The sequence below is a fragment of the Pantoea sp. KPR_PJ genome, assembly GCF_041386365.1.
GTDB lineage: Bacteria > Pseudomonadota > Gammaproteobacteria > Enterobacterales > Enterobacteriaceae > Pantoea.
In genome coordinates this window covers 1-112867 of record NZ_JABMIK010000001.1, presented here as the reverse complement: position 1 = coordinate 112867, position 112867 = coordinate 1, and the positions used below count along the sequence as shown (strand labels likewise).

Here is a 112867-nt window from a genome sequence, read left to right as displayed (position 1 = left end):
ACGATGGAAAGCTTTACCGCAGAGTTAATTTCTCTTGAAGACGCACAGGCAAAAATGCTGGCGCAGCTTCAGCCGCTCCACGATCGTCTTAGCGTACCGCTGGCCGATGCCGTTGGTCGCATCACCGCGCTGCCGGTGACATCGCCCATCGACGTGCCGCCGTTTGATAATTCGGCCATGGATGGTTATGCGGTGCGACTGTCCGATATTCAGCCTGACCAGCCGCTCAGGGTGGCGGGGAAGGCCTTCGCTGGCGCACCTTTTACCGGTGAGTGGCCTGCTGGCAGCGTAGTGCGCATTATGACGGGGGCACCCGTGCCGCCGGGGTGTGAGGCGGTCGTTATGCAGGAAGAAACGCGTGAGGTTGAGGATGGCATTCTGATTAACGCGCCAGTAAAAGCGGGTCAGAACATCCGCCGGATCGGTGAAGATATCCAGCGCGATCGGCCAGTGCTGGCGGCGGGCGTGCGTCTGGGGGCAGCCGAGCTACCGCTGCTTGCTTCACTCGGTATCGCTGAGGTCAGCGTGCTGCGCAAGCTGCGCGTGGCGGTATTCTCTACCGGCGATGAGCTTCAGCCGGTCGGCCAGCCCCTGGCGGCCGGTCAGATTTACGACACCAACCGCTTTACGGTTTCGCTGATGCTGCACAAGCTCGGCTGCGAGGTGATCGACCTCGGCATTATCAAAGACGATCCCCAGGCGCTGCGCCATGCGTTTCACGAGGCCGATCGCCAGGCTGACGTGGTCATCAGCACCGGCGGCGTGTCGGTGGGGGAAGCGGACTTTACGAAAACCATGCTGGACGAGCTGGGCGTCATCACCTTCTGGAAGCTGGCGATCAAGCCTGGCAAGCCGTTTGCGTTTGGTCGTCTGGCGAGCAGCTGGTTTTGCGGTCTGCCAGGCAATCCCGTTTCTGCCACTGTGACCTTCTACCAGCTGGTACAGCCGCTGCTTGCGGCCCTGACTGGCCAGCGCACCTCGCCACTGCCGCCACGCCTGCGGGCACGCGCGGCCACGCGCCTGAAAAAGTCACCCGGTCGCCTCGACTTCCAGCGTGGCGTTATGCATCGCGCCGCCGACGGCGAGCTGGAGGTGCACAGCACCGGCCATCAGGGCTCCCATGTGTTCAGCTCTTTTACGGCAGCGAACTGCTTTATCGTGCTGGAACGCGAGCGCGGCGCGGTTGAACCCGGCGAGTGGGTAGAGATCGAACCCTTTAACGCGCTGCTGGAGGGCTAACATGCTGCCCGAACTCAGCGATGAAGAGATGATGCGCTATAACCGCCAGATTGTGCTGCGCGGTTTTGACTTTGACGGTCAGGAGAAGCTGAAGGCCAGCCGCGTGCTGATTGTTGGCCTTGGTGGGCTGGGGTGTGCAGCTTCCCCCTGGCTGGCGGCAGCGGGCGTCGGCGCGTTAACCCTGCTCGACTTTGATACGGTTGCCCTCTCCAACCTTCAGCGCCAGATCCTGCATCATGATGCCGATATTGGCCGGGCAAAAGTCACTTCGGCAGCGGAAAGTCTGGCGGCCATGAACCCCTTTGTGCAGATCGACACCGTGGCAGACATGCTGGCAGAGGAGGCACTTGAGACGCTGATAGCTGAACATCAGCTGGTGCTCGACTGCACCGACAATGTGCAGATCCGCGAGCAGCTCAACCGGCTTTGCCGCGCGCAGCGCGTGCCGCTGGTTTCTGGTGCAGCGATTCGCATGGAAGGCCAGATTAGCGTGTTTACCTGGCAGCCAGGCACGCCCTGCTATCGCTGCATCAGCCGACTGTTTGGCGAGCAGACGCTCAGCTGCGTTGAGGCTGGGGTAATGTCACCGCTGGTGGGTGTGATTGGCGCGATGCAGGCAATGGAGGCGATTAAGGTGTTAACGGCTTTTGGCACCCCCGCCACATCGCGGCTGCTGATGTATGATGCGATGAACGCAGAATTCCGTAGCGTTAAGGTTGCGCAGGATGCGCACTGTGAGGTGTGTGGTAAATAATAAAAGGGGATAGCCTGCGCTATCCCCTTTTGTGCTTCTGAAAGGCGGCTGCCATCCCGATCAGCATCTGCTCATCGGGCTGACCATAATCAGTAAATACCCTGGCTGCGCAGATAGTCTTCGTAGTTGCCGGTGAAGTCCACCACGCGATCCTCTTTAATTTCGATGACGCGCGTCGCCAGCGAGCTGACAAATTCGCGGTCGTGCGAGACGAAAATCAGCGTGCCTTCGTACATTTCCAGCGCCATATTCAACGACTCGATCGATTCCATATCCAGGTGGTTAGTGGGTTCATCCATAATCAGGATGTTAGGCTTCTGCATCATCAGCTTGCCGAACAGCATGCGCCCTTTTTCCCCACCAGACAGCACTTTCGCAGGCTTTTTAATATCATCGTGGCTAAATAACAGACGCCCCAGAATACTGCGCACCGCCTGCTCATCATCGCCTTCCTGCTTCCACTGGCTCATCCAGTCGAAGACGCTGAGATCGTTAGCAAAATCGGTGGCGTGATCCTGCGCGTAATAACCAATGCGCGCATTCTCCGACCATTTAACCGTGCCTTCATCAGGAGTCAGTTCGCCCACCAGCGTTTTCAGCAGCGTGGTTTTACCAATACCGTTGGCACCCAGCACCGCCATTTTCTCTCCCACTTCCAGCATCAGGTTGAGTTTTTTAAACAGCGGGCCATTATCAAAGCCTTTACTTAATGCTTCCACTTCCAGCGCATTGCGGAACAATTTTTTATCTTGTTCAAAACGAATAAAGGGGTTTTGGCGACTGGACGCTTTCACTTCATCCAGTTTAATTTTATCAATTTGTTTCGCACGCGAGGTCGCCTGACGAGATTTAGAGGCGTTGGCGCTAAAACGGCTAACGAAAGATTGCAGCTCCGCGATCTGCGCTTTTTTCTTCGCATTATCTGCGACTAAACGTTCACGCGCCTGGGTCGCCGCCGTCATGTACTCATCATAATTGCCTGGATAAAGACGTAATTCGCCATAATCGAGATCCGCCATATGGGTGCAGACCATATTCAAAAAGTGGCGGTCATGCGAAATGATGATCATGGTGCTTTCACGCTCGTTCAGCACCTGCTCCAGCCAGCGGATCGTGTCAATATCCAGGTTGTTCGTGGGCTCATCGAGTAACAAAATATCAGGATTGGAAAATAACGCCTGCGCCAGCAGTACACGTAATTTCCAGCCCGGCGCGATTTCACTCATTGGGCCGTAATGCTGCTCAACCGGGATGCCTACGCCGAGTAATAACTCACCAGCACGTGATTCAGCGGTGTAACCATCCATCTCGCCATACAGCACTTCAAGATCTGCGACTTTATAGCCTTCCTCTTCGCTCATTTCCGGCAAGGCATATATGCGGTCGCGCTCCTGCTTCACTTCCCACAATTCATTGTGGCCCATAATGACGGTGTCCAGCACGCTATATTGCTCAAACGCAAACTGATCCTGTCTTAACTTACCGATGCGCTCGTTGGGATCGTAAGAGACATTGCCACCGGTAGGCGTTAGATCGCCGCCGAGGATTTTCATAAAGGTGGATTTACCGCTGCCGTTTGCACCGATTAAACCGTAACGATTACCGCCGCCAAATTTTACGGAGATATTTTCGAACAGTGGCTTACTGCCAAACTGCATGGTGATATTGCTGCTTACTAACACGGCATGGACCTTTATGGCTGAGTGAAGGAAAAAACGGCGGCCATTATGCCAGACATCGCCTTGCGCATGCCAGCACCCGACGTGCGGGCTGAGGCAAGCCGCTGGTGGAAAGGGAAAAATAAAAAAGCCGACGGCTATTTAAAGCCATCGGCTCCCACTTGCAAGGATTGTGTAAATTTAGCCGATCAGGAAATCGTCGAGGCTCTTGCCTGAATCCAGTGCTTTTTTAATTGCCGCTGGGGTACGACCCTGGCCTGTCCAGGATTTTTCTTCGCCATTCTCATCAGTGTATGAATACTTGGCCGGGCGCGGCGCACGTTTGGCGCGTTTTTTGCCAGTTTCCAGGGCACCCAGTAATTCATTCGGATCGATGCCGTCAGCCAGCAGCATTTCGCGGTATTTAGACAGCTTTTCTTCTTTTTCGCGATTTTGCGCTTCTTCAGCTTCAACTTCTTCACGGCGTTCCGTGACGACTACAGTTAATTTCTCAAGAATTTCTTCCAGGTCACTCAACGGCAGTTCGCGTGCCTGCGCACGTAATGTGCGAATGTTGTTCAGAACTTTAAATGCGTCGCTCATTTTCCAATGTCCTTGACTAAGGGGTTTATTAAAACTGTAGCGACAAGATTACCCAATTCAAATAAAAAAATAAATTAATTTTCTTCTCCAGAAAATTCCGAAGCGGAAGCGTTAAATTTCCCTTCATGAACTTAACGCTATTCTCAATGCATTATTAACGGTGAATTAACAAGGTCGGGTGGCATTAACGCACCAGGCTGGAATCGTTTTCATAGACTGCTCGCAGGTTTATTAGCGAATATCTCAAGGAAAAAGCGTGATATAAACAGCATCGAAGATTAGGTTAGGCAAATAGTGCCTGCTGCCAGTGTGAGTCAGAGCTGGCCTTAAGTTAACCACAAAGCTGGTGTACAGCAGCGCTGTCGGACAACAAATGGATAAAAAAAAGCCGGTATGTCAACCGGCCTGCTTCACTATTGCTAACCCATCATCAGGATGTTTTATTTATCGGTTCTCCCAATGACGCGGTAGCAGAGACATCGTCAGCAGAAAGTTTCTCTTGCAGGTCGTGCTCTATTTGTTCCAGGCTGCGGTTGCGGGTTTCAGGTACACATTTTATGACAAATATTGCACCCGCCATCCCCACCAGCGCAAAGATAAAGAATGCGCCTGCCAGCCCAACGCTCGCCAGCAAAACCGGGAACACGAGAGAAATAAAGAAATTAGCTATCCACATGGCAAACACCGCTCCACCCATAAAAATGCCGCGCAGACGTGTTGGAAATATTTCTGACAACAGCAGCCAGGTGACCGGGGATAATGCACCCTGCTGAAAACTCAAAAACATCAGCATGCCCAGTAGCACCATATAGCTGCGCAACATGTCAGGCTGGCCGTTAATAGTTTCCGGCATGAAAAAGGTGACCGCGCCGATTAATACCAGACAGGCGGTACAGCCGAACTGACCCGCCATGGTCAGAGTACGTCGGCCAAATTTACCCAGCAGCCAGATGCCGACAAACGTCATCAGCACGGAAATGACGCCATTAGCGATTGTGGCAAACAGCGCGGCGCTGTCATCCATGCCCACCGCCTTTAACATGGTGGGTGCGTAATACATGATGGTATTGACGCCGGTCAGTTGCTGAATCATGGCGATCCCCACACCGATGAAAAACAACTTAAGCAGCCAGGGTTTACGCAGTTCGCGCAGGCGCGAACGCTGCTGATCTTCCTCCACCAGCGTCTCTTCAATTTCCGTCAGCTCCCATTCCACGTCCTGACGGGCACGGGTGCGCTCCAGCACGTTCCGCGCCTCGGCCAGTCGTCCCTTCATCGCATACCAGCGCGGCGTGTCTGGCATAAAGAGCATCCCAAAAAAGAGCAATACGGCTGGCAGCGTTGCCACGGCCAGCATCCAGCGCCAGGTTGTCTCACCACCCCATGCGGCATTAAATCCGGCATTGGAGATATAGGCGAGCATCTGCCCTGAAACAATCATCAGCTCCTGCAGCGTCACCAGTGGACCACGACGGTTTGCCGGTGCAATCTCTGCAATATAAACGGGCACGGTAGCCGCTGCGCCGCCAACGGCGACGCCCAGCACCAGGCGGAAGAAAATCATCCACTCCACGTTCGGTGCCATCGACGTGCCGAGCGCGCCAGCGGCAAAGATAATGGCTAAAACCAGAATTATTTTTTTCCGCCCGGCTGCGGCAGCAAAGTGCCCGGAGAGGAGCGCACCGCAGGCGGCACCCAATAACAGGCTGCTGGTCACCAGGCCGGTAGTAAATGGCGTCAGATTAAGTTCGGGCCCCATAAACAGCAGTGCACCTGAGATTACGCCGGTGTCGTAACCAAACAGCAGGCCGCCCAGCGTGGCGACGACGGCAATGACTTTAACAAAAGGTTCGGTACGGGCAGCGCTGTCTGGGCCTGAGGCTTTGTTCAGCGTAAGGCAGGATTCTCTGGACATCTTTTCTCCCGATAAAAGGCAGGTGTCCGGTTAAAATGGATTATTTTTATCGAATTAATAAAATATGAAACTTTAGTTTTGCGCAGTGAGTCATGTGTTCCGCGCCAGTTTGCTGGTTTGATCACAATAATCGCTATCAAAGCTTTACGCACCGCTATTTATTCCTTTACGCAGCGGCGACGTTTGCCATAAGAAAGAATATTTGTTTCACGGAAAGCAGCGAAACAGGCAGGCTGAAACGGGGCTGCGTTTTTCGTTGCAGCCCAGGAGGAAGGAGGAATTAGTTTGCCTGAGTCGCCGGCCCAAAGACGTTAAACTGCGGTAGCTTCACGTTCTGATAAGTTTCCCAGCCGCCGCCAAGCGCTTTATAGAGCGCAACCAGGTCCAGTGCGCTCTGCATCCGCGCCTGTGTTGCCTGCTCCTGTGCCTGCGCCAGCTGGCGCTGGGCATCCAGTACGTCGATAAATGTCGATATCCCTTGACGATAGCTGTCACTGGCGAGGTCAAAGGCGCGCTGCAGGGAGCCGGTCGTTTCATCCAGTGCGGTAACACGCGCCTGATCGGCACGATAACTCACCAGCGCGTTTTCTACATCCTGCATTGCAGTCAGGACCGTCTGGCGATAGTCGAGCGCTGCACTCGCCTGTTGGGCACGGGCCAGCTTCACGCTGGATACCAGTCGCCCCCCCTGAAAAATGGGGATCGACAGTGAAGGCCCGACGGAATAAAAGTGGCTGCTCCAGTTATCCAGATAGCTAACGTCAGTGTTGCGCACGCCCAGCTGACCGGTTAATGACAGACTGGGGAAAAGCTCAGCCACTGACACGCCAATGTTTGCCGTCTGTGCATGCAGCGTGGCTTCAGCCTGGCGAATATCGGGACGACGCCGCGCCAGCGTAGCAGGGATCCCCACCGGCACGATCTGAGGCAGCGCAGGCATCGCTTTTGGCGTATAGAGTTCATTATCCAGTGCGCCAGGGGTTTTACCCAGTAGTACCGCCAGGCCGTTCATCGCCTGACGCGCCTGTGACTGGTACTGTGGCAGCTGCGCCTGTAACGTGCTGAGCTGGGCACGTGCATTCTCCACGTCGGTCAGCGGTGCCAGCCCATTGCGCTGCTGGCTCTGTGTCAGCTCCCAGCTCTGCTGTGCCACGGCAATCTGCTGTTCAAGCGTCGCCACGGTCGCCTGGGCGCCGCGCAGCTGCAGATAAGCGCGGGCCACCTCTGCCTCCAGCGAAACCAGCGCATCGTTGCGCTGTTCAATGGCCGCCTGAGTTTGTGCATTAGCCAGTTCAACCTGACGCCTCACCTTGCCCCACAGATCCAGCTCCCAGCTGGCATCAAAACTGCCCTGATAGAGCGTGACCGGCTGCTCCAGACTGCTAAGCTGGCTGGCGGTCTCGCTGTCGAGCTGGTCAGTAACGCCATTTGCCTTTAGTAGCCCCTCCAGACCCAGCTGCTGGCGCGTCACCTTCGCACTGCCATTCAGACTGGGAAAGAGTCCACCCTGCGCCTGCGCCAGCTGCTGGCGTGCTCCGGCGATGCGCAACACCGCCTGTTGCAACGTCAGGTTTCCCTCTATCGCGCGATCAATCAGGCTATTGAGCTGGGGATCGTTAAACGTCTGCCACCAGCGCGAATTAATCGCGCTGGACTGGGTTTTAGAGGCCTGCTGAGTGTCGAGCAGATGATAGCTGCCTGGCAGCTGCGGCTTCGGCGCGTCGTAGTCTGGTCCCACGGCACAGCCCGCCAGCCAGAGCGCCAGAGTTAACAGGCTGAGCGGTCTTGCCAGCTGGCGTGTAAAAGTAACCTTCATGTCAGTGTGCTCCTGCACTGCCTTCGCTTTTAATCGGCGAAAGCAGCCAACAAAATGGAATCATGATTAAGGCAATGATGCTCAGGCCCGAAAAGACATCGATGTATGCCAGAATGCGTGACTGCGCGACCATCTCCTGATAGAGCTGACCCGCCGCCAGCGTTGCCGGATCGCCTACCGCCGAGGTAAAGTCGCGAATTGCCTGCGCCCAGTGCTGCAAGGTGATATTGAACTGCTCGTTGAGCGGCGTCATGTTATGCACCATATGCGCCGAGCGAACCTGTTCGCGTTCAGTAATGGCTGCGGTCGACAGCGAAATGCCAATCGATCCGGCCACGTTACGAAACATGGTAAACAGCGCTGAGGCGTCAGCATTAAGGCGTTGCGGAATGGTAATAAAGGCGATGGTAGTGAGCGGCACAAACAGGAAGCCCAGACCAATCGACTGTGCGCTGCGCATCATCACCAGAGTTTCAAAATCCACATTCGGCGCCAGGGTCGACGAATACAAAAATGCCAGCGTCAGGCAGGTAAAGCCAAACGCGATAATATAGCGTGTCTGTACGCGCGGCATCAGGGCCAGGACCAGTGGAATCGTCAGCACAATTAATATTGCCCCAGGTGACAGTACCAGGCCTGACCAGGTAGCGGTATAACCGAGATCCTGCTGCGCCAGCTGCGGCAGAACGACTGAACTGCCGTAAAGGATCATTGCCATACCCGCCATCAGCAGTCCCGACACCCAGAAATTGCGATCCTTCATCACCAGAATATCGACCACGGGCTTGCGGGCATACATCAGCCAGTACACTGCGCCGACGATGCCCACCAGCGCCAGTACGGCGAACAGAACAATGAAATGCGAGGCAAACCAGTCCTCATCTTCGCCACGATCGAGAAAGACCTGCAGACAGCCCAGCCCCAGGGTGATCAGGCCGATACCGATATAGTCGATATTTAACCGCCCTTTCGCCCACTTGCGCTCCCACGGTGGATCTTCCAGCAGCTGATAGATCGCCAGCACCGTCACAATGCCCACCGGGATGTTGATAAAAAACACCCAGCGCCAGCTGTAGTTATCGGTGATCCAGCCGCCGAGCGTAGGGCCAATAACCGGTGCCACGATAATGGCAATTGAGGAGAGACCAAACGCCTTACCGCGATCGGCTGGCTTAAAGTAATCAAGCAGAACTGACTGCTGCACCGGCTGCAAACCGCCGCCGAAGAAGCCTTGAAGCACGCGAAACAAAATAATCTGCCAGAGCTCAGTGGCAATACCGCACAGGAATGAACAGATGGTGAACATCACAATGCAGATCAGGAAAAACTGTTTACGCCCAAAAAGCCGGCTAAAAAAGGCAGAGATAGGCAATACAATGCCGTTCGCCACCAGATAGGAGGTCAGCACCCAGGTGGATTCGTCGTAGCTGGATGAGAGTGAACCGGCAATATGGGGCAGCGCCACGTTAACGATGGTAGTGTCCAGAATCTCCATGAACACCGCCAGCGTGACGGTAATCGCCACCAGCCAGGGATTGCTGGAGGGTTGCCAGCTCTGTGACTGGCTCATTCCACGGTGACCTTTGGTTCTACCGACAGGCCGAGCGGCAGCGGATGGTTAGGATCCAGCCCTTTATCAATCACAATTTTCACCGGCACGCGCTGCACGATTTTCACGTAGTTACCGGTGGCATTTTCCGCCGGGAAGGTAGAAAAGCGCGAACCAGAGCCCATCTGAATGCTGTCGACGTGCCCTTCCAGCTTCATATCAGGCCAGGCGTCGACGCTGATCGCCACTTTGTCGCCCGGATTCATACGTTCCAGCTGAGATTCTTTAAAATTAGCGGTAATCCAGATCTCGGGCGATACCAGCGAAAACAGCGAACTTCCCGCCTGCACCAGTGTGCCGAGCTGCACGTTACGCTTAGTGACAAAGCCGTCATAGGGCGCACGAACCTGAGTATAAGAGAGATTCAGCTCTGCGGTATTCAACTGCGCCTGTGCCTGAGCAACCTGCTGCTGGCGCGCTTCGACATTGGTTTCCTGCTGGCGAATTTGCAGTGCGACCTGAGAGGCAACTTCGACCTGCGCCTTAGCGCTCTGTAACTGTGCCTGCGCCGATCGCAGCTGCGCCGCGGCAGTATCAATGTTGCGCTGGCTGGTAGCACGAGGATCAACGCCACGCTGGCGGCGATAGTCCGCTTCAGCGTTTAACAGGTTCGCCTGTGCTTTCGCCTGGTCTGCCAGCGCCTGATCACGCTGTGCCGGATACTGAACTTTTGACAGCGCGAGCTGCGCCTGAGCCTGATGCAGCTGCGCCTGGGCCAGTCCCAGCTGGGCTTTCGCCTGATCGCGCTGGGCAAGGGTATCACGCGGATCGATCTCAACCAGCAGATCGCCTTTCCTTACGCGCTGGTTATCGTTTACCAGCAGCTTCACCACATAGCCAGAGGCTTTGGGGGCGATAGTGACTGCATCACCTTCGGTAAAGGCGTCGTCCGTGGTCTCTTCGTTGCGCGTGCTAAACCAGAACCAGAATCCCACAATCAGCATGATTACCACGACAATGGCGAGGATGATCAGCGGCTTTTTGCCGGGCCTTTTGCGTTCAGGCTCATCGCTATTTTGTTCGGACTGCGCCTCTGAGTCGTTATTCTGTTCAGACTGCGCTTTTGAATCATTATTTTGTTCAGACTGCGCCTTTGAAGGGTCGTGCGCGTTGTTCGCATCATCCTGATGGGATTCGCGTTTCTCTTTCTCGCTCATAGTCAGTTCCGCTTGGCTAACGCCCTAATTCCCGGGCATAAAAGGTCAATTTAACAGTAGATGTTAAATTGACATTTTCCAGCGTTTCTTGACCTTTCCCGACAAAAGTGGCACATCCTGCAACATACGCAGAAGCCCAACGGCCCTAGCGCAGTATCTGCAGCAGTAACCAGCCGCTGGCCATCGACCAGGCGAGCAGAGGCAGGGAGAACAGATGAAACTGCCACCAGACGCGACGATCTTTCGCCATGCGCAGGGCGATAAGGTTGGCGAGTGAGCCGGGTAACAGCCCAAAGCCTCCAATATTTACTGCCCAGGCGAGGACTTCGGAAGGCGGCAGCTTTTGCAGCAGCAGAATGGTGGCAGGGACATTGCTGATAACCTGTGACAGACCAATTCCCAGCAGATAGATGGCCCCTTCACCCAGACGGGACACCGCGTCGAAATGCTGCTGCACGACAGGCAAATGCGTCAGCAGATAGACATCAACAAACATCGCAATAAATACCGCCAGCAGGCTCCAGTCGATATTAATCAGCACCTTGCGCGCCATGATCAGGTAGCAGCCAACGATCAGCAGCAGCGCCCAGCCTGTGACGTGCCATTCAAGCGCAGCCACAAACAGCACGTAAAGCAGCACGCTGACCGCAAACAGCGGTTTTTGCCACTCTCGCTCCTCATCATCGCCATGTTTCTGGATCTCGCGCGGCTTAAAGCTAAACCAGGTCAGGGCCAGCAGCGTGATCATCAGCCACACGGCCAGCGGGGCCATTTGCGCAATAAAACCGGCGACGCTCAGCTTGCCGTGACTCCAGAGTAAAATGTTTTGTGGGTTGCCGACCGGGGTCAGTAAAGATCCCGCATTCACCGCCAGCGCTTCAAAAATAATTAGCCTGGATAACGGCAGGCGCGAAAATTTACGCAGTGTCAGCGTGAGCGGCACCAGAATAAACAGCGCGACGTCGTTAGTCAGAAAGGTTGAAAGCAACGCGGCAGCCAGCACCATAAACAGCGCCAGCGCGCGCTCGTGGCGGAAACGCCCGATTAACCGCGCGCCCAGCACATCAAAGTAACCGCTGGCCTCCAGCCCCTTGGTTAACAGCAGCAGGCCGGTCAGCGTGACAATGGTGTGCCAGTCAACCGCGCCCGGCAGATCCGCCCAGCGATAATTAGCCAGCAGCAGTAAAATTGCGCCAAGTACGAGCAGAAGATGCAGAATACGATCATGCAAAAAAGTGCGCAGCACGGTTAACATGGTAGGGGATCCGGTAATTAACGGCGGCTTTCGTAAAATTTCTGGAAGACAGCCAGGGTTTCATCACTGACGTGATGTTCAATGCCTTCGGAATCGCGACGCGCGGTTTCCGGACTAATTCCCAGGGCCAGCAGAAAGGTTTCAACAATATGATGACGCGCGCGGCTTTCCGCTGCCAGTTTCTCGCCTTCGCTGGTCAGAAAGACGCCACGGTATGGCACCTGCTCCACCAGCCCAGCGGTACCGAGACGCTTTAACATCTTGGCGACAGTGGGCTGCGAGACGCCAAGACGCGCTGCCATATCGACCTGACGCGCTTCGCCGAATTCCCCAATTAAATCTGAGATCAGCTCAACATAGTCATCGATTAATTCACGACGATGCGCTTCGCGTACCTGTCGAAATCCTTCGACATGCTCTTCAATATCTTTCAGGGGCCCTTGCGCAGCAGATACCCCATTTTTGGCACGACGACTCATTCAACTTCCTCTCTGTTATTCTCCGTGCCCGCGTAGCGAAACGGATAGGCTGCGCTCATTGTAAACCAGGCTCAAAGAAGCTCAAATTTTTCGTAAATAGCATTGGCTACAGGGTATAGCCAGTGCTATATTTGTCGATATTGTAGGCAATCACGCGGACAATGGAGAGACGATCGTGCAGGATCCTTACTTGCTTTTACTGCTGTTTCTCTTGTTTATCGCCGGGCTCTGCCTGCTGTTACGCCGATACTGATTGGGAGGTCAACATGAGCACGATGAAATGCTGCATTGACTGTGGCAAATGCTTCCAGACTGAAAAACCGGTTTCATCCGGCGCGCTGAAGTCCTGGCTGTGCTTGCTGAGCCGCTCCCCCTTTTCCCTGCGCCTGATGCTGGTTGAAAAACTGCTTGGCACCCGGCAAGACGCGCGTCGCTGCCCCAACCTTATCTGGCGCGGTTAATCCGCCCCGCTTCTCTACAGCCTTTCGCGTAATGCAAAGGCTGTTTTGCTATCTGGCTTCGGCTTACGCCCGTTATCCGCCAGCAGCAATCAGCTAAAAACAGACATAAAAAAACGGCCGCTGAGGGCCGTTTTTTTTGCAACTGGTCTAAGCAAAACTTAGAAGCTGTAACCTACGCCAGCAATCCAGGTGCCAACGTCAACGTTACGGATACGGCTCTGCTCGTAACCTACGTCGATAGCGAACTGCTGGTACGGGTTAAACTGCAGACCAGCACCGTAGGAGAAGCCTACGTCGCTTGAATCAGATTTAGAACGGACAACCGTTTCGTTCTGCTGGAATTTGCCGTAGCCGATACCTACTACGCCATAGATGCTTGCCCAGTCATTCAGACGGTAAGCAGGACCAGCAGTGAAGCCATAGTACTGGCCTTTGTTATAGACGCCAGACTCAGTGCGATCTTTTTCGGTGTAGGTGAAAGAACCGATCCAACCCAGCGGGTTAGAGCCGTCTTCATAACGGTATTTCAGGTTGAAACCGTTAGCTTTGTTAGCCACGCCCTGATAGTCGGACTGAGCGTAACCGCCGGTGACTGTGCTCTGCGCCATTGCGGAACCCGCAGAAACTGCCAGAACACAAGCCAGTGCTGAAAGACATGCAATTTTTTTCATAACCACCTCAAATGTGATAATACTTCTCTCCTGACAACGCTAAAAATATAACAAAACTCAGCAAGAAACTCTGCCCGGAAATTATTGTCTAACAGAATGTTTGGTGTAACAGAAAGTTAATGAAGTTTCCTATGTCATTCATTTAACTTATGAATTTCATCTTTAAAGGGCAGTGAATTTTTTTTGATATTTATTGTCCTTTAAGTTAATTCCTAAAAAATCCTGACAGTTCTTTACGGAACTGGTCCTGAAATGGGTCAAAATTCGTTCAGGCGAGCGTCTGAGTTACCCTGTAGTCTCCTCTTCTTTTTGTCCTGATTCCATTACACTGGGCAGCTCATCGGTGTTTCATTGACCTACAGGACGCGTATACAGGATGTCTCTCTCTTTCTCTGGCAAAAATGCCACACCGGCCATGTCGGTTGCCCTGCTGCTGGTGGCTATGATGTCACTTCAGGGTGGCGCATCCCTGGCAAAATCGCTTTTCCCCGTCGTAGGGGCAACCGGTATCACGGCACTGCGTCTCGGCCTTGGCACGCTTATGCTGTGCGTTATCTTCAAGCCCTGGCGATTGCGTTTCACGCGTGAGCAGCGTCTGCCGCTGCTGCTGTATGGTCTGGCGCTGGGCTGCATGAATTTTTTATTCTATCTGTCACTGCGCACCGTGCCATTAGGTGTCGCGGTTGCGCTCGAATTTACCGGCCCGCTTACCCTGGCGCTGCTGGGCACGCGCCGTCTGCTTGATTTTATCTGGGTCGCGCTGGCCGTCGCTGGACTCTGGTTTTTGTTACCCTTTGGCGAAAGTTTGCACGCCATCGATCCGCTGGGCGCTGCGCTGGCAGTAGGAGCAGGCGCATGCTGGGCTGTGTATATTCTGGCCGGACAGCGTGCAGGAGCCGGGCATGGCCCAGCAACCGTTGCGCTGGGATCGGTAATAGCATCATTAATCTTCGTGCCTGCGGGCCTGGCCTTCGCCGAACCCGGCATCTGGCACTGGAGCGTGATCCCTGTTGCTCTGCTGGTTGCTCTGCTCTGCAGTGCGATCCCCTATTCGCTGGAAATGGTTGCTTTAACGCGTTTGCCAGCGCGTATTTTTGGCACGCTCATGAGCCTTGAGCCTGCCGTTGCGGCACTCTCAGGCATTCTTTTTTTGGGTGAAACGCTGTCGCTAAAACAGAGTCTGGGCCTGATAGCGATTATACTGGCTTCCGCTGGCGCCACGCTAACGCTGAAACCGCGCAATAACCAGCTGAAAAAAATTGAATTAAATCCCTCGCCGCCGCAATAGCTAATTCCGCCTGTAATCAACGCAGGCGGAAAATATGTCTCCCCTGCGAATGCCTTTTATTTTAACCGCAGATACACACAAGAATTATCTTTTTGAAACATTTTGTTTAAAATCATTGTACTTGCGTGTAAAAAATTGTGCCTTCGTGGTGAGATGACTTTCATTATGGCAGTGGCTAAGCGGAGACATCGTTAATTTCTGTTAACGTGTTATCCGTAAATGCTATCTATTTCATCCATCGTTAAGCTTAATCCTGCAAACACCAAAAGCGCTGCTATACTTATTCCCGTGCTTGATTAGGACAACTACCAAAGAGAGGATTCACACGATGAGTACCGCAAAACTGGTTAAAACTAACTCTTCCGATCTGCTTTACACGCGTAACGATGTAGCTGACGACGAGAAAAAAGCTACCATTGAGGTGCTCAACCGTCTGGTGGTGGAATTTATTGATCTGTCGCTGATTACCAAGCAGGCGCACTGGAATATGCGCGGTGCCAATTTTATTGGCGTACATGAAATGCTGGACGGTTTCCGCACCACCATTACCGATCATCAGGACACCATTGCAGAGCGTGTGGTGCAGCTGGGCGGCGTTGCGCTGGGTACCACCCAGGTTGTTAATGACAAAACGCCTCTTCAGAGCTATCCGCTGAACATCCACAGTGTTCAGGACCATCTGAAAGCACTGGCTGATCGTTACGCTATTGTGGCAAACGACACCCGTAAAGCGATCACTGAAGTAAACGATGAAGACACTGCAGATATTTTCACCGCTGCGTCTCGTGACCTGGATAAATTCCTGTGGTTCATTGAATCTAACATCGAATAAATTTACGTAAGTGACAGGCGGGGCAACCCGCCTTTTTTGTGCCTGATTAACAACAAACACCCTGTTTTTTGACCTTCATAACACTTCTGTGCTACTCCGCTTCACACCCTTATTCCCGCGTGCAAAGGTGCGCTTGCACCAAAAATGTCTTACGCACCATTACAGTGCACTTTTTTGGTGCAATCCATTTTAACGTTGCAAAATCGTGTCAGCTTCTGTATTTAACCTGCTGATTTAAAGCAAGATGAAAAGTTGGCATAATTTTTTCATATAGTAAGCTGTATACACTGCTTATAAGCCGGGTAGTAATAAGGAAAAATGATGAAGTCACTGTTTAAAGTCTCTGTGGCCGCGCTGGCGCTGGCCCTCTCACTCTCTTCTGTTGCAGCTGAAAAAAAACTCATTGTCGCCACTGATACCGCTTTTGTTCCCTTTGAATTCAAGCAGGGTGATAAGTATGTCGGCTTTGATGTTGACCTCTGGGACGCTATCGCAAAAGAGCTGAAGCTGGACTACACCCTGAAGCCGATGGACTTCAGCGGCATTATTCCTGCACTGCAAACGCGCAATATCGATCTGGCGCTGGCAGGCATTACCATCACCGACGAGCGCAAAAAAGCCATTGAATTTTCTGACGGTTATTACAAAAGCGGCCTGCTGGTAATGGTACGCAATAACGAAAACGACATTAAAAGCATCAGCGACCTGAACGGCAAAGTGGTGGCGGTGAAGAGCGGTACCGGTTCAGTGGATTACGCGAAAGCGAACATTAAAACCAAAGACCTGCGCCAGTTCCCGAATATCGACAATGCCTACATGGAGCTGGGTACCAACCGCGCCGACGCGGTGCTGCACGATACGCCAAATATCCTTTACTTCATCAACACCGCAGGCAAAGGCCGCTTTAAAGCGGTAGGCGAATCGATCGAAGCGCAGCAGTACGGTGTCGCCTTCCCGAAAGGCAGCGACGAGCTGCGTGAAAAAGTGAACGGCGCGCTGAAGACGCTGAAAGAGAACGGCACCTATAACCAGATCTACAAAAAATGGTTCGGCACTGAGCCAAAATAATAATGTACTGACGTTACTTTGAGCAGGGACGTGCTCCCTGCTTTTTTCTATCGCAACAAAACTGGAGTCACACCATGGAGTTTGACTGGAGCGTCATCTGGCCCGCAATGCCGGTGCTGATTGAAGGCGCAAAAATGACCTTGCTGATCTCAGTTCTGGGTCTGATCGGCGGCCTGATTATCGGCCTGGTTGCGGGCTTTGCACGCGCCTATGGCGGCTGGCTGGCCAATAACGCCGCGCTGGTCTTTATTGAGATTATTCGCGGTACCCCTATCGTGGTGCAGGTGATGTTCATCTACTTTGCGCTACCGATGGCATTTCCGGATCTGCGCATCGATCCCTTCACCGCTGCGGTGGTGACGATCATGATCAACTCTGGTGCCTACATTGCGGAGATTACGCGCGGTGCCGTTTTGTCAATCAACAAAGGCTTCCGCGAAGCGGGTCTGGCACTGGGCCTGTCGCGCCGTGAGACACTGCGCTACGTTATCATGCCGCTGGCGCTGCGCCGCATGCTACCACCGCTGGGTAACCAGTGGATTGTCAGCATCAAAGATACCTCACTGTTTATCGTCATCGGCGTGGCAGAACTGACGCGTCAGGGCCAGGAGATCATTGCCGGTAACTTCCGCGCACTGGAGATCTGGAGCGCCGTCGCGATTATTTATCTTGTGATTACGCTGGTGTTGAGCTTTGTGCTGCGCCGCATTGAAAAAAGGATGAAAATCCTGTGATTGAATTTAAAAACGTTTCAAAGAGCTTCGGTACCACCCAGGTCCTGCATGACATTAACCTGAAAATCAATCAGGGCGAAGTGGTGGTCATTATCGGGCCGTCTGGCTCTGGCAAATCAACGCTGCTGCGCTGCATCAATAAGCTGGAAGAGATCTCCAGCGGCGATCTGATCGTTGATGGGCTGAAAGTCAACGATCCCAAAGTGGATGAACGTCTTATCCGTCAGGAAGCGGGCATGGTGTTCCAGCAGTTTCATCTGTTTCCACAGATGAGTGCGCTGGATAACGTCGCGTTCGGCCCTGTTCGCGTGCGTGGTGCGAAAAAAGAAGAGGCGCAAAAGCTGGCACGCGAGCTACTGGCGAAGGTCGGCCTTGCCGAGCGCGCGCACCATTTTCCGTCTGAGCTCTCCGGCGGCCAGCAACAGCGTGTTGCCATCGCGCGTGCGCTGGCGGTCAAGCCGAAGATGATGCTGTTTGATGAGCCGACTTCAGCCCTGGATCCCGAGCTGCGTCACGAAGTGCTGAAAGTCATGCAGGATCTGGCAGAAGAAGGCATGACGATGGTGATCGTCACCCACGAAGTTGGCTTTGCACAGAAGGTGGCTTCGCGCCTGATCTTTATCGATAAGGGCACCATTGCGGAAGATGGCGATCCTGACACGCTGATCACCCAGCCGCCGAGCGAGCGCCTGCGCGAATTTTTACAGCACGTCTCCTGAGTGTTCGGGCCGACCTACCGTCGGCCCGCCTTTCCCGACCGCCTCTCTTTTATTACGCAACCACCGGATCCTGAATGGCGCACGCCGCGCTGGGTAAGCAAAAAAAGGCTGTAGCGACTTTGTTCAGGCAGCGCATCAGATCAGACAGCCCGGCAACAGGCTGGTAACGGCTTCTGCGTCGCCGGGACGGGTCTATTTCGCCAGCCGCTGCGCACGCAGGGTGGCTGGCATAAAGCTCCAGGCAAGAAAACGGCTCTGCTTATTGCCCTGCGCCATATTGACTACACGTACCTCTGCAATATCCAGCGCCCGCAGCTGTTTTTCCAGCACGGCCAGGTTTTCGCGGCGCGAAACCAGCGAGGTAAACCAGAGGCACTGGCGCGCTAGCGATACGCTCTCAGCGATCATCTTGCCAACGAAGGCTTTTTCACCACCCTCGCACCACAGTTCATTATGCTGACCGCCAAAGTTAAGGGGCGCTGCGCGCTCCAGCTTAAGATTACGCACCTTGCGCTGCGAACCGGCGGCGGCCTCCGCTGCCGAGGCGTGGAACGGTGGGTTGCAGATCACGGCGTGGAAAAACTCGTTTTTATTTACCACGCCTGCCAGTACCGCCTCCGCATATTTCTGACGACGCAGGCGAATGCGGCGCGCTAAGCCGGGATTGGCTGCTACGATACGATGAGCCGCTTTCAGCGCCACCTCGTCGATATCAGTGCCGGTAAAGCGCCAGCCATACTCCGCCTGACCAATCAGCGGATAGATGCAGTTTGCGCCACAGCCAATATCCAGAATATCCGCCTGGGGGATAACGCCCCGGTTATCCAGCGCCAGCAGGTCGGCCAGATAGTGCAGATAGTCGGCGCGCCCCGGCACCGGTGGACAGAGCGATCCCGGCGCAAGCTGCCAGTCGAGGCCGTAAAAGAGCTTCAGCAGCGCCTGGTTCAGCAGCATTACCGCTTCCGCATCGGCAAAATCGATTGACTGTGCACCATAGCCGTTAGGCCGTACTTTGGCCGCCAGCGGCGGATGCGCGGCGGTTAAGGCGGCAAAATCGTACTCACCCTGATGGCGATTACGCGCGTGGAATAATGTCGTGGCTGGCTTGTTCATGGCGTCTCCCGTTTTGCAGGCGCGTACAATACGCCGCAGCGCCGGGAAAATAAAGCCGCACAATCCGCTTACACATTTATTCCCGGTACAGCGGATGCTGTAGCACTAAGATATTGTTAACACTTCGCTACGGGATAAAAGATGACGCACAAACGCTATTCCTATCAGCCGCGCGCCGGCCATGGCCTGCCGCACGATCCGCTCAACGCCATTATCGGCCCGCGCCCGATTGGCTGGATCAGTTCGCTCTCCGCTTCGGGCCAGCGCAACCTGGCACCGTACAGCTTCTTTAACTGCTTTAACTATCACCCCCCCATCATTGGCTTCGCCAGCAGCGGCTGGAAAGACAGCGTGCGCAATATCAGCGAAAGCAAAGAGTTCGTCTGGAACCTGGCGACGCGCCCGCTGGCGCAGGCGATGAATGAAAGCTCAGCTTCCGTTCCGCCTGAACAGGATGAGTTTGCGCTATCGGGCGTGACGCCGCTGCCTGCCTCACAGGTGAAGGCCAGCCTGGTGGCGGAAAGCCCGGTGAATTTTGAGTGCCGTTTAACCCAGCTTATCCAGCTTCAGGATGCACAGGGTAATCCGATTGACAGCTGGCTGGTGCTGGGCGAAGCGGTAGCGATTCATATCGACGAATCGCTGCTGGAAGAGGGCATCTACCAGACTGCACGCGCTGAACCTATTCTGCGCGCAGGTGGGCCGAGCGCCTACTACGGCATTAGTGAAAATGAGCGTTTTGATCTGGTGCGTCCGGACGCGCGTCGCCGCTAAGCGCGGCGCGCGCAGCCTTACGCTGATTTACCCTGCTCAATAAAGCGTTGCAGCAGCGGCTTCAGCACCTTTTGCAGAGCTGAGGCCCGCGCCTGTTGCCAGGCGAAAGGCGGCGTCTCATCCATGTAGTTCACCTGCGCCAGTTCCAGCTGCACCGCCTGCACCCGCGCCTCTGGCCTGCCATAGGCACGGGTGATATAACCGCCCTTGAAGCGTCCGTTTACTACCCAGCTGTAGTCGCTCTGCGCCGCGCAGACCGCTTCCAGCCCCTGCACCACCGCCGCGCTACAGCTCCTGCCGTCGTTGGTACCAATGTTAAGGTCGGGCAGGCGTCCCTCAAACAGGCGGGGTATCACGCTGGCAATAGAGTGCGCGTCAAACAGCAGCGCGTAGCCGAATGCTGCCTTCAGCCGTGCCAGCTCCTGCTGGATCTGCTGGTGATAGGGCTGCCAGATTTCGGCGAGATAGCGTTCACGCTGCGCAGCCGTTGGCGTTTTGCCCGGCGTAAAAGTCGGCGAACCATCAAACAGGGTTTCAGGATAGAGACCTGTGGTTGCCGTTGCATAAAGCGGCTGGTTGTCTGCCGGACGATTGAGGTCAACGACAAAGCGTGAATAGCGGCCGATCAATACGCTGGCACCAAGGTCGCGCACAAAGTCGAACAGCAGCGGAACATGCCAGTCGGTGTCCGGCAGGCCCCGCGCCGCATCGCTCAGGCCGGCCTCCACTTCGGGCGTAAGCTGCGTACCGGCGTGCGGTATGCTGACCAGCAGCGGCAGGCTGCCCGGCGTAAAGTGAAAGGGTGTCATTGCATGGCTCCACGATAGATAACAGTACAGGGCAGTTCACCGCCCAGCCAGTAGGTCAGTTCAGCCGGACGAGCCAGCGGCCAGTGAACAAAATTTGCCACCTTGCCCGCCTCCAGCGATCCATGCGTAGCCTGTAATCCCAGGGCCTTCGCGCCCCAGATAGTGACGCCTGCCAGCGCCTCTTCCGGCGTCATGCCAAAGAGCGTACAGCCCATATTGAGCATCAGGCGTAGCGACAGGGCGGGCGAGGTGCCAGGATTAGCATCGCTTGCCAGCGCCATCGGCACCCTGTACTGGCGAAACAGCGCCACCGGCGGCGGCTGCGTTTCACGCAGCAGATAAAATGCGCCAGGCAGCAGCACGGCCACCGTCCCCTGCTCGCCCATCGCCTTTGCATCCTCTTCTGTAGCGTATTCCAGATGGTCGGCAGAGAGCGCACCGTAGCTTGCTGCCAGCCGTGCGCCACCGAGCGAAGAGAGCTGTTCAGCATGCAGCTTTACCGGCAGCCCCAGCGCGGTAGCCTTATCAAAGACTCTCGCCACCTGTGCGGGTGAAAAGGCGAGATGCTCGCAAAAGGCATCGACCGCGTCAGCCAGCCCGTTGGCCTTCACCTGCGGCAGGATGCGCTCGCAAATCCGATCGACCCAGCCCTCAGGATGCTGTTTAAACTCCGGCGGAAAAGCATGCGCGGCCAGGCAGGTTGCCAGTACGTCAGCCGGTACGCTCTCGCCCAGACGACGTATCGCACTCAGCATGCGCAACTCGCTCGCCTCATCCAGCCCGTAGCCCGACTTGATCTCTACCGTGGTGACGCCCTCTGCCAGCAGCCGGTTGAGCCGCCAGCGCGCCGACGCCACCAGTTGATCTTCACTGGCCTCGCGCGTGGCGCGCACGGTGGCGAGAATCCCCCCACCCTGCGCGGCGATCCCGGCGTAGCTGACGCCGTTAAGGCGCTGCTCAAACTCTGCGCTGCGGTCCCCGCCAAACACCAGGTGGGTATGGCAGTCAATCAGGCCTGGCGTCACGATCCCGCCATCAAACTGATGCTGATGACGGGGGGTAAAAGCGGGCATTTCAGCGCGTGGCCCTACCCAGATCAGCTCCCCCGCCTCTACCGCCAGTGCACCATCGTCGATGATGTGATAGTTGCCTTCACGCATGGTGACCAGACTGGCCCCAAACCACAGGCTGTCAATCTGCCTGCTTTCCGCCATTGCACACCTCCTTCGCGAGGGGCGATTTACTCGGCCCATCAAAGTATGTATATGTATATACAACTACAGTCGCTGAGGATCAACCATGGCAACCTATTTTGCCCCGCGAGCGCTGCTGGCCGACGGCTGGCAACGTCATGTCAGACTTGTCGTCAATGAGGCCGGAACCATCGAAAGCGTAACGCCTGATAGCGAGGTGCAGGACGCCATCCGGCTGCAAGGGCCGGTTATCCCCTCTGTTGCTAACCTGCATTCCCATGCCTTCCAGCGCGCGATGGCCGGGCTGGCCGAGGTAGCGGGCGATCCGCAGGACAGTTTCTGGACCTGGCGCGACCTGATGTACCGCATGGTACAGCGCCTGACGCCAGAACAGGTCGGCGCTATCGCCGCCTGTCTCTATATCGACATGCTGAAAGGCGGCTATACCCAGGTGGCAGAGTTCCATTATCTGCACCATGACGCCAGCGGCGTACCCTATCCCCAGGACGATATGCTGCACCAGCTTATGCTCGCCGCCGACATCGCGGGCATTGGTCAGACGCTGTTGCCGGTGCTCTATAGCCACAGCGGTTTCGGCGCACAGCCGCCGCTGCCGGGACAGAAGCGATTTATTCAGCAAACCGACGCCTATCTGCGCCAGCAGACACGTCTGGCAGCAAGGACAGAGGGGAAACCGCTGCTCAATCACGGCCTCTGCTTCCACTCGCTGCGCGCGGTCAGCGAAACGCAAATGCGTGAGGTACTGGCTGCCAGCAGCCACACGCTGCCGGTGCATATCCACGTTGCCGAGCAGGAGAAAGAGGTTAATGATTCGCTGGCCTGGAGCGGCGAGCGGCCGGTGGAGTGGCTACTGAACCGCTTTGAAGTTGATACGCGCTGGTGTCTGATCCACGCCACACACCTCGACGCGCGCGAAATTGCCCGGCTCGCCGCCAGCCGCGCCGTTGCCGGCCTCTGCCCTACCACAGAGGCCAACCTGGGCGACGGCATCTTTCCGGCATCCGACTATATCGCTCAGGGTGGGCGCTGGGGCGTCGGTTCCGACAGTCATGTCTCGCTCAGCGCGCTGGAGGAGCTGCGCTGGCTGGAATATGGCCAGCGTCTGCGCGACCGGCGTCGCAACCGTATCGTCACTGCCGGGCAGCCCTCGGTGGGCGACCTGCTGTGGAAAGGCGCGGCTCAGGGCGGCGCGCAGGCGTGCGGCGTTTTACTCGGTGAGCTGTCGCCGGGCAAACGCGCCGACTGGCTGGTGCTGGCTGAGGATGAGTGGCTGGGCAGCGTGGAGGATAATGCGCGGCTTAACCGCTGGCTGTTTGCCGGAAGCCGCGAGCAAATCCGTGACGTATGGGTGGCTGGCCGGGCAGTCATTCAGGCGGGACATCACGCTGCAGAAGAGGCGTGCGCGACGGCCTTCCGCCAGGCGATGGCGGCGCTACAATGAGAACACGTTTCCGTTATGCTGACCTGCCGGTGAGCCGCTGGCGCAACGGCGGCGGCGAAACGCGCGAAATTATCAGCTATCCATCAGGCACAGCGGATTTCGCCTGGCGCGCCAGCATCGCAACCATTGCCAGCAGCGGCGCTTTTTCCTGCTTTCCCGGCGTGGATCGGGTGATCACGCTGCTGCGCGGCAGCAACGTGCAACTCACACATGGCGCGGTAACGCATGAGCTGACGCCGCTCTCTCCATGGTCTTTTTCCGGCGAATGGGCCATCCACGCTGCGCTGCACGGCGAAAGCGAAGATTTCAATATCATGACGCGGCGCGACAGCTGGGAAGCGCAGGTCAGGATCGCGTCGGAGGCGGTCTCCAGCCTGCACGGGATCGCCTGGGTAACGGCTGGCGAATGGCGGCTGGCAAGCGGCGAAAAGCTGAGCGCCGCGGAGGGCGTCTGGTGGCTGGATGAGGAGACGGCGCTGACGCCCGTGACGGCAAAGGCGCAGCTGCTGATGACCCGCCTCAGCCGTGTCCTTTGAAGCGCCCCAACAGCTTGTAGCGCGATCCCGGATAAAGCAGCCGCGCGTAAGTGACAATTTTGCTGTCGCTCCAGGTCTGACGCCGGATCAGCAAACAGGGTTCATGTTCATCCAGCAACAGATATTTACGCTGGCGCACATCTGGCAGTACCGCCTCAACGATATGCTCGCCTGCGGTCAGCGGGGCAACCTGCATCAGATAGGTGTAGGGCGTGAACTGGTGGTAATCCTGGGTAAGGTAATCCGGTGCCACCAGCGGGTTGACCAGACGATCCTCCAGCTGAACCGGCAGGTTGTCCTCGTAATGGACAATGAGCGAATGGAAAATCGTCTGCCCGGTGCTTAAGCCCAGGAGTGCTGCCTGTTCCGGATCCGCTTTGTTCTGGCCGATCGCCAGGATCTGACAGCGATGCTGGTGGCCGCGCTGGGCAATTTCATCAGCAATATTGTGGACTTCAAGCATCGCCGTATAGCCTTTCATCTCCGCGACAAAAGTGCCCACGCCCTGCATACGCATTAAAAACCCTTCGCTGGTGAGCTCGCGTAGTGCGCGGTTAATGGTCATGCGGCTGACGCCCAGCTCATTCACCAGTTCACTTTCGGACGGCACGCGCTGGTTCGCCTTCCAGCTGCCGGCGCGGATCTGGCTGATAATCGCCTGTTTCACGCGCTGGTAGATCGGCGCTGGCTCATCGCTCATTGCTGCCGCCAGTTGTGCTATTGCCGAATGCTCGACCATATTCATTTCCTTATCACGATAGTGCCTGAAGTTTACTGTCTCCTGGCCTGAATGTATATACATCCTGACCGCTCGCTCTGTGCCGTTATGGCACCGCCAGATGCCGAAATGTGTGATCGTGCTGGCATAGCAAATGCTTATAGCTTGCCAGTTGTATAGACAAGAACAGACACTTGTGTTTCACTCGGTTTTATTCGCTGCGCAGGGCAAGGATCACGCAGGTTTTTTGCTTCAGGCGCTTACTTGTATAGACAGGAGTAGACTATGTCAGGTTCGGTTCAGACTGTGCGCCTGGTGCCCGGTGAGGTCGATCTTGCTGCGCTGCGCAGGGTTTACCAGGGCGGCGTCACGCTAACGCTTGATGAAGGTGCGTATCAGGCAATTTTGCGCGCTCAGCAAACCGTGGATGATATCGTTGCCTCAGGCAACGTGGTGTACGGTATCAATACTGGTTTCGGCAAGCTGGCGCAAACGCAGATCCCCGCCAGCCGCCTGGCAGAATTGCAGCGCAATCTGGTGCTGTCGCATAGCGTGGGTCTGGGCGAGCTGCTGCCCGATAACGTCACCCGCCTGGTCATGGCGACCAAAATTATCAGCCTGGCACGGGGTCACTCTGGCATCCGCCTCGCCCTGATTGAGGCACTGCTGACCCTGTTTAATGCAGGCGTGATGCCCTGTATCCCGGAAAAAGGCTCCGTCGGGGCATCAGGCGATCTGGCCCCGCTGGCCCATCTCTCCCTGATGCTGCTGGGTGAAGGCGAAGTGCGCGTTAATGGCGTGCAGATGCCCGCTCGTGAAGGACTGACATTCGCCGGGCTGACGCCTTTTGTGCTCGGCCCGAAAGAGGGTCTGGCGCTGCTAAACGGTACACAGGTCTCAACTGCGCTGGCGCTGCGCGGCCTGTTTGAAGCGGAAAACGTGCTGGTCGCCGGGCTGGTCGCGGGCGCACTGTCGCTGGAGGCGATCAAAGGCTCACTGAAACCTTTTGATGCACGTATTCATCAGGCACGCGGCCAGCGGGGGCAAATTGCCGTCGCCGCCGCTGTTCAGACGCTGGTAGAAGGAAGTGAAATTCTCGGCTCACACGCTCACTGCGGTCGGGTTCAGGATCCCTATTCTGTTCGCTGTGTGCCTCAGGTAATGGGAGCCTGCCTCGATAACCTTACCCATGCCGCACGCGTGTTGCAGATTGAAGCCAATGCTGCCTCAGATAACCCTCTGGTATTCAGCGACAGCGGCGACGTGATCTCTGGCGGTAATTTTCACGCCGAACCGGTCGCCTTCGCCGCCGATATTATCGCCCTGGCTGTCGCGGAGGTAGGCGCCATCTCTGAGCGCCGCATGGCGCTGCTGCTGGATACTGGCCTGTCAGGTCTGCCGCCATTTCTGGTACGCGACGGCGGAGTTAACTCCGGCTTTATGATCGCTCAGGTGACCGCTGCGGCACTCGCCTCTGAAAATAAATCACTGGCTCACCCCGGCAGCGTCGACAGCCTGCCTACCTCAGCCAACCAGGAAGATCACGTCTCCATGGCTACCTATGCGGCGCGCCGTCTCGGCGGCATGTGCTTCAACACTGCTGCGGTGGTGGGTATTGAAGCGATGGCAGCGGCACAGGGCATTGAGTTCCATCGTCCCCTGCAAAGCTCTGCACTGCTTGAGCAGGAGATTGCCCGTATACGCCAGCAGGTCGACTTCCTTGAGGAAGATCGTCTGCTGGCTCCTGATATTGACGCCATGCGCCTGTGGGCCAGCCGCAGCGACTGGCCCGATTTTCTCACGGCGCTGCTGCCCAGCCAGCAACCCCACTCTACTGGTGAATAAGGAATTAGCGATGAGCGAAACCCTCTCCCACGCCGTGGCGCGCGAAGTGCGTGCGCCACATGGCACCACCCTGCACTGCGCTAACTGGCTGATCGAAGCCGCCTGGCGCATGATTCAGAACAACCTCGACCCGGACGTGGCCGAGCGTCCGGAAGATCTGGTGGTGTATGGCGGCATCGGCAAAGCGGCGCGTAACTGGGCATGTTTCGAGCAGATCCTGCGCTCGCTGGAGCTGCTGCAACCCGACGAAACGCTGCTGATCCAGTCGGGCAAGCCGGTCGGCGTCTTCCGCACCCACGCCGACGCGCCGCGCGTGCTGCTGGCTAACTCCAACCTGGTGCCGCACTGGGCAAACTGGGACCATTTTCACGAGCTGGATAAGGCCGGGCTAATGATGTACGGCCAGATGACCGCCGGTTCCTGGATTTATATTGGTGCGCAGGGCATCGTGCAGGGTACTTACGAAACCTTCGTCGAGGCGGGCCGTCAGCACTACGACGGCGATCTGGCAGGACGCTGGATACTGACCGCCGGTCTGGGCGGCATGGGTGGCGCACAGCCGCTGGCGGGCGTGCTGGCCGGTGCCTGCGTGCTGGCGATTGAATGCCAGGAGTCGCGGATTGATTTCCGCCTGCGTACTCGCTACGTCGATCATAAAGCCTATACGCTGGACGAGGCGCTGAAGCTGATTGATGCGGCTACGCAGGCGAAGCAGGCAATCTCGGTGGGGCTGCTGGGCAACGCCGCCGAGATCCTGCCAGAGCTGGTAAAGCGCGCCCGTGCTGGCGGACCAAAACCAGATATTGTGACCGATCAGACCTCGGCGCACGATCCGGTGAATGGCTATCTGCCGGTCGGCTGGGATCTGACGCGCTGGCGGGCTGAACGAGCCAGTAATCCCAAAGCGGTGGAAAAAGCGGCGCGCGCCTCTATGGCACTGCATGTGCAGGCGATGCTCGACTTTTATCACATGGGCATCCCGACGGTGGATTACGGCAATAATATTCGCCAGGTGGCGCTGGATGAGGGCGTGAAAAATGCCTTTGATTTTCCTGGCTTTGTACCCGCCTATATCCGTCCGCTGTTCTGCGAAGGTAAAGGCCCGTTCCGCTGGGTCGCGCTATCGGGCGATCCGGATGATATTTATAAAACCGACGCGAAGCTCAAAGCGCTGTTTCCACAGCATCAGAGCCTGCACCGCTGGCTCGATATGGCGCAGGAGCGCATTGCCTTCCAGGGGCTGCCTGCGCGTATCTGCTGGCTGGGATTGGGTGAGCGCCATCTGGCCGGGCTGGCGTTTAACGAAATGGTACGCAACGGCGAACTGAAAGCGCCCGTTGTAATTGGTCGTGACCATCTCGACTGCGGCTCCGTCGCCTCGCCGAACCGCGAGACCGAAGCCATGAAGGATGGCTCCGACGCGGTGTCCGACTGGCCGCTACTCAATGCGCTGCTGAATACCGCAGGCGGAGCTACCTGGGTCAGCCTCCATCACGGCGGTGGGGTTGGTATGGGCTTTTCACAGCATGCAGGGGTGGTTATTGTCTGTGATGGCAGCGAGCAGGCAGACCAGCGTCTGGCTCGGGTCTTGTGGAACGATCCCGCCACTGGCGTCATGCGCCATGCCGATGCCGGCTATGAACGCGCGCAGGCCTGCGCCGCCACACACGGGCTTAATTTACCGATGATAAAGTAAAAGCGCGGGCATCGCGGGCAGGACAACCTGCCCGCGATAGCACCTGTTTATTCTGCCGGAGCCATTACAGCAGCCTGGTTCAACAGCACTGCTGGCCACGCGCCCGGAGACGGTAATGCTGCTCTCCCGGATCTTTGAGCGAGATCGCTTGCCTTATATCCTTTGGTTCTGACCTATAGCTAAATTCCCGGCTGGCAAGATAGACGCGCCTGCAGCTTGCCACTACAGTGGAGACTCATCACTACCAGGAGCGCGATTCCGCATGACTTTATCCCCTGCCCTGCTCGACAAAGCCCAACAGTGGCGTCATCAGTTTCACCGCGAACCGGAACTCGGCTATCAGGAGCACAAAACCAGCGATCTGGTCGCTCAGGAGCTGGAACTGGCCGGGCTACAGGTGTACCGCGGGCTGGCAGGCACCGGCGTGGTCGGAACGCTGCGCAACGGTGACGGACCCGCAATCGGGCTGCGTGCTGACATGGACGCCTTACCGATCACTGAGAAAGGCAACCCGCAGTGGCGCTCAACGCGGCAGGGCGTTATGCACGCCTGCGGTCATGACGGACACACCGCGATGCTGCTTGCGGCAGCACATCAGCTGGCCACCACGCGCCAGTTTAGCGGTACGGTTCATTTTATCTTTCAGCCCGCTGAAGAGAATCTTGGCGGTGCACGCAAAATGGTTGAAGAGGGGCTGTTTCAGCGCTTTCCGGTGGATGCGGTTTACGCCCTGCACAACTGGCCAGGCCTGCCGGTGGGAACATTAGCGGTCAATGCTGGCGCAATGATGGCGTCACTCGACTCCTTTGAAATTACCCTCAGCGGCAGAAGCTGCCACGCGGCGATGCCGGAGAGCGGTGCCGATCCGATGGTGGTCGCTGCGGAGCTGATTCTGGCGCTACAGACTATTCCGTCGCGTCGCCTGTCACCGCTGGCCTCCGCGGTTGTCAGCGTCACGCAGATACAGGGTGGCGAGGCGATTAACGTTATCCCGGAAACGCTGGTTCTGCGTGGCACGGTGCGGTGTTTGCAGCCCGAGGTGCGCAACAAGGTGCGTGGTCTGATTGAAGAGTTTGTCACGACCCTGCCGCACCCGTTCGGCGTTAGCGGTGCCATTCAATGGTTCCCTGGCTATCCGGTTACTGCGAATCATGCAGGCCCGGCGGAACGGGTACGCACAGTGGCGCAACAGATGCTGGGAGACAATCAGGTTCAGTGGCAGGTTAACCCTTCCATGGCATCGGAAGATTTCGCCTGTATGCTTGACGTCTGTCCCGGCGCCTACTTCTGGCTTGGCGCAGATGGCGAAACGCCCTCCGCGCCACTGCATAACGCCGGATATGACTTCAACGACGCACTGATCCCGCTGGGCGTGGCATTCTGGCAGCGACTGGTGGAGCAGGCGCTGCCGCAAAATTAGCTTACCATCCCGCATCGCTCAGGCGCGCCAGGGCCGCCTCCAGCGACGCGCTCTCTCCGCTGGCGCGCAGGCAGCAGGCAATTTGCAGACGCAGCGCCTGCGGCACCGGACGCTGTCCGCTCAGCACCGCCTCGGTCCAGCGCGCCGTCTCCTGCGCAGATTTGTCAGCGGGCAGTTCACACGTTACCTCTGGCTGCCGCGCTACCCAGACCTCCGCTTCGCGCCCAGCACCGGGGATAAAACTGATTGCCGGACAGCGCAGCGGATTGGCATACACCTCCCCCTCCGTACCGTTAAGCAAAATGGCGGGGGCATCGATGCCACTAAAGAATTTGCCGACGCGCGGCACATATTCCGGATGCGAAACGCTGGAAAGACGCAGCGCCTCGCGTTCGTTAAAAGGCGTTGCCAGCTTTACCAGCGTATGCGCACTGCTGCGCACGCCCATGCGCCAGCGCAGTGAAAGCTGCTTTGCCATCGGCGGACAGAGATGATCCAAAGTGATAAACGCAAGACTGCCCTTATCGAGCGCAGCCTGCGCCTGCTGCCGGGTGGTGACGGCTGCGATACCCAGCGCGGCAAACACCGCTTCGCTGGTGATGCGCGTCGGGTCATCGCTCACGCCATGCATCAGCACCGGAAAGCCCAGACGGTTGAGCAACAAGGCCAGCAGCGGCGTCAGGTTACCCTGGCGGCGTGCGCCGTTGTAGCTGGGGATCACAATGGGCTGCGGATGATTTACAGGTGCCTGCAACGACATCATACGCGCCTGCATCGCCTGATAGAAACCGCGCATCTCCTCTTCGCCTTCGCCTTTAATACGTAGCGCAATCAGAATGCCGCCCAGTTCAAGATCGGGCACCTCGCCTGCCAGAATGGCAGTGTAGAGCGCTTGTGCGGTGGCAAGGTCAAGATCGCGCGCATGGTTTTTACCGCGTCCAATCTCCTTAATGACTTTGTTCAGTTCCATTTTTCGCTTCCGCTCAGAGGCCGCACCATTGCGGCGGCCAGAATAGACAGTGTTATCGTTTCGCTGCCGGTCGTCTGGCGGGACGACGCTTATGACCGGTCAGGTTTGACGGGCTTTTTACCTTCAGGGCGGCGGGTGCCTCCGGCTGTTCGATAGGGAAAACCGGCAGCGCCGCCAGCAGTCGGCTGCCGTAGCTTTTACTGAGCAGGCGGCGATCGTAGATAACGATTTCACCATAGCACTGATGGCTGCGGATCAGACGCCCGACCTGCTGTATCAGGGTAAAAGAGGCGCTGGGCAAACTCTGCACCTCAAAAGGATAACGGTTCAGGCTTTTCAGCCATTCGCCTTCAGTCAAAATTACCGGACTGTCCACCGGGGGAAAAGCGATTTTGTGAATGTGCACCTGACTCAGCAGGTCCCCTTTTAAATCGAGTCCTTCTGCAAACGACTGCAGGCCGATAAGAATGCTGGTTTCCCCCCTGGCCACCCGTTTACGGTGGAGATCGACCAGGCGCGAACGCGGCTGATCGCCCTGCACCAGCATCGAGAGCCGCAGCGCTGGCAGCTGAGCAACAAACTGCTGCATCGCCCGACCGCTGGCAAACAGCACCAGCACGCCTTTGTGCTTCTCAGCTTTCATCTGCTGGTGGAAAAAAGCTGCCATCTCGGCAATGTGCTCCGCCTCGTTCGCCAGCACCGGTTCATACCGCATTTGCGGAATGACCAGCTTGCCCTGCTCAATATGGTTAAACGGTGAGTCGAGCGCCACAAAGCGGTCGCCCGCCTTTTCATTCAGGCCGGACATCTCCTGCAAACGACTGAAACTGTTGAGCGAGCGTAGCGTGGCAGAGGTCACCACCACGTGCGGAATTTTGCGCCACAGCAGCTTTTCCAGCTGATCGCTGACGCGGATACCCGCACAGTGAAACAGCAGGTGCGCCTGGCCGTCACGCAGTTCACGCGTAATCCACTTTGAAACCGGTGCGCCAGAGGCTTTGGGCATAGCGGCCAGCCGCCACAGCTTGCTGACCGATTCAAACCAGCCGAACTGCCGGTTAAGCTGAAGTAAGTTACGATGCAGCCGCACAAGATCAACGCTGCCGGTCTGCTCGCTCAGCGCGTTAATTAACCCCTCTGCCAGCCCACGTAGCGCATCGCTAAGCCTGAACAGGCGTCCACACATCTCCAGCAGCGTGTCCGGCAGCTCGCCCAGTACAAAGCGAAACTCACCGGGCTGATTATCGGCAGGCAGCAGCGGATTGAGCGCCTGGCTCAGAATAGTCAGCTCTTCACGCAGCGTTTCGCAGTGTGCTTTCAGGCGTTCCGGGTTGCTGAGCGGCGGCGGTGATTTTGGCCGCATCTGGGTCATGATGCCCTCGACGAGACGCACAAAGAGATCAAGCTGCAAACTGCTCCAGCCCGGCGTGATATCGGCGCTCATCTCCAGCGCATCGCGCGCCACCTCCGGCAGATGATGTCCTTCATCCAGCACCAGCATCAGATTTTTCGGCGGTGGCAGCACCGATTCGTTCTCCATCGCCGCCATCACCAGCGCATGGTTGGCCACTACCACATCCACCTGCTCGATTTCCCGGCGCGCAATAAAGAAGGGACACTCCCGATACCAGCGGCAGTGCGCGCCCAGGCAGCTTGCCTTATCGGTAGAGAGACGCTGCCACAGGCTGTCGCTGATGTTCTCTTCGCTGTGATCGCGCAAGCCGTCCCAGGCGTAGCTGCCCAGTGATTTTTCCAGCCGCACGCACTGCGCCTGCTCCTCCTGCGTTCCGCTAACGGCCTCATCGTCAAGATAGAGCAGCAGATCGCCCTGCTGGTCATCGCTGGCAGCCAGCGCCGCCAGATTGCGTGGGCAGACATAGCGCCCACGACCAAAAGCCGCGGTGAAGGTGAGATCGGGAATAATTTTTTTTAGCAGCGGCAGATCTTTCGTGAAGATCTGATCCTGTAACGCGACGTTAGCCGTGCTGATCACCAGCCTTTTCTCTTCGGCGCGGCTCGCTGCAATACCGGGGATCAGATAAGAGAGCGTTTTACCAACGCCGGTCGGGGCTTCGATAGCCAGATGGCGCGCATCATCGCCCGCCAGACATTTCGCCACCTCGGCGATCATCTGGCGCTGTGGCGCGCGAGGAATAAAATCCGGCACCTGCTGCTGTAGCGCCTTATACCACTGCGCTATCTGGCTTTTTAATGCGGCTGTCAGGGCCATAATTGTGTACCGCCGGGTGAAAATGGCCTGTATTTTTACACAGTAATCTGCCAGCGTCAGCCTCAGGAGACACTTTTTCGTGCTGCCTCGCGAAATTTTCAGCCCGCGCCATCTTGCTGTGGCTCTCGCGTCACCTTCAGCGCTATGGTGTAGCGTCGCTGCGCTTCTCAGAAGGAAAGGAAGATGAATACCCTCACTCACCGGTTTATGCCACGCCTGCTTATTGCCTGTGCGCTGTGGCTCTGGACAGGGGGAGCCTTTGCCCAGCCAGATTATCAGCTGGAAAAGGTAGTAGAGTTGAGTCGTCACGGCGTGCGTCCGCCTTCGCCGGGTAACCGCAAAGAGATTGAAGCCGCGACGCAGCGACGCTGGCCGATCTGGACCACGCATGACGGTGAGCTGACCGGTCATGGCTATGCGGCCGTGGTCAATAAAGGACGCTGGGAGGGTGAACACTATCGCCGTCTCGGGCTGCTGACGCCAGGCTGCCCACAACCAGAGGATTTCTATGTGCGTGCCAGCCCGCTGCAGCGCACCCGAGCAACCGCTCAGGCCCTGGTTGACGCGGCGTTTCCCGGCTGTGGCATGCCTGTACACTATGTTGCGGGTAAAAACGATCCGCTGTTCCAGACCGAGGCGTTCACCGCTACAGCGACCGATCCGGCACAGCAGCTGAAGGCGGTCACGGCTCAGGCGGGCGATCTGGCGGCCCGGCAGCAGGCATTACAGCCAGCGATTCAGGCGTTAAAACAGGCGGTGTGTCAGTCAGACGCACAGTGCACCTTCTTCGACCTCCCCTGGCAGATCCGCCAGAGCAAAGGGGGACACACCTACGTTGCCGGGCTTAGTGCACTCGCCAGTATGGTGGAAACGCTGCGTCTGGGGTGGAGCGAAAACCTGCCGCCTGAGCAGATCGCCTGGGGCAACATCACCCATGCCGCGCAGATCACCGCCGTGATGCCGCTACTGACGGCGAATTACGATCTCAGCAACGATGTGCTCTACACCGCGCAGAAACGCGCCTCTGTCCTGCTCGACGCCATGCTCAAGGGTATTGCGGGTGCCGACAGCGTGCCGGATGTGCGCTGGCTGCTGCTGGTTGCTCACGATACCAATATTGCGATGGTACGAACGCTGATGAATTTTAGCTGGACGCTGCCCGGTTATACGCGCGGCAATATTCCGCCCGGCAGCAGTCTGGTATTTGAGCGCTGGCGCGATACCACCAGCGGCCAGCGTTTTTTGCGCGTCTATTTTCAGGCACAAGGTCTGGACGATCTGCGCCGCCTGCAGCCGATCGACGTAGCACATCCGCTGCTGCGTGAAGAGTGGCGGCATGCGGGCTGCCGCGTCACTGCGGTCGGCACGCTCTGCCCGCTGCGCCCGGCGCTTAATGCCTTAAGTCAGCAGCTTGACCGGCATGCCATCACGCCCGTCAGTTACGCCGTGCCTTAGTTTGCCGTTAGCAATTTGAACATTACCGTGGTGGCCTCCAGCTCACCCTTGATTGATTCAGCGTAGTCGGGAATCGATCCGGCGATCTGCCAGCCTAATGAGAGATAGAGCTGGCTGGCGACATCGCCGCTGCGGGTATCCAGCACCAGAAGCGTTTTACCCAGCGCCCGCGCTCGCCTTTCAGCCCGCAGCATGAGCTCCCGCGCGATACCCTGACGCCGGGCGTGTGGATGCACCAGCAGCTTGCCGATCTCGGCACGGTGCCGACCATTGGGCATGGTGGCTACCGTCATCATTACCGTGCCTACCACCCTCTCCTGCTGGCAGGCAAGCATCAGCTCGCTTTCGCCGTCGATCAAACTGGCTGCACGGGTGTGCCAGAAATCTTCAATGGCCTGCCGATTCTGCGGATCGGTAAAGCCGATACTGGCCCCTTCCGCCACGCACGCCTGCAACAGGTCGCTGAGCTGCGCCAGAGCGTGAAGCGCCTGCACTGCATCTGCTTTTTTATAGTCCGTCATGGTTTACATACCACCAGCAGATAGCGCGCGCCCTCGGTAAGATGCGCGGCAAAGGCGGATCGCCCGGTCAGGTGAAAACGCAGGCAGTCGCCCGGTTGCAGGGCCCAGCTCTGTTCATCCATAGTGACGGTCAGCCCCCCTTCCTGTAGCCAGATATGCTGCTCCAGCCCGTGAACAGGCGGCGCGTCATAGTCGATGCGTAGGCCAGGCCGTAATTGAGCTTCCACCAGTTCAGCGCGAAAATGGGTGGCGGGCGGCGACACACTGCGGCGCACAAAGCCACTGGCTTTATCGCACCATACGGGCTGCTGCGACGGCGTCAGCAGCTGATCGATGCCCTCTTCCACTTCACTTAACAGCCGTGACATGGTAAGACCATATGCGGCGCATAAACGATTTAATAACGTAGCCGTAGGACTGGTTTCGCCGCGTTCAATACGCGACAATGAAGCCCGACTGATTTGCGTTGTCGTGGCAAGATCGTCAAGTGACCAGCCGCGCTGAGTACGTAGCTCAGCAAGGCGAGCGGCCAGGCGTTGTTCAGTTTCGTTAAGCTGCACTGTTTATCTCTCATTTGAGAAATACATCCCATAAATGGGATTTAATGTTAAATTAGGCGCATCGTCAACTTGTACACTTAAAAAACGTTTGTACAAGTTGATCGCGTTGGTTAAGGTTATCTGATCGCGGTCAGGAAGTTTGGGGAAGTTATGGCCTTTTACAGTATCGGTGACGTTGCCGAACGCTGTGGAATAAATCCAGTCACGCTGCGTGCGTGGCAACGACGTTATGGCTTGCTTAAGCCACAACGATCTGAGGGTGGACATCGTCAGTTTGATGACGAGGATGTTCAACGCATTGAAGAAATTAAACGCTGGATTGAAAGCGGTGTGCCGGTGGGCAAAGTAAAGGCACTGCTTGAAGGCGAAAACGTTAATGTCCATGATGGCTGGATGAATCTGCAGGAAGAGCTGATGGGTGTTCTACGCCACGTCAGGCCATCGAAGCTGCGCGCCAAAATCGCCTCGCTGGGGCGAGAAAATCCGGTGGATGCGCTTATTGACCATGTCATTATGCCGGTTCGGCAAAAGCTGGGGCTGGATCAGAATACCGCACGCGTCATGAGCAGCTTGCTCGACGGTGCGCTTATTGATTACGTCGCGTTCTGTCTCGCTGCCAGCCGTAAAAAAGCGGGCAAAGACGCGCTGATTCTCGGTTGGGCGGTGGAAGATCGCACCCGTATCTGGCTGGAGGCCTGGCGACTGTCGCAGGAGGGCTGGCGGCTGGACGTGCTGGCCGAGCCGCTCGATCTGCCGCGGCCTGAACTTTTTCCGGGTCAGACCATCTTTGTCTGGACCGGCAAGAAACTGACGCGCCGCCAGCAGGAGCAGTTAACGCACTGGCAGGAGCAGGGCTTTACCATTCGCGCGCACGAAACGCGCTATCAGTAAAACGCACGCAGGGCCCTTTTCGCCTTGCCGTGCCCGCGTTATCATTTCCGGCTTTCGGGCTTCAATCAGGTTTCCCATGAACTGGCAAAAAATCTTCTTCGCAACGCTGTTTTTCATCATGGCCGTCGGCGGCACAGGCGGCCTGATGCTGGTCGGCTACACCCTTATTCTGCACTCACGCTAAGCCAGCGCTGCAGGCGTTCAATCAGGCGGTCGCAGACAATCGCCAGCAGCGCCACCAGCAGCGCCCCCTGAATCACGTAAGCGGTATTAAACCCGCTAAGGCCAATAATGATCGGTGAGCCGAGGCTATTGGCGCCGACGGTCGAAGCGATAGCCGCCGTGCCAATATTCACAATAACCGACGTGCGCGCACCCGCCAGAATCACCGGTGCAGCCAGCGCCAGCTCGACTTTCCACAATCGCTGCCAGGCGTTCATACCGACGCCATCAGCAATCTCCCTGCTGCTGGCCGGCACGCTATCCAGCCCCGCCAGCGTGCCCTGCAGAATCGGCAGCAGCCCATAAAGCAGCAGCGCGACAACAGCGGGCCAGACGCCGAAACCCATGACCGGCACGGCAATCGCCAGCACCGCAACGGGGGGGACGGTCTGCCCCGCCGCGACGAGGGTTTCCACCAGCGGCCGAAAGCGGCGTCCGGCTTGCCGCGTAACCAGCACGCCGCAGCCTACGCCGATAATTAACGCCAGCGCGCTGGCCGTGGTCACCAGAAACAGGTGCGCCAGCGCCAGCTGAAAAAAGCTCTCCTGCTGATAAAGCGGTCGAGCCTGATCGGGAAACCACCATGCGAAAAGCGGCCCGCTATAGGGCAGGCCGATAAGCAACGCAACCAGTAACGTCATCAGCCAGAGCAGTGGATCTTTTAGCCAGCGCATCATTGCCCCTCGCGCAGCGTCAACAGATCGCTGAAGTAGAGCACGCCAAGCGGCTGCTGGCGCTCATCCACCACCGGCAACTTATCTGTACGTTGAGCAATAAACTGCGACAGCGCCTCACGCAGCGACTGGGCTGACGTCAGCGGCTCTCCCTCCAGCCATTCACCGCGCCGCGCCGCGTTGCCAACCTGACCCAGCGACAGCAGGCGCACGCCCAGCTCGCTTCGACCAAAGAAGTCCCGCACGAAGCTGTTCTTCGGCTGCGTCAGCAGCGTCGCAGGTTTGCCCTGCTGGACGATTTCTCCTTGATCCATCAGCACTATGTTATCTGCCAGCGTCAGGGCCTCATCAATGTCGTGCGTTACCAGCACGATTGTGCGGCCTGACAGCCGATGTATGCGCAGCATCTCCTGTTGCAGCGCGCCGCGCGTGACCGGATCGAGTGCACCAAAAGGTTCATCCATTAGCAAGACCTCGGGATCGGCGGCCAGCGCCCGGGCCACGCCAACGCGCTGCTGCTGGCCGCCCGAAAGCTGATGCGGCAGACGTCGCGCCAGCTGACCATCCAGACCAAGGAGCGCGAGCAGCTCGTCCACCCGCGCACGAATGCGGGCTTTTGGCCAGCCAAGCAGCACAGGCACGGTGGCGATATTTTTTTCTACCGTCCAGTGGGGAAAAAGGCCAATAGACTGAATGGCGTAACCCATCCGTCGGCGCAGCGCGCGCGCATCAAGCTGACGTATCGACTCACCGGCGAACAGGATTTCACCCTCATCAAAATCAACCAGCCGGTTGATCATCTTCAGCGTAGTTGATTTGCCGGAGCCAGAGGTCCCGAGCAGTACGCTGAACTCCCCTTTCGCGATCTCTAACGTCAGATCTTTGACGGCGGCTTTTCCGCCAAAGTATTTACTGACGCCGTTAAAGTGAATCATGGGTTCTCTCCAGCAGGGAAATCAGCAGGCGAAACAGGGCATCAATCGTCACCGCCAGCGCTATCACCGGGATAACACCGAGCAGCACCAGGTCGAGTGCGCTGCTGAGCAATCCCTGAAAAATAATGGCCCCAAAGCCGCCTGCGCCGATCAGCGCGGCAATGACTGCCATACCCAGTGTCTGCACCACCACCACCCGCAGCCCGGCCAGCCACACCGGCAAGGCGAGCGGGATATCGACGGCGAAGAAGCGTTGCCGCTGCCCCATGCCCATGCCGCGCGCGCTTTCACGCACGTCACGCGGCACCTGTTGCAGCCCGGCCACAACGCTGCGCACCAGCGGCAGCAGCGCATAGAGCGTCAGCGCAATAAGCGCCGGAGCCATGCCAATCCCGCTAATGCCCCATGTGCCGAGCCACGGGAAAAGTTTTGCCATACCCGCCAGGGGTGCAATCAGCAGGCCAAACAGCGCCACTGAGGGCACGGTTTGAATAACGTTCAGCACGCTGAAGACACTGCTTTGCCACGCCGGACGCCGATGGAGCGCGATGCCAAGCGGCATGCCGATAAGCAGCGTGGGCAGCAGCGTGCCGCTGAGTAGCGTCAAATGACGCGTCAGCGCGGCATCAAAAACCGCCTGTCGGCTGGCATACTCTTTCAGCAATGACAGGGCACTGAGATCGCCAGCCGAGAGCATCACCAGCGGCGGCAGCCAGATTTGCAGATTGAGCAGCAGTCGCCACAGCATGTTACGCGTCAGATGACGCGTAAGCTCCGCCCCCAGCAGCAGCGTTATGCCCCCGGCCAGCCACAGACCGCTGCCGAAGCTGGTACGCGCCAGCGCGCTGCCCTGGGCCGCCAGCCGTGCAGCCTCATTTCCGCTCAGCCATACCATGCCCGCCAGCATCGCGTCGCAGGCGAGCAGCATCAGGGCAAGCGGAGCGGCGGTCGGACGCGCCCACAGCAGCAGCCAGAGTGCCGCCAGCGGTAGCGCCAGCCACCCGGCGTCGCTTACCTGACCCAGCATCAGCGGCTGACCGGACACCAGCCGGTTCGGCGCATAACTCAGAAAAGGCAGCCAGTAGAGCGCCAGGCTCAGCAGTAACAGCAACAGCAGCGCGACCGGCTGGCGGCGCGCAGGTAACATCGCTTCCCGCGATAGCGCCATGATTTACAGCAGCTTCTGTTGTTGCAGCCATTCGCTCGCCACGCTGCTGGCGTCCTGGCCTTCTACGGCAATTTTTGCATTGAGCTGCTGCAACGTTTTTTCATCCAGCTTGCTAAAAACCGGTTGTAGCCAGCTGTCGATGTCAGGATAGGCTTTCAGCACCGCAGCGCGGATAACTGGCGTGGGCGCATAGATGGGCTGGACGCCTTTTGGATCGCTCAGGGTCTGCAGCCCCAGCGCGGCCACCGGGCCGTCTGTGCCATAGGCCATTGCCGCGTTAACGCCGGAGGTTTGCTGCGCAGCCGCCTTAATGGTGACGGCGGTATCCCCACCTGCCAGTGAGAGAAGCTGGCCCTGCGTCAGCCTGAAGTCATACGCTTTTTCAAAGGCCGGTAGCGCATCGCCGCGCTCGATAAACTCAGCCGAGGCCGCCAGCTTGAAGGTGCCGCCCTTTTTCAGATAACCGCTCAGATCCTCAAGCGAGCTCAGCTTATTCTGCTGCGCCACATCCTGACGCACCGCAATGGTCCAGGTATTATTCGCTGGCGCAGGCGTCAGCCACACCAGCTGATTTTTTTCAGCGTCGAGCTTTTTCACCTTCTCGTAGCCCTGGCGAGCATTTTTCCAGGCCGCGTCTTTTTCATCATTAAAAAAGAAAGCCCCGTTGCCGGTGTATTCGGGATAGATATCCAGTTCACCTGCGGTGATGGCCCCACGTACCACCTGGGTGTTACCGAGCTGAATTTTGTTGACCGTCTTCACGCCGTGCTTTTCCAGCACCTGCAGGATGAGATTGCCCAGCAGTGAACCCTCAGTATCGATTTTTGACCCCACGCGCACCGGATCGGCAGCCTGCGCTGCGCCTGTCGCCAGCATCATTGCGGCGGCTGTCAATGCCAGAAAACCAGACCTTGCCATAGTGGATTCCTTTATTTTGATAGGTGATGAGATGTTTCTATACAGATTAGTCGCTTTGTCATCAGCCGGTTAACACATTACACGAAGCGTGACCTCTCGCGCCCTCAGGCAACAAAAGCAGGCAGCACTCCTGAGACGAATCACTATTTACGTCCAGACGTCTGGACGGTAAGCTGTCCATTCAGTTTACTTAACCTTACAGATGACATCATGACCGATTTCACCTCATCTTCTGCCCATGTGGCCTTAACAGGGAAGCAGCCCGGCGGTGAAACCCTGTGGATCCGCAGCGCAGAAGACGTTTCACGGCTCATCAACAGCGGCGAGGGTGCGCGTAATAATGCGCGCATTGTGGTGGCCATTGCGCTGGGCGGCGTATTTCTTGATGCCTACGATCTCGGCGCGCTGGCATTTGGCATCAAAGATGTGGCGCGCGAATTTAACCTGACGCCAACCGGTACCGGTATGGTCGCGTCAGCAATTACCTTTGGTGCCATCGTAGGGGCGCTAATCGGCGGCTATCTCACCGATAAAATTGGTCGCTACCGCGTGTTTATGGCCGATATGTTTTTCTTTGTGGTGGCCGCGCTCGCCTGCGCTTTCGCGCCTGATGCGTATGTGCTCGGCGGCGCACGCTTTGTAATGGGTCTGGGTGTCGGCATCGATCTGCCGGTAGCGATGGCCTTTCTCGCCGAGTTTTCCCGCCTGCGCGGTCAGGGAAACAAGGCTGCCAGCGTGGCAATGTGGTGCCCCACCTGGTATGCGGCAATCAGTATCTCCTGTCTGCTGGTGCTGCTGCTCTATGCGGTCCTGCCAGAGAGCCATACCGGCTGGCTGTGGCGTCTGATTCTGGGTTTTGGTGCCGTGCCTGCGCTGGTGATTATCGCCATTCGCAGTCGCTATATGAGTGAGTCACCGGTCTGGGCAGCCAACCAGGGCGATCTCAAGGGGGCGGCAGCGATTCTGCGCAGCGCGTGGAATATCAACGCGCAGGTAGCTGAAGAGGCGCCGCCGGTGCCGCCCGCGCGCCGTGCCAGCTGGCGCAACTATGGCACGCTGCTTCAGGGCGTTTACCTGCGCCGCACGCTACTGGCGACCCTGACCTCCGTCGCCTCTTCTTTCGCCTATAACGCCGTGGCGTTTGGCCTGCCGGTGATCATTTCCGGCTTTTTTGCCCAGTCGATGCTCACCACTATTCTGGTGTCGCTGGCGCTTAATCTGCTGTTTGCCTTTGTGGGCGGCGTGCTGGCGGTGCGGCTGGTGCCGCGGCTTGGCGCGTGGAAAATGTCGGTAGCGGGTTACGCCTGCCAGTGCGTGGCGCTGCTGGGCCTGGCGCTTACTGGACGCCCTGAAGGCGGTCAGGAAGCGGCGGTTGCTATCGCCATGCTGGCGCTGTTTCTGTTTGGCCAGGGTTTTGGCCCCGGCTCGCACACCATGACCTTTGCCTCGCTCAGCTACCCGACCTCGCTGCGCGGCGTTGGTGTCGGCTTCAATCAGACGCTGATGCGCGGCAGCTCTACCGTCTCGCTGTTTCTCTTCCCGGTACTGGTTGCGGCGCTGGGAACCGGCGTGTTCTGGGTGATCTTCCTGGCACCGCTGGCTGGCCTGCTGGCATTACTGGCGATCCGCTGGGAGCCGTCGGGATATGACGTGGATGCAGAGGATTTTGCGGCGCGTTAAACAGGCGCACGCGGTTTTTCTCCTGCGCGGGGCCGCGCTTGCCTGGCGGGCAATAAGCGAGCGAAAGGCGGTTCAGACCATCGCCTCGACTATGCGGGCATACTCAGCGCATTGAGGTAAGCGGGAATGCGGGGAAAAGTATAGAGAAACCAGGGGGTGAACTGCTGCGGCTCTTCCAGCATCGCCCGCTGGATATCCGCCACTGAGCGGTAGCACCAGTCGTCAGCCTCAAGGGGGTCTGGCTGCGGTTTCGCATCGCTCACGGCAAAGTAGACATGCCCATATTCATGTTCAGTCAGGCCGTTGCTGAGCGGCAGGTTATAGCTCAGCTCAAACACCGGCGTCAGCGAAAGCGTCAGCCCCATCTCCTCAAACAAACGGCGCTCTGCCGCCTGTTGAGTCGGCTCATCGGGACAGGGATGACCACAGGTGGTATTACTCCAGAGGCCGCCACAGTGGTATTTATCGCTGGCGCGGCGCTGCAACAACAGCTCGCCGCGTGAATTGAAGACGTAAACCGTCACCGCACGGTGCAGCAATCCCTTCTCATGAACTTCCAGCTTTTCCATTTTACCGGTAGGACGATCGAGATGGTCAACGAGGATAACTTCAATGGCAGACATGGGCGTTCCTTAAGATAACTCTCATCTATTCTGGCACATCCCTGCCGTTTCATGCCGCGTGAATTTGTGCTTTTTTCACAAAAGAGAACGGGCCCGCCAGTGCGGACCCGTTTAACAGCCCTACAGGCGGAAGCTTTGTACCACCAGCTCCAGCTGAACGCTCTGCTCCTCCATCGCCTGAGCCGCCGCGGAGACCTGCTCCACCAGCGCGGCATTCTGCTGCGTGGTGCCGTCAAGCTGGGTAATCGCCACGTTAACCTGCTCGATACCCATGCTCTGCTCGCGGCTGGCCGACATGATTTCGCTCATCAGCGTCGTGACGCTGCTGACGCCCTGCATCAGCTCATCCATGGTTTCACCCGCCTGTTCAACCAGCTGGCTGCCCGCGTCAATATTCGCCACCGACTCCTCTATCAGCTTCTTAATTTCACGCGCTGAATTAGCCGAGCGTTGCGCCAGGTTGCGCACTTCCGAGGCTACAACCGCAAAGCCGCGACCCTGTTCACCGGCGCGCGCGGCTTCCACCGCCGCGTTCAGCGCCAGGATATTGGTCTGAAAAGCGATGCTGTCGATGACGCTGATAATATCAACCACCTTGCGCGAGGAGTGATGGATCTCGCCCATGGTCGTCACCACCTGACGCACCACTTCCGTGCCGCGTGCGGCGACCTGTGAGGCATTTCCCGCCAGCAGGTTGGCGTGGGTGGCGTTGTCGGCGTTCTGACGCACGGTGCCGGTTAACTCTTCCATCGACGCTGCCGTTTCAACGATGGAGCTGGCCTGGTCTTCGGTACGTGAGGAGAGGTTGGCGTTGCCGCTGGCAATCTCGCGCGAGGCTGCGGTGATCGCCAGCGCGCTGTCGCCCACCTGACGCATTAAGCCCTGAAGATAACCAATAAAATTGTTGAAGCTTTGCGCCACGGCGTTAAATTCCGGGCTGTTGCTGGCTGGCAGACGTTGCGTCAGATCCGCGCCGCCCTGCCCCAGCGCATCAATATTGCGGTGGAGCACGTTCAGACGCTGCATCATTGACCGGATAAAGCCCAGCAGCACCAGCAGCAGCACGATGGCCAGCGGGATTTGCACCAGGCCGAGACGCGTCAGCATGCTGTGCGTCTGTGCGGTCAGCAGACTGCTCGGCACATCGCTGGCGAGATACCACGGGCTACCGGCGATCGCCTGCAGGAACAGCGTATGTTCGCCATCCTCGCCGTCAAATGTCGTCTCTGTCGGCTGGGTGCCTGAACGGGCGAGCAGCGCTTTTAGCGGAGCCGCCATCGGCAGCTGCAAATCGGTGAGGTTCTCCAGCTTCGGCGTGCCCTCCACCAGCGCAGCGTTGCCGACAACTTTACCGTCGGCCTCAACGATCAGCACGCGTCCCTGGATCGCCTCACCCATCTCTTTTGCCAGGTGGTTGAAGAAACCAAGCGTCACGTCGATGGTCGAGACGCCCCATACGGTGCCGTCACGGTAGATCGCCATCGCACAGTTTGTGCGCGGCTGCGGGCTGGCCGCATCCTGATACGCTTTTGCCCAGGCACACTGGCCTTTTGGTGCGGCCATGCCGTCTTTGTACCACGGCTGCTCCCAGTATTTATCCGCCACGTCAGAGTTCCAGTAGGTATTGACCTGTAGCTGATTGCTGGCATTGCGCGCAAAAAAGCTGCTGTCTTTCTCTTTTGCCGGATCGCGACGATTGGGCAGAGGCCAGATGCCGCCGCCGAAAACGTTGCTGTCCTGATACTGGTTCACCAGCGCCGGCAGCAGCTGGTCGATCGCGGCGCTCTCCATCACGCCCGCGCTTTCGGTAATGGCACGCTGCTGTGCCTGCACGCGGTTCATCTGCTCTACGATGCCGGTCGCCAGCGCGTCAACCTGGTAGCGTACCAGCTGGCTCTGGCTGGTGGTTAACTGCGGTGCGATAAACTGCTTAATCACCAGAACGGTGATCAGCATTAGAACAACAAAAAAAACGACAAGAACCGCAGTGAAGCGGGATTGAGTTGTTTTTAACATCTGCTTTCCCCTGGCAGAAATGGCGCGATTGCCCAATCAGGGTTAACGGCGTAGCCAGGGGTAACTTGAGGCGACCAGGATCACAAATTTAACAAGTCGTTGAGAAAGGTGATTATTTAGTTTGTGACAGGTTTACGCCGCGCGCTGCTCCGTCGCGCGCGGTGGTCACGCCTCGCTGTCTACCACCTGCTGGCGCGGACGAAAGATATGATTATTGCCCGCTGCCATGAGTCGTTCGGCCAGCTGCTGGCCGCCCAGCTCACTCGCCTGGGCAAACTGGCGCTCCGCTTCAGTGACAGGCGTCGCCCACAGCAGGCTGGGTCGATCGCCGTCGCGCTTAGGCAGGGTAAACTGGGCAGCGTCATCGGCCAGCGCATTGGCCAGCAAAAAGCTTTCAAAGCCTACCGGAGCAACTTCTGATGCGAGCGTATGGCCTTCACCCAGCCAGGTCAGGCGCGCCCAGGGCAGATGGGCAAACTCCGCCAGCGCGCTTGCCATCTGTACCGCGTTACTCTCGGTCATCACTTCGCCATCGACCGCCATCGCCAGCTCAATGCGACGATACTGCGGTGCCAGTTCGTCAAACAGGTAGTCAACCTGCGGCATCGGACGAATGCTCATGCCGAGCGTCAGAAAATACCATGCTCCCTGATGCCAGTGCTGAGAGATGGCCATCGGGGGCCAGCTGCCCTGATCGATAGCGTAGTATTTCACCGATTCGCCAAACTGCGCCTGGTAGCACGTCATCAGCTTTAGCTGTACTCGTTCCCACTCGTGCCCGTCATGCCAGTCACGCCAGAACTGGCGCTGATGCTCTGCACGCGCGTAGTAGTCATTGGTGGAGGCAGAACCAAGCGGCGCGGTCAGCCGGTTTTTCTTGATGCAGCCAGAGGAGAAGCTGACCTGCTTATCCTGGTAGAGACTCCAGCCGGGGATCACCGCCAGCAGCTGGCCGTAGTACCACAGCGCCGCGCCGTCGTCGCTGGGCTCCCATAACACCTGCAAGCCAGCCGGATCGAGCGGCGGCTCAGCTTCCAGAGTACGGCAAAATTCAGCGCTCAGCAGCGGCGCAATGCCCTGCTCCATCGCCGCGCGATCTTCCTGCGCCGGAGCTGGCAGCAGATTGCGCAGCCAGCAGCCGCGCACCGCATACTGACTGCGGAACAGATCCGTCGGCCAGATGTAGAAATACGCGGTACGCTCATCCTGCTCAACAATTGCCGTCAGAGTGTGTTGCTGATTGTGGACCTCAGCAATCAGAGGTTGGTAGGTCATAGCGCCTCGACAAAGCCAGGGGATCCATTTCCCCGAGATTAGAGCAGGATCCGGACTGCCGCCATGTGAGACAAGGGTAAAAATCTCAAAGTCAGATCGAGGCGACAAAGCAAACGTAAGCAAAGGTAAAGCAAGCGGGTGCGGCCATGGCCACATTGCCCGGCGGCGCTAAAGCATTGGCGGCGTTGAGCGTGTAATGCTATTCGCGTTTAACTGGCCCGGCCGCATGCTATGGTGCGCTAACGCTTTTTATCGGAGGTGCATGATGCTGCCTGTTCCCGATTTTGCCTGGCGCGAATTAATCGTTACCGCGCTTTTCCTCTGGCTTCTCTGTCGCTATACCCTGATGACGCTGGCCGCGACGCTGGTTACGCTGGGCCTGATGATGCTGGCTATGCTGCCTGCCGGCCTCCCGTTTTGCCTGCTGCCGCTGGGCCTGATCGGGGCGGGCATCGGTCTGTTGCTGTACCACTATCAAGTGCACAGTGAGAGGTTTTACCGCCGGGCACGGACGCCGCAGACCTACCGGCGGCCGCAAGATGAGTTCCATAGTTAATTATCCGTTAACGTTCCCACGGCGGCGCTGTTCAGCTGCGGCAGATACATTGCCGCTTGCCGTCAGGAAACCGTTAAGGGTGCGTTAAGGTTGTCGCCCCATGCGCAGCATGGCGCGATGGTATGCCCCGCGCGTGATGGACCAGCGCAGCGTGTTTGCCAGCAGCCGCATCTGCCCGTCGAGCAGCACGCGCGACAGCGGGCTGAAGCGGTATCCCGACATCTGCTGCGCCCAGTCGGGCAGCAGCGCCATGCCCGATTTTAGCATCACCTGCATCGCCGGTTTTGCCTGCCAGCCGGGTGCAGGAGCCTGACGCAACAGTCTGGTCACCTCTGCGGTGCGTTCATCATAGCGCAGTTCTCCGCGCATGCGCTGCAGGTAGCGCGCCACCGCCTTAACGCTTACGGGCACGTCGGTGGCCCCCAACGCTTCAGCAATCTGTGCCGCCTCCTGATAATAACGATCCTGCTCCGCCAGGCTGAGCTGCGGATTTTTAAAACGCAGGTGAGAGGCAAGAAAGGCGCTGGTTTCGGCCACGTGCACCCAGGTAAGCAGATGGGGATCGCTGGCAGCATAGGGCTGGCCATAATTATCCACGCCGCTGACGCGCAGATGAATATTTTTGACCCGCTCAATCAACAGGTTTGCGTCATGACGATTGCCAAAGGTGGTAACGGCGATGAACTGACTGGTGCGGCGCAGGCGTCCCAGCATATCCTGGCGAAAGCTGGAGTGATCCCAGACGCCTGCCAGCGCCGAAGGATGCAGCATTTGCAGCAGCAAAGCGCTGATACCGCCGCACAGCATGGAGGGAAAATCGCCGTGCACGCGCCAGATGACGCTGTCGGGGCCAAACAAGCCGGGATCGCCGGGGGGCTGCGAAATATCAAATTCATTCAGTGCCAGCCCGTTAAGACGAAAAACCTGGTTCTGAATACGATTACGGATGGTGTTCATGGCAGTATGGCGGGTTAGGCATTTGTTTCGCTCTCCCGGCACGCTGACCGGGAGAGCGACGTAACGCATGATTACTGATAGTCGAACTGTGCGTTCTGTGTGCGGACAGAGTCAAGCCCGATCATGACATTGAACTTGCCTGGCTCCGCCACCTGCTGCATCTGCTGGTTCCAGAACGTCAGCGCCCTGACGTCGATCGTAAAGCTTACCGACTGCGACTCGCCAGCTTTCAGCATAATACGTTTAAAACCGCGCAGCTCGCGCACCGGGCGGCTGACCGAAGCCACCGGATCGTTGAGATACATCTGCACTACTGTTGCACCATCGCGATCGCCGGTATTTTTCACCGTGACGCTGGCCTCTACCGTGCCGTTGTGCGGCATCGTCTGTGCCGACATCTTCACCGGCGACACGCTGAACTGCGTATAGCTCAGACCGTAGCCAAAGGGATAGAGTGGGCCATTTACCGCGTCATAGTAGTGCGAGGTATATTTATTTGGGTTGGCGAAGTTATAGGGTCGGCCCGTTGGCAGATGGTTGTAATAGAGCGGGATCTGACCAACCGAGCGTGGGAAGGTCATCGGCAGCTTGCCCGACGGGTTATAGTCACCGAACAGAACGTCGGCGATAGCATTTCCCCCTTCGGTGCCGCTGAACCAGGTTTCCAGCAGCGCGTCTGCCATGCGATCTTCATTAACCAGCGTCAGCGGACGACCGTTCATCAGCACGATCACCAGCGGTTTGCCGGTCGCCTTCAGCGCCGCCAGCAGCTTTTGCTGACTGGCCGGGATATTCAGCTCGCTGCGGCTGGAGGCTTCATGCGCCATGCCCTGCGCTTCACCAACTGCGGCGACGATCACATCGGCCTGCTTCGCCTTCTCTACTGCTTCATCGATCATCGCCTGCGGGGTAAGGGGATCGACCGTCACCGCCTGCTCATAGAGATTGAGGAAATCCTGAATGCCTTTGTTGTCGCTGATGTTTGCACCTTTCGCATAGAGCAGCGTCGCTTTGCCCGCGGTGGCTTCACGCATCCCCTGTAACAGGCTCACCGACTGCTTCGCCACCCCTGCAGCAGACCAGCTGCCCATAATGTCACGCTGGCTATCGGCCAGCGGCCCAACCAGCGCGATAGTGCCGCCGCGCGTCAGTGGCAGAGTGTTCTGCCGGTTTTTCAGCAGAACAATACTTTTTTGCGCCACGTCGCGCGCATCGGCGCGATGTAAACGGCTTTCCGCATTCGTATCCTGCGGATCGCTCTCTTTTGCACCGAGATGGCTGTAGGGATCGTTGAACAGCCCCATATCGTATTTCACATTGAGAACGTGGCGCGTCGCATCGTCGATCTCCGCCATGCTCACCGCCCCGCTTTTCACCAGATCGGGCAGGTATTTGCTGTAATACTCATCGCTCATGCTCATATCAATGCCCGACTTGATCGCGACGCGCACCGCATCCTGCGGGTCGCTCGCCACGCCGTGCTTGAGCAGCTCTTTGATTGCGCCGTGATCGCTGATAGTGATGCCTTTGAATTTCCAGTCGTCGCGCAGCACGTTTTTCAGCAGCCAGCTGTCTGCCGTGGCCGGCACACCGTTCAGCGAGTTAAGCGCCACCATCACGCCGCCGCTGCCCGCGTCCAGCGAGGCTTTATAGGGTGGCAAATAATCCTGGAACAGACGCTGCGAACTCATATCAACCGTGTTGTAGTCACGACCGCCCTCCACGCCGCCATAGGCCGCAAAGTGTTTAACGCTGGTCATCACCGAATAGCGATCGGCCGCGCGCTTGCCCTGCATCGCCTTCACCATGGTGCTGCCCATCTGCGAAGAGAGCCAGGTATCTTCACCAAAGCCCTCAGAGATGCGTCCCCAGCGCGGTTCGCGGCTGACGTCCACCATCGGAGCCCAGGTCATATTCAAACCGTCATCGGCGGCTTCATAGGCTGAGACGCGCCCCACTTTGCTGACCGCATCCAGATCCCAGCTGGCCGCCAGCGCCAGCGGAATCGGGAAAATGGTGCGCTGGCCGTGCACCACGTCGTAGGCAAAAAAGAGCGGGATTTTCAGGCGGCTGAGCTGCATCACCTGATCCTGCATGGCGCGAATATCCTGGCGCGTCACGGTATTAAAGATCGCACCGACCTGACCATGATGGATCATGTCGCGAATCGCCTCTTTAGGGGTATCCGGCCCCACGCTAATCAGCCGGAGCTGGCCAATTTTTTCATCCAGCGTCATTTGCGTCAGCAGCTGGCTGACAAAGGTATCGCGCGCCTGCTCATTCATCGGGTGGGGACCAATCAACTCTTCAGCCAGGGCGGGTTGCAGAGCGAGGGAGACAGCGAGACTAACAGAGCAAATCCATTTCATCAGTTCGGGTTCTCTTAAGTGACTGCGCAATATCGAATAAACAGTCGGCAGTGTGCCATAAGTTGAGGATAGCAGGTAGCCGTTAGCGTCACACGGCCTCTCGCTTGTTGCTGACGTGCTACAGTAAGTGCGCCATGTAATGACAAGGGAGTTGCACATGATCCACTCAGCTTTACTCGCCGATCTCCGCCGCCTCGTCGGTGCATCTCATCTGTTAACCGATGCCGGGCAGACCGCACGCTACCGCAAGGGCTTTCGCTCGGGTGAAGGCGATGCGCTGGCGGTGATTTTTCCTGGTACGCTGCTGGAGCTGTGGCGCGTGCTGCAAACGCTGGTCAGCGCCGACGCCATTATTTTGATGCAGGCGGCCAATACCGGCCTGACAGAAGGCTCGACGCCCAACGGTAACGATTATGACCGACCAGTGGTGATTATCAGCACACGGCGTCTTGATAAGTTGCAGCTGATAGATAACGGCAAGCAGGTGCTGGCGTTTCCGGGTAGCACGCTCTATCAGCTGGAAAAAACCCTGAAGCCGCTGAATCGTGAACCCCATTCGGTAATCGGTTCATCCTGTATCGGTGCGTCAGTGCTGGGCGGTATCTGTAATAACTCCGGTGGCTCACTGATTAAGCGGGGACCCGCCTACAGCGAGATGGCGCTTTATGCTCAGGTGGATGAAACGGGCAAGCTAAAGCTGGTAAACCATCTGGGCATAGATTTAGGTGCATCGCCGGAAGAGATTCTGGGACGTCTTGATGATGAGCGCTGGCGTGCAGAAGATGTGCAGCACGACGGGCGTCACGCCTCCGATCCTGACTATGCCGAACGCGTGCGGCACGTGGATGCCGACACCCCGGCGCGTTTTAACGCCGACGCGCGCCGTCTGTTTGAAGCCGCCGGCTGCGCGGGCAAGCTGGCGGTGTTTGCCGTGCGGCTGGATACCTTCCCCTGCGAACCGCAGCAGCAGGTTTTCTATATCGGGACCAACGATCCGGCGGTGTTAAGCGATATCCGCCGCCATATGCTGGCGCATTTTACCCACCTGCCGGTTGCGGCTGAATATATGCATCGCGATATTTACGACATCGCCGACGTTTACGGCAAAGATACTTTCCTGATGATCGACAAGCTGGGCACCGACAACATGCCGCTGTTTTTCACCCTGAAGGGCCGTATCGATGCCTGGCTGGCAAAGTGCCGTTTTATCAGGCCGCACTTTACCGATCGCCTGTTGCAGCGGCTGAGCGCCCTGTTCCCTGCACACCTGCCGAAACGCATGAAGCAGTATCGTGATAAGTATGCTCACCATCTGCTGCTGAAAATGTCTGGCGCGGGCATCGAAGAGGCGCGGCAATACCTGAAGAACTCTTTTCGTGAAGGCGGCGGCGAATTTTTTGAATGCGAAGGCAAAGAGGGGGCGCACGCTTTTCTGCACCGTTTCGCCGCCGCAGGCGCGGCAGTGCGCTACCACGCGGTACACGCCGACGAGGTCGAAGATATTCTGGCGCTGGATATCGCGCTGCGCCGCAACGACCGCGACTGGTTTGAGACGCTGCCGCCGGAAATCACTCAGTCGTTAAGCCACCGCCTCTATTACGGCCATTTTTTCTGCCATGTTTTCCATCAGGACTACATTGTGAAAAAAGGGGTGGATGTGCATGCGCTGAAAGCGCAGATGCTGGCGATCCTTCAGGCGCGTGGAGCAGAGTATCCGGCAGAGCATAACGTCGGCCATCTTTATCCGGCCCAGCCGCAGCTGGCCGCCTTTTATCGTCAGCTTGATCCCACTAATACTTTTAACCCCGGCATTGGTAAAACCAGTAAACTCAAAGGCTGGGCAGTTCGGGCTCCCTGATGGCCCGCTGTTATCAAACCTCCGGCCCCGGAGGTTTGATCTTCCTTTTGGCTGCTCTCGCCATGGCGGCGCGCTGTCAGCGTCTTATGCCGGCGGAGAGTAAGGCAAAGGTCAGCGGTATCGTCTGCGGGATTTGACTGACATCGTTAACGCGGCCCGGGTACTGCTCTCCCGCCGAACCCGCTACCTCCATCCCTGCCTCAATGCGTCGGCGCGTTTCGTCAACCAGATCGTCAGCGAATTTCAGACCAGGCAGCGTGAGCACAGCAGCCCCTTTCCACCCGACATGCTGGCAGCGTTGAGACGGAAAACCGCCGTTCTGGCGCAGGTCAGGGCAATATTTATGCGTCCAGGGTGGGCTTCGGATGGCGCGGATGGCGCGGATGGCGCAGTGATGATAAACCATGGACAACATTGTCGGCCAGCGTGAGCTGGCGAAGCTAAACCAGGCCGGGATCGCCTGGCGTCTGCCCATGCGTGCCGGGCGCGAAGATGGTCCACGGCGTGCTAAAAATGCACGTAACACGGCCGGCTTTACCGCTGGAGTACAGTCCGGATCACGGTATGCGCTGGCAGCGCTACAAGGCCAGCCACAAGCCTGTGGTATCTGGAGCGGTGCTGATATGCACGTTCAGCCCGGACGGGAAGCGCGTTAGCCGCATCAAAAAGCTGTCGCCAGAAAAAAGGCTTCCTGTCGGAAGCCTGTTTATATCAGGAGAGCGGTGCTTCCTCTGCTGGCTGCGCGCGTCGTTCAATAATCATGGTCTGCGGCGTCGAGAGCACAATGCCCTCTTTACGCAGCCGTGTCAGAATATCAAACAGCAGATCGCTTTTTGCCCCGGAAATCTGGCGCTGACTGGCCACGTTGCCGGTCACGCTCAGCACGATGCCCTGCGGCGTCAGATCTTTGAAGGAGACCGAAGGCTCTGGCGTCTCAAGAATACGCTCATTTTCGTTGTAGACCTCCAGCAGCAGCTCGCGCACGCGCACCGGATCGATATTAAGCGGGAAAGTCAGCATAATGGTGACCACCCCCTGCGCATTGCCCATGGTGGCATTACGCACGTTCTGCGAGATGAACTGCGAGTTAGGCACAATCACCGTTGATTTGTCACCCAGCTGGATCTCGGTGGCGCGCACGTTGATGCGGCGAATATCCCCCTCAATACCGCTGATGGTAACCAGATCGCCCACTTTAACCGGTCGCTCGGTCAGCAGGATCAGGCCAGAGATAAAATTCTTCACAATCTCCTGCAAGCCGAAACCGATACCGACCGAGAGCGCACTGACGATCCACGCCAGCTTGTTCCACTGCAGGCCCATAATAGAGAGCGTCAGCAGGATCACCAGCACATAACCGATATTGCTGAACAGCGTGATAAGCGACACGCGCATTCCCGCGTCCATCGTAGTCTTGGGCAGAAAATCGGTATCGAGCCAGCGACGCACGTTGCGCAGCACGTAGATCCCGACGACCAGACAGATAAGCGCGTTCACCATGTGCGCAGGCACAATGTTCAGCGACTCCAGTCCTTTTCCTCCCCAGAACTCAATCGCTTTTTGCAGCAGCTCAATCGGCGTTGACGACGCAAAGGTGCCGTTCAGCAGCGCCAGCGCGACAAAGCCAATGAGCAACGTTTTGCCCAGCGCCGCCAGCAGCGTTGCCGTTTGTTGCAGATGGCGCTCGTTGATATTCAGCAGCGTTTGCAGGCGCTTGCCGGTGGCGCTGTTGACTGAAAACAGGCTTTCACAGCCGTCATTAACCAGATGGCTGAGGAAGTAAAACGAGCCAAACAGGATGCCGCACCAGACCACTTCGTAACTCAGGAAGCGTGCCAGCGTGACGTAGCCGACGATCAGCGACAGCAGAATGGCCATTGCGGTAAGGGTCAGCCCGAGCTGAATCAGCCCCACCAGCGTTGAGCGTACCTCGGGTGGATTGCCCTCCTGCACCAGGCGACGGCGCACGCGGTTGGAGCGCATGCTGATGGCCAGCGCTGTACTGCCAATCAGCAGCGCCGTCAGGCCGTTGGCGAAAATGGTGGTGTTCAGGCTGGTGCCCACGGTGTAGTTAAAGTTTTCCACCGTCTGGAAAATAAATACCAGCGCCGCGGTAATCGGCGGGAACGGTTTCAGCGCCAGCGCCACTTCATTGGAAATGGTGGGCAGACGCCAGCTCGGACGACGCGTGGAGAGCAGCGCGCGCCCCAGACCCGCAATCAGGCCGCAAAAGACGCTGAGCTTGACCAGACTCAGCACAAAATCCTGTACATCGCCGGAGACCTCATCGCGGCGGGCAAAGGCCAGTGCGCTGAAATTAAAGGTCAGCACCACGGCTGCCAGCGTGGTCAGCGCGATTGCAGCGGCCAGGAAGCTGCGGCGCAGCCGTCCTTCCGGCATTTTGTGGATGCTAATCCAGGCGAGGAACTCTTCGCTGTAGCGGCGTCCCAGCGTCATGACCAGGAGGGCCGCCAGTAACCAGCCAACGGTACCGAAGCGGTAGCCCGGCTCCCACGACAGCGCAGCGGTATCTTTTAGCTCCTGCAGGAAGTCATCAATTTTCTCGTTGTCGAGATCCTGCTTTACAAACAGCGGTGCCCAAAAGCGCGGGCCAAAAATACTGCCGGAATTGAGCGCCAGCTGGGTTTTCATCAGATCGCGGCGCAGGTTGGTGATCTGTGACGAGAGCATCAGCGCACTGTTTTTGATCCCCTCAGCCTGTTTGATCTGATCGTCCAGTTTGTTTTTCTGGCTCTCCAGCGAGCTGCGCTTGCGGGTGACTTCCGGCGTCTCTTTAACGCCACTGTCCGCTTTGGGCGCGGGGCCCAGCACGGCCAGCTGCGCATCGAGCTGCTGGCGCTGCGGCTGAAGCGCCTGAGCCAGCGTATCGGCGTTACCCGACAGCTCCAGCGCCAGTTCATTGAGCTGCGTCAGCTGGTTTTCACTGGTCTGTCCCGACACCTGACCTTTAATCTTGTCGAGAACCTTCTGCATTTTCGGCAGTTCAACCGAGGCATTCACCTGAGGGGCAGCGTCAGCGGATTGCGCGGCATCGGCCGCATTGTCGTCTGCCATGCCGCAGGTGGGAACAACAGCCGCCACCAGCAGGATAAACAGCGCAAAAAAAGAGCGTAACGTAAACATATGAGTGAGATTCCAGCACAATTCAGACGATCGACCGTCGTCGTTCGCGCGTAGTCTAGGGCCAGGCGCACCGGGAAACTATAGGAATGCTGACAGTAATCGACATCCGCCCGTGCGGATGTCGTTAACCCGTTATTCCGCAATCGCACCGCTGTGACCGTTACTGGCCACCTGACCGGCTTTTTGCTTTTTATACGCCAGCGCCGCCGCAGGTACGGGCGCAGCCTTACCGGTCTCCAGCCAGTCGCGCAGACGGTTTGCATCGGCGAAGTGGGTATATTTGCCAAATGCATCCAGCACCACCAGCGCAACCGGACGATTGTTGATGACGGTGCGCATCGCCAGACAGTGCCCCGCTTCATCGGTATAGCCAGTTTTGGTCAGCTGAATACGCCAGTTATCTTTGTATACCAGATGGTTCGTATTGCGAAACGGCAGCGCATAGCCTGGATGGGTGAACACCGCGGTCTGCTCTTTGGTGGTGCTCAGCTCGCCCAGCAGCGGGTAGTCGCGCGTGGCGCGCAGCAGCTTAACCAGATCTTCAGCACTTGAGACGTTATGAATCGACAGCCCGGTGGGTTCGACATAGTGCGTATGGCTCATGCCCAGCGCACGAGCTTTGGCGTTCATGGCGCGAATAAAGGCGTCGTAGCCGCCAGGGTAGTGATGTGCCAGGCTGGCGGCGGCACGGTTCTCCGACGACATCAGCGCCAGCAGCATCATGTTGCGCCGACTGATCTCACTGTTAAGTTTGACGCGGGAGAAGACGCCGCGCATCTCAGGCGTGTGGCTAATATCGACGGCGATGCGTTCATCCAGCGACTGCTTTGCATCCAGCGCCACCATAACCGTCATCAGCTTGGTAATGGAGGCGATGGGCCTTACGCGATCGGGATGGCTGGAAAAGAGCACTTTACCGCTATTGAGATCGACGATCATAGCGCTGCCGGAGGCAATCTGCGGCTCAGCAACAGGCGCCAGCTGTGAGAGTGACGTAGCCGCCTGAACAGGCATAACAGTGGCCTGAGCGCCAAAGAAGAGCGCCAGCGAAAGCAGTGAATAGCGAATGGTTACAGGCATCGTGTAAAAAAGTACCGATTAAGATATTACGCCGTGTTTGACACAGGCCGCCCGCCGCAGAGCCGATCGCGCGGGGGCTGGCAGCAGCATATTACGCGGATGCGTAGGAAATTTCCTGGTGAGAATGTTTCCGGGCGTTAAAAAGCCCGCGACAGCCACGTCGCGGGAGAGAAGGCCGTCAGGCAGCCAGCACGTAACGCGTCAGCTACGGATTAAAAGAGGTGTGGTCCATACCCCCAGAGCACCACCGTCATTGCCAGCAGCACCTCAAAGACCAGTATGCCAATCGCCAGCGTCGAACCAGAAAAACGCAGGCTTTCCTCACGATCGATATTCAGAAACAGCGGAATGCCGAGATAAAGTAGATAGCCGGTATAAGCCAGCGCCAGCGCCCCAACCAGCACACAGAGCCAGACCAGCGGATAGAGCGCCACGATGCCGCTGAGAAACAGCGGTGTGGCCACATAGCCCGCGAACACGGTACAGCGCTGAACGCTCGGGCGCTGCGGATAATCACGCGCCATCCAGTGAATGACGCGGCCCATCACCGCCACACCGCCTAAAATAACCAGATAAAACAGAATGCCGAGCGCAATCCCGCTAAACAGGCTGAGTTGAACGTATTGCCCCTCCCCCAGATTCCACCCAAACTGTGTCGTCCCAATAAAGGCGCAGATCACCGGGATCGCCGCCATAAGCAGAACGTGATGGGTGTAATGGTGCGAAACGCTCTCGTTTTCTTGCTTGATGTCGCGCATCTCCCGATCGGGATGCGCCATAAGACCCCAGACATGATTCATATAATCACCTCGCTAGTGCGACAGACTGCCCTGAATCCTTGCCGCTGACCTTTCAGCCAGCATCCACTGAAGTATAAACGGCGTTGCTGCTTTTGTAGGCAGCGCGGCGGCAATCGGCATAAAATTGTTACCTGGCGCTAAGCCCACCGGAAGGATTGGGCGATGCGGTATAGAATGATTACATCGCGAACCAGAAAGGGAGTTTACTTTTGCATTTCGATATCAACGGATTAATTGAGCAGTATGGCTACCTGGCGCTGCTGATTGGCTGTATTGCCGAAGGGGAAACCTTTACGCTGCTGGGCGGCGTGGCAGCCCATGAAGGGTTGCTGAATTTTGCTGGCGTGGTGCTGGCGGCCATGGCCGGGGGTGTCATTGGCGACGAGCTGCTTTACTGGATTGGCCGTCGCTACGGTACTCGCATACTGCGCAAGCTGAAAAAGCATCAGGATAAAGTGGTCAAGGCTAACCGGCTGATCCAGCGTCACCCCAGTCTGTTTGTTATCGGCGTGCGATTTATGTACGGCTTCCGCATTATCGGCCCAATCATTATCGGGGCCAGCCGTCTCAGGCCGATGAAGTTCCTGCTGCTGAACATTATCGGTGCCGCGATATGGGCGACAATTTTTGTCGCCCTGGGCTATTTTGCCGGTGGAATTATTGCGCCCTGGCTGCACAAGCTTGACCAGCACCTCAAGCATATCTTGTGGCTGGTGGCCGCCGTGCTCTTCGCCTTTGCGCTGCGCTGGGTGATCCGTCGCTGGAACACTCGCCGCGCCGGTTAAATATCTTCCCCGCCGTAAAACTGCGGATTGGCCAGCATAAAGCCCCCATCAACGATGAATGATTGTCCGGTGGTATAGCTGGCCCACTCTGAGCAGAGCCATGCCACCAGGCTGGCAATCTCTCGCACGTCGCCGGGGCGTCCAATAGGGATCTCCGGCGTCTTAATCTTCTGCGCATCACCGTCGCCCATCTTGTTCATCGGCGTGGCGATAGCGCCTGGCGCCACCGAATTCACCAGAATATTGTGGTTGATCAGGCTGAGGGCCATCGATTTGGTCAGGCCTCCCATGGCATGCTTGGCGGCGGTATAGGCCACCGCGTCGGGCAGCGGCGTATGTTCGTGCACCGAGGTGATGTTAATGATACGTCCGCCCTCACCCTGCTCCACCATTTTGCGGGCAGCAATCTGGCCGCAAACAAAGGCCCCGTCAACATCGACGCTGAATACCTTTCGCCACTCGTCAAAAGGCGTGTCGAGAAAGGCTGATTTGGCATTGGCTCCGGCGTTATTCACCAGCGCGTCAATGCGGCCAAGGCGTGAGATCAGTTCAGAAAGCGATCGGCCTCCTTCCTGCGGATCGGCCAGGTCGAGATGGATGATTTCGGCGCGCTGACCTCTGTCACGCACCAGGCGCGCCGTCTCTTTCGCGCCCTCTTCATCAGAGCGCCAGGTAATACCGAGATCGTAGCCAAGCTCCGCCAGCATTAGTGCACTTGCACGGCCTATGCCGGAATCGGATGCGGTAACCACCGCGACTTTGGTCTGGGGTGTGGTCATCATTTTCTCCTCAGGGTGTCAGGTCAGGTGAAGTATAGAAGTAATCTGGTGATGTCCAGGGCGGCTTACCGTGCCGCTTTGTCTATAGTTAGAGCTACTGCCCGTAACGGAGAGAAGGATGAGCAAGATAAAACGCCCGATTGAAGATCACGGCATCATTGGGGATTTGCGCACCTGCGCGCTGATCGCCAACGACGGCACCATTGATTATCTCTGCTGGCCAGAGCTGGACAGCCCGTCGGTCTTCGCCGCCCTGCTCGACAGCGATGATGCGGGCCTGTTTTCACTGGCACCCGACTGGCAGAATGTGCGTCGACAGCAGATCTATTTGCCGGACACCAATATTCTTCAGACGCGCTGGCTCGGCGAAGAAGGCGTCGCCGAAATCACCGACTACATGCCGATCTGCGACGACAGTAAAAAGCTGCCACGCCTGATCCGCCGAATTAAAATGGTGCGCGGCAGCGCCTGGTTTACCCTGCGCTGCGCCCCTCGCCATGACTATGCGCGCGCCAAAACCCGTGCCGAAGCCGCAGGCGACTGTGTCGACTTTCTGGCTGAAAATCAGCCGGGACTTCGCCTCGCCGCCACCGTTCCTCTGACCTGCGAAGCCGATGCTGCCACCGCCCGTTTTGAGCTGAAGGCGGGCGAGCACGCCGAGTTTGAATTAGGTAGCGTAGAAGATACCCACGTTGCCGCAGTCGCCACTGAAACCTGCTTTGAAGAGACCCTTAACTACTGGCGACGCTGGAGCAAACAGAGCAATTATCATGGCCGCTGGCAGGAGATGGTTCAGCGCTCGGCGCTGGCGCTGAAACTGCTGACCTCCAGCCAGCACGGCTCTATCGCGGCGGCGGCGACGTTTGGCCTGCCGGAAGAGCTGGGCGGCGTCCGCAACTGGGACTATCGCGCCGCCTGGATCCGCGACGCCTCGTTCAGCATGTATGCGTTAATGCGGCTCGGTTACGTTGACGAAGCCAAACATTTTACCCGGTGGGTGGGACGCTGTGTTGAGAACAGCCATCACGACGAGATGCGTTTGCAGGTGATGTACCGCCTCGACAGCGGTACAGAGCTGCACGAAATTGAACTGCTGAATCTCTCTGGCTATGCCGACTCGCGTCCGGTACGCATCGGCAATGACGCCTGGCAGCAGACCCAGCTCGATATCTACGGCGAACTGATGGATGCGGTCTATCTGGCGAACAAATATGGCGAAGCCATTTCAGAGCGCGGCTGGCGGCACGTCTCACAGATGATCGATATGGTATGCGATAACTGGAATCAGCCTGACGCCGGGATCTGGGAAATGCGCGGCGAGCCGGAACATTTTCTGCACTCACGCCTGATGTGCTGGGTGGCGCTGGATCGCGCGCTGCGCCTGGGTATGAAACGTTCATTGCCGATGCCCTATGCGCGCTGGGACAGCGCACGCAGCGACATCCGTGCTGACATCTGGAAAAACTTCTGGAACGAGGAGCGCGGCCATTTTGTTTCGACGCGTCACGGCGATTACCTGGATGCCTCTATGCTGCTGATGCCGCTGGTGCGTTTCGTGGGTGCCACCGATCCAGAATGGCTTTCGACGCTTGACGCCATCCGGCGTGAGCTGGTGAGCGACGGCATGGTACGCCGCTACAATATCAGCGAAACGCCCGCCGATGGCTTAACCGGATCGGAAGGCTCATTTGGTGCCTGTTCCTTCTGGTATGTGGAATGTCTGGCACGCGCCGGTCGCATCAATGAGGCGCATTTCGAATTTGAAAAGCTGTTGAGCTATGCCAATCCGCTCGGCCTGTATGCCGAGGAGTTCGACAGCCACGGCCGCGCGCTGGGCAACATGCCGCAGGCGCTGACCCACCTGGCACTGATCAGCGCGGCCTTTTTCCTTAACCGCAAACTGAGTGGCGAAGTGACGTTATGGCAGCCGTGAGGGCCACCGCCCGGATAGTTAATACAGCCATTTACCTAAAGTCTGCGATGGCTGCTAAAATCCTGATTCACAATGTTGAAACAATGCCCATATAATGTGCAGCCGGTCACGCTGACCGGTACGGGTTCGATACACTGACAAGCCTGCAAACAGGCCTTAACGACTTGTAAAATATGAAAATGATTCGCGCGTTCGCTTCAATGGCTCTGGCACTGGCTGCATTCAGCCAGTCTGCTTTTGCCGTGGTATACCCCTTACCGGCGGCAAACAGCCGTCTGATTGGGGAAAATATTGAGATCACTGTCCCGCAGGACAATAAACTGCCGCTGGAAGCTTTTGCGGCGCAATACCAGATGGGCCTCAGCAATATGCTGGAAGCCAACCCGGGCATGGATGTCTATCTGCCGCAGGCAGGCAAGAAAATGATTATCCCGCAGCAGCTGATCCTGCCTGACGCTCCGCGCGAAGGCATTGTGATCAACAGTGCGGAAATGCGTCTTTACTACTACCCCAAGGGTACAAAAACCGTTGTGGTACTGCCGATCGGGATCGGTGAATTAGGTAAAGATACGCCGGTTAACTGGACCACCACGGTGCAGCGCAAAAAAGATGGCCCTACCTGGACGCCAACCAAAGCGATGCATGCGGAATACGCGGCGCGCGGCGAAAGCATGCCTGCGGTGTTCCCGGCCGGTCCGGATAACCCGATGGGCCTCTATGCGCTCTATATCGGTCGCCTGTATGCGATCCACGGCACAAACGCCAACTTTGGTATCGGCCTGCGCGTCAGCCACGGCTGCGTGCGCCTGCGCGCTGACGATATTAAATGGCTGTTCGACAACGTGCCGGTCGGCACGCGCGTACAGTTCATCGACCAGCCGGTTAAGGCAACGGTTGAGCCAGACGGATCTCGCTACATTGAAGTTCACAACCCGCTCTCTACCACGGAAGAGCAGTTTAATTCGCGTGAACTGGTCCCTGTTACGCTGACTTCTGCGGTAACAAAAGTGATTACCGATGCCAGCGTCAGCCAGGATCAGGTCAATGCGGCCATTCAGAGCCGCACCGGTATGCCAACCAAAGTGAACGGCGTCGCTGATAACGTGCAGACGACACCGGTCGCCGTACCGGAGACCCAGGACGCACAGCCGAAAGAAGAGCCGATGACGCCCGTTACACCCCAGGGCGCTAATGCAGCCGATACCGGAGCTGCACAGCAGGCGCAGCCCGCCGCGGCTGACAAGGCACTCTGAGATTATTACGCAATAAAAAAGCCCGCAGATGCGGGCTTTTTTTTACTGGCCTGAGCGGGTTATCGCCCGGTCAGGCTGGCGTCAGCCGCGCGGGGATTATTTACCCAGCAGCTCATTACGCACAATTTCCGCCCCGGCGCTCAGCGCCTGTAACTTACCGTTTGCCACGTGACGCGGTAGCGGGATCATGCCGCAGTTGGTGCAGGGATAGAGCTTATCGGCATCGACAAACTGCAGCGCTTTTCGCAACGTATTCGCCACCTCTTCAGGCGTTTCAATGTTGTGGGTCGCCACGTCAATTGCTCCGACCATCACTTTCTTGCCGCGAATCAGCTCAATCAGATCCACAGGAACGCGCGAGTTCTGACACTCCAGCGAGATGATATCGATAGAGGATTTTTGCAGCTTAGGGAAAATCTCTTCGTACTGACGCCACTCCGACCCCAGCGTTTTTTTCCAGTCGGTATTGGCTTTGATGCCGTAACCGTAGCAAATATGCACGGCGGTTTCGCACTTCAGCCCTTCTGCGGCACGCTCCAGCGCAGCGATCCCCCAGTCATTGACCTCGTCAAAAAAGACGTTAAATGCCGGTTCATCAAACTGAATGATATCGACACCCGCGGCCTCAAGCTCTTTGGCTTCCTGGTTAAGAATTTTGGCAAACTCCCAGGCCAGTTTTTCGCGACTTTTATAGTGGCTGTCGTAGAGCGTATCGATCATCGTCATGGGGCCGGGCAGCGCCCATTTAATTGGCTGACTGGTCTGCTGACGCAGGAACTTCGCATCGTCAACGAAAACCGGTTTTGGACGGCTGACTTCACTGACCACTGTCGGTACGCTGGCGTCATAGCGATCGCGGATCTTCACGATCTCGCGTTTGGCAAAATCCACGCCGCTGAGGTGCTCAATAAAGGTGGTAACGAAATGCTGGCGCGTCTGTTCACCGTCGCTGACGATATCAATCCCTGCTCGCAGCTGATCGTCCAGGCACAGACGCAGGGCATCCCGTTTACCGTCGGCTAATTCTGTTTCCTGCAGTTTCCAGGGCGACCAGAGTGTCTCAGGCTGAGCCAGCCAGGAGGGTTTTGGTAAGCTGCCAGCAGTCGACGTAGGTAATAACTTTTTCATTAAAGATAACCTTGTATTTTGTTAATCAAAGAACGGAATGCGTTGCCCACTGCTCAAGAAGCGCACCGAAAGGTTTAATAAACTTCTCCTCGGTAAATTTCCCTTGCTGCACTGCCAGCTGGCTACGTTCTTCGCGGTCGTAAACAATTCGGGTTAACGAATAATCCTGATAATTCAGGCTGGGCTGATAGATTTTTCCGGCGGCTGAATTGGCATTGTAGATCTCAGGCCGGTAAATCTTCTGGAATGTCTCCATCGTGCTGAGGGTGCCGATCAACTCAAGCTCGGTGTAATCACTCAACAGATCGCCACTAAAGTAAAAAGCCAGTGGCGCTACGCTGTTTGCCGGCATAAAGAAGCGAACCTGCAAACCCATTTTGGCGAAATAGCGATCGGTCAGGGAAGGCAGGTCCTGCTGATATTCAACGCCCAGGACAGGATGGAAATTATTTGTCCGGTGATAGACATTCTTACTGGACACGCTCAGGCAGATAACCGGTTTCTTTGCGAAGTTCTCCTGATAGCTTGCCGACTCCACAAAGCGTTTGAAGATATGCCCATGTAAATTGCCAAAGTTTTCCGGGATGCTGAATGCTGCTTTGTCTTTGTTATGTTCAGATAACAGCACGCTAAAGTCGTAGTCACGCACGTAGGAAGAGAAGTTATTGCCGGTGATGCCGTCAATACGTCTGCCGGTCTGACGATCGATGATATTGGTTTTCAACACCTCAATAACGGGAAAGGCATTGTTCCCGCCTGCGTGATGAATGGTCAGCTCTGCGGACACAATGTCAATTTCGACGGAGTAGCGATCGCCCCTGGGATTGTCCCACTGCGCCAGAGAATTAAAGCGGTTATTAATCATCGTCAGGGTGTTACGCAGATTTTCCTGACGTTTATCCCCCCTGGCTAAGTTAGCAAAGTTAGTGGTGATCCGCGTATTGTCTGAGGGATTGTAATTCTCGTCGAAAGAGAGGGTCTTGATCGAAAAAGTGAAATCGCTGTTCATCGTAATCCGGCATCCTGATCTTTGATATGAAGGCTGGTCTGTGGCTTTTCACAGGTTGCCCGGCTTTTTCTCAGGTTTCCGGACTGCCAGACTTCATATTATCTAAAGTTATTACCATTCCTTACTTTATGCCTGATTAGCTGGTTACAGAAAAGTGATATGATTTCAACAAACGTGAAGGAAATTCATGATCACGGTAATGTGAATGAGCATTATTGTTGCAAAAAAGATCCCCTGATAGTCGGTCTTTTTCCGCTTACAGGCGGGGCGCGTTCTGCTCGGCTAAGCGCCAGATTTTTTCGCGCACTGCGGTCTGCTGCGCTTCATCACATCCGCCTTCAAGCTCACCGAATAACCTCCAGATTTTATCCTCAACGAGTTGTTGCATCTGCTGGCTTGCGGAGAGTTCTCCTTGCTGATGGGGTAAGGGCTGTTCACTCTGGCTGCACGGCTGGGCGGGTTGTCTGCTCATAATGACTCCTGTTGCGGGTAGATCAGCGTCTGGGGTGGGAAACGGGCAATCAGGTCCACACTTACTGCGATAATATGTTGCCAGTTTCCTTCAGGAAGGGATTTTATTCCTGAGGGTAACTAATCATGGTCGAATAAACAGGGATTTCCAGCGGATTCAGAATAAGCCCAGCGGCAACAGAGCATGGAGGAATGTGTCGCTGAGTCGGCAGCCCTGGCAGCAAACACCGCGTCAGCCCTGGGAGAGGGCCAGCGCGGCAGAGGGGGCTCAAAGCGGAAACGGCTCCGTCGCGTCGGGTGGCTGTTTGCTCGCCTGTCATCGCCCGGGCGGTTAAGTCAGAAATTATTTCTTCTTGTTGAGCATCGACTTCAGATCTGCGAAGGGATTATAGGTGGCGGCTTCAACATCATTTTGTGCGTCCTCCCCTGCCACAACCGTCGTACCGTATTGATCTGCTTCGGTATACTTTGAGTGTTCATGGTCATGGCAATAGAGGCACAACAGCTCCCAGTTGCTGCCATCTTCCGGGTTATTGGTATGATCATGATCGATATGGTGAACCGTTAACTCTCGCAGATTCGAATAAACAAACTCGCGCGCGCAGCGCCCGCAAACCCACGGATAGATTTTTAACGCTTTTTCGCGGTAGCCGCTTTCCAGCCGCGCATAGTTTTTAGGGATAAGAGCCATGGCCAATGTTACCTGTCTTCAGAGAATCGCCTTAAGGTTGATGCAGACAGACAGGGTACTGCAAGTTGCCTGGCAAGTCTGCTTATCCCGATGAACCTGCGCAATTTCATGATGACAGAACGGTAACGGCGCGCGCGACATCATTGTTCTGTCACACAAGGCGCGTATCACCTGGCAGTGAGGGGGCGTGCAGACAGGGTGCGCCCCATATCCCCTACCGAGGTGTTTATGAGCGAAAACAGCTTGTCGTCATCCCCAGCGGCTGGCGCACGTCCGGATCTCACAGGCAAACGCAACCGCTTTTCCAGACCGCTGTTTCTGATGTTCCTGGTGGCTGGCCTCTCTTTCGCCGGGTTTAATCTCTTCAGCGACGTACAGGAGACCGGCGCGCCGGTCACCAGCTATGTGCCTTTCTTTCTGCTGGGTCTGGCGCTGGCGATCGCGCTGGGATTTGAGTTCGTCAACGGCTTTCACGATACCGCCAACGCGGTAGCAACGGTCATCTATACCCACTCGCTGACGCCCGGCGTCGCGGTCATCTGGTCAGGGGTGTGCAATTTTCTCGGCGTGCTGCTTTCCAGCGGCATCGTGGCGTTCGGTATTATTTCGCTGCTGCCGGTTGAGCTGATTTTACAGACAGGCAGCGGCGGCGGCTTCGCCATGATCTATGCGCTGCTTTTTTCGGCCATTATCTGGAATCTGGGCACCTGGTATCTGGGCTTGCCCTCCTCCTCATCGCATACGCTTATCGGCTCCATCATCGGCGTTGGCGTGGCGAATGCGCTGCTGCACGGCCGCAGCGGCATGAGCGGCGTGGACTGGGATCAGGTGATTAAAACAGGCTATTCGCTGCTCCTGTCACCGCTGGTGGGCTTTTTCTGCGCAGCGCTTCTGCTGCTGGTCATGAAGGCACTGATCCGCAATCGTGAACTCTATGAGGCACCCAAAAGCAGCGAGCCGCCACCGGCCTGGATCCGCGGCCTGCTGATCCTGACCTGCACCGGCGTCTCTTTTGCACACGGCTCCAATGACGGGCAGAAAGGCATGGGGCTAATCATGCTGATCCTGGTGGGCACCATGCCGATCGCCTATGCGCTTAACCGTTCGCTACCGCCGGATCAAATCCCGCGTGTGGCGGCGCTGGCGCAGGTGACCGGCAACCAGCTGTTGCAGCTGTACCCCGACAGCGCGCGTCCATCCGCTGCCCGCGAGGTCCTGATCGACTATGTGCGTACCAGCCAGATGAACGCCAGCGTGCTGCCGGCGCTGGCGTTCACGCTGGGTGATCTCAGCGATCAGATCCGCCGCTACGGATCGATGGAAAATATCCCGGCGCAGGCGGTCTCCAATACCCGCAACCAGATGTATCTGGCCTCAGAATCGATCAAACACCTTCAGGCGAACCACGTGGCGATTCCGGAAGAGACACAGCGTAACCTGACGGCAATTAAGCAAGAGCTGGACAGCGCCACGCGCTTTATTCCGATGTGGGTCAAGGTTGTGGTGGCGATGGCGTTGGGGCTGGGCACTATGGTGGGCTGGCGACGGATTGTGGTGACAGTAGGCGAACGCATCGGCAAAACCCACCTTAACTACGCGCAGGGTGCCAGCGCCGAACTGGTAGCCATGGCCACCATCGGCGCAGCAGACAGCGTTGGCCTGCCGGTGTCAACCACGCATGTCCTGTCATCTGGCGTGGCAGGCAGCATGGCGGCTAACCGCTCCGGCCTGCAGCTCGCCACGCTGCGCAATCTGGCCATGGCCTGGGTGCTGACGCTACCGGTCTCTGTCCTGCTCTCTGCCGGGCTGTATGCGCTTTTCTCGCAGTTCTGAACCGCAGGCGCGGCACTACGCCGCGCCGCTGCTGCGCTGCGTCAGGCGCAGCGTCATGCTGAACGCGCCCAGCACCATCAGCGCGGCCGCCAGATAGACCGACTGCATGCCCCAGTAGCCAATCAGCAGTCCGGCCACCGGCCCGGTCAGGCCCAGGCCGAGATCGAGAAACGCCGAGTAGACGCCCAGCGCCGATCCCTGATCCTGTCGCTCGACCTGCTTCACCGCCTCAACGCCCAGCGCCGGAAAAATCAGCGAAAAGCCGCAGCCGGTAAGCAGCGCGCCAAGATCCACCAGCAGGCTGCTCTCTGCCTGCCAGATAATCAGCAGGCCCGCACACTCCAGCAGGAAGGAGACAAGCGCAACCTTTAGCCCGCCAAAGCGTGTAATCGCGCGGCTGAACACCAGGCGGAACAGCACAAAGCCCAGGCTGAACAGCGACAGCGCAAACGCCGCGCCGCTCCAGCCACGGCTGGCAAAATAGAGCGTGATAAAGGTCGAGATAACGCCAAAACCGATAGTGCCAAACCCCAGCGCCAGACCAAACAGCCAGACGCGGGAAAAGACGCGGTGAAACGGGATGCGCTGCCCCTGACTAACATCAACCGCCGGTTTGCGGCTCGCCAGCACGTAGCCCACCACGCCCATCAGCGCCACCAGACCGGCAAAGCCGCTGATACCCAGCCCCTGGTTAAGCATCACGCCGAGCGGCGCGCCAATCGCCATCGCCATATAGGTTGCGACGCCATTCCAGGAGATCACGCGCGCCGTCTGCACTGGCCCAACAATATTCATGCCCCATAGCGTCGAACCGGTGCTGCTGAAGCTCTCACCCACTCCGAGGAAGAGGCGCCCTGCTGACAGCAGCAGCAGGCTCAGCAGCGGCCAGTCGCGGCACAGCGCGGCAACGATGGTCAGCACTCCGCTCATGCCACAGCAGAGTGTGCCCAGCATCACCACGCGTTTTGGGCCGAGGCGATCGGCCAGACGGCCCGACTGGGGACGGCTCAGCAGCGTGGCGAAATATTGCAGACTGATGATTAGGCCAGCGACAAACGAGCTAAAGCCGAGCTGGTTATGCACAAAGCCCGGCAGCACCGCCAGAGGCAGGCCGACCGACAGATAGCAGAAGAAGGTAAAGATCAGGACAGAGAGAATGCGTTTGTTGAGTTGACCGTTAGTCAGTACCGCGACATCAGACATAGCAGGCTGGCTTGTTGTGAAAAATAGCTTTCACTATACGCTTAGCCTGCTAACGGGTCGCCTGAATTTTTGTCACAGCGTCAGCGCAACAGCCTGACGATCAATCACCTCGGCGATAGCGGAGGAGTTTTTCAGCGTGCGGATGTCAGTAAACAGGCCGTCCGCCTGCGGGTAGGCTTTACGCAGATAGCCGAGCCACTGCTTGATACGCGCCACGTGGTAAAGCCCGGTATCTCCCTGCTTTTCCAGCCGCGTGTACTTTTGCAGCAGCGCGACAACGTCAGGCCAGGCCATGGGCGCCTCGTTATATTTAACCACCCGACTGAGATTGGGCACGTTGAGCGCGCCGCGCCCGATCATCACCGCATCGCAGCCGGTGATGCGCAGGCAATCCTGGGCGCTCTGCCAGTCCCAGATTTCGCCGTTTGCCACCACCGGGATGCGCAGCCGCTGGCGAATTTCGCCAATCGCCTGCCAGTTGATCGCCTCCGCGCGGTAGCCCTCCTCTTTGGTACGGCCATGCACCACCAGCTCGCTTGCGCCAGCCTGCTGCACCGCGTCGGCAATCTCAAAGCGTCGTTCGCCGGAATCCCAGCCGAGACGTACCTTCACCGTCACCGGCAGATGCGCTGGCACTGCCTCGCGCATCGCTCTGGCACCGCGATAGATCAGCTCCGGATCTTTAAGCAGCGTCGCCCCACCGCCGCTGCCGTTGACCAGCTTAGACGGACAGCCGCAGTTCAGGTCAACGCCCCACGAGCCGAGCTCCACGGCGCGCGCCGCGTTCTCCGCCAGCCACTCGGGATACTGCCCGAGCAGCTGCAAACGCACCCGCGTGCCGGAAGGCGTGCGGCTGGCATTATGCAGCTCTGGACAGAGACGGTGGAACGACTTAACCGGCAGCAGCTGATCCACTACGCGCAAAAACTCGGTGATGCAGAGATCATAGTCGTTGACCTCGCTCAGCAGCTCGCGAACCAGCGAGTCCAGCACGCCCTCCATTGGGGCCAGCAAAACCCGCATGGCGTTACGCGGTTCCGGTTTTCTTCATGGCCGGACGGCGCGGCGGACGTGCAGGCTTATCGCCCTGCGCAGTCTGGCCCTGGCGGCGCGGCTGAGGCGCCGCGCGCTTGTCGCCCTGCGGACGCGATGACGGCGCACCACCCTGGCCACGACCGCGGCCGCGCGGCTGCTGCTGACGGCCGTTCTGAATCGGCTCCGCTTTGATACTCGGATCCGGCTCATAGCCCGGCACCGCCAGACGCGGAATTTCACGCTTCAGGAGACGCTCAATGTCACGCAGCAGCTTGTGCTCATCGACACAGACCAGCGACAGCGCAGCACCGGTTGCAGCCGCGCGGCCGGTACGGCCGATACGGTGCACATAGTCTTCTGCTACATTCGGCAGCTCGTAGTTCACCACGTGCGGCAGCTCTTCAATGTCGAGGCCACGTGCAGCGATGTCGGTTGCCACCAGCACGCGAATCGCACCGGTTTTAAAGTCGGCCAGCGCACGGGTGCGGGCACCCTGGCTTTTATTACCGTGGATCGCTGCCGCGGTAATACCGTCTTTATTCAGCTGTTCCGCCAGGTGGTTGGCGCCGTGTTTGGTACGGGTAAACACCAGCACCTGCTGCCAGTTACCCTCGCCGATCAGCTGAGAAAGCAGTTCCCGTTTGCGCTTCTTATCAACGAAATGCACCTGCTGCGAAACCTGCTCTGAAGCGGTATTGCGGCGTGCCACTTCCACCTGCTCCGGGTTATGCAGCAGTTTTTCCGCCAGCGCTTTGATGTCATCAGAGAAGGTGGCCGAGAAGAGCAGGTTCTGGCGCTTAGCGGGCAGCTTAGCCAGGACGCGGCGAATGTCATGGATAAAGCCCATATCGAGCATACGGTCCGCTTCGTCCAGCACCAGCACTTCAATCTGTGACAGATCGACGGCGTTCTGATGTTCCAGATCGAGCAGACGGCCCGGCGTGGCGACCAGAATATCGACGCCGCCGCGCAGCTTCATCATCTGCGGGTTAATGCTGACGCCGCCAAAGACGACCAGCGAGCGCAGCTGCAGGTATTTGCTGTAATCGCGTACGTTTTCGCCAATCTGCGCGGCCAGCTCACGCGTTGGCGTCAGGATCAGCGCGCGAACCGGGCGACGGCCACGGCCTGAGGCGGGCTGAGTCGAGAGCTTTTGCAGCAGCGGCAGCGTAAAGCCCGCGGTTTTGCCGGTGCCGGTCTGCGCGCTGGCGAGCAGATCGCGGCCGGAGAGCACAACAGGAATAGCCTGGCGCTGGATAGGCGTAGGTTCACGGTAGCCCTGTTCAGCGACCGCGCGCAAAATATCGGCACTCAGGCCGAGAGAGTCAAAAGACATGAAATGTGTTACTCCGGTCCGCCCTGACCGCGATTCACGGTGTAGTTTTCAGGGGAAATAGTGACGCCAGCCGATGGCTAACGTGTGAAAAGGGCACAAACTACGATGCGTAAGGCAGGCAGTGTAGCAGCTTTCGCCGACGGGTGCGAGAAAGGTGCTCGGCGCAAAAAATAGTGCGCCTGAAAGCAAAAAGCCACCCTGAGGTGGCCTGGTTTTACTGCGCGGCGGTTTAGCTGCGCTTCTTTTCAATGCGTCCTGCTGGCTCTTTTACCAGCAGCGAGACCAGCGCAGGCCCCACCAGCATCACTACACCCAGCGTGCCGATCAGCAACGCGTTATGTACATAGCGAGAGACAATGAACAGGGTCATCATTGCTGCGCCAAAGTAGTAGGTGGTAGTCGCTTCTTCAAGATAATCACCGATGCTACGCAAACGAACACTACGCTGCAGGACCAGCATGGCGATAAACACCACGGCATAGGCGGCTACCAGCGTGCTGCACACTTCGATCAGAGCCTTATGCTTCCAGCCCCAGACCAGCGCGGCGATCACCAGCGCATGCATAGCAATATGCACGCAGGTTTGTCCGGTGATGATTTGAACACGATTAGACCATTTCATTTATTTCTCCTGGCAGACCCAACAGGTCGCCCAAGTGCAACCGGCACGGGCCGGTAACGGTTTCCTCAATGTAAAGCAATTTTCGGATAACGCCCTAAATTTCCATCCTCATCCGCACCTGTTTGTGACAAAGACTACACTTTACTTCTGTGACTGATGAAAAGGAGTGCGTCGAGAGTATGCCACAAATCAAGCAAGGATTTTCCCTTAAAGTCCTGACGATAAATACCCACAAGGGATTTACCACTTTCAACCGCCGCTTCATCCTGCCAGAACTGCGTGAAGCAGTGCGTGCCACATCGGCGGATATTGTCTTCCTGCAAGAGGTGATGGGCACTCATGCCATTCATCCCCTGCACCATGAAAACTGGCCTGACACGCCACATTACGAGTTTTTAGCCGACACCATGTGGAACGATTTCGCCTACGGACGCAACGCGGTATACCCGGAAGGGCATCACGGGAACGCGATTTTGTCACGTTTTCCTATTCTGGAGTATGAAAATCGCGATATTTCTGTCGCCGGTAGTGAAAATCGCGGCATGTTGCACTGCAAAATCACCCTGCCGGAGCCTTATGGCATGCTGCATGTGATCTGCGTGCATCTCGGCTTAAAAGAGGCGCACCGCCACGCGCAGATGAAAATGATGTGTGACATGGTGAGCACGCTGCCACCGAATGCGCCGCTGGTCGTCGCGGGCGATTTCAACGACTGGCAGCTACGCGCTAACCGTATCCTGAAACAGGGCGCAGGCCTAAAAGAGGTGTTTAGCATGAAACATGGTCGCCCGGCGCGTACCTTTCCCGCCCGCTTTCCGCTACTGCGTCTTGACCGAATCTATGTGCGCAATGCGACTGTCAGCCATCCCTGGGCGCTGCCACGTAAACCCTGGTCTCACCTTTCCGATCACGCCCCGCTCGCCGTGGAGATTCATCTATGAAATTTGAATGGCGAGAAGGTAACAAGCTACGCCTGTTAGAAAATGGTGAAGAATTTTTTCCCCGCGTTTTCGGCGCGATTCAGCGAGCGGAACGCTCGCTGCTGCTGGAAACCTTTATCCTGTTTGAAGATGAGGTGGGCAATGCGCTGCACCGCGAGCTGCTGGCTGCCGCGCAGCGCGGCGTGAAGATTGAGATCATGGTGGATGGTTATGGTTCGCCCGATCTCTCTGACAGCTTCGTCAACAGTCTGACCGCCGAAGGCGTGCGGTTTATTTACTACGATCCGCGTCCGCTGGTGTTAGGCATGCGTACCAATGTCTTCCGCCGCCTGCACCGCAAAATCGTTGTGGTGGATGACAATATCGCCTTTGTTGGCGGCATCAATTTCTCTGCCGAGCACAACACCAGCTACGGTCCGGAAGCCAAACAGGATTATGCGGTTGAGGTAAAAGGTCCGATCGTAACGGATATTACCGCCTATGTGCGTCAGGCAATGGGCAGCGAAGCGGTTACGCGCCGCTGGTGGGGAGGTCGCTCGCACCGCCCCGCCGTCAATACCGCTCCCGGCAATGCGCAGGTGCTGTTTGTCTATCGCGACAATGATGAACATCGTGATGATATTGAAAAGCACTATCTCGACATGCTGCGCACCGCAAAAAGCGATGTGATTATCGCCAACGCCTACTTCTTTCCCGGCTATCGCCTGCTGCGTGAAATGCGCAATGCGGCCCAGCGCGGCGTTCGGGTGAGGCTCATCGTGCAGGGTGAACCCGATATGCCTATCGTGAAGGTCGGAGCAGAGCTGCTTTATAACTATCTGGTGGACGCTGGGGTGGAGGTTTATGAATATATTCGTCGGCCACTGCACGGCAAGGTGGCCGTCCAGGATCGACAATGGTCTACCGTTGGCTCCAGCAACCTCGATCCGCTGAGCCTGTCGCTCAACCTTGAAGCCAACCTGATTATTTACGATCGCGACTTTAACCAGACGCTGCGCGACAACCTTGAAGGCTTGCTGGCGAGAGACTGCCAGCGCGTACAGGAAGATCGGCTGCCGCCGCGTAACTGGTGGCAGTTGACCAAAAGCGTCGTGGTGTTCCACTTCTTACGCCATTTTCCGGCTATTGCGGGCTGGCTTCCCGCCCATACTCCGCTGCTTGCTCAGGTTGATCCACCGCGGCAGCCGGAGATGGAAACACAGGATCGTGTCGAAGCGAACAACGAAGGGGCAAAATCCTGATGGCAAAAAAACACTCCAGATGGGGCATGGCGAAGAAGATACTCACATGGCTCTTTTTTATCGCGGTGATTGTGCTGCTGGTGATCTATGCGCGCAAGGTTAACTGGGAAGACGTCTACAATGTCATCGTCAATTACAATCGCTTTGCCGTACTGAGCGCAGTCGCGCTGGTGGTGCTGAGCTACCTCACCTACGGCTGCTATGACCTGATTGGCCGCGCCTACTGCGGTCATAAGCTGGCAAAACGTCAGGTGATGCTGGTGTCGTTTATCTGTTACGCCTTTAACCTGACGTTAAGCACCTGGGTTGGCGGCGTGGCGATGCGCTACCGGCTCTATTCGCGCCTCGGCCTCGACAGCGGCACTATCACCCGCATTTTTTCCCTGAGTATTGCCACCAACTGGCTCGGTTATATCCTGCTGGCAGGGGTAGTGTTCAGCGCCGGAATGGTGCCGATCCCCGGCGGCTGGTTTGTGGGTGAGACCACGCTGCGCATCACAGGCGTGCTGCTGCTGACTGGTGTCGCGGTCTACCTCTGGGCCTGTGCCTTTTCCAGACGCCGTAAATGGACCATAAAGGGCCAGACGTTACAGCTGCCGTCGCTGCGTATGGCGCTGTTTCAGTTTGTGGTGTCGTGCGCCAACTGGCTGGTCATGGGGACCATTATCTGGCTTCTGCTGGGCCGTCAGGTGGACTACCCTGTTGTGCTTGGCGTATTGCTCATTAGCAGTATCGCAGGCGTGATTATTCATATCCCGGCTGGCATCGGCGTGCTGGAAGCGGTATTTCTCGCCCTGCTGAGTGGGCAGCACGCGTCGCACGGCACCATTATTGCCGCGCTGCTTGCATACCGCGTACTCTATTTTATTTTGCCACTGCTGCTGGCGCTGGTGCTCTATCTGATACTGGAGAGCCGCGCAAAGCATTTACGTCAGAAGAACGAGCAGAAACTGCAGAAGAGTTCGTAGCGCAGAACAGCGGCCGCCCCATCCCCTCAGAGGATGGGGCGACTCAGGTTAGCGGCGGTTGCCAAAAATACGCAGCAGCATCAGGAACAGGTTAATAAAGTCCAGGTAGAGCTTTAGCGCGCCCATAATGGAGTAGCGGCGCAGCGATTCGCGATCGCGCACGTCGATCTGCTCGCCAGTCTGGCGCAGCTGCTGGGTGTCATAGGCGGTCAGCCCCACAAATACCACCACGCCAATATAGGTAATGGCCCACATCAGCGCCGGGCTTTTCAGCCAGAAGTTCACCAGCGACGCCAGCAGAATGCCGATCAGCGCCATAAACAGCAGGCTACCAAAGCGGCTCAGATCGCGTTTGGTGGTATAGCCATAGACGCTCATCACCCCAAACATCCCCGCCGTGATAAAGAAAGTGCTGGCAATAGAGGTGGCGGTATAGGCGATGAAAATGCTGGACATCGTTAGTCCGGTCAGCACGGAGTAGAGCATAAACAGCGCCGTGGCTACTGCGCCGCTGAGACGGTTAACCAGACCAGACAAGATAAAGACCACCGCCAGCTGCGCAATGATCAGACCAAAAAAGGTGACGCGACTGGAAAAAATAAAGAACATAATGCGTTCATCATTGGCCGCGTACCATGAGACAAAAGCGGTCAGCAGCAGCCCGCAGGTCATCCAGCCATAGACCTGCGCCATAAAGGTTTGCAACCCGCTGGCGGCGGGTTGCACCAGGGAGTCATTACGTGGATATCGATCCATGATGCACCTCATGTTGGTGAAAAGGTGTCGGAAACCCGACGGATATGCCTAAGTGTGGCACAGGCTAATCGAACTGCATCAAAACCGATAGCCTAGCGGCGCGATAAGCACTGCTGGTAACGGCTGTCGACGCGCTGGGCAAACCAGGCGGTGGTCAGGTTACGCGTAATTTTCGGGCTTTCCAGCTTAATACCGGGCAGCATCTCACGCGGCAGCGGCCGGCCGGCCATTTTATCTGCCAGTGCAAACACCTGCTTCCACAGCGTGCTGTCGCTGAAGCTTGCCTGCTCCCCTTTCTCTAAATCGCGGCGGATTGCGCTATTGCTCATATCAATCTGCTTCGCCAGCGTCCGCACCGCCAGCTCGGTTGAGCCCGCTTTGTCTGAACCATACAGAATCAGATCGCCATCCAGCGCCAGCTTCATTCCGGTCGCGCGCGCAACGGCCGCCTGAAAAGCCGCGTTGCGGCTGGCGTACCAGCCTGCGTTAAAATCGGCAAAGCGGTAGATCGGCTTACTGTAGTCCGCCGGGTAGCCGAGCAGATGCATGATGCCAAAGTACATGCCGCCGTGACGGGTAAAGACTTCGCGCCGGATCGACCCGTCTACCGGCCACGGATAGCCACTGGCGTGCGCTTCGGCAAAGCTGATGCTGACCTGCATCGGGCCGCCGGTGTGGATCGGGTTTAGATTGCCGAACAGCTTCTGTCCCATCGGCACCATATCAATAAAATCGTCAAAGATGGCGCTGAGCTCTTTTTCGCTGCGCACTTTGTCGAGCCGCGCCGCATAGCTTTCCCCGTTAGATGACTTAATCATCAGCGCAGTGCGCACTAAGAAGGCGGGCACATGCACGCTGGCGGCACGGCGATCAATTTCTGCCCAGGCGATTTTCGGCAAGCCCGGTACGGCTGCCTCTGCGCTAAAGTTAGACTCCTGATCCGCAACGGCGATAGCCGCACAGAGATGCGTGACGCTGGGGTCAATCTGCTGCGTGCGAAACGCGGTGTAAATATCGGTGGCCCAGCCCGCCTTATCGCTGACGTGCGCGGGCAGCAGGCGCTGTATCTGCGCCTTGACGTCCTGGGGCTGGCGCACCGGCGCTTCGGGTGTTTTTTTGCTGCTACACCCCGCCAGTACCAGCACGGCGAGCAGCGACAGACGCTTGAGGGAACCTGAACGTGACATACCTGTCCTTGTAAGAAAATAAACCCCTACCTTAGCATCGACGCGCCAGCGTGCCATCAGACAGGACGTAAATTTGCTGCTTACCGCCGCGCTTGCTTATCGGGTGTTCTCAGCCAGGCTCAGATTTTCTCGCGTAAAAGGAAACAGTGATGCAAAAACGCTGGACCGGGGCCGTCATTGCCCTCTTGCTGAGCGGCTGTGGCGCCAATAATACCCCTGCTCAGGTCGCCTCACCGGGCGCGCCCACCTCCGCCAAAATGAAAACCCTCGCTGCGGGTGCGGATCTGTTGCAGTCGCGTCCGCCCATTGAGGCTATCAACACCTACCTTGACGGTTTCCATTTTTATAACGGCGATCGTAATGGCCAGATGGAGGCGCATCACTATGTGACCATCCTTAACGACGATGTAATGCAGGCGGTGATTTACGACGGTAATACCAAAGACGCCCGACTGATGGGTGTGGAGTACATTATCAGCGCGCGGCTTTATCAGACGCTGCCTGCAGAAGAGAAGAAGCTGTGGCACAGCCACGATTATGAGGTGAAGTCAGGCACGCTGATTGCGCCAGGCCTGCCGCAGGCAGCTGAGCATGCGCTGATGGCACGCATCGTGAATACCTACGGTAAAACCTGGCACACCTGGCATACCGACCGCGACAAAACGCTGCCCATCGGTATTCCGGCGCTGATGATGGGCTTTACCGCCGACGGCCAGATGGACAAGCGGCTGTTGGCCGATCGCGATAAACGCTTTGAGGTCGACAGCCACCAGATTCGAGCCTCGCGTGCAGATATTGTCGCGCAGCCGGTGCTGCCCGGGGCAAATGCCTGGCAGCACGGCGAGGTGATCCAGTTAAAACGCGTCTCAGGCGGCGGCGAGCATGCTCATGGCCAGACCGATTTTGGCGCGGCGGAGCAGCTCAGCAAGCCTTAATCCCAGCGCTGTGCGGCCTGATGGTCGCTCTCGCGCGCGTCTACCCAGCGGTCGCCCTGCGCGGTCGCCTCGCGCTTCCAGAAAGGGGCGCGGGTTTTAAGGTAGTCCATAATAAACTCCGCAGCGGCAAAGGCGCTGCTGCGGTGCGCGCTGGTGACGCCCACAAAAACGATCTCATCACCGGGAAACAGCTCACCGGTGCGATGGATTACGCTGATGCGCTGCAACGGCCAGCGGCGGCGCGCCTCATCGACAATCTCCTGCAACGCTTTTTCCGTCATGCCCGGATAGTGTTCCAGCGTGAGCGCCGCCACGCTGTCACCCAGATTATGGTTGCGCACCTTACCGGTAAAGGTGACAACAGCCCCGTCAGCCTCTGAGAGGGAGAGCCAGGCGTATTCGTCGGCCATGCTGAAGGGTTGCGCACCGACGCGAATATGTGTTGCCATCTTAGCCTCCGGTTACCGGCGGAAAAAAGGCCACCTCATCGCCCGCCTTGAGAGGGTGCGACATCGGCACCAGCGTCTGATTGACGGCAGCCAGCAGCTTGCCAGAATCGAGCGCCAGCGCCCAGCACTCGCCCTTTTGCGTCAGCGCGTGACGCAGTGAGGCTACATCGCTGAATTCAGCAGGCATTTCCAGCGCGCTGGTGCCGACCAGCTCACGCACCTGCGCAAAAAAGAGTACGTTAATCATGGTTCACCGCCTGAAAATCACCCGATTTCCCCCCGCTTTTACTCAACAACCGCAGCTGGTCAATCACAATGTCTTTTTGTACCGCTTTACACATGTCGTAAATGGTCAGCGCCGCCACCGAGGCAGCGGTCAGCGCCTCCATCTCTACGCCTGTCTTGCCGCTAAGACGGCACAGCGACGTGATGCGCACGCGCTGGTGTTCCGGCTCGGCGACCAGGTTGACCTCGACTTTGCTCAGCATGAGCGGATGGCAGAGTGGGATCAGCTCCCAGGTGCGCTTGGCGGCCTGAATACCGGCAATGCGCGCCGTAGCAAAAACGTCGCCTTTGTGATGGCTGCCGTCAACAATCATCTGTAGCGTGTCGGCATGCATCAGCACCAGCGCTTCCGCGCGGGCCTCACGTACCGTTTCCGCTTTGGCCGAGACGTCGACCATGTGGGCTTCGCCCGCGGCATTAATATGGGTCAGTTGCATGGCTTACAGCTTCTTCAGGTGTGAAACGAAATTACAGGGTGCAGTGCGGGCGTCGATCTGCTCAGCAATAATGCGCGTCCAGGCGCTCTCACAGGCACGGGTTGAGCCCGGCACGGCGAAAATCAACGTACCATTGGCCATCCCGGCAACGGCGCGCGACTGGAGCGTCGAGCCGCCGATATCCTCATAAGAAAACATGCGGAACAGCTCGCCAAAGCCGGCGATCTCGCGGTCAAACAGCGGCTGAAGCGCTTCTGGCGTGCTGTTTTTTACATTGAAGCCGGTGCCGCCGTTCACTACGACCACCTGCACATCGGTGCTGGCGATCCAGCGCGACACGATGGCGCGGATGCGATAGCGATCTTCGCCGACAATGGCGTGATCGACGACCCTGTGCCCGGCTTCGCTCGCCGCCGCACGCAGGTAATCACCGGAGGTGTCGCTGCTGGCGTCGTGCCGATCGGAAACGGTCAGCACCGCCAGGTTTACCGGAATAAATTCATCCGTAGATTTGCCCATAATTCGCTCCTGGGATTAACCGCCAATGAAGGAAAGGTTCTGCGTAATACCGGTATTGCCCTGATGCAGAAAGTGCGTCTGCTTCTTCTCGCCAAGGCTGTGGGCAATGCGCGCCTGTAACGCCGCCTGCTGACTGTCGGAAACCAGCAGATCGCGCAGCGGTACCCCGCTGTCGCCAAACAGGCAAAGATGCAAATTACCCTGCGCTGAGACACGAAGACGGTTGCAACTGGCGCAGAAGTCACGCGAATAGGGCATAATCAGGCCGATCTCGCCGACGTAGTCAGGATGGTAAAAGACCTGCGCCGGGCCATCGCTACGGCCGCGCTCGCGACGCTGCCAGCCTTGTGCCACCAGACGGTCGCGGATCACCGCGCCAGAGACATGCTGCTGGCGGAACAGCTCACCGCCCTCGCCCGTCTCCATCAGCTCAATAAAGCGCAGCTGTATGGGGCGCGTGCGGATCCAGTCAAGAAAGGTTTGCAGGCTGTTGCTGTTGAGATCGCGCATCAAAACGCTGTTGACTTTGACCTGCCGGAAGCCAGCTTCAAAGGCCGCATCAATGCCCGCCATAACCTGATGAAACTTGTCCTGTCCGGTGATGGCGTGGAACTGGCGCGCATCCAGGCTGTCTACGCTGACGTTTAAAGCGGTAAGGCCCGCGTCGCGCCAGGCAGCAACGTCGCGCGCCAGCCGGTAGCCATTGGTGGTTACCGCTATCTGGCGGATAGCGTGGTTTTCACGCACGGCGGCGATAATATCGGTAAAATCGCGACGCAGCGACGGCTCGCCACCGGTCAGGCGCACCTTTTCGGTGCCCGCCGCGGCGAAAGCGCGCGTGACGCGTCGAATCTCATCGAGCGAGAGAAAGCTTTTGTTGCGAATGCCCTGCGGTTTATAGCCGTCAGGCAGACAGTAAGTGCAGCGGAAGTTACAGACATCCGTCACCGAGAGACGCAGGTAATAGAACCGACGTGCAAATGCATCAGTAAATTGTGACACCAGAACACCTTTTCCAAATACGGGAGATGCAGGCATTTCTTTCTGCACCCTGGCAGCGCGTCGGCTGCGGCCTGAATCCCCTATCGTTTGACTTAGGTATTCAGGCTTGAGTGTATGTCGTCCACATGGGCGACAGGGTGGATAAATGGTAGCGCGATTTTCAGCAACCATCATTAAATAATTTCGCTGTATATATTGATACATAACGAATTTTCGCCGCAATTTCGCGGCATTACGGTTAACATAACCCGCGGCATAGCGACGCAAAAGCGGTAAGTTAACAGCGGGTGTAAAGAGGAAATATGAACCGAACTTTGGCAGACCTCGATCGCGTAGTGGCACTGGGCGGCGGCCACGGGCTGGGACGCGTGATGTCGGCACTTTCGCCGCTGGGTTCACGTCTGACCGGTATTGTTACCACCACCGACAACGGCGGATCCACCGGGCGCATACGCCGCTCGGAAGGCGGTATCGCCTGGGGCGATATGCGCAACTGTATCAATCAGCTCATTACCGAGCCGAGCGTCGCTTCGGCCATGTTTGAATATCGCTTTGCGGGTAACGGCGAGCTTGCCGGGCATAACCTGGGTAACCTGATGCTCAAAGCGCTCGATCATCTGAGCGTGCGGCCGCTGGAAGCGATCAATATTATCCGCAACCTGCTCAAGGTAGATGCCTTTCTTATCCCGATGTCGGAGCAGCCGGTCGATCTCGTGGCTTTAGACCGCGAGGGCAATATGGTTTACGGCGAGACTGACATCGACGCCATGAAGCAGCCGCCGCAGGAGCTGATGCTGCATCCTAACGTGACGCCCACGCGCGAGGCGCTGGATGCTGTCGCCGAAGCGGATCTGATCCTGATTGGGCCTGGGAGTTTTTATACCAGCCTGATGCCCGCCCTGCTCATGGAAGAGATGGCGCGCGCGCTGCGCCGCACGCCCGCCACGATGGTCTTCATCGGCAACCTGGGCCGCGAACTGAGCCCGGCCGCCGCCAGCCTGACGGTGGCAGATAAGCTGATAATGATGGAGAAATATATTGGCAAGCGAGTGATTGACGCGGTAGTGGTCAGTCCGGCAGCCGATACCTCCGGGGTGGAGAACCGCCTGATCGTGCGCGAACCGCTGGAGGCCGCCGATATTCCCTATCGTCACGACCGCCAGCTGCTGCGCGTAGCGCTGGAACACGCCATTCAGCGCTTCAGCTAAGCCGCTACGAGGCGGCGATAAAAAGTTCGCGCAGCTGATGCAGCTGGTCGCGCACGCTGGCCGCCTCTTCAAACTCCAGGTTTTGCGCGTGCTGCTGCATCTGCGTTTCCAGCTCGTGAATTTTTTTCTGCAGTGCCTGCGGGCTGAGTGCCATATAGCTCGCCTCCGCCTCGGCCGCGCTACGGCTGGTCGCTTTAGCCTTGCCGCGCGTTTTCACCACGTTCTGGCCCAGCTCAAGAATATCGGTAATCTTCTTGTTGAGGCCCTGTGGCACAATGCCTTTTTCCTGGTTATACCTCTCCTGCTTCTCGCGACGGCGCTCGGTTTCTTCAATGGCGCGCGCCATGGAGTTCGTGATCTTGTCAGCATAGAGGATTGCCTTGCCGTTGACGTTACGCGCCGCGCGACCAATGGTCTGGATCAGCGACCGTTCGGAGCGCAGGAAGCCTTCCTTATCCGCATCCAGAATGGCCACCAGTGACACTTCCGGCATATCCAGCCCTTCTCGCAGCAGGTTGATCCCCACCAGCACGTCAAACTCGCCGAGACGCAGATCGCGGATAATCTCCATACGCTCCACGGTATCAATGTCTGAGTGCAGATAGCGCACCTTCTCGCCATGCTCTTCCAGGTATTCGGTAAGATCTTCTGCCATACGTTTGGTCAGCGTGGTAACCAGCACGCGCTCGTTGATCGCCACGCGCTTGCGGATCTCCGACAGCAGATCGTCGACCTGCGTCGCCACCGGTCGCACTTCCAGCAGCGGATCGAGCAGCCCGGTTGGGCGCACGACCTGATCGATCACCTCGCCGCCCGATTTTTCCAGCTCGTAGTTGCCCGGCGTCGCGGAGACATAAATGGTTTGCGGTGCCAGCGCTTCAAACTCTTCAAACCGCAGCGGACGGTTATCCAGCGCAGAAGGCAGACGGAAGCCGTACTCCACCAGCGTCTCTTTACGCGCCCGGTCACCTTTGTACATGCCGCCAATTTGCGGGATGGTGACGTGGGATTCATCGACGATTAACAGCCCGTCAGCGGGCAGGTAGTCGAACAGCGTCGGCGGCGGCATGCCCGGTCCTCGTCCGGAAAGATAACGCGAATAGTTTTCGATGCCCGAGCAGTAGCCCAGCTCATTCATCATCTCAAGATCGAACTGGGTGCGCTGCGTCAGGCGCTGCTCCTCCAGCAGCTTGTTGTTCTCCAGCAGCACCTTGCGGCGATCTGCCAGCTCAAGCTTGATCTCCTCCATCGCCTGCACAATGCGCTCGCGTGGCGTCACGTAGTGCGTTTTGGGATAGATGGTATAGCGCGGCACGGTAGAGACAATCTGTCCGGTGAGGGGATCGAACAGCGACAGCCGCTCGACTTCCTCGTCGAACAGTTCGACGCGCAGCGCAATATCTTCCGATTCTGCCGGGAAGATATCGATCACCTCGCCACGCACGCGGAAGGTGCCGCGCTGGAACGCCTGGTCATTGCGCGCATACTGTAGCTCCGCCAGGCGACGCAAAATGCTGCGCTGATCGATAATCATGCCACGCGTCAGGTGCAGCATCATTTTCAGATAGAGGTCAGGATCGCCCAGACCGTAAATAGCGGAAACCGAAGCCACCACAATCACGTCGCGGCGCTCAAGCAGGGCTTTTGTCGCCGAAAGTCGCATCTGCTCGATATGCTCATTCACCGAAGCATCTTTTTCGATAAAGGTATCGGAGCTGGGCACATAGGCTTCAGGCTGATAGTAGTCGTAGTAAGAGACAAAGAACTCGACCGCGTTATCTGGAAAGAACTCTTTCATCTCACCATAAAGCTGCGCCGCCAGCGTTTTGTTGGGAGCCAGCACCATCGCAGGCCGGTTGAGGTCAGCAATGACGTTGGCAACGGTAAAGGTCTTGCCGGAACCGGTTACGCCAAGCAGCGTCTGATGGGCAAGGCCATCCTCCAGCCCCTCTTCGAGACGACGGATCGCCTCAGGCTGATCGCCGGAGGGTTTGAAGGCGGAATTTAGTTTAAAGACTTTACTCATGACTTGCGGTTCCTGCTGAAGAATGCGGCGGCTAGCCGAGTCATTTTACTCTGCCGTGGCGATTTTGCCAGAAAATAATACTGGATAAATGACCAGTAGCGCGGCACATCAGGGGGCTAAAGCCGCGTCGCGCTTAGGCTGCCATAACAGCGCGATAACATTTTTTTTGTTGCGCAAGGTTATCCCCAGCCGAAGCGGATTTATAACATTTGTCAAGAGCGCGTCATTAAATTTCAGGCTGATGACACGGCGGAAAAATCTCAGGCTTGTTTTTTAATAACTCGCTGTTTAATAAGAAAATATATAAAAAGCCCAGTTTCTCAGCATTATGTAACCAGGCCCCGTATTTCCTCGTCTGCGCTCTGTTTTCATTGTCTAATGCACAAGGTTATCCACAGGAATAGTGGATAACTACCGACAGCCCTTTCACCATCAGCTGTGCATAATTTTTTGTCGTTAAACTATTTGCGTCAAAAAATTTTTTTTCGGCATAAATTCCTGCCAGAAAGCGTACCCCTGGCTATGCTTCTTCAGCGAACTGCTGAATTTTCCTCCAGCCGTGACCACTGTCCAGACCAGCCATAATTCAATGGACTGCCTTCTTGCAGCACAGTTGCACCACCAGCGTTAAGCATCTGGCACCGTGAAAGTGCACTACGCTGATTACCTCCGGCAATTGTTAAATGATTTTTACCATTAGCTGAGAAAATAGAGCTTCATGCGTCTTTTCTGGCGTAAACCTAATTCTGGCCCAGGAATTGCAGGTTTCACCAGGAAGCTGTTCACAGGGCGACAATCGCGCTACCGCCACCGTTGAAGACTTGTTTGCCAGACGTCTAAGAGCGGAAGCATTCAGGCAAAATCTGTAAGAGGAGAGTCAGATGCTGAGTTTACGTTCGGTGAATCAGTTTTATGGCCAGAACCATATTCTGTGGGATGTGGATCTTGATCTGCCGCCGGGCACCTGCACGGGGGTGCTGGGCCGTCCAGGCATGGGCAAAACGACGCTGGTCAACTGCATTATGGGGCGCCTGCCCGTTAACAGCGGGTCCATGACGTGGCAGGAGGATGGCTCACCGCCGCGCGATTTGCTGCTTCAGCCTGCTGAACAGCGCGCACGCATGGGCATCGGCTATGTGCCGCAGGGACGACATATTTTTTCGCAGATGAGCGTAGAGGATAACCTGCTGATCGCGCTACTGGCAGGCAGCGGCCAGAGTGACAAACCGCACGTTATCCCGGAGATGGTTTTTGACCTTTTTCCCGCGCTTTATTCTCTGCGGCAGCAGCGCAGCGGTGAGCTGCCCGTTGACCAGCAGCAGCAGCTGGCGCTGGCACGCGCGCTGGTGCTGCACCCCAGACTGCTGATACTGGATGAGCCCACGGATGGGATGTCACCCTGGCTGGAGGAGGAGATGGGCAACCTTATCCGTCGCCTCAATCTTGACTACGGTCTGACGATTCTGCTGCTGGAGCAGCGTGTGTCGCTGATCCGTCGCGTCGCGGACTATTTTTTGCTGCTGCATCGCGGCCGCAATGTCGCGCAGGGACGTGTGGCGCAGCTGGACGATCTCACCGTCAACAAATGGCTGACGGTGAGCTGAACGCTGACGCGGCAGCGATGCGGCTGCCGTTTCTGCCGTTTTGTGTCTGAGCCGGTCACTAACGCGGCAGCGTCAGAAAACGCCCACACGCTGCCTGCTCTGCGGCATCTGACAGCCAGGGGATCTCCCCGAGCAACGGCGCGGGGATGCGCTGTTTCAGCGTCTCCATATAGGCCTGGTGACGTTTGCCCGGCGGCTCTATGTCGTTGGCGATCCAGCCCGCGAGCCGCAGGCCGCGCGCCAGCACCGCATCGGCGGTCAGCATCGCGTGGTTGATGCAGCCCAGCTTTACGCCAACCACCAGAATCACCGGCAGCTGCTCCTGAGTGACCCAGTCTGCATAGGTTTGCGTCTCCGACAGCGGGGTATACCAGCCGCCAGCGCCCTCCACCAGCAGCCACTCCGCCTGCGCCTCTAGCGCGCGCAGTCCCTGCGACAGCACCTCAAAGGTAATGGGCCTGCCCTCTTCCGCGCTGACAATGTGGGGCGAGGTCGGCTCTAAAAATGCCAGCGGATTGACCTGCTCATAACGCAGCGCGAGGCTGCTGTAGCGCTGCAACGCCAGCGCATCGCTGTTGCGGATGCCTTCTGCCGTCAGTTCGCAGCCAGAGGCAACTGGCTTATAGCCTGCGGTGCGATAACCCGCCGCGTTCGCAGCCTGTAGCAGCGCCCCGCTGGCAACGGTTTTGCCGACCTCGGTATCGGTGCCGGTTATAAACCATTTCATTGTTGTGTTACTCCATAAAGCAGTTGATAGGTCAAACGGTAGCCCTGGGCATCGCGCGGCCACAGCGCCTCCAGCCGCGCCAGCCGCTGTCGCGTCAGCGGCGCGCCGTTACGCCCCTGGTGCAGATGGGTTGCGCCAATCCCTTTCAGCGAGCGCATTGCGCTTAGCGCGCTGGGAAAATGCATGACCAGCGTCTGACGGCGGAAACTCAGATTCAGCCCCTCTGCCGCCGCACGCACCTGTGACCCGGTTAAGAAGTGGTTGGCGTGCTCGCCCTCTCCCAGCGGTCGCCAGGCGTCATGCACCTCCTGCAACGATCCCGCCAGCAGCGTCGAGAAGAGCATCACGCCGTTGGGACGCAGCACGCGGGCAAACTGCTGCAGTGCAGTGCGCAGATCGCTGCTCCACTGCACTGCCAGATTGCTCCACACCCGATCAACGCTCTGGCTCGCTAACGGCAGCGCGTCGATATCTCCCGCCAGATAGCTGTGTGCCGCCGCCTGGCGGCGCGCCTGTTGCAACATTTCGGGTGAGAGATCGAGCGCCACCACGCGCAGGCCGCGCTGCTGCCAGAGGCGGCTGTACCAGCCGGTGCCGCAGCCCGCATCCAGCAGATCGCCACTTGCGCTGGCCGGCGCCAGCGCCAGCAGCGTATCGCCGCTGCGGCGCTGCAGCTCGGCATGCTGTTCATAGTGGCCCGCCGCACGACCAAACGCGCGCGCGACGGCCTGTTTGTTAACCGGCAGCGTCATGCAATGCCTCCAGCAGATGGTCAATATCCTCCGCCTGATGAGCGGCGGTCAGGGTGATCCGTAGCCGTGCCGTTCCCGGCGGCACCGTCGGCGGGCGAATGGCGCTCACCCAGCATCCCGCCTGCGCCAGCCGCTGTGACAGCGCCAGCGCCGTGCCGTTTTCGCCAACGATCAGCGGCTGAATGGCGCTTTCTGAGGGCATCAGTTTCCAGGGCAAGGCCGCGGCACCCGCACGGAAGCGCTGGATGTTGGCGCGCAGGCGCTGTCGCAGTGCGTCACCCCGCTGAACCTCATGCAACGCCGCCAGCAGCGCGCTCGCCTGGGCAGGCGGCATCGCCGTCGAGTAGATCAGGTGACGGGAAAACTGCAGAAAATAGTCAGCGGTGGCGTCATCGCACAGCAGCGCCGCGCCGCTGACGCCAAAAGCTTTGCCAAAGGTGATCACCAGCAGTTCGGGCTTGATACCCTGCTGCCAGCAGCTGCCGCGCCCCTGTTCGCCAGTGACGCCAATGCCGTGTGCATCATCCACCATCAGCCAGCCGCCTGCATGGCGCGTGGCGGCTGCGATAGCGGCCAGCGGTGCGCTGTCACCATCCATGCTGAAAACGCCTTCGGTGATCACCAGGGTGGCACCGTCGCAGGGCATCATCAGCCGCTGTGTCAGGCTCGCCGCATCGTTATGCAGAAAGCGGCGCAGCGTAGCGGGCATATGGCTGGCAGCGTCAAGCAGTGAAGCATGTGCCAGCCTGTCAGCAATCAGCCGGTCGTGCTTTTGCGCCAGCAGATGCACCACGGCCTGGTTGGCGGCAAAGCCCGAGATAAACAGTAACGCGCGCGAATAACCGAGCCAGCTGGCGAGTGCCGTTTCCAGCTCCGCATGGCAGCGGCTGTAGCCCGTTACGTGGCCTGACGCGCCCGCGCCCGGCGCCCCCTGGTGCCAGCCTGCCCTCACTGCCGGATGCTGGCTCAGGCCAAGATAATCGTTGCTGGAGAAGTGGCGATACATTTTGCCATCGACCTCTAGCGTGCGGGTATCGTTGCGCGTCACCAGGCGGCGCAGACGCCAGCCGTCAGCGGCACGGCGCGCATCCAGCGCCTGCGCCATACGTGTGGAAAAATTCATCACACCGCCGCGTTATAGAACCGATCCGTATCGGCATTGAACAGCTGTTCGCTCAGCTGCTGCTGCTGTTCGTTATCGCCGTGTGCGGTCTGGGTATGCTCAGGATTAAGGCCCAGCTTGCGGAACAGCAGCAGGTCTTTATCCTCTTCGGGATTTGGGGTGGTAAGCAGCTTGCAGCCGTAGAAAATGGAGTTCGCGCCCGCCATAAAGCACATCGCCTGGGTCTGCTCACTCATCTGCTCACGCCCTGCCGACAGGCGAACGTGCGAGGTCGGCATCATAATGCGCGCGACGGCAATGGTGCGGATAAAGTCGAACGGCTCGACATCATCGTTATCCGCCAGCGGCGTGCCCTTAACCTTGACCAGCATGTTGATCGGCACGCTCTCCGGTGGTGTCGGCAGGTTTGCCAGCTGCACCAGTAAGCCAGCGCGGTCACTGACGGTTTCCCCCAGCCCGACGATGCCGCCCGAGCAGACTTTGATCCCGGCGTCGCGCACTTTGCCCAGCGTATCCAGCCGCTCCTGGTAGGAGCGCGTAGTGATAATGCTGCCGTAAAATTCCGGTGAGGTATCGAGGTTGTGGTTGTAAAAATCGAGGCCCGCCCCCGCCAGACGCTGCGCCTGGTCATTGCTCAGGGTGCCCAGCGTCATGCAGGTTTCCATTCCCAGCGCCTTCACGCCCTGTACCATCTGCTCAAGGTAGGGCATATCGCGGTCATGGGGATTTTTCCATGCCGCGCCCATGCAAAAACGGCTCGATCCCGCGGCTTTAGCCTTGCGCGCCGATGCCAGCACCTCCTGAACCTCCATCAGCCGCTCAGACTCCAGTCCCGTTTTATAACGCGCGCTTTGCGGACAGTATTTGCAGTCCTCCGGGCAGGCACCGGTTTTGATCGACAACAGCGTACTGACCTGTACCTGGCGTGGGTCGAAATGTTGACGGTGCACCTGCTGCGCCTCGAACATCAGCTCAAGAAAGGGTTTATCGAACAGTGCCTGTGCCTGCGCCAGCGTCCAGTGTTGTGCCATTACGTACTCCAAAAAAGGGGTGTTATCCCGACAGGTATCGGGGTTATACTTGTAAACTAAATCTTTTTATTTTGGTTTACAATACCGATGTTCTCTCCTCACGACGCCGAGTTTGACCGCCACCATATCTGGCACCCCTATACCTCAATGCGCGATCCCCTGCCCTGCTATCCGGTGGTCGCCGCGCAGGGTATTCATCTGCAACTGGCCGACGGTCGCGAGCTGGTAGACGGCATGTCTTCCTGGTGGGCGGCGATTCACGGTTACAACCATCCGCGCCTTAACCAGGCGCTGCAGGAGCAGATGGCGCAGATGTCGCACGTCATGTTTGGCGGCATTACTCATCCTGCGGCGGTGGCGCTCTGTCGCCAGCTGGTCGCCATGACGCCCGCCGCGCTGGAGTGCGTGTTTCTCGCCGACTCGGGCTCGGTGGCGGTAGAAGTGGCCATGAAGATGGCGATGCAGTACTGGCTGGGGCGCGGCGAGGTGCGCCAGCAGTTCCTGACGCTGCAGCGCGGCTACCATGGCGATACCTTTGCGGCTATGTCGGTGTGCGATCCTGAGAATTCCATGCACAGCCTGTGGCGCGGCTATCTGCCAGTGCACCATTTCGCCGCTGCGCCGCAGTGCGCATTTGACGACGTCTGGCAGGAGCAGGATGCAGAGGACTTTGTGCGTCTGATTGAGCAGCATCACCCGCAGCTGGCGGCGGTGATCCTTGAGCCGATCGTGCAGGGCGCGGGCGGTATGCGCTTCTACCATCCCCGCTATCTGCAACGGGTGCGCGAGTGCTGCGATCGCTATGGCGTTCTGCTGATTGCCGATGAGATCGCCACCGGCTTTGGCCGCACCGGTAAGCTGTTTGCCTGCGAGCATGCTGGGGTCACGCCAGATATTCTCTGCGTCGGCAAGGCGCTGACCGGCGGCGTGATGACGCTGGCGGCCACCCTCACCACGCGCCATGTAGCGGATACCATCAGCGACAGTCCGGCAGGCTGCTTTATGCATGGCCCCACCTTCATGGGCAACCCGCTGGCGTGCGCCGCAGCGGTGGCAAGCCTCGCTCTGCTTAACGAGGGCCACTGGCCGCAGCAGGTGGCGCGCATTGAGCAGCAGCTGCGCGATGAACTGCTGCCGCTGCGCACCTCACCGCAGGTCGCACAGGTGCGGGTACTGGGTGCCATTGGCGTCGTCGAGACGCACCATCCGGTAAATATGGCCGCGCTACAGCGCTTTTTTGTCGAGCATGGCGTCTGGATCCGTCCCTTTGGCCGCCTGATCTACCTGATGCCGCCCTATATCATTTCGGCAGACGCCCTGCGCCAGCTGACGCAGGCTATTGCCGAGGCGTTGAATGCTGAGGCGCATTTTATCGTCTGATGTCTGATTTGCGGCTAACCGCTGGAAGAATCAGCTTTTTTGGATAAGATGGAAAGTGTTCGTCGTGAACAAATCCAGACAACTCAGGAGAGAAGATGCGCGTTTACAGCAATGATTTTAAAGACGGCGATAAGATGCCGCAGCGCCAGGTATTTAACGGTATGGGCTACCAGGGCGATAACATCTCTCCACATCTGGCGTGGGACGATGCACCACAGGGCACGAAAAGTTTTGTTGTTACCTGTTTCGATCCCGATGCGCCAACTGGCTCCGGCTGGTGGCACTGGGTGGTGGTGAATATTCCCGCCAGCACTCAGCTGCTGGAGCAAGGCGCAGGCTCAGGTCTCGCCATGCTGCCTCAGGGCGCGCTGCAGACGCGTACTGATTTCGGTAAAGCCGGTTACGGTGGCGCAGCACCACCGCAGGGCGAAAGCCATCGCTATATTTTTACCGTGCATGCGCTGGATGTTGAAGCGCTTGAGGTGGATGCCGATGCGAGCGGGGCCATGGTTGGCTTTAACGTCCATTTCCATGCGCTGGCGAGCGCCAGCATTACGGTTACCTATTCCTGACCGGCAGTCACTGCGGCACGCCAGCAGCGGTGCCGCAATCGTCGCGCTGAGCGGCGGCGAGCTCGCCTTCTCACGCCTTTTCCCTCGGACAGCAAACTCTGCCGCTCTTTTCTGGCAGCGCCTGTCTGAGTCCGCATGAGCTCAGGTGACGTCCGGCCAGCATCCCCCTGGCGGGCGCCCGGGATCCTGGCCTGGGCCACAGGCGACCAGGCGCGGGTCGCCGCCGCCTGAGACCCTGTTTCCTGCGTTAATTCAGCTGATGGATCACGACCCACATCGGTCCCTGACCGACCGCATAGCGCGCCAGCGGCGTCAGCAGCCCCTGCGGCTCATCGATACGGTAGACCTCGATATGATGGGATTTCTGCCCTGCCGCCACCAGATAGCGGCCGCTGTGGTCGATATTGAAGCCGCGCGGCTGGCTCTCAGTCGGCTGATAGCCCTCAATGGTTAACAGGCCACCATCTTCGCTGACGCTGAAAACGGTCAGCGTGCTGCTGGTGCGGTCGCAGGCGTAAAGAAAACGGCCATCCGGCGTCAGATGAATATCTGCCGCCCAGCGCGTTTCGTTAAAGCCCGGCGGCATCATGTCCAGCGACTGCACGCGCTCAACCTGACCGTGCGCATTGTTCAGCGCCCAGACATCCACGGTGCTGTCCAGCTCATTGACGCAGTAGGCATAACTGCCGTTGGGATGGAACGCCATATGGCGCGGACCGGCACCTTCCACCGTGGTGACCTGTGCCTGATCGCGCGGTGTTAGCCTGCCGTCATCGCTGAGCGCATAGAGGCAGATACGATCCTGCTTCAGCGCCGGCACGAACAGCGTCTGGTTGGCGTTATCAATATTGGCCGAGTGGCAGCCATCCAGCTCGCGGATCACCTGCGTGGGAGCCTGCGGCAATCCGTTCTCGCCGATCGGACTGATGCTGACGCAGGCGTCATTATAGGAGCCGCAAAACAGATAGTTGCCGTGACGATCGGTGGAAATGTGGGTCGGACTGCCCGGCAGCGGCGCTTCGCCCGCCTCGCTCAGGGTGCCGTCTGCCGCGATGCGAAACGCCAGCACGCGAAAGTTTGGGCGTACACCAACGTAGAGAAAATCTTTCTTCGGACTGACCACCATCGGCTGAACCTGACCAGAGACATCCGTCACCTGCAACAGCGACAGTGCGCCCTCTTCATCCAGCCGCCACGCGTGAATTTGCTGGCTCTCGGGACTGGCGGTATAAACGACTTGTTTCATGCATTCTCCTTGTTCGCAGCCTGTCAGTTTTATCTGTGAGGCTCACTGTAGCCTGTTTTGCTACGGCGCGCCGGAATCATTTGTGCCCTGCTTTTTGTCTCAGGGCCGCGCCCCGGTGTAGACTCGATGGCTCTTTAACACCTTAAGACGGAATGAGTCATGAGCTATCGCGTAATCGCCCTCGATCTGGACGGCACACTGCTGACGCCCGCTAAAACCATCCTGCCTCAGTCGATCGAGGCGCTGAAGCGCGCTCGTCAGGCTGGCATCAAGGTAGCTATCGTTACTGGCCGTCACCACTGTGCCATTCATCCTTTTTATCAGGCGCTGGAGCTGGATACACCCGCAATCTGCTGCAACGGCACCTACTTGTATGATTACCAGGCAAAAAAGGTGCTCGCTTCCGACCCGCTGGATAAGGCGCAGGCGCTGCGCGTCATCGAGATGCTGGATGCGCAGGGTATTCATGGCCTGCTCTACGTCGATGACGCCATGCTCTATCAAACGCCAACAGGACACGTTACGCGCACGCTGAAGTGGGCCGAATCGCTGCCGCCGCACCAGCGTCCGCAGTTTATTCAGGTGCCTGACCTGGCGCAGGCAGCACGCAACGCAACCTCCATCTGGAAATTTGCGCTGTCGCATGAAAACACCGCCGAGCTGCAACAGTTTGCCGAACGTGTGGAAGCCGAGCTGGGGCTGGCGTGCGAATGGTCATGGCACGATCAGGTCGATATTGCCCAGCGCGGCAACAGCAAGGGCAAGCGGCTGGCAGAGTGGGTAGCCTCGCTGGGTCTCAGTATGGAGGAGGTGATCGCCTTCGGCGACAACTATAACGATCTCAGCATGCTGGAGGCCGTCGGACTCGGTGTGGCAATGGGCAACGCCGACGAGGCGATCAAAGCGCGCGCGCGGCAGGTTATCGGCACCAATCTGGAACCCGGCATTGCCAGACTCATCGAACAGCATCTACTGTAATCAGGCGGTAACCGATACGCTTTTAATCTGGGCATAGAGCCACTGATCTGGCCGAATGCCCAGTTCATCCCGTGCCCAGGGCGAAATACGCGCCCAGAGCTGGCTGGTGCCAATGCGCAGCTGCACCTCAATCTGATCGCCTACCTCAAGCAGCTCTGTCACCTGCGCCGGCAGAATATTGCGTATTGAGCTGTGCTGCGGCGGCTGTAGCGCCAGCGACACATCTGCCGAGGCAATGCGGATGCGCAGCGGCGTTTTGACGGGAGCCTGAACCCGACTGACCCAGATATGCTGGTCGCCGAGCGACAGCGCGCTCATCGGGTAGTCGGGATGATGTTCCAGCACCTGCACGCGCAATACGCTGGTCAAATCATTTAGTGGCAGCCAGGGGCGCATTGCGCGGCTGCCCCAGACGGTCTCCAGCGGGCCAACGGCTTTTACGCTGCCGCGATCGAGTACCAGCACGTTTTCTGCCAGCTGCAAAATTTCATCAAGGCTGTGCGTGACGTAGAGCACCGGGATCGCAACCTGCTTCGCCAGCTTTTCCAGATAGGGCATTAGCTCACGCTTGCGCGGCAGGTCAAGCGACGCCAGCGGCTCATCCATCAACAGGATATCGGGCGCGCTCAGCAGCGCCCGGCCAATAGCGACGCGCTGTTTTTCCCCGCCCGAGAGCGACAGCGGAAAACGATCCAGCAGCGTCTCCAGGCCCAGCAGCGCCACCAGCGTGTCAAACTGCCCTTTCATGGTGGATGACATGCCGTAATGCAGATTGCCGCGTACGCGATAGTGCGGAAACAGGCGCGCATCCTGAAAAACGTAGCCGACGCGCCGCTTTTCCGGCGGCAGGTTGATGCCCTGCGCCACGTCAAGCAGCAGCCGATCGTTAAGCGCAATGGTGCCGTGCTGCGGCTGCGTCAGTCCGGCGATGGCATTAATCAGCGAGGTTTTACCCGCACCGGAAACGCCAAACACGGCCGTGATGCCCCTGGCCGGAAGCCGGGTATCGATCTCAAGCTGGTGATCGCCCAGCCGTTGTGAAAAGTTAAGTGTCAGCATGCGCTGCCCATCCTTTTGCGGCCCCAGCGCGCCAGCCATTCAGAGATCAACAGGGAGAGCAGCGCCAGCACAATGGCAATGATACAGAGCCGCGCCGCCGCCCCTTCTGCACCCGGTGTCTCAATCAGGGTAAACATTGCCAGCGGCAGCGTGCGTGTCTCGTCCGGAATATTGGAAACAAAGGTAATGGTTGCACCAAACTCGCCCAGCGAGCGGGCAAAGGCCAGTACGGTTCCGACAATAATGCCGGGTAGCGTGAGCGGCAGGGTAATGGTGAAAAACACGCGCCAGCGGCCTGCGCCAAGCGTGCGCGCCGCCTGCTCGAGGCGCGGATCGACCGCTTCCAGTGCCAGCCGGATAGCGCGCACCATCAGTGGAAAGGCGATGACGGCCGACGCCAGCGCTGCGCCGCGCCAGCTAAAGGCGAAGCTGAAGCCAAACCAGTCGTAAAGATACTGGCCGATGACGCCGCGTCGCCCCAGGCCCACCAGCAGCAAATAGCCCACCACCACGGGGGGTAATACCAGCGGCAGGTGGATAATACCGTCGAGCAGCGATTTGCCTGGAAAGCGGCAGCGCACCAGAATCCAGGCCATAAGAATGCCAAACGGCAGGCTAAACAGCACGGCCATGCTGGAGACTTTCAGGCTAAGCATTACCGCCTGCCATTCGGGATCGCTGAATATCATGCTTTCGGGGAGAATCCGTACTGTTTGAACACGGCAGCCGCTTTCGGCCCTTTCAGGTAATCATAAAACGCCTTAACGGTGGCGTTGTCCTGCGCTTTTACTATCGCCATCGGGTATTCCACGGGCTTATGACTGGAGGCCGGAAAGGTGCCCACCACCTGCACTTTAGTGCTGGCAACCGCATCAGAGCCATAGACGATACCGTAAGGCGTCTCGTTGCGCTCCACCAGCGCCAGCGCCGCGCGGACATTGTTGGCACGCGCTAACAGCGGCGAAACACGCTCCCAGGCCCCCAGTTTTTGTAGCGCCTCCTGAGCATAGATCCCGGCCGGAACATGGTCTGGATCCCCTACAGCCAGACGCTCGCCATTGAGCAGGCTTTTCCAGTCGGTCTGTGCATTGAGGGCAACCGGCTTTGCACTGTCGCTGCGCGGTGCAACCAGTACCAGCTCGTTGCCGAGCAAGGTAACGCGCGTTGCCACCTCGATGCTTTTTTTCGCCATCGCATCATCCATCCACTGCTGATCCGCAGAGATAAAGAGATCGGCAGGCGCGCCCTGCTCAATCTGCCGCGCCAGCGTAGAGGAGGAGGCAAATGAGGAGACCACCTCAACGTTGGTCTCTTTCTTATACCGGACGGCAATTTCCTGGAGCGCATTGGTCAGCGACGCGGCGGCAAACACCGTCACCTTTTCAGCCGCTACCGCCTGTCCGGTCAGCATGATACTCAGCGCAGCGGCGATACCCCAACGGGATGAGAGTCGTAACATGGTTTTCTCCTGTTTTACGTTGTATAGGCGATACTACAACGCCTGGTCGGGGAGCGTTATAAAATTATCGGCAGGAAAAGGAGAAGGTTAAGCAGACGCAAATAAAAACGCCCGCTTAAGCGGGCGTCGGGGAATCAATGGGAGGAGCGTGAAGAGTGCTCGCGGCGGCCAAATTTCGAGATAACGTTGAACATCTCGCCCAGGCCATAGATCAGGCCCAGCATAATCGCCATGACCACCGGCACCATAATCACCGCTACAGCAAGGCTTTTAATCAGTTCCAGCATGGAAGTCTCACTCAGCAAAGTAAAAAAGTGATTGTAACGTTTGAGGAAAAAAACGCACTGCCCTTTTCGTGCTTTTACTTTTTACGCGCATCGCCGCTATGATCGTGCCAGTCACGTGTTCTGGAGAGCCCCTATGCAGGCAGAACTTTCTCTGTCAATCCGGCTACAGCAGAAGCTGTTTGCCGACCCGCGCCGCATGGCGCTGCTGAAACGCATCCGCGAAACCGGCTCAATTAGCCAGGGGGCAAAGCTGGCGGGTATCAGCTACAAGAGCGCCTGGGATGCGATTAATGAGATGAACCAGCTGGCGGACGAAACGCTGGTTGAGCGGGCCACCGGCGGCAAAGGCGGTGGCGGCGCGCATCTGACGCGCTACGGCGAGCGGCTCATCCAGCTCTTTCATCTGCTGGAGCAGATCCAGCAAAAGGCCTTTGATGCACTGCAAAACGATGCCGTGCCGCTCGACAGCCTGCTGGCCACCATTGCGCGCTTTTCCCTGCAGACCAGCGCGCGCAATCAGCTGTTCGGCACGGTGGTCACGCACGATGACCGTCAGGTGGTGCAGCATCTGCGGGTGCGGCTGGCTGATGGTGCCACCGACCTTAACGTCGCGCTCACCCAGCGCAGCGTTGAACGTTTGCAGCTCGACGCGGGCAAAGAGGTGCTGGTGCTCATTAAAGCGCCGTGGATTCAGGTCAGCCGGGGCTCCTCACAGGCAGACAACCAGCTCGTTGCCAGCATAAGCCAGATTGAGCCAGGCGAGCAGATGAGTGAACTTCTGATGACGCTGCCGAGCGGCGAGACGCTCTGCGCCACCCTGATGAATTCACAGGTTGAACAGCTGCAGCTGCAACCCGGTGACAGCGTGACGGCAAGCTTTAACGCGGAGCATGCGATCATCGCCACCCTGCTCTGAGGTTTGCGCCACGATTTGACTTCGCTGACGGCTATGGTTACAACTCAGTAATCAATGCAAAAAATGGAACAGATCATGGCTTTGTTGCAAATTTCGCAAGGCACGTTTCGCCTTAGCGATACCCGTTTACTGAATCTCGGTGCGTTACAGCTGACAGGTGGCCAGAGCTGGGCCTTTGTGGGCGCGAACGGCAGTGGAAAATCGTCGCTGGCACGCGCGCTGGCGGGCGAGCTGACGCCGGAGAAAGGCACGTTCACCAGCCAGTTCGCGCGTCCGACGCGTCTGTCGCTGGAGCAGCTGCAGAAGCTGGTCAGCGACGAATGGCAGCGCAACAATACCGACTTGCTGAGCGAAGGCGAGAACGACACCGGACGCACCGCGCTGGAGATTATTCAGGATGAGGTCAAAGAGGCAGCGCGTGCAGCAGCGCTGGCCGCACAGTTCAACATTACCTCTCTGCTCAACCGACGCTTCAAATATCTCTCTACCGGCGAGACGCGCAAAGTCCTGCTCTGCCAGGCGCTGATGAAGCAGCCCGACCTGCTGATCCTTGATGAACCCTTTGATGGCCTTGACGTTGCGTCTCGCGCCAGCCTGACGGAAACGCTGGCAAGCCTGCAACAGCCTGGCGTGACGCTGGTACTGGTGTTAAACCGCTTCGAGGATATCCCCGCGTTTATTCAGCAGGTTGGCGTGCTGGTGGAGTGCGCGCTGACCCACGCTGGCGCTCGCGACGCGATACTGGCAGAAGCGCTGGTGGCCCAGCTGGCCCACAGCGAACAGCTTGAGGGCATGGCCTTGCCAGAGCCGGATGCGCCCGATCAGCTACCGCAGCTGGCTGACAACGCGCCGCGCGTCACGCTGCGCAACGGCGTGGTCTCGTATAACGATAAGGCGGTGATCAACGGCCTGAACTGGCAGGTCAACCCGGGCGAACACTGGCAGATCGTTGGCCCTAACGGGGCGGGAAAATCGACGCTGCTCAGTCTGGTCACCGGCGATCATCCGCAGGGCTACAGTAACGATCTGACGCTGTTCGGCATCAAACGCGGCAGCGGTGAAACCATCTGGGATATCAAGCAGCATATTGGCTACGTCAGCAGTACCCTGCATCTGGACTACCGCGTCAGCGCTAACGTGCGCACCGTTATCCTCTCGGGCTTTTTCGATTCTATCGGCCTCTACCAGGCGGTATCAGAGCGGCAAAAAGCGCTGGCGCGTCAGTGGCTGGCGCTGCTGGGTATGGATAATGCGCTGGCTGATGCCCCGTTTCATAGCCTCTCGTGGGGCCAGCAGCGTCTGGTACTGATCGCCCGCGCGCTGGTCAAACATCCAGCGCTGCTGATTCTGGATGAGCCTTTGCAGGGGCTGGATCCTGTCAACCGTCAGCTGGTGCGCCGCTTTGTCGATATTTTGATTGGCGAAGGTGGTACTCAGCTGCTGTTCGTCTCGCATCATGCTGAAGATGCACCGCACTGTATTACCCACCGCTTGAGCTTTGTGCCTGACGCAGAGGGCTACACCTTCAGGCAGGAAAGCCTGCGTTAACGCCGAAGACGCCGCACTGCGGCGTCTCTTACAGCGCGCGTAACGGAGCTATGTAACCGCTACCATTCAGGCGTGTTTTTTTTCTGCCATCATTGCAACAAAAGCCGTTGAATAAGAATTTTCAGCTTGTGTAAACGATTCCATTTATCCAGACTTGATCACGCTTTACCGGGCGCTGATGTGCTACTTTTTAACATTGCCTGTCTGGCTTTTTGACGTTAACCAGGACTCAACATGGAAAAATTCAACCCGGTCGATCATCCGCATCGCCGCTACAATCCATTAATTGATCAATGGATTCTTGTTTCACCCCACCGTGCCAAACGTCCCTGGCAAGGCGCGCAGGAAACCCCGTCGCAAGCGCGACTTCCGGCGCACGATCCGGACTGCTTTCTTTGCGCGGGCAATACGCGCATCACCGGCGACAAGAATCCTGACTACAAAGGCACCTACGTTTTTCCGAATGACTTTGCCGCGCTGATGGCCGATACGCCGGAAGCGCCGGAAAGCAGCGATATGCTGATGCGCTGCGAAAGCGCACGGGGCATCAGTCGGGTCATCTGCTTTTCACCCGATCACAGCAAAACCCTGCCGGAGATGTCGCTGCCTGCGCTGGAGGAGGTGGTAAACACCTGGCAGGCACAGACTGCCGAGCTTGGCCAGCACTATCCCTGGGTGCAGGTGTTTGAAAATAAAGGCGCAGCGATGGGCTGCTCCAACCCCCACCCCCACGGCCAGGTCTGGGCCAACAGCTTTTTACCGAATGAAGCGCAGCGTGAAGATGACAATCAACGCGCCTGGTTCGCGACACACCACTCGCCGATGCTGGTGGACTATGCGGCGCGCGAACTGAATGACGGCAGCCGCACCGTGGTGGAAACGGAGCACTGGCTGGCGGTGGTGCCCTGGTGGGCAGCCTGGCCGTTTGAGACCCTGCTGCTGCCGAAAGCCCACGTCAAACGCCTGAACGATCTCTCGCCGGAACAGAGTGCGGACCTGGCAAAAGCGATCAAACAGCTGACCAGCCGCTATGACAACCTGTTTCAGTGCTCTTTCCCCTACTCCATGGGCTGGCACGGCGCTCCGTTTAACGGTGAAGAGAATGAACACTGGCAGCTGCACGCGCACTTCTACCCGCCGCTGCTGCGTTCAGCGACGGTACGCAAATTTATGGTCGGCTATGAAATGCTGGCTGAAACCCAACGCGACTTAACGGCAGAACAGGCAGCAGAACGTCTGCGTGCCATCAGCGACATTCATTTCCGCGAGGCAGAGTAATGAGCTTAAAAGAGATCACGCAGCAGGTTTTTACCGACACCTTTGGCTATGCGCCGACCCATACCATTCAGGCACCGGGACGCGTCAACCTGATCGGCGAGCACACCGACTATAACGACGGCTTTGTGCTGCCCTGCGCCATCGACTATCAGACCGTGATCGCCTGCGCCAGGCGCGACGATCGTCAGGTGCGCGTGGTGGCGGTAGATTATGACAATCAGCAGGACAGCTTCTCTCTGGATGACCCCATTCTCAGCCTCACAGAGCCGATGTGGGCTAACTACGTGCGTGGCGTGGTGAAACATCTGCAGCAGCGTGACGCCAGCTTTAACGGTGTGGATATGGTGATCAGCGGCAATGTCCCGCAGGGAGCGGGCCTCAGCTCTTCAGCCTCGCTGGAAGTGGCGGTCGGCACGGTATTTCAGCAGCTCTACCACCTGTCGCTCGACGGTGCCGCGATTGCGGTCAACGGACAGGAAGCGGAAAACCAGTTTGTCGGCTGCAACTGCGGCATCATGGACCAGCTCATTTCTGCGCTGGGCAAGAAAGATCACGCTATGCTGCTTGACTGCCGCACGCTCGGCACGCGCCCGGTTTCAATGCCAAAAGAGATTGCCGTGGTGATCATCAACTCCAACTTCCGCCGTAATCTGGTAGGCAGTGAATACAATACGCGCCGCGAACAGTGTGAAACTGGTGCGCGCTTCTTTGCTCAGCCTGCCCTGCGTGACGTCGATATCAACCAGTTCAAAGCGGTTGAACATGAGCTGGACCCGCAGGTAGCAAAGCGCGTGCGTCACGTCCTGACCGAAAATGCACGCACGCTGGAGGCTGCCGAGGCGCTGAGCAAAGGCGATCTGAAACGCATGGGCGAGCTGATGGCAGAATCGCACGCCTCTATGCGCGATGACTTCGAGATTACCGTTCCCCCCATCGACGCGCTGGTGGAGATCGTTAAGGCTGAAATCGGCGATCGCGGCGGCGTGCGCATGACCGGCGGCGGTTTTGGCGGCTGCGTGGTGGCGCTGATGCCATTCGAGCTCGTCGACCGGGTGAAAGCCGCGGTTGCCGAACAGTATGAAGCGAAAACCGGCATCAGAGAGACGTTCTACGTCTGCACCGCATCAGAAGGAGCTGGCCAATGCTAAATGACGTCAACTCGCATGCGCCAGACGGCCAGCCGTGGCGCATTACCGTGCTGCGCAACGCCAACGGCATGGTCGCAACCTTTATGGACTGGGGGGCCACCTGGCTCTCCGCGCGGGTGCCGATGCATGACGGTAGCGTACGCGAGACGCTGCTCGGCTGCGCCACGCCGTCAGATTATCTGCATCAGGATGCCTATCTTGGCGCGACGATAGGCCGCTACGCCAACCGCATCGCTCATGCGACGCTGACGCAGCAAAAGATTCAGCTGGCGGCGAATCAGGGCGAACACCAGCTGCACGGCGGGCCGGAAGGTTTTGACAAGCGTCGCTGGCAGATCGTCAGCCAGAGCGACAGCGATGTGGTCTACCGCATTGACTCGCCAGATGGCGATCAGGGCTATCCGGGCAACCTGCTGGCCCAGGTTCGCTATGCGCTGGAAGAGGATAATACGCTGTCGATCAGCTATCAGGCGGAGGTTGATCAACCCTGTCCGGTTAACCTGACCAGCCACGCTTACTTTAACCTTGATGCGCATCATGGCGACGCGCGTCAGCATCGCTTACAACTGCTGGCCGAAAAATATTTGCCTGTTGATAGCGCCGGCATTCCCAATGCGCCGTTAAAAGCGGTGGCGGGCACCAGCTTCGATTTTCGTGAAGCAAAAACCGTCGCGCAGGATTTTCTGGCGGATGCCGATCAGCAGGCGGTGAAGGGCTACGATCACGCCTTCCTGCTCAACAGCGCCGGTGATGCCAGCCAGCCAGCGGCACGGCTCTGGTCTGAAGATGGCCAGTTAGAGCTGAGCGTAATGACCACCGCGCCTGCGCTACAGTTCTACACCGGCAACTACCTGGCCGGAACGCGCGCGCGCGAACAGGAAAGCTATACTGCTTTCCAGGGTATTGCGCTGGAAAGCGAATTTTTGCCGGATTCGCCGAATCATCCCGAATGGCCACAGCCGTCGTGCTGGTTACAGCCGGGCGAGCGCTGGGAATCGGTCACGCGCTACCGCTTTACGCCGCGCTAGCGGATGAAAAACGCGCAGTGCGACGCCGACAGGCTTACACCCTGCGCCGTTTTCCGCTATGGTATGGCGCTATCAATGTGCCGTCAGGCGCACGCGCCGGGATGGCTGCAGCAGGTTTCCATTATCATAGAAACATCAAAGAGTTAAGGAGTTAACTATGGCCGTAACTAAGCTGGTTCTGGTCCGCCACGGCGAAAGTCAGTGGAACCAGGAAAACCGCTTTACCGGATGGTATGACGTCGATCTTTCCGATAAAGGTCGCACCGAAGCCAAAGCAGCCGGTCAGCTGCTGAAGAAAGAAGGTTTCGTCTTTGATTTTGCTTACACTTCCGTGCTGAAACGCGCCATTCACACTCTGTGGAATGTTCTCGATGAGCTGGATCAGGCCTGGCTGCCGGTTGAAAAATCCTGGCGTCTGAACGAGCGCCACTACGGTGCGCTGCAGGGTCTGGACAAAGCAGAAACGGCGGCTAAATATGGCGACGAGCAGGTAAAACAGTGGCGCCGCGGCTTTGCGGTTACCCCGCCGGAGCTGGATCGCGGTGATGAGCGTTTCCCTGGTCACGACCCGCGCTACGCGAAACTGAGCGCAGAGCAGCTGCCAACCACCGAAAGCCTGGCGCTGACCATTGAACGCGTGATCCCTTACTGGAACGAAAGCATTCTGCCGCGCATCAAGAGCGGTGAGAAAGTGATCGTTGCCGCTCACGGCAACTCACTGCGCGCGCTGGTGAAATACCTCGACGACCTGAGCGAAGATGAGATTCTGGAACTGAACATCCCGACCGGCGTGCCGCTGGTTTATGAGTTCGACGAGAATTTCAAACCGATCAAACGTTACTATCTGGGCGATGCCGACGAGATTGCAGCAAAAGCCGCAGCCGTTGCCAACCAGGGTAAAGCTAAGTAAGCGTCAGCTGAAAAGCAGAAAGGCCAGACAGATGTCTGGCCTTTTTTATTGCGGGTGCGTGCAGGCAAAACGCCTGCCGCTACCCCACGCCCGGCATGAACGGTGCGCGCAGCATGAAGCAAAGCGCAAGGCGTTCCGCCTCAGCCCCTTGCTGGCCGCGGCTTGCGGTCAGCCGCGGCGCGCTCTGACTGCTGCAGCCAGCTGGCGCAGGACGTTATCGGTGTCATCCCAGCCGATGCAGGCGTCGGTAACGCTCTTGCCGTAGACCAGCGGCTCGCCGCTCTCCAGGCTCTGATTGCCCTCAACCAGATGGCTCTCAATCATCACGCCGACAATGCCCTGTTCGCCGCCTGAAATCTGCGCCGACACATCATCCGCCACCTCCAGCTGCTTTTTGAACTGCTTGCTGCTGTTCGCGTGGCTGAAATCGATCATAACCTGCTGCGGCAGGCCCGCCTTCTCCAGCCCGGCTTTTACCGCGCTGACGTGCTGCGCACTGTAGTTCGGCTCTTTGCCACCGCGCAGGATAATATGGCAGTCTGCATTACCGCTGGTTTCAACAATCGCCGAGTGGCCATATTTGGTCACAGAGAGAAAGCAGTGCGGCGAACCCGCCGCGTTAATAGCGTCGATAGCCACTTTGATGGTGCCATCGGTGCCGTTCTTAAAACCGACCGGACAGGAGAGGCCCGACGCCAGTTCGCGGTGCACCTGCGATTCGGTGGTGCGTGCGCCAATTGCGCCCCAGCTCATCAGATCCGCCACATATTGCGGCGTGATCATATCGAGAAACTCACCTGCGGCAGGCAAACCGCTGTCATTAATTTCCAGCAGCAGCTGGCGTGCCAGACGCAGGCCATCGTTCAGCTGGAAGCTGCCATCCATATAGGGATCGTTAATCAGCCCCTTCCAGCCCACCGTGGTGCGCGGTTTTTCAAAATAGACGCGCATAACGACTTCCAGCTCGTCTTTTAGCTCATCACGCAGCGTCAGCAGACGTGAAGCGTACTCTTTTGCCGCCTGAGGGTCGTGAATGGAACAGGGGCCAATCACCACCAGCAGGCGATCGTCCTCGCCCTGGAGGATCTGATGGATGGACTCGCGAGCCTCGGCAACGGTACGTGCAGCATTATCGGTAGCAGGAAACTTTTCCAGCAGCGCAACGGGAGGCAGGAGCTCTTTAATATCCCGAATGCGTAAATCATCGTTCTGGTAATTCATACTCATTCCATTTATTCCTGGCCCGACGTGCGTCGGGCGCAACCCGGTCAATTTATCCCGTTGGATGCAGAGTGTAAATTCAGGTCGCACCTTTAATGCATGGGTGAAATTTGCATTTATAGGGTTATCAACTAGGCTTTTAACTTGTAAGCACTGAAGAATGCTTCGCTTACATTATTTATCTCTTCCGGACGACCTTTGGGTGAAATTAAATTTCGCCGGAACATCTTTGCGTCAAACTGCAGCATCGGGTTTAAGACAGCAGCTATCATTGATTACAGGAGCATAATGATGAATAAGTTTGCACTTATCTTTCTCACGGCAGCAATGACATTAGGTAGCGGTGCGGCACTGGCTGACAATAACGGTACCGCTAACCAGGCAGCAGAAGCGGGTGCAGCAGCCGGCGGTGCAAAACAGAATCTGCCCCCCAATAATGTCGACAACAGCAAAATTAATAATACCGGCACCAATACCAACCCAGCGGCTAACGGCAGCAGCACAGGCAGCAGCAATATGACAGCCGATGAGATGGATCAGAATAGCCAGTGTAAAGATGGCAAATGCCCGGATATTAACAGCAAGGTACAAACCAAAGAGGGTGGCGGTCAGGTCGATCGCAAAACCGATGGTACTTCGCAGTAATTTCCCCTGGAGAGCTTCGGCTCTCCATTATTTTTCTCCGCACTAACTTCCGCTATGCTGGGGCAATGAATTTTTTCAGGACGCTTTCATGGCCTCGCTGTTGTTAATTGATGATCACCCGCTGGTTGAAGTCGCGCTGGAAGCCGCGCTTGAACAGGCACCTTTTCCCATTACCCTACAGTCCGCCGCCAGCGAGCAGCAGGCGCGCCAGCTGCTGACGCAGCCTGTGGATATTATCGTGCTGGATATCGGCCTGCCGGATGGCGACGGTCTGGAGATCCTGCGTCGGCTGCAGGTGCACTTTCCGCAGATCCCGGTATTAATCTACTCGGCGCAGCAGAGCAGCCACTATTTGCGCAGTGCCCGGGCGCTGGGCGCAGCGGGCTATGTGGTTAAAAGTCAGCGTATGGAGCAGTTGCTGAGTGCCATTCTCGCCGTACTGGGCGGCCAGCTCGCCTTTCCTCCTGAGGTGACTGAACCCGCCCTGCCGCTTACCAGTAAAGAGCAGCAGGTACTGGCGCTGCTGGCAAATGGCCTCTCCAATTTGCAAATTGCCGAGCGGCTGCATATCAGCAATAAAACCGTCAGCACGCACAAAAAGAACATTCTGGAAAAAACCGGGGCCCACTCGGTCGTGGAGCTGGCCGACCTGTGGAAAGCGCAGCAGTGATACGCGTACTGCTGCTCTGTCTGATGATCCCACTGGCGCAGGCGGAAGTGCGGCCAGTCAGCAGCCTCGATCTGCCGATGATGATGCCGGTCAGCGGTGCCGATACGATGCAGGGAAAAATGCTGCGCGTCGGCCTGCTTGAAGAGAGCAATGCGCCCTGGGCAATGCGCGTTGGCGATGAGCTCTATGGGCTGGATGCCGACGCGCTGGCGGCGCTGCACCAGCTAACCGGCGCACGTTTTTCGCTTCAGCTGTTCAGCGATCGCGCGCAGCTTGTTGCGGCGTTACAGGCTAACCATATCGACTTCGCGCTGGGCGCGCTGCCCAGCCCGCTGCCAGAAGGAGTGCTGCAGAGCGAAAGCTGGTTCACCAGCCCGCTGCGCATCTATCGCAGCCAGCTCAACGCCCGCGCCGTGATGTTTAACAGCCAGAATGCTCAGCTTGCCATCAGCGCCGTGACGCTGGCACAGCTGCCTGCGGCGGTGGCGCAGAAGCATCGCTGGCGCACCTACAGCAACGATCTGCAGGCGCTTTCGACGCTGTTGAACCAGCAGAACGACTATGTGGTGGCGGACGAAATCAGCGCCAGCTTTCTGCTGAGCCAGCTACAGCAGGGTGAGATCTACCAGATTGCGTCAGACCTTGATGTCGGTCAGCTGACGCTGCGCGCCTATGCTCATGATGCGTCGCTCATTAACTGGCTCAATCAGAGTCTGCGCCAGCTGCCTGCCGAGCTGGTCACGCATCTTCAGTCGCGCTGGGGGGCGCCGCTGCCGCGCTATCAGGATACGCAAACGCTGATGTTGAGCGCGGCGGAGCGCACATGGCTGAGTGCGCACCCGATTATCTACTACGCGGCGGAGAGCGATAACGCCCCCTGGAGCTACCGCGACGCCAGCGGCGCGGCGCGCGGCTACAGCGTCGATCTGCTGAACGCCATTGCGCAAAGCAGCGGCATTCGTTTTGCGCCGCGCTGGGTCTCCGGCCCGCAGCAGGCTGAAGCGCTGCTGGCGCAGCATCAGGTACAGCTGCGCCTGACCCAGCCGCTCAAGGGGGAAGCGATGCAGCCGGCCACGCTGCCGGTATGGCGCGCCCTGTGGGGCCTCTACAGCCAGCGCGATGCGAACCTGAACCGCTGGCACGATCTGGCGGGCAAACGCGTTGGCATACTCCGTGATGATGTCGCGGCACAGCTGCTGCCTGCCGACGTGACGCCACAGATGTTTAGCGATCGCACCAGCCTCTATGACGCGCTGGCAAACGGCCAAATCGACGCGCTGGCCGATAACGTGCTGTCGGCACGCTGGCGTATTGCCGGGCGCTACGGCGACCGCCTGCACCTGGCCTTCGCTGCCAGCGATATTGCCTGGCCCATTGCCCTGGGAGTGGCTGCGGATCAACCGCTGCTGCGCCCGCTGCTGAATCGCGCCCTGCAACAAATCCCTGCTGACACGCAGCGCCAGATGCGCGATCGCTGGCTCACGCCGCCACAGCCGGGTAATGCCATGACCATGCGCTCGCTGCCGCTGCTGGTACTCGCCGCCGCAGGCGTGGCAATCGTAATGTTACTGCTGCTGCTGGCGCGCCGTTACTGGCAGCAGCGTCGTGAGCGTATTCAGCGTCAGCAGGCCGAGCGCGCCAACGCCATGAAAAGTCAGTTTCTTGCTACCGTAAGCCACGAACTGCGCACGCCGATGCAGGCCATTCTGGGCCTGCTTGAGCTGGAAAAGGATCGCTCCCGCAGCCTGGCACTGGTCTACAGCAGCGCCAGTTCGCTGATGACGCTACTGAACGATTTGCAGGATCACGCGCGCATTGAGAGCAACAGCTTTACCCTCGCGCCACGCCCGCTGGCGCTGCGAGACTGGCTGGCGCAGCAGCAGCACTTCTACCACCCCTTGATGCGCGCAGGCGGTCCGACTCTCGCCGTCGAGGCGTTAACACCGCTGCCAGAGTGCGTACTGATCGATGGAGACAGGTTGCAGCAGGTGATCAACAATCTGATGACTAACGCGCTGAAATTCACCGCGCAGGGGGTTATTCGCCTGACGCTCGCCGTCAGCGACCGGCTGGAGTTTAGCGTGCAGGACAGCGGCAGCGGCATTCCGCCTGAAGAGCAGCCGAAGCTGTTCGATCCCTGGTATCAGGCCCCGTCGGGCAAAAAGGTTTCGGTTCAGGGCAGCGGGCTGGGGCTGTTTATCTGCCGCGAGATCGTGCAGCGCATGGGCGGCAGCATTACGCTGCATTCTCAGCCTGGTCAGGGCACTGAGGTCAGGGTCAGCCTGCCGCTTGAGCCCTGCGAGGCTACCCCGCAGGAGGCCGCTGCCCTGCCCCGCTACGCCGCGCTGCGCGTCGCGGTGGTCGATGATCATCCGGCTAACCTGCTGGTGCTCCAGCAGCAGCTGGCGCGCTTCGCCATTGAGGCTGACTGCTTTGCTGACGGCCGTGCGCTGCTGCGGGCGGATGCAGAACATCCTTACGATCTGCTGCTTATCGATCAGATGATGCCGCGCCCGGATGGTCAGCTGCTGCTGCGCCTGCTGCGACGACGTCACCGGCAGCGTCAGACGCAGGCGCTGCGCGTGCTCTGCTCTGCCGACGCTCAGCTGCTTAGCCTGCCGTTACAGGCCAGTGAGCACGTCCTGATTAAGCCGGTTCAGCTCAGCGACATTGCCGCCCTGCTGGCACATTTTGACGCAGATCCACTGGCAGATCTGGATGATAATCTGCGCCAGCTGGCGCAGCAGAACGAAAAGTTCCTGACGCGACTCAGCCAGACGCTGCGCGAGGCGCTAAAGGGCGATATGGCGCGCATTATCGCCGCACGTCAGTCTGGCGACTGGTTGCAGCTGGCAGATGCCGCGCACCGCATGAAAGGAAGCTGGCTGTTGATTGGCCTGCAGCAGGGCGCCCGCCTGAGCCAGCAGCTGGCCGATAGCGCAAAGCAGCACCAGGACGCGCCGGACGAATGGGATTTGCTACTATTACTCACCAACAGGTTACTGAAAAAACTGGACTCTTATGGCTCATAACCACACTCACAGTGCGCCCGCAGGCAATCGCAAACGCCTGGCTGCCGCGTTTGCCGTCACAGCAATTTTTATGCTGGCTGAGGCGATCGGCGGCTGGATTTCCGGATCGCTGGCTCTGCTGGCCGATGCCGGACATATGCTGACCGACGCCGCGGCGCTCCTGATGGCGCTGCTGGCGGTGCAGTTCGCCCAGCGTAAGCCTAACGCGCGCCATACCTTTGGCCTGCTGCGACTCACTACGCTGGCCGCTTTTGTCAATGCTATCGCCCTGCTGGTGATCACCGTGCTGATTGTCTGGGAGGCGCTGCGCCGCTTCTATCAGCCGCAGCCGGTAACGGGTGGCCTGATGCTTGGCATTGCGGTTGCGGGCCTGCTGGCTAATCTGCTCTCATTCTGGCTGCTTCATCACGGCAGTGAGGAGAAGAACCTGAATGTGCGCGCCGCCGCGCTGCATGTAATGGGCGATCTGCTTGGTTCAGTGGGGGCCATTGTCGCAGCGGTGATTATCCTCTATACCGGCTGGACGCCTGTCGATCCGATTCTGTCTCTGCTGGTGTCGCTGCTGGTGCTGCGCAGCGCCTGGGCACTGCTGCGTGAAAGCCTGCATGAACTGCTGGAAGGCGCGCCAGAGGTCATTAACGTAGAGAAACTGGCGCGCGATTTAACGCTGAATATTCCAGAGGTTCGCAACGTACATCACGTGCACGTCTGGCAGGTGGGCGAGAAGCCGGTAGTGACGCTGCATGTGCATGTGATCCCACCCTACGATCACGATGCGCTGCTGCAGCGCATCCATCGCTATCTGCACCAGAAGTATCAGATCGGGCATGCCACGGTGCAGATGGAGTATCAGCCGTGCACCACACCCGACTGTGAGCTGGGCTACGATGAGAGGTCAGCCGCCACACATCATCATGCGCATCACGGTGAACAGGCGCATCATCACTGACGCGACAGCGCGCGTGAGCCATGCTGGCGCGCGCTTCCAATCCACATCCGCGATCCGTTAAGCGCAATCAGCGTCAGGATAGCGTACTCCAGCGACATCGCATAAACGCCCTGGCGGGCAAAGATCATTACGCTAATAACGTTGATCACCACCCACAGCAGCCAGTTCTCGACATATTTCCGCGTCATCAGGATCATGGCCACGATTGAGAGCACCATCATGCAGGCGTCCCAGAACGGGAAGGCATCGGGCTGCAGGGTCGGCATCGCCACCGCCAGGCCGAGTGTATTCATCAGCGCCACCGCCGTGCGCGTCAGGAAGGCGAAAACCGGGTCAATATAGCGTGTCATCAGGGCGATAGCGATCACGCAGACGGCGCCCCAGCCCAGCGCCTTCGGCAAGGGTAACCAGCGAATTTTCAGCGCGGCCTGTCGATCTTCAGTCTGACGACTCCAGGCATACCAGCCGTACAGGTTGGCCGCAAAGAAGAAGAGCTGCAGCAGCAAACTGGCATAAAGCTGGATCTGAAAGAAGATCACGGCAAACAGCGTGACGTTGACCAGCCCAAACGGATAGTTAATCACTTTTTCCAGACTGGCGAGCCAGATACACAGCAGGCCCGCCAGCGTGCCGATGGCTTCAATCCAGGAGAGATCGTAGCCGCCCGCGCCGAGCGGGATGTGAACCAGAATGTTGCTTGTGCTAAAAAAATCCATCATCTGCCCCTCAGGCGTTTCCTTGTCCCTTACGTTTAAGTTCCGCAGCAAAGGATAACATGCGGTTGAGCGGCAATAATGCCGCCTCGCGCAGCGCTGCATCAACGTCTATTTCATGCTCTGCGCCGCCCTGCTCCAGCCCCTCTGCAATCGCCTTCAGGCCATTCATCGCCATCCACGGACAGTGCGCACAACTGCGACACGTTGCCCCTTCGCCCGCCGTCGGCGCTTCCAGCAGGATCTTGCCCGGCACTGCCTGCTGCATTTTGTAGAAGATGCCGCGATCGGTTGCCACGATCATTTGCGGATGCGGGAGCTGCTGGGCAGCCTGAATCAGCTGGCTGGTTGATCCAACCGCATCCGCCAGATCGACTATCGCTTGCGGGGATTCGGGGTGCACCAGCACCGCCGCGTCGGGATAAAGATTTTTCATACGCAGCAGCGCCTGGGTTTTAAACTCATCGTGCACGATGCAGGCACCCTGCCAGCACAGCACGTCTGCGCCGGTTTTTTGCGTAACGTAGCGACCAAGATGACGATCTGGTGCCCAGATGATTTTCTCGCCGAGGCTGTCAAGATGGTCAATCAGTTCAACCGCGATGCTGGAGGTGACCACCCAGTCGGCCCGCGCTTTAACCGCAGCGGAGGTGTTAGCATAGACCACCACCGTGCGATCGGGATGGGCGTCGCAAAAGGCATTAAACTCCTCAATGGGACAACCGAGGTCGAGCGAGCATTCGGCCTGGAGCATCGGCATCAGCACCGTTTTCTCTGGACTGAGGATTTTGGCCGTTTCGCCCATAAAACGCACGCCTGCTACCAGTAGCGTTGACGCCGGATGCGTGCTGCCAAAGCGCGCCATTTCCAGCGAGTCCGCCACGCAGCCGCCCGTCTCTTCCGCCAGCGCCTGAATGTCAGGATCGGTGTAGTAGTGCGCCACCATCACTGCGTTGCGCGCTTTTAGCAGTCGTTTGATTTTGCTGAGATAAAAGGCTTTTTCCTCGGCGCTGAGCCGGGCGGGTTTTGCCGGAAAAGGGTAGACTGCATTTTCTGGGTCAAATAAAGCACTCATTACACCGCTCTCGTTTTATCAAATGAACGAATTTTGCTGAATGACGGCAATAAATCGGGATGATCTCGCCACCGTGTTTTATATGCTAAACACGATAGCGGAAACGCACGGCGGTGTCCTGTTTTTTTATGGTGTACGATCGACAGATTCGTCACTGAAGAGCGGCAGCATCACGGCTTTTTGCGGCATTTCGAGATCCAGCAAAAAGGCCTTTACCTCCAGACCGCCTGCAAACCCGGTCAGCTTGCCGTTCGCCCCGATGACGCGATGGCAAGGCGCGACGATAGAAAGAGGATTTCTGCCGTTGGCTGCGCCAACCGCGCGCACCGCCTGTGGATGACCAATCTGACGGGCAATTTCACTGTAGCTACGCGTTTCGCCAAAGGGGATCGTCACCAGCGCATTCCACACTTTCTTCTGGAACGCAGTACCGATGAAGTCGAGCGGCAGCGTAAAGTCGCGCCGCTCCCCGGCAAAGTATTCCCGCAGCTGGCGCTCGGTCTCGATCAGGATCGGATGAGACGCATCCTGAATTTGCGGCAGGAAGCGCGCGCCGTGCGGATCGTCATTTTTCCAGAGAATGCCCGCGAGTCCACGTTCGCTTGCCACCAGTTTCAGTTCGCCGACCGGCGTAGAGACACGTTTAACGTAATACATAATGCCGTTCTCCCTGTTTGAGAAGTTCCTATTATTGCCTTTTACGCATGGCGCGCTGGCCGTTTCCGGTCACCAGACTAAACTGCTTTGCTGTCCGAAAACAGCGAGTCTGCATCCAGAAGCAGGTATAGGCTCTGTTTATTTACGGGAGTCACTATGTTCGATCCTGACATTGCTTATCAGGCGTTAACCTCACGCGACACCCGTTTTGACGGCGTGTTTTATGTTGGCGTGACCTCAACGGGTATTTACTGCCGCCCCATCTGCCCGGTGAAAGCGCCACAGCAGAAGAATTGCCTGTTTTTCGCCAGCGCCGAGGCGGCGGAGAAAGCTCACTTCCGCCCCTGCCTGCGCTGCCGCCCTGAGCTTGCGCCCGGCAACGCGCCGGTTGATCAGCCACATCGCCTGGCTGAACGGCTGATCCAGCGTGTTGAGGAGGGTATGCTGGAGGAGCATCAGGGGCTGGAGGCGATTGCCGCAGAGTTCGGTATGAGCCTGCGCCAGCTGCGGCGCATTGTTCAGCAGGAGCTGGGTGTGTCGCCACTGGAGCTCAAGCAGACGCGCCGTATGCTGCTGGCAAAGCAGCTGCTGACGGAAACGACCCTGCCGGTAACGGAGGTGGCCTATGCCAGCGGTTTTAGCAGCCTGCGTCGCTTTAACGATGTGTTTCAGGCGCGCTACCGCATGACGCCAGGCGCGCTGCGTAAAGGTGCGAAGACGTCGACGCATGCGCAGCCGGGCGACAGCGCCACTCTGCGCCTGAGCTACCGCCCCCCCTATGACTGGGAGGCGATGCTGGCCTTTTTAGAGACGCACCTGATGAAGGAGGTGGAAGCGGTACAGGATGGCTGCTGGAGACGTACGGTGGCGCTGGGCCGCTGCCGTGGCTGGATCAGCGTGTCCCATCTCCCGCAAAAGAACGCCCTGCAGTTAACCTTTTCAACCTCACTGACGCCGGTGCTGCCCGTGCTGCTGCGTCGCCTGCGCGATCTTTTCGACCTGGATGCCCAGCCGCAGCTGATCGCCGCCCGACTGGGGCAGGATGCCCTGCTGGCACCCAGCCTGGCGAAAAACCCCGGGTTACGCGTGCCGGGCGCTTTTGATGCCTTTGAGCTGGGGGTGCGCGCGATCATTGGCCAGCAGGTCACGGTGAAAGCCGCCACCACCGTGAGCAGCCGTTTTGCCGCGGCCTTTGGTGAACCCTGCGAGACCCCGTTCCCCGACCTGACGCGCTACGCCGCACAGCCCGCACGCGTAGCCAGCCTGACGGTTGATGATGTGGCACCAATGGGGATCGTCAGCGCGCGCTCGCGTGCCATTATCGCCTTTGCTCAGGCGTATGCCGGAAACAGGGTGCGCTTTAACGCCACGCAGTCGCCTGACGTGGTGATGAAGGCGCTGGTGGCACTACCGGGCATTGGCCCCTGGACGGCGCACTATATTGCGATGCGTGCCATGCGCTGGCCCGATGCCTTTCCGAAGGAGGATATCGCCATTCGCAATAATCTGGGCGGCCTCAAGCCCTCTGAAGCGGAAGCACGCTCGCAGCGGTGGCGTCCATGGCGCAGCTATGCGGTGATGCATATCTGGGAGAATCTGGTGGCGGTGAAGCCGAAGAAAACGAAGCCGTAACAAGCCTGCGCCTCTGCTGCAACGGCTGGCTACAGGGTGTACTGCGCATGGCCGGAAGGCAGAGTTGGACCTGTCTGTTAATCTGCGGCGCACAGAAACGAAAAAAGCGCCCATAAGGCGCTTTTTTCTGAATTGGTGGGTCGTGCAGGATTCGAACCTGCGACCAATTGATTAAAAGTCAACTGCTCTACCAACTGAGCTAACGACCCGCTCGGGGCTTACAACCCGCAAACCTGATGCCTGCGTTAAAGATGGTGGGTCGTGCAGGATTCGAACCTGCGACCAATTGATTAAAAGTCAACTGCTCTACCAACTGAGCTAACGACCCATCTTTAGGTTGTGAAGCAATGCTGAAGTCTTTCAGGAAACAGCCTGTTGCGCTGTTTGCCGGGAAGATGGTGGGTCGTGCAGGATTCGAACCTGCGACCAATTGATTAAAAGTCAACTGCTCTACCAACTGAGCTAACGA

At 58.0% G+C, this 112867-nt stretch carries 103 protein-coding genes, 2 tRNA genes, 1 pseudogene and 1 riboswitch; of the genes and pseudogenes, 44 read left to right on the top strand and 62 right to left on the bottom strand.

Features of this window, described 5'->3' with window-relative positions:
* The first annotated feature begins 3 nt into the window (after positions 1–3).
* Positions 4–1239, top strand: a complete 1236-nt coding sequence (gene moeA / locus HP564_RS00530; protein WP_371239173.1) for a molybdopterin molybdotransferase MoeA — start codon at positions 4–6, stop codon at positions 1237–1239.
* Position 1240: 1 nt separating this feature from the next.
* Positions 1241–1993, top strand: a complete 753-nt coding sequence (gene moeB / locus HP564_RS00525) for a molybdopterin-synthase adenylyltransferase MoeB (RefSeq protein WP_371239171.1) — start codon at positions 1241–1243, stop codon at positions 1991–1993.
* Positions 1994–2082: 89 nt separating this feature from the next.
* Here moeB and HP564_RS00520 read toward each other — a convergent pair whose 3' ends face one another.
* The 8 genes from HP564_RS00520 to mntR form a co-directional block, all read right to left on the bottom strand.
* Complete coding sequence (locus HP564_RS00520) at positions 2083–3675, bottom strand: ABC-F family ATPase (protein ID WP_371239169.1); 1593 nt, start codon at positions 3673–3675, stop codon at positions 2083–2085.
* A gap of 177 nt (positions 3676–3852) precedes the next feature.
* Entirely contained in the window at positions 3853–4254 is a 402-nt protein-coding gene (locus HP564_RS00515) for an H-NS family nucleoid-associated regulatory protein (RefSeq protein WP_123802854.1), read from the bottom strand.
* Between the two features lie 430 nt (positions 4255–4684).
* Positions 4685–6169, bottom strand: a complete 1485-nt coding sequence (locus HP564_RS00510; RefSeq protein ID WP_371239166.1) for a sugar porter family MFS transporter — start codon at positions 6167–6169, stop codon at positions 4685–4687.
* Between the two features lie 280 nt (positions 6170–6449).
* Positions 6450–7985: an efflux transporter outer membrane subunit gene (locus tag HP564_RS00505; RefSeq protein WP_371239164.1), complete on the bottom strand. Its 1536-nt coding sequence runs from the start codon at positions 7983–7985 to the stop codon at positions 6450–6452.
* A gap of 1 nt (position 7986) precedes the next feature.
* Entirely contained in the window at positions 7987–9555 is a 1569-nt protein-coding gene (locus HP564_RS00500; RefSeq protein WP_371239162.1) for a DHA2 family efflux MFS transporter permease subunit, read from the bottom strand.
* Entirely contained in the window at positions 9552–10751 is a 1200-nt protein-coding gene (locus HP564_RS00495; protein ID WP_371239160.1) for an HlyD family secretion protein, read from the bottom strand. The genes HP564_RS00500 and HP564_RS00495 overlap by 4 nt, the downstream gene beginning before the upstream one ends.
* A gap of 145 nt (positions 10752–10896) precedes the next feature.
* Positions 10897–12006, bottom strand: coding sequence for an SLC13 family permease (locus tag HP564_RS00490; protein WP_371239158.1), 1110 nt, complete (start codon positions 12004–12006; stop codon positions 10897–10899).
* Between the two features lie 17 nt (positions 12007–12023).
* On the bottom strand, positions 12024–12485 hold the full coding sequence (gene mntR, locus HP564_RS00485) for a manganese-binding transcriptional regulator MntR (protein ID WP_371239156.1): 462 nt from the start codon (positions 12483–12485) through the stop codon (positions 12024–12026).
* 266 nt (positions 12486–12751) lie between these two features.
* Here mntR and HP564_RS00480 point away from each other — a divergent pair, with 266 nt between their 5' ends.
* Positions 12752–12946: a hypothetical protein gene (locus HP564_RS00480; protein WP_371239154.1), complete on the top strand. Its 195-nt coding sequence runs from the start codon at positions 12752–12754 to the stop codon at positions 12944–12946.
* A gap of 158 nt (positions 12947–13104) precedes the next feature.
* Here the strand turns inward: HP564_RS00480 and ompX are convergent, their stop codons facing one another.
* Positions 13105–13617 (bottom strand): outer membrane protein OmpX, encoded by a 513-nt coding sequence (ompX, locus tag HP564_RS00475; RefSeq protein WP_371239152.1) that lies wholly within the window; start codon positions 13615–13617, stop codon positions 13105–13107.
* 376 nt (positions 13618–13993) lie between these two features.
* On the opposite strand from ompX, the gene rhtA reads away from it, so the two are divergent.
* From rhtA to glnQ, 5 genes are all read left to right on the top strand, one after another.
* A complete protein-coding gene (gene rhtA, locus HP564_RS00470) occupies positions 13994–14905 on the top strand; it encodes a threonine/homoserine exporter RhtA (RefSeq protein ID WP_371239150.1) in 912 nt (303 codons plus the stop codon).
* Between the two features lie 328 nt (positions 14906–15233).
* Positions 15234–15737, top strand: a complete 504-nt coding sequence (gene dps, locus HP564_RS00465) for a DNA starvation/stationary phase protection protein Dps (protein WP_371239148.1) — start codon at positions 15234–15236, stop codon at positions 15735–15737.
* 321 nt (positions 15738–16058) lie between these two features.
* A complete protein-coding gene (gene glnH, locus HP564_RS00460) occupies positions 16059–16805 on the top strand; it encodes a glutamine ABC transporter substrate-binding protein GlnH (RefSeq protein WP_371239146.1) in 747 nt (248 codons plus the stop codon).
* A gap of 74 nt (positions 16806–16879) precedes the next feature.
* Positions 16880–17539 (top strand): glutamine ABC transporter permease GlnP, encoded by a 660-nt coding sequence (gene glnP / locus HP564_RS00455; protein WP_371239144.1) that lies wholly within the window; start codon positions 16880–16882, stop codon positions 17537–17539.
* Positions 17536–18258, top strand: coding sequence for a glutamine ABC transporter ATP-binding protein GlnQ (gene glnQ, locus HP564_RS00450; RefSeq protein ID WP_371239142.1), 723 nt, complete (start codon positions 17536–17538; stop codon positions 18256–18258). Before glnP ends, glnQ begins: the two co-directional genes overlap by 4 nt.
* A 192-nt stretch (positions 18259–18450) precedes the next feature.
* Here the strand turns inward: glnQ and rlmF are convergent, their stop codons facing one another.
* Positions 18451–19371 (bottom strand): 23S rRNA (adenine(1618)-N(6))-methyltransferase RlmF, encoded by a 921-nt coding sequence (rlmF, locus tag HP564_RS00445; RefSeq protein ID WP_371239140.1) that lies wholly within the window; start codon positions 19369–19371, stop codon positions 18451–18453.
* A gap of 141 nt (positions 19372–19512) precedes the next feature.
* Between rlmF and HP564_RS00440 the strand changes: the two genes are divergently transcribed.
* On the top strand, positions 19513–20145 hold the full coding sequence (locus HP564_RS00440) for a flavin reductase family protein (protein ID WP_371239138.1): 633 nt from the start codon (positions 19513–19515) through the stop codon (positions 20143–20145).
* Between the two features lie 17 nt (positions 20146–20162).
* Here HP564_RS00440 and hutG read toward each other — a convergent pair whose 3' ends face one another.
* Entirely contained in the window at positions 20163–20954 is a 792-nt protein-coding gene (gene hutG, locus HP564_RS00435) for an N-formylglutamate deformylase (protein WP_371239136.1), read from the bottom strand.
* Positions 20951–22168, bottom strand: a complete 1218-nt coding sequence (gene hutI / locus HP564_RS00430; RefSeq protein ID WP_371239134.1) for an imidazolonepropionase — start codon at positions 22166–22168, stop codon at positions 20951–20953. The genes hutG and hutI overlap by 4 nt, the downstream gene beginning before the upstream one ends.
* Positions 22169–22253: 85 nt before the next feature.
* On the opposite strand from hutI, the gene HP564_RS00425 reads away from it, so the two are divergent.
* Both HP564_RS00425 and HP564_RS00420 read left to right on the top strand, forming a co-directional pair.
* Positions 22254–23609, top strand: coding sequence for a formimidoylglutamate deiminase (locus HP564_RS00425; protein ID WP_371239132.1), 1356 nt, complete (start codon positions 22254–22256; stop codon positions 23607–23609).
* Positions 23606–24145, top strand: coding sequence for a HutD family protein (locus tag HP564_RS00420; protein ID WP_371239130.1), 540 nt, complete (start codon positions 23606–23608; stop codon positions 24143–24145). The genes HP564_RS00425 and HP564_RS00420 overlap by 4 nt, the downstream gene beginning before the upstream one ends.
* Here HP564_RS00420 and hutC read toward each other — a convergent pair.
* Positions 24129–24884: a histidine utilization repressor gene (gene hutC, locus HP564_RS00415; RefSeq protein WP_371239128.1), complete on the bottom strand. Its 756-nt coding sequence runs from the start codon at positions 24882–24884 to the stop codon at positions 24129–24131. The two genes, HP564_RS00420 and hutC, sit on opposite strands and share 17 nt — an antisense overlap.
* Positions 24885–25148: 264 nt before the next feature.
* Here hutC and hutH point away from each other — a divergent pair, with 264 nt between their 5' ends.
* The 3 genes from hutH (at position 25149) to HP564_RS00400 (ending at position 29824) form a co-directional block, all read left to right on the top strand.
* Positions 25149–26708 carry a histidine ammonia-lyase gene (gene hutH / locus HP564_RS00410; protein WP_371239126.1) on the top strand — a complete coding sequence of 520 codons (1560 nt, stop codon included), beginning with the start codon at positions 25149–25151 and terminating at the stop codon, positions 26706–26708.
* 10 nt (positions 26709–26718) lie between these two features.
* Positions 26719–28404, top strand: a complete 1686-nt coding sequence (hutU, locus tag HP564_RS00405) for a urocanate hydratase (RefSeq protein WP_371239125.1) — start codon at positions 26719–26721, stop codon at positions 28402–28404.
* Positions 28405–28666: 262 nt separating this feature from the next.
* On the top strand, positions 28667–29824 hold the full coding sequence (locus HP564_RS00400) for a M20 aminoacylase family protein (protein ID WP_371239123.1): 1158 nt from the start codon (positions 28667–28669) through the stop codon (positions 29822–29824).
* A gap of 1 nt (position 29825) precedes the next feature.
* On the opposite strand, the gene ybiB is transcribed toward HP564_RS00400, so the two are convergent.
* Together ybiB and dinG are read right to left on the bottom strand one after the other, a co-directional pair.
* The gene (gene ybiB, locus HP564_RS00395) at positions 29826–30794 is read right to left on the bottom strand and encodes a DNA-binding protein YbiB (protein ID WP_371239122.1); all 969 of its coding nucleotides are present in this window, start codon (positions 30792–30794) and stop codon (positions 29826–29828) included.
* A 52-nt stretch (positions 30795–30846) separates the two neighbouring features.
* On the bottom strand, positions 30847–33024 hold the full coding sequence (dinG, locus tag HP564_RS00390; protein WP_371239120.1) for an ATP-dependent DNA helicase DinG: 2178 nt from the start codon (positions 33022–33024) through the stop codon (positions 30847–30849).
* Positions 33025–33207: 183 nt separating this feature from the next.
* Here dinG and HP564_RS00385 point away from each other — a divergent pair, with 183 nt between their 5' ends.
* Positions 33208–34479 (top strand): histidine-type phosphatase, encoded by a 1272-nt coding sequence (locus HP564_RS00385; RefSeq protein ID WP_371239118.1) that lies wholly within the window; start codon positions 33208–33210, stop codon positions 34477–34479.
* Here the strand turns inward: HP564_RS00385 and HP564_RS00380 are convergent.
* Together HP564_RS00380 and HP564_RS00375 are read right to left on the bottom strand one after the other, a co-directional pair.
* Positions 34476–35000 (bottom strand): GNAT family N-acetyltransferase, encoded by a 525-nt coding sequence (locus HP564_RS00380; RefSeq protein WP_371239116.1) that lies wholly within the window; start codon positions 34998–35000, stop codon positions 34476–34478. The genes HP564_RS00385 and HP564_RS00380 overlap by 4 nt on opposite strands.
* Complete coding sequence (locus HP564_RS00375; RefSeq protein WP_371239114.1) at positions 34997–35560, bottom strand: helix-turn-helix domain-containing protein; 564 nt, start codon at positions 35558–35560, stop codon at positions 34997–34999. Before HP564_RS00375 ends, HP564_RS00380 begins: the two co-directional genes overlap by 4 nt.
* 150 nt (positions 35561–35710) lie before the next feature.
* Here HP564_RS00375 and HP564_RS00370 point away from each other — a divergent pair, with 150 nt between their 5' ends.
* Entirely contained in the window at positions 35711–36451 is a 741-nt protein-coding gene (locus tag HP564_RS00370) for a MerR family transcriptional regulator (RefSeq protein ID WP_371239112.1), read from the top strand.
* A 164-nt stretch (positions 36452–36615) separates the two neighbouring features.
* Here HP564_RS00370 and HP564_RS00365 read toward each other — a convergent pair whose 3' ends face one another.
* From HP564_RS00365 to HP564_RS00350, 4 genes are read right to left on the bottom strand one after another with little or no spacing between them, the layout of a single operon-like run.
* Complete coding sequence (locus tag HP564_RS00365; protein ID WP_371240603.1) at positions 36616–37347, bottom strand: ABC transporter permease; 732 nt, start codon at positions 37345–37347, stop codon at positions 36616–36618.
* Positions 37347–38282 carry an ABC transporter ATP-binding protein gene (locus HP564_RS00360; protein ID WP_371239111.1) on the bottom strand — a complete coding sequence of 312 codons (936 nt, stop codon included), beginning with the start codon at positions 38280–38282 and terminating at the stop codon, positions 37347–37349. Before HP564_RS00360 ends, HP564_RS00365 begins: the two co-directional genes overlap by 1 nt.
* Positions 38269–39450, bottom strand: coding sequence for an ABC transporter permease (locus HP564_RS00355; protein WP_371239109.1), 1182 nt, complete (start codon positions 39448–39450; stop codon positions 38269–38271). Before HP564_RS00355 ends, HP564_RS00360 begins: the two co-directional genes overlap by 14 nt.
* Before the next feature lie 3 nt (positions 39451–39453).
* Positions 39454–40329 carry an ABC transporter substrate-binding protein gene (locus HP564_RS00350; protein ID WP_371240601.1) on the bottom strand — a complete coding sequence of 292 codons (876 nt, stop codon included), beginning with the start codon at positions 40327–40329 and terminating at the stop codon, positions 39454–39456.
* Positions 40330–40578: 249 nt separating this feature from the next.
* Here HP564_RS00350 and HP564_RS00345 point away from each other — a divergent pair, with 249 nt between their 5' ends.
* Positions 40579–42048, top strand: coding sequence for an MFS transporter (locus HP564_RS00345; RefSeq protein ID WP_371239108.1), 1470 nt, complete (start codon positions 40579–40581; stop codon positions 42046–42048).
* 89 nt (positions 42049–42137) lie between these two features.
* Here HP564_RS00345 and idi read toward each other — a convergent pair whose 3' ends face one another.
* The 3 genes from idi to HP564_RS00330 all read right to left on the bottom strand — a co-directional run bounded on the left by idi (position 42138) and on the right by HP564_RS00330 (position 45962).
* Positions 42138–42671 (bottom strand): isopentenyl-diphosphate Delta-isomerase, encoded by a 534-nt coding sequence (idi, locus tag HP564_RS00340; protein WP_371239106.1) that lies wholly within the window; start codon positions 42669–42671, stop codon positions 42138–42140.
* A 120-nt stretch (positions 42672–42791) separates the two neighbouring features.
* Complete coding sequence (locus HP564_RS00335; protein WP_371239105.1) at positions 42792–44687, bottom strand: methyl-accepting chemotaxis protein; 1896 nt, start codon at positions 44685–44687, stop codon at positions 42792–42794.
* Between the two features lie 165 nt (positions 44688–44852).
* Positions 44853–45962 (bottom strand): suppressor of fused domain protein, encoded by a 1110-nt coding sequence (locus HP564_RS00330; RefSeq protein ID WP_371239104.1) that lies wholly within the window; start codon positions 45960–45962, stop codon positions 44853–44855.
* A 262-nt stretch (positions 45963–46224) separates the two neighbouring features.
* On the opposite strand from HP564_RS00330, the gene HP564_RS00325 reads away from it, so the two are divergent.
* Positions 46225–46518, top strand: a complete 294-nt coding sequence (locus tag HP564_RS00325) for a hypothetical protein (RefSeq protein ID WP_371239102.1) — start codon at positions 46225–46227, stop codon at positions 46516–46518.
* Between the two features lie 84 nt (positions 46519–46602).
* Here HP564_RS00325 and HP564_RS00320 read toward each other — a convergent pair whose 3' ends face one another.
* Positions 46603–47475, bottom strand: a complete 873-nt coding sequence (locus tag HP564_RS00320) for an oxygenase MpaB family protein (RefSeq protein ID WP_371239101.1) — start codon at positions 47473–47475, stop codon at positions 46603–46605.
* 71 nt (positions 47476–47546) lie between these two features.
* On the bottom strand, positions 47547–49844 hold the full coding sequence (gene bglX / locus HP564_RS00315) for a beta-glucosidase BglX (RefSeq protein ID WP_371239100.1): 2298 nt from the start codon (positions 49842–49844) through the stop codon (positions 47547–47549).
* Between the two features lie 157 nt (positions 49845–50001).
* Here bglX and dld point away from each other — a divergent pair, with 157 nt between their 5' ends.
* Positions 50002–51702: a D-lactate dehydrogenase gene (gene dld, locus HP564_RS00310; RefSeq protein WP_371239099.1), complete on the top strand. Its 1701-nt coding sequence runs from the start codon at positions 50002–50004 to the stop codon at positions 51700–51702.
* A gap of 76 nt (positions 51703–51778) precedes the next feature.
* Here the strand turns inward: dld and HP564_RS00305 are convergent, their stop codons facing one another.
* Positions 51779–52117 carry a hypothetical protein gene (locus HP564_RS00305; protein ID WP_371239097.1) on the bottom strand — a complete coding sequence of 113 codons (339 nt, stop codon included), beginning with the start codon at positions 52115–52117 and terminating at the stop codon, positions 51779–51781.
* A gap of 77 nt (positions 52118–52194) precedes the next feature.
* On the opposite strand from HP564_RS00305, the pseudogene HP564_RS00300 reads away from it, so the two are divergent.
* Positions 52195–52302 (top strand): annotated as a pseudogene (locus HP564_RS00300) (chitobiase/beta-hexosaminidase C-terminal domain-containing protein); the annotation flags it as partial.
* 111 nt (positions 52303–52413) lie between these two features.
* Here HP564_RS00300 and HP564_RS00295 read toward each other — a convergent pair.
* The 3 genes from HP564_RS00295 to HP564_RS00285 all read right to left on the bottom strand — a co-directional run bounded on the left by HP564_RS00295 (position 52414) and on the right by HP564_RS00285 (position 56726).
* Positions 52414–54846 (bottom strand): DUF3772 domain-containing protein, encoded by a 2433-nt coding sequence (locus tag HP564_RS00295; RefSeq protein ID WP_371239096.1) that lies wholly within the window; start codon positions 54844–54846, stop codon positions 52414–52416.
* A gap of 132 nt (positions 54847–54978) precedes the next feature.
* Positions 54979–55926, bottom strand: coding sequence for a D-alanyl-D-alanine endopeptidase (gene pbpG, locus HP564_RS00290; protein ID WP_371239094.1), 948 nt, complete (start codon positions 55924–55926; stop codon positions 54979–54981).
* A 212-nt stretch (positions 55927–56138) separates the two neighbouring features.
* On the bottom strand, positions 56139–56726 hold the full coding sequence (locus tag HP564_RS00285; protein WP_371239092.1) for a Yip1 family protein: 588 nt from the start codon (positions 56724–56726) through the stop codon (positions 56139–56141).
* A 209-nt stretch (positions 56727–56935) separates the two neighbouring features.
* Here HP564_RS00285 and HP564_RS00280 point away from each other — a divergent pair, with 209 nt between their 5' ends.
* Positions 56936–57511: a DedA family protein gene (locus HP564_RS00280; RefSeq protein ID WP_371239090.1), complete on the top strand. Its 576-nt coding sequence runs from the start codon at positions 56936–56938 to the stop codon at positions 57509–57511.
* On the opposite strand, the gene HP564_RS00275 is transcribed toward HP564_RS00280, so the two are convergent.
* Positions 57508–58290, bottom strand: coding sequence for an SDR family oxidoreductase (locus tag HP564_RS00275; RefSeq protein WP_371240599.1), 783 nt, complete (start codon positions 58288–58290; stop codon positions 57508–57510). The genes HP564_RS00280 and HP564_RS00275 overlap by 4 nt on opposite strands.
* A gap of 118 nt (positions 58291–58408) precedes the next feature.
* Here HP564_RS00275 and HP564_RS00270 point away from each other — a divergent pair, with 118 nt between their 5' ends.
* Complete coding sequence (locus HP564_RS00270) at positions 58409–60223, top strand: glycoside hydrolase family 15 protein (RefSeq protein WP_371239089.1); 1815 nt, start codon at positions 58409–58411, stop codon at positions 60221–60223.
* 173 nt (positions 60224–60396) lie between these two features.
* The gene (locus HP564_RS00265; RefSeq protein ID WP_371239088.1) at positions 60397–61476 is read left to right on the top strand and encodes a L,D-transpeptidase family protein; all 1080 of its coding nucleotides are present in this window, start codon (positions 60397–60399) and stop codon (positions 61474–61476) included.
* Between the two features lie 96 nt (positions 61477–61572).
* Here the strand turns inward: HP564_RS00265 and HP564_RS00260 are convergent, their stop codons facing one another.
* The 4 genes from HP564_RS00260 to yajD form a co-directional block, all read right to left on the bottom strand.
* Complete coding sequence (locus HP564_RS00260; RefSeq protein ID WP_371239086.1) at positions 61573–62604, bottom strand: methionine synthase; 1032 nt, start codon at positions 62602–62604, stop codon at positions 61573–61575.
* A 25-nt stretch (positions 62605–62629) separates the two neighbouring features.
* Positions 62630–63613 (bottom strand): DUF1852 domain-containing protein, encoded by a 984-nt coding sequence (locus tag HP564_RS00255; RefSeq protein WP_371239084.1) that lies wholly within the window; start codon positions 63611–63613, stop codon positions 62630–62632.
* Between the two features lie 256 nt (positions 63614–63869).
* The gene (locus tag HP564_RS00250; RefSeq protein WP_371239082.1) at positions 63870–64085 is read right to left on the bottom strand and encodes a hypothetical protein; all 216 of its coding nucleotides are present in this window, start codon (positions 64083–64085) and stop codon (positions 63870–63872) included.
* Positions 64086–64427: 342 nt separating this feature from the next.
* Positions 64428–64775 (bottom strand): HNH nuclease YajD, encoded by a 348-nt coding sequence (yajD, locus tag HP564_RS00245; RefSeq protein ID WP_371239080.1) that lies wholly within the window; start codon positions 64773–64775, stop codon positions 64428–64430.
* Between the two features lie 228 nt (positions 64776–65003).
* Here yajD and HP564_RS00240 point away from each other — a divergent pair, with 228 nt between their 5' ends.
* Positions 65004–66608, top strand: coding sequence for an inorganic phosphate transporter (locus HP564_RS00240; RefSeq protein WP_371239078.1), 1605 nt, complete (start codon positions 65004–65006; stop codon positions 66606–66608).
* A 15-nt stretch (positions 66609–66623) separates the two neighbouring features.
* On the opposite strand, the gene HP564_RS00235 is transcribed toward HP564_RS00240, so the two are convergent.
* The 4 genes from HP564_RS00235 to HP564_RS00220 all read right to left on the bottom strand — a co-directional run bounded on the left by HP564_RS00235 (position 66624) and on the right by HP564_RS00220 (position 70804).
* Complete coding sequence (locus HP564_RS00235; protein ID WP_371239076.1) at positions 66624–67811, bottom strand: MFS transporter; 1188 nt, start codon at positions 67809–67811, stop codon at positions 66624–66626.
* Between the two features lie 72 nt (positions 67812–67883).
* The gene (dusC, locus tag HP564_RS00230) at positions 67884–68834 is read right to left on the bottom strand and encodes a tRNA dihydrouridine(16) synthase DusC (RefSeq protein ID WP_371239074.1); all 951 of its coding nucleotides are present in this window, start codon (positions 68832–68834) and stop codon (positions 67884–67886) included.
* Positions 68835–68838: 4 nt separating this feature from the next.
* On the bottom strand, positions 68839–70182 hold the full coding sequence (gene rhlE, locus HP564_RS00225; protein ID WP_371239072.1) for an ATP-dependent RNA helicase RhlE: 1344 nt from the start codon (positions 70180–70182) through the stop codon (positions 68839–68841).
* A 229-nt stretch (positions 70183–70411) separates the two neighbouring features.
* Positions 70412–70804: a YbhQ family protein gene (locus tag HP564_RS00220; RefSeq protein ID WP_371239070.1), complete on the bottom strand. Its 393-nt coding sequence runs from the start codon at positions 70802–70804 to the stop codon at positions 70412–70414.
* A 179-nt stretch (positions 70805–70983) separates the two neighbouring features.
* Between HP564_RS00220 and HP564_RS00215 the strand changes: the two genes are divergently transcribed.
* Genes HP564_RS00215 through HP564_RS00205 form a run of 3 tightly spaced genes read left to right on the top strand, consistent with a single transcriptional unit; the run spans position 70984 to position 73954 of the window.
* Positions 70984–71745 carry an endonuclease/exonuclease/phosphatase family protein gene (locus tag HP564_RS00215; protein WP_371239068.1) on the top strand — a complete coding sequence of 254 codons (762 nt, stop codon included), beginning with the start codon at positions 70984–70986 and terminating at the stop codon, positions 71743–71745.
* Positions 71742–72986: a cardiolipin synthase ClsB gene (gene clsB, locus HP564_RS00210; protein WP_371239066.1), complete on the top strand. Its 1245-nt coding sequence runs from the start codon at positions 71742–71744 to the stop codon at positions 72984–72986. Before HP564_RS00215 ends, clsB begins: the two co-directional genes overlap by 4 nt.
* Complete coding sequence (locus HP564_RS00205; protein ID WP_371239064.1) at positions 72986–73954, top strand: lysylphosphatidylglycerol synthase domain-containing protein; 969 nt, start codon at positions 72986–72988, stop codon at positions 73952–73954. The genes clsB and HP564_RS00205 overlap by 1 nt, the downstream gene beginning before the upstream one ends.
* A gap of 48 nt (positions 73955–74002) precedes the next feature.
* Here the strand turns inward: HP564_RS00205 and HP564_RS00200 are convergent, their stop codons facing one another.
* Together HP564_RS00200 and HP564_RS00195 are read right to left on the bottom strand one after the other, a co-directional pair.
* On the bottom strand, positions 74003–74710 hold the full coding sequence (locus HP564_RS00200; protein WP_371239062.1) for a Bax inhibitor-1 family protein: 708 nt from the start codon (positions 74708–74710) through the stop codon (positions 74003–74005).
* 92 nt (positions 74711–74802) lie between these two features.
* Positions 74803–75897 (bottom strand): DUF1615 domain-containing protein, encoded by a 1095-nt coding sequence (locus tag HP564_RS00195; RefSeq protein ID WP_371239060.1) that lies wholly within the window; start codon positions 75895–75897, stop codon positions 74803–74805.
* Between the two features lie 149 nt (positions 75898–76046).
* On the opposite strand from HP564_RS00195, the gene HP564_RS00190 reads away from it, so the two are divergent.
* A complete protein-coding gene (locus tag HP564_RS00190; protein WP_371239058.1) occupies positions 76047–76832 on the top strand; it encodes an OBAP family protein in 786 nt (261 codons plus the stop codon).
* Here HP564_RS00190 and moaE read toward each other — a convergent pair.
* The 5 genes from moaE to moaA all read right to left on the bottom strand — a co-directional run bounded on the left by moaE (position 76829) and on the right by moaA (position 79527).
* Positions 76829–77281 carry a molybdopterin synthase catalytic subunit MoaE gene (gene moaE, locus HP564_RS00185; RefSeq protein ID WP_371239056.1) on the bottom strand — a complete coding sequence of 151 codons (453 nt, stop codon included), beginning with the start codon at positions 77279–77281 and terminating at the stop codon, positions 76829–76831. The two genes, HP564_RS00190 and moaE, sit on opposite strands and share 4 nt — an antisense overlap.
* Before the next feature lies 1 nt (position 77282).
* The gene (moaD, locus tag HP564_RS00180) at positions 77283–77528 is read right to left on the bottom strand and encodes a molybdopterin synthase sulfur carrier subunit (protein WP_371239054.1); all 246 of its coding nucleotides are present in this window, start codon (positions 77526–77528) and stop codon (positions 77283–77285) included.
* On the bottom strand, positions 77521–78003 hold the full coding sequence (gene moaC / locus HP564_RS00175; RefSeq protein ID WP_371239052.1) for a cyclic pyranopterin monophosphate synthase MoaC: 483 nt from the start codon (positions 78001–78003) through the stop codon (positions 77521–77523). The genes moaD and moaC overlap by 8 nt, the downstream gene beginning before the upstream one ends.
* 3 nt (positions 78004–78006) lie before the next feature.
* Positions 78007–78522, bottom strand: a complete 516-nt coding sequence (gene moaB / locus HP564_RS00170; protein WP_371239050.1) for a molybdenum cofactor biosynthesis protein B — start codon at positions 78520–78522, stop codon at positions 78007–78009.
* Between the two features lie 15 nt (positions 78523–78537).
* The gene (gene moaA, locus HP564_RS00165; RefSeq protein WP_371240597.1) at positions 78538–79527 is read right to left on the bottom strand and encodes a GTP 3',8-cyclase MoaA; all 990 of its coding nucleotides are present in this window, start codon (positions 79525–79527) and stop codon (positions 78538–78540) included.
* Positions 79514–79649: riboswitch (molybdenum cofactor riboswitch) on the bottom strand. (Overlaps the previous gene by 14 nt.)
* Positions 79650–79826: 177 nt before the next feature.
* On the opposite strand from moaA, the gene yvcK reads away from it, so the two are divergent.
* Positions 79827–80732, top strand: coding sequence for a uridine diphosphate-N-acetylglucosamine-binding protein YvcK (gene yvcK / locus HP564_RS00160; protein ID WP_371239048.1), 906 nt, complete (start codon positions 79827–79829; stop codon positions 80730–80732).
* A 4-nt stretch (positions 80733–80736) separates the two neighbouring features.
* On the opposite strand, the gene uvrB is transcribed toward yvcK, so the two are convergent.
* Positions 80737–82758 (bottom strand): excinuclease ABC subunit UvrB, encoded by a 2022-nt coding sequence (uvrB, locus tag HP564_RS00155; protein ID WP_371239046.1) that lies wholly within the window; start codon positions 82756–82758, stop codon positions 80737–80739.
* A gap of 881 nt (positions 82759–83639) precedes the next feature.
* On the opposite strand from uvrB, the gene HP564_RS00150 reads away from it, so the two are divergent.
* A complete protein-coding gene (locus HP564_RS00150; protein WP_371239044.1) occupies positions 83640–84362 on the top strand; it encodes an ABC transporter ATP-binding protein in 723 nt (240 codons plus the stop codon).
* A gap of 58 nt (positions 84363–84420) precedes the next feature.
* Here HP564_RS00150 and bioD read toward each other — a convergent pair whose 3' ends face one another.
* Genes bioD through bioB form a run of 4 tightly spaced genes read right to left on the bottom strand, consistent with a single transcriptional unit; the run spans position 84421 to position 87995 of the window.
* Positions 84421–85089, bottom strand: a complete 669-nt coding sequence (gene bioD, locus HP564_RS00145) for a dethiobiotin synthase (RefSeq protein WP_371239042.1) — start codon at positions 85087–85089, stop codon at positions 84421–84423.
* Positions 85086–85841 carry a malonyl-ACP O-methyltransferase BioC gene (bioC, locus tag HP564_RS00140; RefSeq protein WP_371239040.1) on the bottom strand — a complete coding sequence of 252 codons (756 nt, stop codon included), beginning with the start codon at positions 85839–85841 and terminating at the stop codon, positions 85086–85088. The genes bioD and bioC overlap by 4 nt, the downstream gene beginning before the upstream one ends.
* A complete protein-coding gene (locus tag HP564_RS00135) occupies positions 85825–86964 on the bottom strand; it encodes an 8-amino-7-oxononanoate synthase (RefSeq protein WP_371239038.1) in 1140 nt (379 codons plus the stop codon). Before HP564_RS00135 ends, bioC begins: the two co-directional genes overlap by 17 nt.
* Positions 86964–87995 carry a biotin synthase BioB gene (gene bioB / locus HP564_RS00130; RefSeq protein ID WP_371239036.1) on the bottom strand — a complete coding sequence of 344 codons (1032 nt, stop codon included), beginning with the start codon at positions 87993–87995 and terminating at the stop codon, positions 86964–86966. Before bioB ends, HP564_RS00135 begins: the two co-directional genes overlap by 1 nt.
* An 87-nt stretch (positions 87996–88082) precedes the next feature.
* Between bioB and bioA the strand changes: the two genes are divergently transcribed.
* Both bioA and HP564_RS00120 read left to right on the top strand, forming a co-directional pair.
* Complete coding sequence (gene bioA, locus HP564_RS00125; RefSeq protein WP_371239034.1) at positions 88083–89375, top strand: adenosylmethionine--8-amino-7-oxononanoate transaminase; 1293 nt, start codon at positions 88083–88085, stop codon at positions 89373–89375.
* A 95-nt stretch (positions 89376–89470) separates the two neighbouring features.
* A complete protein-coding gene (locus tag HP564_RS00120; RefSeq protein WP_371239032.1) occupies positions 89471–89947 on the top strand; it encodes a kinase inhibitor in 477 nt (158 codons plus the stop codon).
* Between the two features lie 247 nt (positions 89948–90194).
* On the opposite strand, the gene pgl is transcribed toward HP564_RS00120, so the two are convergent.
* The gene (gene pgl / locus HP564_RS00115; protein ID WP_371239030.1) at positions 90195–91193 is read right to left on the bottom strand and encodes a 6-phosphogluconolactonase; all 999 of its coding nucleotides are present in this window, start codon (positions 91191–91193) and stop codon (positions 90195–90197) included.
* A gap of 159 nt (positions 91194–91352) precedes the next feature.
* Here pgl and HP564_RS00110 point away from each other — a divergent pair, with 159 nt between their 5' ends.
* Positions 91353–92171, top strand: a complete 819-nt coding sequence (locus tag HP564_RS00110; protein WP_371239028.1) for a pyridoxal phosphatase — start codon at positions 91353–91355, stop codon at positions 92169–92171.
* Here HP564_RS00110 and modC read toward each other — a convergent pair whose 3' ends face one another.
* The 4 genes from modC to HP564_RS00090 form a co-directional block, all read right to left on the bottom strand.
* Entirely contained in the window at positions 92172–93230 is a 1059-nt protein-coding gene (gene modC, locus HP564_RS00105; protein WP_371239026.1) for a molybdenum ABC transporter ATP-binding protein ModC, read from the bottom strand.
* Positions 93224–93919, bottom strand: coding sequence for a molybdate ABC transporter permease subunit (modB, locus tag HP564_RS00100; protein ID WP_371239024.1), 696 nt, complete (start codon positions 93917–93919; stop codon positions 93224–93226). Before modB ends, modC begins: the two co-directional genes overlap by 7 nt.
* Positions 93916–94689: a molybdate ABC transporter substrate-binding protein gene (modA, locus tag HP564_RS00095; protein ID WP_371239022.1), complete on the bottom strand. Its 774-nt coding sequence runs from the start codon at positions 94687–94689 to the stop codon at positions 93916–93918. The genes modB and modA overlap by 4 nt, the downstream gene beginning before the upstream one ends.
* Positions 94690–94823: 134 nt before the next feature.
* On the bottom strand, positions 94824–94976 hold the full coding sequence (locus tag HP564_RS00090) for an AcrZ family multidrug efflux pump-associated protein (protein WP_371239020.1): 153 nt from the start codon (positions 94974–94976) through the stop codon (positions 94824–94826).
* 133 nt (positions 94977–95109) lie between these two features.
* Between HP564_RS00090 and modE the strand changes: the two genes are divergently transcribed.
* The 6 genes from modE (at position 95110) to gpmA (ending at position 101804) form a co-directional block, all read left to right on the top strand.
* Positions 95110–95892 carry a molybdenum-dependent transcriptional regulator gene (gene modE, locus HP564_RS00085; RefSeq protein WP_371239018.1) on the top strand — a complete coding sequence of 261 codons (783 nt, stop codon included), beginning with the start codon at positions 95110–95112 and terminating at the stop codon, positions 95890–95892.
* A 75-nt stretch (positions 95893–95967) separates the two neighbouring features.
* Positions 95968–97440, top strand: coding sequence for a molybdate ABC transporter ATP-binding protein ModF (gene modF / locus HP564_RS00080; RefSeq protein WP_371239016.1), 1473 nt, complete (start codon positions 95968–95970; stop codon positions 97438–97440).
* A 234-nt stretch (positions 97441–97674) separates the two neighbouring features.
* Positions 97675–98718 (top strand): galactose-1-phosphate uridylyltransferase, encoded by a 1044-nt coding sequence (gene galT / locus HP564_RS00075; RefSeq protein ID WP_371239014.1) that lies wholly within the window; start codon positions 97675–97677, stop codon positions 98716–98718.
* A complete protein-coding gene (gene galK / locus HP564_RS00070; protein WP_371239012.1) occupies positions 98718–99866 on the top strand; it encodes a galactokinase in 1149 nt (382 codons plus the stop codon). Before galT ends, galK begins: the two co-directional genes overlap by 1 nt.
* Positions 99860–100894, top strand: a complete 1035-nt coding sequence (galM, locus tag HP564_RS00065) for a galactose-1-epimerase (RefSeq protein ID WP_371239010.1) — start codon at positions 99860–99862, stop codon at positions 100892–100894. The genes galK and galM overlap by 7 nt, the downstream gene beginning before the upstream one ends.
* A gap of 157 nt (positions 100895–101051) precedes the next feature.
* Entirely contained in the window at positions 101052–101804 is a 753-nt protein-coding gene (gene gpmA, locus HP564_RS00060) for a 2,3-diphosphoglycerate-dependent phosphoglycerate mutase (RefSeq protein WP_371239008.1), read from the top strand.
* 168 nt (positions 101805–101972) lie between these two features.
* Here the strand turns inward: gpmA and aroG are convergent, their stop codons facing one another.
* Positions 101973–103025, bottom strand: a complete 1053-nt coding sequence (gene aroG / locus HP564_RS00055) for a 3-deoxy-7-phosphoheptulonate synthase AroG (protein ID WP_371240595.1) — start codon at positions 103023–103025, stop codon at positions 101973–101975.
* 288 nt (positions 103026–103313) lie between these two features.
* On the opposite strand from aroG, the gene HP564_RS00050 reads away from it, so the two are divergent.
* From HP564_RS00050 to zitB, 4 genes are all read left to right on the top strand, one after another.
* Positions 103314–103670 (top strand): YbgS-like family protein, encoded by a 357-nt coding sequence (locus tag HP564_RS00050; protein WP_371239006.1) that lies wholly within the window; start codon positions 103314–103316, stop codon positions 103668–103670.
* A gap of 88 nt (positions 103671–103758) precedes the next feature.
* The gene (locus tag HP564_RS00045; RefSeq protein ID WP_371239004.1) at positions 103759–104340 is read left to right on the top strand and encodes a response regulator; all 582 of its coding nucleotides are present in this window, start codon (positions 103759–103761) and stop codon (positions 104338–104340) included.
* Entirely contained in the window at positions 104322–107372 is a 3051-nt protein-coding gene (locus HP564_RS00040) for an ATP-binding protein (protein ID WP_371239002.1), read from the top strand. Before HP564_RS00045 ends, HP564_RS00040 begins: the two co-directional genes overlap by 19 nt.
* Positions 107362–108321 (top strand): CDF family zinc transporter ZitB, encoded by a 960-nt coding sequence (zitB, locus tag HP564_RS00035; protein ID WP_371239000.1) that lies wholly within the window; start codon positions 107362–107364, stop codon positions 108319–108321. The genes HP564_RS00040 and zitB overlap by 11 nt, the downstream gene beginning before the upstream one ends.
* Here zitB and pnuC read toward each other — a convergent pair.
* The 3 genes from pnuC to HP564_RS00020 all read right to left on the bottom strand — a co-directional run bounded on the left by pnuC (position 108315) and on the right by HP564_RS00020 (position 110766).
* Positions 108315–109037: a nicotinamide riboside transporter PnuC gene (gene pnuC / locus HP564_RS00030; protein WP_371240593.1), complete on the bottom strand. Its 723-nt coding sequence runs from the start codon at positions 109035–109037 to the stop codon at positions 108315–108317. The two genes, zitB and pnuC, sit on opposite strands and share 7 nt — an antisense overlap.
* A 10-nt stretch (positions 109038–109047) precedes the next feature.
* On the bottom strand, positions 109048–110109 hold the full coding sequence (gene nadA, locus HP564_RS00025) for a quinolinate synthase NadA (RefSeq protein WP_371238998.1): 1062 nt from the start codon (positions 110107–110109) through the stop codon (positions 109048–109050).
* Positions 110110–110235: 126 nt separating this feature from the next.
* The gene (locus tag HP564_RS00020; protein ID WP_371238996.1) at positions 110236–110766 is read right to left on the bottom strand and encodes a methylated-DNA--[protein]-cysteine S-methyltransferase; all 531 of its coding nucleotides are present in this window, start codon (positions 110764–110766) and stop codon (positions 110236–110238) included.
* Positions 110767–110922: 156 nt separating this feature from the next.
* On the opposite strand from HP564_RS00020, the gene HP564_RS00015 reads away from it, so the two are divergent.
* Positions 110923–112398 (top strand): AlkA N-terminal domain-containing protein, encoded by a 1476-nt coding sequence (locus tag HP564_RS00015; RefSeq protein ID WP_371238994.1) that lies wholly within the window; start codon positions 110923–110925, stop codon positions 112396–112398.
* A 133-nt stretch (positions 112399–112531) separates the two neighbouring features.
* Here HP564_RS00015 and HP564_RS00010 read toward each other — a convergent pair.
* Positions 112532–112607: transfer RNA gene (locus HP564_RS00010), tRNA-Lys, on the bottom strand.
* A 43-nt stretch (positions 112608–112650) separates the two neighbouring features.
* A tRNA-Lys gene (locus HP564_RS00005) sits at positions 112651–112726 on the bottom strand.
* Between the last annotated feature and the right edge of the window lie 141 nt (positions 112727–112867).

Bases quoted from the DNA above. Each gene is read 5' to 3' on its own strand.
- HP564_RS00275 (WP_371240599.1), bottom strand. From the start codon at position 58,290: ATGACCACACCCCAGACCAAAGTCGCGGTGGTTACCGCATCCGATTCC.
- HP564_RS00345 (WP_371239108.1), top strand. From the start codon at position 40,579: ATGACCGATTTCACCTCATCTTCTGCCCATGTGGCCTTAACAGGGAAG.
- HP564_RS00420 (WP_371239130.1), top strand. From the start codon at position 23,606: ATGAGAACACGTTTCCGTTATGCTGACCTGCCGGTGAGCCGCTGGCGC.
- hutG (WP_371239136.1), bottom strand. From the start codon at position 20,954: ATGACACCCTTTCACTTTACGCCGGGCAGCCTGCCGCTGCTGGTCAGC.
- rhlE (WP_371239072.1), bottom strand. From the start codon at position 70,182: ATGTCTTTTGACTCTCTCGGCCTGAGTGCCGATATTTTGCGCGCGGTC.
- HP564_RS00480 (WP_371239154.1), top strand. From the start codon at position 12,752: ATGAGCACGATGAAATGCTGCATTGACTGTGGCAAATGCTTCCAGACT.
- HP564_RS00050 (WP_371239006.1), top strand. From the start codon at position 103,314: ATGATGAATAAGTTTGCACTTATCTTTCTCACGGCAGCAATGACATTA.
- mntR (WP_371239156.1), bottom strand. From the start codon at position 12,485: ATGAGTCGTCGTGCCAAAAATGGGGTATCTGCTGCGCAAGGGCCCCTG.
- HP564_RS00500 (WP_371239162.1), bottom strand. From the start codon at position 9,555: ATGAGCCAGTCACAGAGCTGGCAACCCTCCAGCAATCCCTGGCTGGTG.
- HP564_RS00360 (WP_371239111.1), bottom strand. From the start codon at position 38,282: ATGATTCACTTTAACGGCGTCAGTAAATACTTTGGCGGAAAAGCCGCC.
- bioA (WP_371239034.1), top strand. From the start codon at position 88,083: ATGTTCTCTCCTCACGACGCCGAGTTTGACCGCCACCATATCTGGCAC.
- galT (WP_371239014.1), top strand. From the start codon at position 97,675: ATGGAAAAATTCAACCCGGTCGATCATCCGCATCGCCGCTACAATCCA.
- HP564_RS00255 (WP_371239084.1), bottom strand. From the start codon at position 63,613: ATGAACAGCGATTTCACTTTTTCGATCAAGACCCTCTCTTTCGACGAG.
- HP564_RS00235 (WP_371239076.1), bottom strand. From the start codon at position 67,811: ATGTCTGATGTCGCGGTACTGACTAACGGTCAACTCAACAAACGCATT.
- HP564_RS00020 (WP_371238996.1), bottom strand. From the start codon at position 110,766: ATGTATTACGTTAAACGTGTCTCTACGCCGGTCGGCGAACTGAAACTG.
- modB (WP_371239024.1), bottom strand. From the start codon at position 93,919: ATGATATTCAGCGATCCCGAATGGCAGGCGGTAATGCTTAGCCTGAAA.
- HP564_RS00370 (WP_371239112.1), top strand. From the start codon at position 35,711: ATGGCCTTTTACAGTATCGGTGACGTTGCCGAACGCTGTGGAATAAAT.
- dld (WP_371239099.1), top strand. From the start codon at position 50,002: ATGATCCACTCAGCTTTACTCGCCGATCTCCGCCGCCTCGTCGGTGCA.
- HP564_RS00045 (WP_371239004.1), top strand. From the start codon at position 103,759: ATGGCCTCGCTGTTGTTAATTGATGATCACCCGCTGGTTGAAGTCGCG.
- hutH (WP_371239126.1), top strand. From the start codon at position 25,149: ATGTCAGGTTCGGTTCAGACTGTGCGCCTGGTGCCCGGTGAGGTCGAT.
- moeA (WP_371239173.1), top strand. From the start codon at position 4: ATGGAAAGCTTTACCGCAGAGTTAATTTCTCTTGAAGACGCACAGGCA.
- HP564_RS00365 (WP_371240603.1), bottom strand. From the start codon at position 37,347: ATGCGCTGGCTAAAAGATCCACTGCTCTGGCTGATGACGTTACTGGTT.
- zitB (WP_371239000.1), top strand. From the start codon at position 107,362: ATGGCTCATAACCACACTCACAGTGCGCCCGCAGGCAATCGCAAACGC.
- HP564_RS00440 (WP_371239138.1), top strand. From the start codon at position 19,513: ATGACGCACAAACGCTATTCCTATCAGCCGCGCGCCGGCCATGGCCTG.
- HP564_RS00285 (WP_371239092.1), bottom strand. From the start codon at position 56,726: ATGAATCATGTCTGGGGTCTTATGGCGCATCCCGATCGGGAGATGCGC.
- HP564_RS00400 (WP_371239123.1), top strand. From the start codon at position 28,667: ATGACTTTATCCCCTGCCCTGCTCGACAAAGCCCAACAGTGGCGTCAT.
- HP564_RS00425 (WP_371239132.1), top strand. From the start codon at position 22,254: ATGGCAACCTATTTTGCCCCGCGAGCGCTGCTGGCCGACGGCTGGCAA.
- bioD (WP_371239042.1), bottom strand. From the start codon at position 85,089: ATGAAATGGTTTATAACCGGCACCGATACCGAGGTCGGCAAAACCGTT.
- HP564_RS00350 (WP_371240601.1), bottom strand. From the start codon at position 40,329: ATGATGCTGGCGACAGGCGCAGCGCAGGCTGCCGATCCGGTGCGCGTG.
- HP564_RS00270 (WP_371239089.1), top strand. From the start codon at position 58,409: ATGAGCAAGATAAAACGCCCGATTGAAGATCACGGCATCATTGGGGAT.
- moaB (WP_371239050.1), bottom strand. From the start codon at position 78,522: ATGGGCAAATCTACGGATGAATTTATTCCGGTAAACCTGGCGGTGCTG.
- HP564_RS00265 (WP_371239088.1), top strand. From the start codon at position 60,397: ATGAAAATGATTCGCGCGTTCGCTTCAATGGCTCTGGCACTGGCTGCA.
- HP564_RS00325 (WP_371239102.1), top strand. From the start codon at position 46,225: ATGATGCTGCCTGTTCCCGATTTTGCCTGGCGCGAATTAATCGTTACC.
- HP564_RS00190 (WP_371239058.1), top strand. From the start codon at position 76,047: ATGCAAAAACGCTGGACCGGGGCCGTCATTGCCCTCTTGCTGAGCGGC.
- HP564_RS00510 (WP_371239166.1), bottom strand. From the start codon at position 6,169: ATGTCCAGAGAATCCTGCCTTACGCTGAACAAAGCCTCAGGCCCAGAC.
- yvcK (WP_371239048.1), top strand. From the start codon at position 79,827: ATGAACCGAACTTTGGCAGACCTCGATCGCGTAGTGGCACTGGGCGGC.
- HP564_RS00015 (WP_371238994.1), top strand. From the start codon at position 110,923: ATGTTCGATCCTGACATTGCTTATCAGGCGTTAACCTCACGCGACACC.
- HP564_RS00385 (WP_371239118.1), top strand. From the start codon at position 33,208: ATGAATACCCTCACTCACCGGTTTATGCCACGCCTGCTTATTGCCTGT.
- galK (WP_371239012.1), top strand. From the start codon at position 98,718: ATGAGCTTAAAAGAGATCACGCAGCAGGTTTTTACCGACACCTTTGGC.
- HP564_RS00490 (WP_371239158.1), bottom strand. From the start codon at position 12,006: ATGTTAACCGTGCTGCGCACTTTTTTGCATGATCGTATTCTGCATCTT.
- rlmF (WP_371239140.1), bottom strand. From the start codon at position 19,371: ATGAACAAGCCAGCCACGACATTATTCCACGCGCGTAATCGCCATCAG.
- pnuC (WP_371240593.1), bottom strand. From the start codon at position 109,037: ATGGATTTTTTTAGCACAAGCAACATTCTGGTTCACATCCCGCTCGGC.
- HP564_RS00335 (WP_371239105.1), bottom strand. From the start codon at position 44,687: ATGTTAAAAACAACTCAATCCCGCTTCACTGCGGTTCTTGTCGTTTTT.
- dps (WP_371239148.1), top strand. From the start codon at position 15,234: ATGAGTACCGCAAAACTGGTTAAAACTAACTCTTCCGATCTGCTTTAC.
- clsB (WP_371239066.1), top strand. From the start codon at position 71,742: ATGAAATTTGAATGGCGAGAAGGTAACAAGCTACGCCTGTTAGAAAAT.
- bioB (WP_371239036.1), bottom strand. From the start codon at position 87,995: ATGGCACAACACTGGACGCTGGCGCAGGCACAGGCACTGTTCGATAAA.
- bglX (WP_371239100.1), bottom strand. From the start codon at position 49,844: ATGAAATGGATTTGCTCTGTTAGTCTCGCTGTCTCCCTCGCTCTGCAA.
- HP564_RS00200 (WP_371239062.1), bottom strand. From the start codon at position 74,710: ATGGATCGATATCCACGTAATGACTCCCTGGTGCAACCCGCCGCCAGC.
- yajD (WP_371239080.1), bottom strand. From the start codon at position 64,775: ATGGCTCTTATCCCTAAAAACTATGCGCGGCTGGAAAGCGGCTACCGC.
- HP564_RS00355 (WP_371239109.1), bottom strand. From the start codon at position 39,450: ATGGCGCTATCGCGGGAAGCGATGTTACCTGCGCGCCGCCAGCCGGTC.
- pgl (WP_371239030.1), bottom strand. From the start codon at position 91,193: ATGAAACAAGTCGTTTATACCGCCAGTCCCGAGAGCCAGCAAATTCAC.
- modA (WP_371239022.1), bottom strand. From the start codon at position 94,689: ATGTTACGACTCTCATCCCGTTGGGGTATCGCCGCTGCGCTGAGTATC.
- moaE (WP_371239056.1), bottom strand. From the start codon at position 77,281: ATGGCAACACATATTCGCGTCGGTGCGCAACCCTTCAGCATGGCCGAC.
- hutU (WP_371239125.1), top strand. From the start codon at position 26,719: ATGAGCGAAACCCTCTCCCACGCCGTGGCGCGCGAAGTGCGTGCGCCA.
- idi (WP_371239106.1), bottom strand. From the start codon at position 42,671: ATGTCTGCCATTGAAGTTATCCTCGTTGACCATCTCGATCGTCCTACC.
- HP564_RS00195 (WP_371239060.1), bottom strand. From the start codon at position 75,897: ATGTCACGTTCAGGTTCCCTCAAGCGTCTGTCGCTGCTCGCCGTGCTG.
- modF (WP_371239016.1), top strand. From the start codon at position 95,968: ATGGCTTTGTTGCAAATTTCGCAAGGCACGTTTCGCCTTAGCGATACC.
- HP564_RS00260 (WP_371239086.1), bottom strand. From the start codon at position 62,604: ATGAAAAAGTTATTACCTACGTCGACTGCTGGCAGCTTACCAAAACCC.
- HP564_RS00320 (WP_371239101.1), bottom strand. From the start codon at position 47,475: ATGAACACCATCCGTAATCGTATTCAGAACCAGGTTTTTCGTCTTAAC.
- HP564_RS00220 (WP_371239070.1), bottom strand. From the start codon at position 70,804: ATGAAATGGTCTAATCGTGTTCAAATCATCACCGGACAAACCTGCGTG.
- bioC (WP_371239040.1), bottom strand. From the start codon at position 85,841: ATGACGCTGCCGGTTAACAAACAGGCCGTCGCGCGCGCGTTTGGTCGT.
- HP564_RS00330 (WP_371239104.1), bottom strand. From the start codon at position 45,962: ATGACCTACCAACCTCTGATTGCTGAGGTCCACAATCAGCAACACACT.
- HP564_RS00240 (WP_371239078.1), top strand. From the start codon at position 65,004: ATGAGCGAAAACAGCTTGTCGTCATCCCCAGCGGCTGGCGCACGTCCG.
- galM (WP_371239010.1), top strand. From the start codon at position 99,860: ATGCTAAATGACGTCAACTCGCATGCGCCAGACGGCCAGCCGTGGCGC.
- HP564_RS00305 (WP_371239097.1), bottom strand. From the start codon at position 52,117: ATGTTGTCCATGGTTTATCATCACTGCGCCATCCGCGCCATCCGCGCC.
- HP564_RS00495 (WP_371239160.1), bottom strand. From the start codon at position 10,751: ATGAGCGAGAAAGAGAAACGCGAATCCCATCAGGATGATGCGAACAAC.
- hutC (WP_371239128.1), bottom strand. From the start codon at position 24,884: ATGGTCGAGCATTCGGCAATAGCACAACTGGCGGCAGCAATGAGCGAT.
- glnP (WP_371239144.1), top strand. From the start codon at position 16,880: ATGGAGTTTGACTGGAGCGTCATCTGGCCCGCAATGCCGGTGCTGATT.
- hutI (WP_371239134.1), bottom strand. From the start codon at position 22,168: ATGGCGGAAAGCAGGCAGATTGACAGCCTGTGGTTTGGGGCCAGTCTG.
- HP564_RS00110 (WP_371239028.1), top strand. From the start codon at position 91,353: ATGAGCTATCGCGTAATCGCCCTCGATCTGGACGGCACACTGCTGACG.
- dinG (WP_371239120.1), bottom strand. From the start codon at position 33,024: ATGGCCCTGACAGCCGCATTAAAAAGCCAGATAGCGCAGTGGTATAAG.
- HP564_RS00090 (WP_371239020.1), bottom strand. From the start codon at position 94,976: ATGCTGGAACTGATTAAAAGCCTTGCTGTAGCGGTGATTATGGTGCCG.
- HP564_RS00120 (WP_371239032.1), top strand. From the start codon at position 89,471: ATGCGCGTTTACAGCAATGATTTTAAAGACGGCGATAAGATGCCGCAG.
- pbpG (WP_371239094.1), bottom strand. From the start codon at position 55,926: ATGCCTGTAACCATTCGCTATTCACTGCTTTCGCTGGCGCTCTTCTTT.
- HP564_RS00215 (WP_371239068.1), top strand. From the start codon at position 70,984: ATGCCACAAATCAAGCAAGGATTTTCCCTTAAAGTCCTGACGATAAAT.
- HP564_RS00135 (WP_371239038.1), bottom strand. From the start codon at position 86,964: ATGAATTTTTCCACACGTATGGCGCAGGCGCTGGATGCGCGCCGTGCC.
- dusC (WP_371239074.1), bottom strand. From the start codon at position 68,834: ATGCGGGTTTTGCTGGCCCCAATGGAGGGCGTGCTGGACTCGCTGGTT.
- moeB (WP_371239171.1), top strand. From the start codon at position 1,241: ATGCTGCCCGAACTCAGCGATGAAGAGATGATGCGCTATAACCGCCAG.
- glnH (WP_371239146.1), top strand. From the start codon at position 16,059: ATGAAGTCACTGTTTAAAGTCTCTGTGGCCGCGCTGGCGCTGGCCCTC.
- aroG (WP_371240595.1), bottom strand. From the start codon at position 103,025: ATGAATTACCAGAACGATGATTTACGCATTCGGGATATTAAAGAGCTC.
- moaD (WP_371239054.1), bottom strand. From the start codon at position 77,528: ATGATTAACGTACTCTTTTTTGCGCAGGTGCGTGAGCTGGTCGGCACC.
- nadA (WP_371238998.1), bottom strand. From the start codon at position 110,109: ATGAGTGCTTTATTTGACCCAGAAAATGCAGTCTACCCTTTTCCGGCA.
- HP564_RS00295 (WP_371239096.1), bottom strand. From the start codon at position 54,846: ATGTTTACGTTACGCTCTTTTTTTGCGCTGTTTATCCTGCTGGTGGCG.
- ybiB (WP_371239122.1), bottom strand. From the start codon at position 30,794: ATGGAACTGAACAAAGTCATTAAGGAGATTGGACGCGGTAAAAACCAT.
- modE (WP_371239018.1), top strand. From the start codon at position 95,110: ATGCAGGCAGAACTTTCTCTGTCAATCCGGCTACAGCAGAAGCTGTTT.
- uvrB (WP_371239046.1), bottom strand. From the start codon at position 82,758: ATGAGTAAAGTCTTTAAACTAAATTCCGCCTTCAAACCCTCCGGCGAT.
- HP564_RS00515 (WP_123802854.1), bottom strand. From the start codon at position 4,254: ATGAGCGACGCATTTAAAGTTCTGAACAACATTCGCACATTACGTGCG.
- gpmA (WP_371239008.1), top strand. From the start codon at position 101,052: ATGGCCGTAACTAAGCTGGTTCTGGTCCGCCACGGCGAAAGTCAGTGG.
- ompX (WP_371239152.1), bottom strand. From the start codon at position 13,617: ATGAAAAAAATTGCATGTCTTTCAGCACTGGCTTGTGTTCTGGCAGTT.
- HP564_RS00205 (WP_371239064.1), top strand. From the start codon at position 72,986: ATGGCAAAAAAACACTCCAGATGGGGCATGGCGAAGAAGATACTCACA.
- modC (WP_371239026.1), bottom strand. From the start codon at position 93,230: ATGCTGACACTTAACTTTTCACAACGGCTGGGCGATCACCAGCTTGAG.
- HP564_RS00150 (WP_371239044.1), top strand. From the start codon at position 83,640: ATGCTGAGTTTACGTTCGGTGAATCAGTTTTATGGCCAGAACCATATT.
- rhtA (WP_371239150.1), top strand. From the start codon at position 13,994: ATGTCTCTCTCTTTCTCTGGCAAAAATGCCACACCGGCCATGTCGGTT.
- HP564_RS00250 (WP_371239082.1), bottom strand. From the start codon at position 64,085: ATGAGCAGACAACCCGCCCAGCCGTGCAGCCAGAGTGAACAGCCCTTA.
- HP564_RS00380 (WP_371239116.1), bottom strand. From the start codon at position 35,000: ATGACGGACTATAAAAAAGCAGATGCAGTGCAGGCGCTTCACGCTCTG.
- moaC (WP_371239052.1), bottom strand. From the start codon at position 78,003: ATGCAACTGACCCATATTAATGCCGCGGGCGAAGCCCACATGGTCGAC.
- HP564_RS00505 (WP_371239164.1), bottom strand. From the start codon at position 7,985: ATGAAGGTTACTTTTACACGCCAGCTGGCAAGACCGCTCAGCCTGTTA.